At 27.9% G+C, this 115,343-nt stretch carries 109 protein-coding genes (2 of these 109 cut by a window edge); 96 read left to right on the top strand and 13 right to left on the bottom strand.

The features are described from left to right. The 31 genes from upp to E0E45_RS10690 all read left to right on the top strand — a co-directional run. On the top strand, positions 1-382 hold the 3' portion of the coding sequence (gene upp / locus E0E45_RS10840; protein ID WP_130891177.1) for a uracil phosphoribosyltransferase. The gene continues 242 nt to the left of window position 1, outside the view; only the last 382 of its 624 coding nucleotides appear in the window; its start codon lies off the left edge, out of view; the stop codon is at positions 380-382. A gap of 109 nt (positions 383-491) precedes the next feature. After that, positions 492-1,127, top strand: coding sequence for an NUDIX hydrolase (locus E0E45_RS10835; protein ID WP_130891176.1), 636 nt, complete (start codon positions 492-494; stop codon positions 1,125-1,127). Beyond that, positions 1,124-1,606 (top strand): D-glycero-beta-D-manno-heptose 1-phosphate adenylyltransferase, encoded by a 483-nt coding sequence (rfaE2, locus tag E0E45_RS10830; RefSeq protein ID WP_130891175.1) that lies wholly within the window; start codon positions 1,124-1,126, stop codon positions 1,604-1,606. The genes E0E45_RS10835 and rfaE2 overlap by 4 nt, the downstream gene beginning before the upstream one ends. Then, a complete protein-coding gene (gene tsaE / locus E0E45_RS10825) occupies positions 1,599-2,063 on the top strand; it encodes a tRNA (adenosine(37)-N6)-threonylcarbamoyltransferase complex ATPase subunit type 1 TsaE (protein ID WP_130891174.1) in 465 nt (154 codons plus the stop codon). The genes rfaE2 and tsaE overlap by 8 nt, the downstream gene beginning before the upstream one ends. Then, on the top strand, positions 2,044-2,739 hold the full coding sequence (gene tsaB, locus E0E45_RS10820) for a tRNA (adenosine(37)-N6)-threonylcarbamoyltransferase complex dimerization subunit type 1 TsaB (protein ID WP_130891173.1): 696 nt from the start codon (positions 2,044-2,046) through the stop codon (positions 2,737-2,739). The genes tsaE and tsaB overlap by 20 nt, the downstream gene beginning before the upstream one ends. Before the next feature lie 144 nt (positions 2,740-2,883). Next, on the top strand, positions 2,884-4,491 hold the full coding sequence (locus E0E45_RS10815) for an FAD-dependent oxidoreductase (RefSeq protein ID WP_232044106.1): 1,608 nt from the start codon (positions 2,884-2,886) through the stop codon (positions 4,489-4,491). Between the two features lie 106 nt (positions 4,492-4,597). Further along, positions 4,598-4,912 carry a thioredoxin gene (gene trxA, locus E0E45_RS10810; RefSeq protein WP_130891171.1) on the top strand — a complete coding sequence of 105 codons (315 nt, stop codon included), beginning with the start codon at positions 4,598-4,600 and terminating at the stop codon, positions 4,910-4,912. A 142-nt stretch (positions 4,913-5,054) separates the two neighbouring features. Then, a complete protein-coding gene (locus tag E0E45_RS10805) occupies positions 5,055-8,780 on the top strand; it encodes a hypothetical protein (protein ID WP_130891170.1) in 3,726 nt (1,241 codons plus the stop codon). A 31-nt stretch (positions 8,781-8,811) separates the two neighbouring features. Continuing rightward, positions 8,812-10,725 carry a threonine--tRNA ligase gene (gene thrS / locus E0E45_RS10800; RefSeq protein ID WP_130891169.1) on the top strand — a complete coding sequence of 638 codons (1,914 nt, stop codon included), beginning with the start codon at positions 8,812-8,814 and terminating at the stop codon, positions 10,723-10,725. A gap of 158 nt (positions 10,726-10,883) precedes the next feature. Further along, a complete protein-coding gene (dusB, locus tag E0E45_RS10795; protein ID WP_130891168.1) occupies positions 10,884-11,846 on the top strand; it encodes a tRNA dihydrouridine synthase DusB in 963 nt (320 codons plus the stop codon). Positions 11,847-11,858: 12 nt separating this feature from the next. After that, a complete protein-coding gene (mutS, locus tag E0E45_RS10790; RefSeq protein ID WP_130891167.1) occupies positions 11,859-14,483 on the top strand; it encodes a DNA mismatch repair protein MutS in 2,625 nt (874 codons plus the stop codon). Positions 14,484-14,485: 2 nt separating this feature from the next. Beyond that, positions 14,486-17,173, top strand: a complete 2,688-nt coding sequence (gene lptC / locus E0E45_RS10785; protein WP_130891166.1) for an LPS export ABC transporter periplasmic protein LptC — start codon at positions 14,486-14,488, stop codon at positions 17,171-17,173. Between the two features lie 10 nt (positions 17,174-17,183). After that, positions 17,184-17,909, top strand: coding sequence for an LPS export ABC transporter ATP-binding protein (lptB, locus tag E0E45_RS10780; RefSeq protein WP_096401893.1), 726 nt, complete (start codon positions 17,184-17,186; stop codon positions 17,907-17,909). Between the two features lie 23 nt (positions 17,910-17,932). Then, the gene (alaS, locus tag E0E45_RS10775; RefSeq protein ID WP_130891165.1) at positions 17,933-20,533 is read left to right on the top strand and encodes an alanine--tRNA ligase; all 2,601 of its coding nucleotides are present in this window, start codon (positions 17,933-17,935) and stop codon (positions 20,531-20,533) included. Positions 20,534-20,543: 10 nt separating this feature from the next. Beyond that, the gene (gene ruvX / locus E0E45_RS10770) at positions 20,544-20,963 is read left to right on the top strand and encodes a Holliday junction resolvase RuvX (protein WP_130891164.1); all 420 of its coding nucleotides are present in this window, start codon (positions 20,544-20,546) and stop codon (positions 20,961-20,963) included. Between the two features lie 20 nt (positions 20,964-20,983). After that, the gene (secD, locus tag E0E45_RS10765) at positions 20,984-22,216 is read left to right on the top strand and encodes a protein translocase subunit SecD (RefSeq protein WP_130891163.1); all 1,233 of its coding nucleotides are present in this window, start codon (positions 20,984-20,986) and stop codon (positions 22,214-22,216) included. Next, positions 22,207-23,151 (top strand): protein translocase subunit SecF, encoded by a 945-nt coding sequence (gene secF, locus E0E45_RS10760; protein WP_130891162.1) that lies wholly within the window; start codon positions 22,207-22,209, stop codon positions 23,149-23,151. The genes secD and secF overlap by 10 nt, the downstream gene beginning before the upstream one ends. Before the next feature lie 103 nt (positions 23,152-23,254). Further along, complete coding sequence (alr, locus tag E0E45_RS10755; protein ID WP_130891161.1) at positions 23,255-24,349, top strand: alanine racemase; 1,095 nt, start codon at positions 23,255-23,257, stop codon at positions 24,347-24,349. Between the two features lie 12 nt (positions 24,350-24,361). Then, positions 24,362-25,543 (top strand): class I SAM-dependent rRNA methyltransferase, encoded by a 1,182-nt coding sequence (locus E0E45_RS10750; protein WP_130891160.1) that lies wholly within the window; start codon positions 24,362-24,364, stop codon positions 25,541-25,543. A 14-nt stretch (positions 25,544-25,557) separates the two neighbouring features. Further along, entirely contained in the window at positions 25,558-26,091 is a 534-nt protein-coding gene (locus E0E45_RS10745; protein ID WP_130891159.1) for a CvpA family protein, read from the top strand. Positions 26,092-26,100: 9 nt separating this feature from the next. Then, positions 26,101-27,177: an LptF/LptG family permease gene (locus E0E45_RS10740; RefSeq protein WP_130891158.1), complete on the top strand. Its 1,077-nt coding sequence runs from the start codon at positions 26,101-26,103 to the stop codon at positions 27,175-27,177. Then, positions 27,178-28,266 (top strand): LptF/LptG family permease, encoded by a 1,089-nt coding sequence (locus E0E45_RS10735; protein WP_130891157.1) that lies wholly within the window; start codon positions 27,178-27,180, stop codon positions 28,264-28,266. It abuts the gene before it with no gap. A gap of 15 nt (positions 28,267-28,281) precedes the next feature. Next, a complete protein-coding gene (locus E0E45_RS10730) occupies positions 28,282-29,505 on the top strand; it encodes a M16 family metallopeptidase (protein ID WP_130891156.1) in 1,224 nt (407 codons plus the stop codon). A gap of 12 nt (positions 29,506-29,517) precedes the next feature. Continuing rightward, positions 29,518-29,958, top strand: coding sequence for a dUTP diphosphatase (gene dut, locus E0E45_RS10725; RefSeq protein ID WP_130891155.1), 441 nt, complete (start codon positions 29,518-29,520; stop codon positions 29,956-29,958). A gap of 13 nt (positions 29,959-29,971) precedes the next feature. Then, on the top strand, positions 29,972-31,078 hold the full coding sequence (gene rodA, locus E0E45_RS10720) for a rod shape-determining protein RodA (RefSeq protein ID WP_130891154.1): 1,107 nt from the start codon (positions 29,972-29,974) through the stop codon (positions 31,076-31,078). A 7-nt stretch (positions 31,079-31,085) separates the two neighbouring features. Further along, the gene (locus E0E45_RS10715; RefSeq protein ID WP_130891153.1) at positions 31,086-31,958 is read left to right on the top strand and encodes an RluA family pseudouridine synthase; all 873 of its coding nucleotides are present in this window, start codon (positions 31,086-31,088) and stop codon (positions 31,956-31,958) included. 23 nt (positions 31,959-31,981) lie between these two features. Next, the gene (locus E0E45_RS10710) at positions 31,982-33,286 is read left to right on the top strand and encodes an NCS2 family permease (RefSeq protein ID WP_130891152.1); all 1,305 of its coding nucleotides are present in this window, start codon (positions 31,982-31,984) and stop codon (positions 33,284-33,286) included. 331 nt (positions 33,287-33,617) lie between these two features. Beyond that, positions 33,618-34,832: a DUF401 family protein gene (locus tag E0E45_RS10705; RefSeq protein WP_232044105.1), complete on the top strand. Its 1,215-nt coding sequence runs from the start codon at positions 33,618-33,620 to the stop codon at positions 34,830-34,832. 64 nt (positions 34,833-34,896) lie between these two features. Then, a complete protein-coding gene (locus E0E45_RS10700; protein WP_130891151.1) occupies positions 34,897-36,084 on the top strand; it encodes a MalY/PatB family protein in 1,188 nt (395 codons plus the stop codon). Positions 36,085-36,243: 159 nt separating this feature from the next. Continuing rightward, entirely contained in the window at positions 36,244-37,605 is a 1,362-nt protein-coding gene (locus E0E45_RS10695; RefSeq protein ID WP_130891150.1) for an APC family permease, read from the top strand. 41 nt (positions 37,606-37,646) lie between these two features. Beyond that, positions 37,647-38,201 carry a redoxin domain-containing protein gene (locus tag E0E45_RS10690; protein WP_130891149.1) on the top strand — a complete coding sequence of 185 codons (555 nt, stop codon included), beginning with the start codon at positions 37,647-37,649 and terminating at the stop codon, positions 38,199-38,201. Between the two features lie 70 nt (positions 38,202-38,271). Here the strand turns inward: E0E45_RS10690 and E0E45_RS10685 are convergent, their stop codons facing one another. The 4 genes from E0E45_RS10685 to E0E45_RS10670 form a co-directional block, all read right to left on the bottom strand. Continuing rightward, on the bottom strand, positions 38,272-38,829 hold the full coding sequence (locus tag E0E45_RS10685) for a MarR family winged helix-turn-helix transcriptional regulator (protein ID WP_130891148.1): 558 nt from the start codon (positions 38,827-38,829) through the stop codon (positions 38,272-38,274). 164 nt (positions 38,830-38,993) lie between these two features. Further along, positions 38,994-40,346, bottom strand: coding sequence for a citrate lyase holo-[acyl-carrier protein] synthase (gene citX, locus E0E45_RS10680; protein WP_130891147.1), 1,353 nt, complete (start codon positions 40,344-40,346; stop codon positions 38,994-38,996). 5 nt (positions 40,347-40,351) lie between these two features. Then, positions 40,352-41,386, bottom strand: a complete 1,035-nt coding sequence (gene citC, locus E0E45_RS10675; RefSeq protein ID WP_130891146.1) for a [citrate (pro-3S)-lyase] ligase — start codon at positions 41,384-41,386, stop codon at positions 40,352-40,354. A gap of 30 nt (positions 41,387-41,416) precedes the next feature. Further along, on the bottom strand, positions 41,417-41,965 hold the full coding sequence (locus E0E45_RS10670) for a hypothetical protein (protein ID WP_130891145.1): 549 nt from the start codon (positions 41,963-41,965) through the stop codon (positions 41,417-41,419). A gap of 222 nt (positions 41,966-42,187) precedes the next feature. Here E0E45_RS10670 and accD point away from each other — a divergent pair, with 222 nt between their 5' ends. The 21 genes from accD to nhaC all read left to right on the top strand — a co-directional run bounded on the left by accD (position 42,188) and on the right by nhaC (position 59,697). Continuing rightward, positions 42,188-43,087, top strand: coding sequence for an acetyl-CoA carboxylase, carboxyltransferase subunit beta (accD, locus tag E0E45_RS10665; protein WP_130891144.1), 900 nt, complete (start codon positions 42,188-42,190; stop codon positions 43,085-43,087). Between the two features lie 19 nt (positions 43,088-43,106). Further along, a complete protein-coding gene (locus E0E45_RS10660) occupies positions 43,107-44,063 on the top strand; it encodes an acetyl-CoA carboxylase carboxyltransferase subunit alpha (RefSeq protein WP_130891143.1) in 957 nt (318 codons plus the stop codon). Between the two features lie 13 nt (positions 44,064-44,076). Next, positions 44,077-45,045 carry a 6-phosphofructokinase gene (pfkA, locus tag E0E45_RS10655; RefSeq protein ID WP_172604234.1) on the top strand — a complete coding sequence of 323 codons (969 nt, stop codon included), beginning with the start codon at positions 44,077-44,079 and terminating at the stop codon, positions 45,043-45,045. Between the two features lie 80 nt (positions 45,046-45,125). Continuing rightward, complete coding sequence (locus tag E0E45_RS10650; RefSeq protein WP_005947237.1) at positions 45,126-45,440, top strand: DUF496 family protein; 315 nt, start codon at positions 45,126-45,128, stop codon at positions 45,438-45,440. 50 nt (positions 45,441-45,490) lie between these two features. Further along, positions 45,491-46,084, top strand: a complete 594-nt coding sequence (recR, locus tag E0E45_RS10645) for a recombination mediator RecR (RefSeq protein WP_130891141.1) — start codon at positions 45,491-45,493, stop codon at positions 46,082-46,084. Positions 46,085-46,094: 10 nt separating this feature from the next. After that, a complete protein-coding gene (gene hydF, locus E0E45_RS10640) occupies positions 46,095-47,309 on the top strand; it encodes a [FeFe] hydrogenase H-cluster maturation GTPase HydF (RefSeq protein WP_130891140.1) in 1,215 nt (404 codons plus the stop codon). A gap of 3 nt (positions 47,310-47,312) precedes the next feature. Continuing rightward, positions 47,313-47,648: a winged helix-turn-helix transcriptional regulator gene (locus E0E45_RS10635; protein ID WP_130891139.1), complete on the top strand. Its 336-nt coding sequence runs from the start codon at positions 47,313-47,315 to the stop codon at positions 47,646-47,648. Between the two features lie 81 nt (positions 47,649-47,729). Then, positions 47,730-48,281 (top strand): YbhB/YbcL family Raf kinase inhibitor-like protein, encoded by a 552-nt coding sequence (locus tag E0E45_RS10630; RefSeq protein ID WP_130891138.1) that lies wholly within the window; start codon positions 47,730-47,732, stop codon positions 48,279-48,281. Between the two features lie 130 nt (positions 48,282-48,411). Continuing rightward, the gene (locus E0E45_RS10625) at positions 48,412-48,813 is read left to right on the top strand and encodes a GyrI-like domain-containing protein (RefSeq protein WP_130891137.1); all 402 of its coding nucleotides are present in this window, start codon (positions 48,412-48,414) and stop codon (positions 48,811-48,813) included. A 112-nt stretch (positions 48,814-48,925) separates the two neighbouring features. Next, entirely contained in the window at positions 48,926-49,366 is a 441-nt protein-coding gene (locus E0E45_RS10620; protein WP_130891136.1) for a hypothetical protein, read from the top strand. Between the two features lie 318 nt (positions 49,367-49,684). After that, positions 49,685-50,581, top strand: a complete 897-nt coding sequence (locus E0E45_RS10615; protein WP_130891135.1) for an ABC transporter substrate-binding protein — start codon at positions 49,685-49,687, stop codon at positions 50,579-50,581. A 166-nt stretch (positions 50,582-50,747) separates the two neighbouring features. Then, positions 50,748-51,668, top strand: coding sequence for an ABC transporter substrate-binding protein (locus E0E45_RS10610; protein ID WP_130891134.1), 921 nt, complete (start codon positions 50,748-50,750; stop codon positions 51,666-51,668). A gap of 35 nt (positions 51,669-51,703) precedes the next feature. Further along, entirely contained in the window at positions 51,704-52,552 is an 849-nt protein-coding gene (locus E0E45_RS10605; protein WP_130891133.1) for an ABC transporter permease, read from the top strand. Continuing rightward, entirely contained in the window at positions 52,545-53,336 is a 792-nt protein-coding gene (locus tag E0E45_RS10600; protein ID WP_130891132.1) for an ABC transporter ATP-binding protein, read from the top strand. The genes E0E45_RS10605 and E0E45_RS10600 overlap by 8 nt, the downstream gene beginning before the upstream one ends. A gap of 208 nt (positions 53,337-53,544) precedes the next feature. Then, positions 53,545-54,387: a WYL domain-containing protein gene (locus E0E45_RS10595; protein WP_005981140.1), complete on the top strand. Its 843-nt coding sequence runs from the start codon at positions 53,545-53,547 to the stop codon at positions 54,385-54,387. Positions 54,388-54,617: 230 nt separating this feature from the next. Beyond that, on the top strand, positions 54,618-54,839 hold the full coding sequence (locus E0E45_RS10590; protein WP_130891131.1) for a FeoA family protein: 222 nt from the start codon (positions 54,618-54,620) through the stop codon (positions 54,837-54,839). A 100-nt stretch (positions 54,840-54,939) separates the two neighbouring features. Next, positions 54,940-55,170, top strand: a complete 231-nt coding sequence (locus tag E0E45_RS10585; RefSeq protein WP_005981144.1) for a FeoA family protein — start codon at positions 54,940-54,942, stop codon at positions 55,168-55,170. Between the two features lie 7 nt (positions 55,171-55,177). Beyond that, positions 55,178-57,373: a ferrous iron transport protein B gene (gene feoB / locus E0E45_RS10580; RefSeq protein WP_130891130.1), complete on the top strand. Its 2,196-nt coding sequence runs from the start codon at positions 55,178-55,180 to the stop codon at positions 57,371-57,373. A 51-nt stretch (positions 57,374-57,424) separates the two neighbouring features. Further along, the gene (locus E0E45_RS10575) at positions 57,425-57,586 is read left to right on the top strand and encodes a FeoB-associated Cys-rich membrane protein (protein WP_130891129.1); all 162 of its coding nucleotides are present in this window, start codon (positions 57,425-57,427) and stop codon (positions 57,584-57,586) included. Between the two features lie 174 nt (positions 57,587-57,760). Next, on the top strand, positions 57,761-58,222 hold the full coding sequence (locus E0E45_RS10570) for a hypothetical protein (protein ID WP_130891128.1): 462 nt from the start codon (positions 57,761-57,763) through the stop codon (positions 58,220-58,222). Between the two features lie 83 nt (positions 58,223-58,305). Further along, the gene (gene nhaC / locus E0E45_RS10565; RefSeq protein WP_130891127.1) at positions 58,306-59,697 is read left to right on the top strand and encodes a Na+/H+ antiporter NhaC; all 1,392 of its coding nucleotides are present in this window, start codon (positions 58,306-58,308) and stop codon (positions 59,695-59,697) included. Positions 59,698-59,723: 26 nt separating this feature from the next. On the opposite strand, the gene E0E45_RS10560 is transcribed toward nhaC, so the two are convergent. The 4 genes from E0E45_RS10560 to E0E45_RS10545 all read right to left on the bottom strand — a co-directional run bounded on the left by E0E45_RS10560 (position 59,724) and on the right by E0E45_RS10545 (position 64,550). After that, positions 59,724-60,761: a glycosyltransferase family 9 protein gene (locus tag E0E45_RS10560; RefSeq protein WP_130891126.1), complete on the bottom strand. Its 1,038-nt coding sequence runs from the start codon at positions 60,759-60,761 to the stop codon at positions 59,724-59,726. A 201-nt stretch (positions 60,762-60,962) separates the two neighbouring features. After that, complete coding sequence (gene murI, locus E0E45_RS10555; protein ID WP_130891125.1) at positions 60,963-61,754, bottom strand: glutamate racemase; 792 nt, start codon at positions 61,752-61,754, stop codon at positions 60,963-60,965. 43 nt (positions 61,755-61,797) lie between these two features. After that, a complete protein-coding gene (gene gltS, locus E0E45_RS10550; RefSeq protein ID WP_130891124.1) occupies positions 61,798-63,018 on the bottom strand; it encodes a sodium/glutamate symporter in 1,221 nt (406 codons plus the stop codon). 653 nt (positions 63,019-63,671) lie between these two features. Then, positions 63,672-64,550, bottom strand: a complete 879-nt coding sequence (locus tag E0E45_RS10545; RefSeq protein WP_130891123.1) for a YegS/Rv2252/BmrU family lipid kinase — start codon at positions 64,548-64,550, stop codon at positions 63,672-63,674. Positions 64,551-64,676: 126 nt separating this feature from the next. On the opposite strand from E0E45_RS10545, the gene E0E45_RS10540 reads away from it, so the two are divergent. The 44 genes from E0E45_RS10540 to E0E45_RS10345 all read left to right on the top strand — a co-directional run bounded on the left by E0E45_RS10540 (position 64,677) and on the right by E0E45_RS10345 (position 108,057). After that, entirely contained in the window at positions 64,677-65,255 is a 579-nt protein-coding gene (locus tag E0E45_RS10540; protein ID WP_130891122.1) for a hypothetical protein, read from the top strand. A 57-nt stretch (positions 65,256-65,312) separates the two neighbouring features. Then, complete coding sequence (locus E0E45_RS10535; protein WP_130891121.1) at positions 65,313-66,050, top strand: LicD family protein; 738 nt, start codon at positions 65,313-65,315, stop codon at positions 66,048-66,050. Positions 66,051-66,359: 309 nt separating this feature from the next. Continuing rightward, entirely contained in the window at positions 66,360-66,917 is a 558-nt protein-coding gene (locus tag E0E45_RS10530; protein ID WP_130891120.1) for a hypothetical protein, read from the top strand. A 195-nt stretch (positions 66,918-67,112) separates the two neighbouring features. Further along, entirely contained in the window at positions 67,113-68,249 is a 1,137-nt protein-coding gene (locus tag E0E45_RS10525) for a glycosyltransferase family 9 protein (RefSeq protein WP_130891119.1), read from the top strand. Then, positions 68,246-69,334 carry a glycosyltransferase family 9 protein gene (locus E0E45_RS10520; RefSeq protein ID WP_130891118.1) on the top strand — a complete coding sequence of 363 codons (1,089 nt, stop codon included), beginning with the start codon at positions 68,246-68,248 and terminating at the stop codon, positions 69,332-69,334. Before E0E45_RS10525 ends, E0E45_RS10520 begins: the two co-directional genes overlap by 4 nt. Continuing rightward, positions 69,335-70,522 carry a glycosyltransferase gene (locus E0E45_RS10515; protein WP_130891117.1) on the top strand — a complete coding sequence of 396 codons (1,188 nt, stop codon included), beginning with the start codon at positions 69,335-69,337 and terminating at the stop codon, positions 70,520-70,522. A 17-nt stretch (positions 70,523-70,539) separates the two neighbouring features. After that, the gene (locus E0E45_RS10510) at positions 70,540-71,289 is read left to right on the top strand and encodes a lipopolysaccharide core heptose(II) kinase RfaY (RefSeq protein WP_130891116.1); all 750 of its coding nucleotides are present in this window, start codon (positions 70,540-70,542) and stop codon (positions 71,287-71,289) included. A 169-nt stretch (positions 71,290-71,458) separates the two neighbouring features. Continuing rightward, complete coding sequence (locus E0E45_RS10505; protein WP_172604184.1) at positions 71,459-72,421, top strand: glycosyltransferase family 9 protein; 963 nt, start codon at positions 71,459-71,461, stop codon at positions 72,419-72,421. 77 nt (positions 72,422-72,498) lie between these two features. Beyond that, on the top strand, positions 72,499-73,674 hold the full coding sequence (locus E0E45_RS10500) for a glycosyltransferase family 4 protein (protein ID WP_130891114.1): 1,176 nt from the start codon (positions 72,499-72,501) through the stop codon (positions 73,672-73,674). Next, the gene (locus E0E45_RS10495) at positions 73,661-74,590 is read left to right on the top strand and encodes a glycosyltransferase (RefSeq protein WP_130891113.1); all 930 of its coding nucleotides are present in this window, start codon (positions 73,661-73,663) and stop codon (positions 74,588-74,590) included. Before E0E45_RS10500 ends, E0E45_RS10495 begins: the two co-directional genes overlap by 14 nt. A gap of 547 nt (positions 74,591-75,137) precedes the next feature. Then, entirely contained in the window at positions 75,138-75,968 is an 831-nt protein-coding gene (locus E0E45_RS17700) for an O-antigen ligase family protein (RefSeq protein WP_172604183.1), read from the top strand. Between the two features lie 56 nt (positions 75,969-76,024). Continuing rightward, the gene (gene rfbD, locus E0E45_RS10485) at positions 76,025-77,452 is read left to right on the top strand and encodes a dTDP-4-dehydrorhamnose reductase (protein ID WP_130891111.1); all 1,428 of its coding nucleotides are present in this window, start codon (positions 76,025-76,027) and stop codon (positions 77,450-77,452) included. Further along, positions 77,453-78,613, top strand: a complete 1,161-nt coding sequence (locus E0E45_RS10480; protein WP_130891110.1) for a dTDP-glucose 4,6-dehydratase — start codon at positions 77,453-77,455, stop codon at positions 78,611-78,613. It abuts the gene before it with no gap. A gap of 429 nt (positions 78,614-79,042) precedes the next feature. After that, positions 79,043-79,789, top strand: a complete 747-nt coding sequence (locus tag E0E45_RS10475; protein WP_130891109.1) for a LicD family protein — start codon at positions 79,043-79,045, stop codon at positions 79,787-79,789. Between the two features lie 1,033 nt (positions 79,790-80,822). Next, positions 80,823-81,938 (top strand): glycosyltransferase family 9 protein, encoded by a 1,116-nt coding sequence (locus tag E0E45_RS10470; protein ID WP_130891108.1) that lies wholly within the window; start codon positions 80,823-80,825, stop codon positions 81,936-81,938. A 38-nt stretch (positions 81,939-81,976) separates the two neighbouring features. After that, positions 81,977-82,720 (top strand): LicD family protein, encoded by a 744-nt coding sequence (locus E0E45_RS10465; protein ID WP_130891107.1) that lies wholly within the window; start codon positions 81,977-81,979, stop codon positions 82,718-82,720. Between the two features lie 86 nt (positions 82,721-82,806). Further along, on the top strand, positions 82,807-83,250 hold the full coding sequence (locus E0E45_RS10460; RefSeq protein WP_130891106.1) for a glycosyltransferase family 9 protein: 444 nt from the start codon (positions 82,807-82,809) through the stop codon (positions 83,248-83,250). Between the two features lie 59 nt (positions 83,251-83,309). Continuing rightward, positions 83,310-83,432, top strand: coding sequence for a hypothetical protein (locus tag E0E45_RS18050; protein ID WP_269472038.1), 123 nt, complete (start codon positions 83,310-83,312; stop codon positions 83,430-83,432). Between the two features lie 222 nt (positions 83,433-83,654). Beyond that, a complete protein-coding gene (locus E0E45_RS10455; protein WP_130891105.1) occupies positions 83,655-83,900 on the top strand; it encodes a glycosyltransferase family 9 protein in 246 nt (81 codons plus the stop codon). Beyond that, a complete protein-coding gene (locus E0E45_RS17895; RefSeq protein ID WP_232044104.1) occupies positions 83,901-84,086 on the top strand; it encodes a hypothetical protein in 186 nt (61 codons plus the stop codon). 320 nt (positions 84,087-84,406) lie between these two features. Next, on the top strand, positions 84,407-84,610 hold the full coding sequence (locus E0E45_RS17890) for a hypothetical protein (protein WP_232044103.1): 204 nt from the start codon (positions 84,407-84,409) through the stop codon (positions 84,608-84,610). A 175-nt stretch (positions 84,611-84,785) separates the two neighbouring features. After that, a complete protein-coding gene (locus tag E0E45_RS17885; protein ID WP_232044163.1) occupies positions 84,786-84,968 on the top strand; it encodes a glycosyltransferase in 183 nt (60 codons plus the stop codon). Positions 84,969-85,343: 375 nt separating this feature from the next. Beyond that, positions 85,344-85,562: a hypothetical protein gene (locus tag E0E45_RS17880; protein ID WP_232044102.1), complete on the top strand. Its 219-nt coding sequence runs from the start codon at positions 85,344-85,346 to the stop codon at positions 85,560-85,562. A 274-nt stretch (positions 85,563-85,836) separates the two neighbouring features. Then, positions 85,837-86,940: a glycosyltransferase family 9 protein gene (locus E0E45_RS10440; protein ID WP_130891104.1), complete on the top strand. Its 1,104-nt coding sequence runs from the start codon at positions 85,837-85,839 to the stop codon at positions 86,938-86,940. A gap of 20 nt (positions 86,941-86,960) precedes the next feature. Further along, a complete protein-coding gene (locus E0E45_RS10435; protein WP_130891103.1) occupies positions 86,961-87,170 on the top strand; it encodes a hypothetical protein in 210 nt (69 codons plus the stop codon). 334 nt (positions 87,171-87,504) lie between these two features. Next, on the top strand, positions 87,505-88,128 hold the full coding sequence (locus E0E45_RS10430) for an O-antigen ligase family protein (RefSeq protein ID WP_130891102.1): 624 nt from the start codon (positions 87,505-87,507) through the stop codon (positions 88,126-88,128). After that, positions 88,121-88,930, top strand: a complete 810-nt coding sequence (locus E0E45_RS10425) for a glycosyltransferase family 2 protein (RefSeq protein WP_232044101.1) — start codon at positions 88,121-88,123, stop codon at positions 88,928-88,930. The genes E0E45_RS10430 and E0E45_RS10425 overlap by 8 nt, the downstream gene beginning before the upstream one ends. A gap of 17 nt (positions 88,931-88,947) precedes the next feature. Then, positions 88,948-89,163, top strand: coding sequence for a hypothetical protein (locus E0E45_RS17875; protein WP_232044100.1), 216 nt, complete (start codon positions 88,948-88,950; stop codon positions 89,161-89,163). A gap of 486 nt (positions 89,164-89,649) precedes the next feature. Continuing rightward, positions 89,650-91,803, top strand: a complete 2,154-nt coding sequence (locus E0E45_RS10420) for a polysaccharide biosynthesis protein (protein WP_130891101.1) — start codon at positions 89,650-89,652, stop codon at positions 91,801-91,803. Positions 91,804-91,852: 49 nt separating this feature from the next. After that, positions 91,853-92,533 (top strand): sugar transferase, encoded by a 681-nt coding sequence (locus E0E45_RS10415; protein WP_130891100.1) that lies wholly within the window; start codon positions 91,853-91,855, stop codon positions 92,531-92,533. Continuing rightward, a complete protein-coding gene (locus E0E45_RS10410; protein ID WP_130891099.1) occupies positions 92,533-93,420 on the top strand; it encodes an NAD-dependent epimerase/dehydratase family protein in 888 nt (295 codons plus the stop codon). The genes E0E45_RS10415 and E0E45_RS10410 overlap by 1 nt, the downstream gene beginning before the upstream one ends. Beyond that, a complete protein-coding gene (locus E0E45_RS10405; RefSeq protein WP_130891098.1) occupies positions 93,420-94,634 on the top strand; it encodes a glycosyltransferase family 4 protein in 1,215 nt (404 codons plus the stop codon). The genes E0E45_RS10410 and E0E45_RS10405 overlap by 1 nt, the downstream gene beginning before the upstream one ends. Before the next feature lie 12 nt (positions 94,635-94,646). Further along, positions 94,647-95,672, top strand: coding sequence for a polysaccharide biosynthesis protein (locus E0E45_RS10400; RefSeq protein ID WP_130891097.1), 1,026 nt, complete (start codon positions 94,647-94,649; stop codon positions 95,670-95,672). Between the two features lie 2 nt (positions 95,673-95,674). Beyond that, entirely contained in the window at positions 95,675-96,781 is a 1,107-nt protein-coding gene (locus tag E0E45_RS10395; protein ID WP_130891096.1) for an NAD-dependent epimerase/dehydratase family protein, read from the top strand. 3 nt (positions 96,782-96,784) lie between these two features. Beyond that, a complete protein-coding gene (gene wecB, locus E0E45_RS10390; RefSeq protein ID WP_130891095.1) occupies positions 96,785-97,909 on the top strand; it encodes a non-hydrolyzing UDP-N-acetylglucosamine 2-epimerase in 1,125 nt (374 codons plus the stop codon). Position 97,910: 1 nt separating this feature from the next. Beyond that, positions 97,911-99,125, top strand: coding sequence for a glycosyltransferase (locus tag E0E45_RS10385; protein ID WP_130891094.1), 1,215 nt, complete (start codon positions 97,911-97,913; stop codon positions 99,123-99,125). 58 nt (positions 99,126-99,183) lie between these two features. After that, complete coding sequence (locus E0E45_RS10380) at positions 99,184-100,407, top strand: glycosyltransferase (protein WP_130891093.1); 1,224 nt, start codon at positions 99,184-99,186, stop codon at positions 100,405-100,407. 2 nt (positions 100,408-100,409) lie between these two features. Further along, positions 100,410-101,657, top strand: a complete 1,248-nt coding sequence (locus E0E45_RS10375; protein WP_130891092.1) for an O-antigen polymerase — start codon at positions 100,410-100,412, stop codon at positions 101,655-101,657. Then, positions 101,626-102,597, top strand: coding sequence for a glycosyltransferase family 2 protein (locus E0E45_RS10370; protein WP_130891091.1), 972 nt, complete (start codon positions 101,626-101,628; stop codon positions 102,595-102,597). Before E0E45_RS10375 ends, E0E45_RS10370 begins: the two co-directional genes overlap by 32 nt. 147 nt (positions 102,598-102,744) lie before the next feature. After that, positions 102,745-104,181 carry an oligosaccharide flippase family protein gene (locus tag E0E45_RS10365; RefSeq protein ID WP_130891090.1) on the top strand — a complete coding sequence of 479 codons (1,437 nt, stop codon included), beginning with the start codon at positions 102,745-102,747 and terminating at the stop codon, positions 104,179-104,181. 1 nt (position 104,182) lies between these two features. After that, positions 104,183-105,304, top strand: a complete 1,122-nt coding sequence (locus tag E0E45_RS10360) for a DegT/DnrJ/EryC1/StrS family aminotransferase (RefSeq protein WP_130891089.1) — start codon at positions 104,183-104,185, stop codon at positions 105,302-105,304. Then, positions 105,301-106,029, top strand: a complete 729-nt coding sequence (locus tag E0E45_RS10355; protein ID WP_130891088.1) for a dTDP-4-amino-4,6-dideoxyglucose formyltransferase — start codon at positions 105,301-105,303, stop codon at positions 106,027-106,029. Before E0E45_RS10360 ends, E0E45_RS10355 begins: the two co-directional genes overlap by 4 nt. Beyond that, entirely contained in the window at positions 106,026-106,895 is an 870-nt protein-coding gene (gene rfbA / locus E0E45_RS10350) for a glucose-1-phosphate thymidylyltransferase RfbA (RefSeq protein ID WP_130891087.1), read from the top strand. Before E0E45_RS10355 ends, rfbA begins: the two co-directional genes overlap by 4 nt. Before the next feature lies 1 nt (position 106,896). Further along, positions 106,897-108,057, top strand: a complete 1,161-nt coding sequence (locus E0E45_RS10345; protein WP_130891086.1) for a dTDP-glucose 4,6-dehydratase — start codon at positions 106,897-106,899, stop codon at positions 108,055-108,057. A 39-nt stretch (positions 108,058-108,096) separates the two neighbouring features. On the opposite strand, the gene E0E45_RS10340 is transcribed toward E0E45_RS10345, so the two are convergent. The 5 genes in view from E0E45_RS10340 to E0E45_RS10320 are tightly spaced (at most 46 nt apart) and all read right to left on the bottom strand, a layout consistent with a single transcriptional unit that may run on beyond the window. After that, entirely contained in the window at positions 108,097-109,476 is a 1,380-nt protein-coding gene (locus E0E45_RS10340; RefSeq protein WP_130891085.1) for a glycogen synthase, read from the bottom strand. Positions 109,477-109,499: 23 nt separating this feature from the next. Beyond that, positions 109,500-110,669: a glucose-1-phosphate adenylyltransferase subunit GlgD gene (gene glgD / locus E0E45_RS10335; protein WP_130891084.1), complete on the bottom strand. Its 1,170-nt coding sequence runs from the start codon at positions 110,667-110,669 to the stop codon at positions 109,500-109,502. 19 nt (positions 110,670-110,688) lie between these two features. Continuing rightward, positions 110,689-111,834: a glucose-1-phosphate adenylyltransferase gene (locus E0E45_RS10330; protein WP_130891083.1), complete on the bottom strand. Its 1,146-nt coding sequence runs from the start codon at positions 111,832-111,834 to the stop codon at positions 110,689-110,691. Positions 111,835-111,861: 27 nt separating this feature from the next. Then, complete coding sequence (gene glgB, locus E0E45_RS10325) at positions 111,862-113,832, bottom strand: 1,4-alpha-glucan branching protein GlgB (protein WP_130891082.1); 1,971 nt, start codon at positions 113,830-113,832, stop codon at positions 111,862-111,864. A gap of 46 nt (positions 113,833-113,878) precedes the next feature. Beyond that, positions 113,879-115,343 carry the 3' portion of a glycogen/starch/alpha-glucan phosphorylase gene (locus E0E45_RS10320; protein WP_130891081.1) on the bottom strand. The gene runs 917 nt beyond the window's last position, so 1,465 of the gene's 2,382 nt are visible here — the last part of the coding sequence; its start codon lies beyond the right edge, outside the window — the gene reads right to left on this strand; its stop codon occupies positions 113,879-113,881.

Genomic DNA, 115,343 nt, shown 5'->3' with positions numbered 1-115,343 from the left:
AATGGTAGATGGAATACAGGATCTTATTCCAACTGCAAAAGTTGGGCATATTGGAGTATATAGAAATGAGGAAACATTAGAACCTGTTTATTATTATTGTAAACTTCCTGTAGATATAACTTCTAGAAAAGTAATTGTTGTAGATCCAATGCTGGCAACAGGTGGATCAGCAGTTTATGCAATAGATTATTTAAAATCTGAAGGAGTTAAAGATATCATATTTATGTGTCTGGTAGCTGCTCCAGAAGGAATAGCAAAACTTCTTAATAAACATCCAGATGTAGCTATATATACAGCTAAAATAGATCAAGGATTAACAAAAGAAGGATATATTTACCCTGGACTTGGAGATTGTGGAGATAGAATATTTGGAACTAAATAAGCTATGAAAAATTAAATTTTATTAAGAGCAGCTGAAAGCAAAAAAAATTGCTAATTCAGTTGCTCTTTTTTTAGAAAATGGTATAATTTTTATTGAGGTGTAAAAGGATATGAGAGAAAGAATCGTAGAATTATTGAAAAATACCAAAGAAAGAATAATTGGACAAGATAGATATGTAAATTCTGCAGTCCTCATTGCCATAGCTGAATTTGAAGGAAAAGAATATATAGTTTTGGAGAAAAGAGCTGTTGAAATAAGACAGGGAGGGGAGATATCTCTTCCAGGTGGAAAGTGTGATAAAAAAGATAAAAATTCTGAAGAAACGGCAATTAGAGAAACAATAGAGGAATTAGGAATACCTAGAGAAAAAATAGAGGTAACTGGAAAATTAGGGATATTGGTAAATCCTTCTGGAATGATATTAGAGGTATATGTAGGATTTGTCAGACTGGAAAATAGAGAAGATATCAAGTATAATAGAGATGAAGTGGAAAGAGTAATCTTTGCACCAATAGAATTTTTTTTGAAAAATGAACCTAGAATAGAAAAAATTGGAATAAAAAATGTTCCTCAATTTTCAACTGAGGAGCTTGGACTGCCAAAGAGGTATCATGGAGATTGGCAGGGAAATCCAAGAGAGGTATATTTTTATAATTTTCATGGAGACATAGTCTGGGGAATGACAGCAGAAATCATACTGGATTTTATAAAAATGTTGAAAAAAGATATGGAGGTAGTAAAATGATTTTAAGCAAGGAAACTGCAGCAAAACTTATAGAGGAATTAAAATTACAAGGGAAGAAAGTCGTATTTACAAATGGATGTTTTGATATTCTTCATGTAGGGCACTTAAGATACTTGAATGAAGCAAAAAGGCAGGGAGATATATTAATAGTAGGAGTTAATTCAGATGCTTCTGTAAAACAGTTAAAAGGACCTACAAGACCTATCAATAATGAAATAGATAGAGCCGAAATGCTTTCTGGATTAAAAGCTGTAGATTTTACAGTTATATTTGATGAGCTGACACCAATAGAAACACTAGATAAATTAAAGCCATCTATTCATGTAAAAGGTGGAGATTATGATAAAAATACTCTTCCAGAAACTTCAACAGTAGAAAAAAATGGTGGAGAAGTTAGAATTCTTTCTTTTATAGAAGGAAAATCAACTACAAATATTGTAAATAAGATACAATTTAAAGATGGAGGAGAAAATGAATAAAATAATGAGCTTTAAGGAGCTTGATACTTTAGCAGAAAAGCTTTCTGATTATGCTGAAGAAAACACTACCATAGCTCTCATAGGAGATTTAGGTACAGGAAAAACAACATTTACTAAAACTTTTGCTAAAAAATTAGGAGTAGAAGAAAGTATAAAAAGTCCTACTTTTAACTATGTGCTTGAATATTTCAGTGGAAGGCTTCCTTTATATCATTTTGATGTATATCGTTTATCTGAAGCAGAAGAGATATATGAAGTTGGCTATGAAGATTATCTTAACAGTGGGGGGATAGTTTTAATAGAATGGGCTGATATAATAAAAAGTGAACTTCCAAAAGAATATATTGAGATAAAATTATTCTATCATGGAGATGAAACTCGTGAAGTAGAACTGAGTTATGTAGGAAATCCTGCAAAAGAGAAGGAGATGTTAAAGTATGTTGATTTTAGCGATTGATACTGCTACAAAAATAGGAAGTGTAGCTTTATATGATGATGAGGTTGGGATAGTAGGAGAAATAAATTTATATGTAAAAATAAATCATTCAAATGTCATAATGAAATCTATAGATTCTCTATTTGATTTATCTGGATATACTATAAAAGATGTAGATAAGATAGCTGTAACAACAGGGCCTGGATCTTTTACAGGAATCAGAATAGGAGTAGCAATAGCTAAGGGACTTGCTTATTCTCTAAAGAAACCTATCATTGGAATAAATGAATTAGATGTTTTAGCTGAAACAGGGGAAGAGAGAGAAGGTTTAATTGTTCCTCTTATTGATGCAAGGAAAGAAAGAGTATATTATTCCCAATATAAATATGAAAATAGAAAATTAGTTAGAAAAGCAGAATATAAAGATGGAGAGTTAAGAGATATACTTACAAATTTAAAAGGTGAAAAAGTTGTTTTTATAGGAGATGGAGCATTAGTTAATCAAGAACTTATAAAGGAAATTATGGGAGAAGAAAATATTATATTTTCTAAAGTAAATTCAATACCAAGAGCAGCTATGGCAGCTCAAATGGCTTTACAACATGAAGATGATAATATATACACACTGGAACCTTTCTATTTAAATAAATCACAAGCAGAAAGAGAAAAAGAAGAGAGAGAAAAAAAGAATAATTAGATAATAATATTAAGGATAGTCAAGAAGCTATCCTTTTTTTATGCTGTAAAAATATTACTTTTGTAATAATTACAATTGAAAAAAAGGATTTAATGTGTTAAAATTGAAAAAAGGATATATAAGGAAAGGGAGGAGAATATAGGGATGAAAAAATGGAGATGCACTATATGTGGAGAAGTATTTGAAGGAGATAATCCTCCAGATGTATGTCCAGTATGTAATGTTGGAAGTGAATTTTTTGAAGAAGTAAAAGATGAAGAAAAAATAGTCAGTTCAACGGATAAATCAAATGAAAGGAAAAAAGTAATTTCAGGAAAAGCTTGGAAATGTACAGTATGTGATGAAATATTTCCTGATGGTGAGGTACCTGATACCTGTCCTGTGTGTGGTGTAGGGAAAGAACTTTTTGAAGAGATAGAGATAAAACCTGCTTCAGAAACAAGCTGGAAATGTACAGTATGCAATGAAGTAATAGATGGAGAGGAATGTCCAATAATATGTCCTGTATGCGGAGCTGGGAAGGAAGCTTTTATAAAAATAGAAAATAAAAAAGAAGATAATTTAAATAAAGAGGAAAAAGTAGTTATAATTGGTGGAGGAGTAGCTGCAGTATCAGCAGCAGATGCTGTGAGAAGCAAAAATAAACTGGCAGATATAGAGATCATAGGGAAAGAAAGTATAATGCCATATTACAGAACGATGTTAACAGAACATCTTTATGCAGATATGCCAGAAGAAAAATTGAAAATAAAAAAAGATAAATGGTATGAAGAAAAAAATATAAAAATAACCATTGGAGATGCTGTAAAGGCTGTATCATCTAAAGAAAAAAAAGTAACTTTAGAAAGTGGAAAAGAATATAACTATGATAAATTGATATTGGCTACTGGATCAGAGTGTTTTATTCCTCCTATAAAAAATGCTGCTTTAGATGGAGTTTTTACTATTAGAAGTATGAAAGATACAGAAAATGTGAAAGAGTATGTAAAGAAATGTAAAAGAGCAGTTGTTATTGGTGGAGGTGTTCTAGGTCTGGAAGCAGCATGGGGGCTGAAAGAATTAGGAATGGATGTATCAGTAATAGAAATGATGCAAAGAATATTACCTAGACAGTTAGATGAAAAAGGATCAAAAATATTAGAGCAGGCAATAGTGCGTTCTGGTGTAAGGGTGTATAAAGGTGTGGTTGTTGATCACTTAGAGGGAGAAGGAAAGGTATCATCTGTTGTTCTTGAAAAAGGAGAGCATATTATGGCTGATTTAGTAGTTATAAGTGCAGGAATACTTCCTAATAAAAAACTTGCTGTGGATATGGGACTTCAAACTGGAAGAGGAATAATTGTAAATGAAAAAATGGAAACTTCAGAAAAAGATATTTATGCTTGTGGAGATGCAGCAGAATATGAAGGGAAAGTAATAGGACTTTGGCAGATAGCTATGGAACAAGGAAAAACGGCAGGGATAAATGCAAGTGGAGATAGTGCCGTCTATAAGGAACAAATTCAACCACTTAATTTTGATGGAATGAATATCAAACTTATTTCTATCGGTTTGATTGGAAATGGAAAAGAGTGTGAAGAATTTGTTGAAGATATAGACACTAAAAAAAATATTTATAAAAAATTATATTTTGAGGAAAATAAGCTAAAAGGTGCTATATTGATAGGAGATGTTTCAAAAGGTATCACAATAATAAAGAGTGTCAGAGAAAATGCTGAAAAGAACGTCGTTTTAGAAAAAATATACTCTTAAAAAAACTTGATTTTTTCCCAATAAATTTGTACAATATGTTAAGTATGTATGATATAATAGTATGAATTTGCAGATAAGAATTTTCTTAAAGCAGGGAGGATAAGTAGTGAGCAGTTTAATCAATCTGAATGAGATTACTTTTGAAGAAGAAGTTATAAATAATAAAGGTATTGTAATTGTAGATTTTTGGGCTGAATGGTGTGGACCTTGCAAAGTACTTGCTCCAATTTTAGAAGAAATTTCTGAAGAGGGGAAAGTAAAGATATACAAAGTTAATGTTGATGAAAATCCAAGCTTAGCAGGACAGTTTGGAATAAAAAGTATTCCAACTATGGTAGTTTTTGAAAATGGAATAAGAGTGGATCAAGTAGTTGGATTAAGACCTAAAGAAGAGATAAAAGAAAAATTAGCTGCATACTAATTAGATATTTTAAAGAGACTGTTGTTTTCTAAAAGAGAAACAGTCTCTTTTTCTTTAAATAAAATATTGCTCTGTTATTCTAATTTATTCATATTTGTGTTATAATTATTTCAAACATTAATTAAGGAGAAGGATTGAGATTATGAGGAGAAAAATTTATCTTGCAGCAGCATATATTATAATTTCTTTAAATATTCTGGGAATGAGTAGTGTTCCCACGGGAAACATAGAGAACACCAGTGACAGAATATTAGGTGGAGCTGATGAGATAGAAGTTGACCTTCTTAGTGATACAGTGACTTCTCAAAGTGGTGTCAATGTAAAATATGGAGATTTAAAATTAAAAGTTTTCAATATGCAAAGAGATAAGGAAAAAAATAGAGCTTATCTTAAAGAAAATATAATAACTCAGGTAGATCAACCTACTGGGATGCTTAAATTAGAATCAACTAATGGAGATGTATCTTTAGATGGAAACCAGGGAGTTTTTTATAATAACTTTGGATATCTTGAAATAGGAAAGGTAACTGGAGGAGAAGCACCAAATGATAAAATATATTTTGGTGGAAAAGTATTTGAATATGCAAATGGAAATCTTTATATAAATAATGGATGGCTTACAACTGACTACAATATAGTTGAAACAGCTGATCCAAATCAAGCAGGATATCATCTTCTTTCTAAGGAAATAATAGTTGAGCCAGATAAACAGCTTACTTTAAAAGGGAGCGACCTATACTTAGGGGATAATGATATTTTTCCTTTCAGTATACCATGGTATAGAGTAAATATAAGACAAGACTCAGAAGTTCCTTTATTCCCAGAATGGGGAACAAAAGATTACTATGGATGGCAGACTTCATGGGGAGTTCTTTATGGTGATAGGGACAGTAAATTCAAAGGAGGATTTGCTCCTAAGTTTGCTGACCAAATGGGACTATTAATAGGTAGATGGGAAAACTGGTATAAAACAGATAAATTTGGAACAGCGAAATTAAATATAGATGATGCTCTGGTTTGGTCAAAAGCTGACAAAAAAGAGAAATACAGTGATCCTGTTGATTATGAAGAAAAAAATAAAAGATACAGATTAAATTATACTCATGAATACAATGGAGAAAAAGGTATTTTACAGTTTAATGCTATCAATGGAACATATAATATGATTCCTAAGCTGGAAGATATAATAACAGATTATGAAGGAAATGGAAGATTTTTAAATAATACCAGACCAAAACTTGATTCTACAATAAGTTTCTTCTCAATGAATTCAGATTTGAAGGAATTAGGACCAGATAAAGATATAACCTTAAAAACCAGATTAAAATTAACTGATGATAAAGAAGCTTATGCTCTTATGGTATATGATGATATAGATGATATTGACTATGGAAGCAACATAGATAATGATCTTTATTCACAGATTGAATTATACAAAGATAATAGCAGATACAGAATTGGTGGTTATTATAATTATTTATATGATATGGATCCAGGTTCAACATTAAACGATACCCAATCAAGAGCTGAAGACTTTGGTTTTGAATTTTTTGAAAAGAAAAATAATATAGGATTCAGTTATGATGAAAAAAATGGAGATAAATTTAGAAGATTAGGATTATGGGAAAGAGATCCAAATCTTGATTCTATGATTCAATATAATAGCCTTTTAGGAGGGAATTTTTATTATAAATATAATCCAAGTACAATAAGAGAATATTCTCAATATGACAGCAGAGATTTGAGAGTATCTTTTGGTGATTATGATTTCTGGGGAGATTACAGAGTAAAAGCTGGATACAATATTAACGAACATGAAAGAAAGCTTGATTTAATGGACGATCCTCTAAGAAAAAATGTTGTAAGTCAAATTACAGGTGTAGGAAATTTAGCTAATGTAAGAGACAGAGAATATAATAGATTTGAAAATATAATATACAGCGATTTTAGAGAAGAGAGAGCATATGTAGATTTCTATAATGATACCGCTAAGTTTACTTTTGCAACTGGACAGACAAAGGAAAAATTCTGGGATAGAGAAGGAATATACTATGAACCAGCTTTTTCACTTAATTCATACAGACAATATGTAAATGAATCTAAATTCTACGAATTTGGAGCTGAAAAAAATGAAATACCTCTTGGAGCTTTTGGACAATTAGCTCTATTTGGTGGAATAAGATATGATAAGTATGATAAAGGATATAATCCATATGCAAAACATTATGCAAGCGGTGAAGATTCAACTCTTAGAACGCAGTTAAAACTTAATCATACAATACAGCTTTTTGATAATACAGATAATAAAGATAGAAGAGTGGATTTTGCTTTAAGCAATGATTTGAGCCTTTTCTATCAAAGATATGATTATGATTCTGGTGATATTAAATTTGGTACTGCCTACAACGATATCAGAAAGAAAACTATGAGTTCTGAGGATATCAGATTAAAAAACAAAGATAATATCTATGAAATTAAAGATACTATTAATGCAATGATAGGAAATACAGAAACCGCATATAATATTGAGTATAAGAGAAGAGAAAATCCTGCTGATACAAGTGAACTTAATGGACAGACATTTAAAAATGATGTAAACTTTAAAATTGATGACAGACAGTCTTTGTCACTAAATTATGGACAGGATAGACAGTATACAAGCGAAAATGAAAGAGACAGAAACTATAATGATTTAACCTTCAGAAACTATGGAGTAGTATATAACTATGAAGGACATAGATTATCTTATCAAAATCAAGGAATAGATTCTAAAATATGGGATATAAAAAATGTAGATAATGCTAAAGAAAAAATCAGAGCAAATACATATGCATATCAATATTCTTTTGGAGATAATAGATTAGGATTTGATTTTAGTCAAGGTACAGATGTAAGAAAGAATTATTCTATTTTAAATAGTAATCCTAAATATTTTAAAGAAATAGATGTAGATAATAAAATCTATGGAATTTCATTTTTAGATGGTGGAGATGTGGAAAATTATTATAGAGTTACTTATGAAGATTATAAGCATAAAGAATATGGAGCAAAAAAACCTTTAGCAGATGGAAGAGTTAAGAATATTAATAACTCTGATGTATTATCATTTACTTATGAATACAGAGATAAAAGATTTACAGATGAGGAATTAAAGAAATATGCTGAACTTGAATTCAACAAAGATTCTAATCAGCTGACACAGGCAGAACTTTATAGAGTAAGAGATATCTTAAGAGACAGAGAAAGAAATAGTGTAAATTTCAATCTTAACAGTATAATGTATGATAGATTTAATAGTCTTGGAGATTATAAACGTAATTTCAAAATACATTTTATGATGCAGAGAAATGATGCAAGATATGATAAAACAGGAGATTTATGGGATTCATTAGAAGAAGTAAAAGCAAGAATATTCTATTCTCAAAATAGAGTTGGATTTGGATATGAAATAGAAGAAAATTCAGGATGGAACAACAGTGGAAGCTGGGATAGACTAAACAGAGAGCATAAAGTAAGCTTGATGGCAAAAATTGGGAAACCAAGTGAAGGATGGAATGTAAAAACTTATGCTAAATTTTATGAAAACTTTAAGGATACTTCTAGTAAGAATAGAAGAAAAAGTTCACTTGATGGTTTAGGAGTAGAAATAGGTAAAGAGTTTGGATATTATGAATGGGCAGTAGCTTATGAGAGAGAATATGATCTAGGAACAAGAGACTATGAATGGAGAGTAGCTCTTCAATTTACATTGCTTGCATTCCCAGACAAACCTATATTTGGTCTTGGAGCAGATACAGATGCTAAGCAAAAAACAAGCCCTCAAACTTACTTATTTGATGGATTGAAACCACAAGATATAGTAGATTAAAAATTTGAATGTATATAAATAGGAGGAAATTATGAAAGTAGAATTACCAAGCGGAGATATAAAAGAATTTGAAGGACAAGCGAATATGTTTGAAATAGCAAAGAGTATCAGTAACTCTTTAGCAAAAAAAGCAGTAGCTGTTAAAATAGATGGAACACCAATGGATATGGCAACAATTTTAGACAAAGATGCAAAAGTAGAATTTATATCTGCTGACAGTGAAGAAGGAGAAGAGATAATAAGACATTCAACAGCTCATCTAATGGCTCAAGCTGTTATCAGATTATTCCCAGGAACAAAAGTAGCGATAGGACCAGCTATAGAAAATGGATTCTATTATGACTTTGATCCAAAGGAGCAGTTTACAGAAGAAGATTTAGTAAAAATTGAAGATGAAATGAAAAAAATAGTAAAAGAAAATGAAAAAATTGAAAGAGTTATGATGACTAGAGAGGAAGCTATAGAACACTTTGAAAAATTAGGTGAAATCTATAAAGTAGAAATCATAAAAGAAATAGCTCAAGGAGAAATACTTTCTTTCTACAAACAGGGAGAATTTATGGATCTGTGCAGAGGACCTCATGTACCTTCTACATCATACTTGAAAGCTTTCAAATTAAAATCAGTTGCTGGAGCTTATTGGAGAGGAGATTCTAACAATAAAATGCTTCAAAGAATATATGGATTTGCTTTTTCTGATGAAGCTAAATTAAAAGCTTATCTAACTCTTTTAGAAGAAGCTGAAAGAAGAGATCATAGAAAACTGGGAAAAGAATTGGATTTATTCTTTGTAAGCGAATATGGACCAGGATTTCCAATATTTCTTCCAAAAGGAATGGTTATAAGAAATACTCTTATAGATCTTTGGAGAAGAGAGCATACTCTTGCAGGATATCAAGAAATTACTACTCCAATAATGTTGAATAAAGAACTGTGGGAAATTTCTGGACACTGGTTTAACTATAGAGAAAATATGTATACTTCAACAATAGATGAAACTGAATTCGCTATAAAACCAATGAACTGTCCAGGTGGTATCTTGGCATATAAATATCAACTGCATTCATACAAAGATTTTCCAATTAGATGTGGAGAATTAGGAACAGTTCATAGACATGAGTTTTCAGGAGCTTTACATGGGCTTATGAGAGTAAGATCATTCACTCAAGATGATGCTCATATATTTATGACTCCAGACCAAATAGAAGAAGAAATTATTGGAGTAGTTGAATTGATAGATAAATTCTATAGCAAACTATTCGGATTTGAATATCACATTGAATTATCAACTAAACCAGAAAAAGCAATTGGATCAGATGAAATATGGGAAAAAGCAGAAGCAGCACTTGCTGGAGCTCTTGATAAAATTGGAAAACCATATAAATTAAATCCAGGAGATGGAGCTTTTTATGGACCTAAATTAGACTTCAAAATCAAAGACGCTATTGGAAGAACTTGGCAATGTGGAACTATTCAATTAGACTTCAATCTTCCTGAAAGATTTGATATCAGTTATATAGGAGAAGATGGGGAAAAACATAGACCTGTAATGATTCACAGAGTTGTTTATGGTTCAATAGAAAGATTTATAGGAATTCTTATTGAACACTTTGCAGGAGCTTTCCCATTATGGTTAGCACCTACTCAAGTAAAAATATTAACTATCAACGATGAAGTAGTTCCTTATGCTAAAGAGATATTTAAAGCTCTTCAAGAGAGAGGAATCAGAGCAGAGATTGATGATAGAGCAGAATCTATTGGATATAAAATCAGAGAAGCTAATGGAAAATATAAAGTTCCTGTACAGCTGATTTTAGGTAAAAATGAAGTTGAAAATAAAGAAGTAAATATAAGAAAATTTGGTTCTCAACAACAAGAATCTATGAAGCTGGACGAATTCTTAGATATTATTGTAGATGAAGCTAAAATAAGATTTGATAAATAGTTAATTATAAAAGCCTTGACTTGTTCAGGGCTTTTATTTTTTAAATAAATTTTTTTTTATTCTAATATGTCTAGTTATATTGAAAAAATATCATAAATATGGTAAAATTTTTAGATTGAGATACATTTTTTTATTTGATGTTGGAGGAAGAAAAATTTATGATAAAAATATATACTGCTCCTATTGCAGGGGTTACAGATTATACATATAGAGGAATTTTAAAAGAATTTAAACCAGATCTTTTATTTACAGAAATGGTAAGTATAAACGCTTTAGAAGTTGCTTGTGAAAAAACTCTTAAAGTTATTTTAAGATTGAGAGAAGGAGATTCTGTACAGCTTTTTGGTAAAGATATAAAAAAAATGGTAGAGAGTGCAAAATTTGTGGAGAGTCTTGGAGTGAAACATATAGATATAAACTCAGGTTGTCCAATGAAAAAAATAGTTAATAATGGATATGGAGCAGCTCTCATGGAGCAGCCTGAACTTGTGAGAGCTATGCTTTCTGAAATGAGAAGTGCCTTAGATGATAAGACAGATCTTTCTATAAAAATAAGAGTCGGTTATAAGGAGAGTAAAAATCCTGTTGAAATAGCTAAAATAGCTCAGGAAACTGGATGCAAACATATAACAGTTCATGGAAGAACAAGAGAGCAGATGTATACTGGAAAAGCTGACTGGAGTCTTATAAAACAAGTAAAGGAAAGCGTAGATATTCCAGTAATAGGAAATGGAGATATATTTACTGCTGAAGATGCTAAAGAGAGAGTAGATTATTCAGGAGTAGATGGAATCATGCTTGCTAGAGGTATATTTGGAAATCCATGGCTTATAAGAGATATTAGAGAATACTTTGAACATGGAAAAATTCTTCATCCAGTAACTGACATTGAAAAAATAGATATGGCGATTGAACATACAAGAAGAACTGAGATAGAGCATCCAGAAAGACCATTTATTTTTGAACTTAGAAAACATTTGTGTTGGTATTTGAAAGGAATAAGAAATACTGCTGAAATAAAAGATAAAATAAATCATACAGATAATTATAATGAAATAGTAGAACTTTTAAATAGAGTGAAAGATAACCTTCTTTCAGAACCAGAAAGAGTAACTATGTAAGGAGTTGAGAAAGTGGCTGGAGATACACCTTTAATGAGTCAATACAAAGAAATAAAAGAACAGAATAAGGATAATCTTCTATTTTTCAGACTAGGAGATTTTTATGAAATGTTTTTTGATGATGCAGTAATAGCTTCTAAAGAGCTGGGGCTCACATTGACAAGCAGAAATAGAGAAAAAGATCAAGATGTTCCCCTTGCTGGAGTTCCATATCATTCAGTATCTTCATATATAGCTAAACTAGTCAACAAAGGATATAAGGTAGCTATCTGTGAGCAGGTAGAAGATCCAAAGAGTGCTAAAGGAATAGTAAAAAGAGAAGTTGTAAGAGTTATAACACCTGGAACTGTTATTGATACAGATTATCTTGATGAAAAGAGTAATAACTATCTTATGGGAATAAAAATAGATGGAAATAAAGGAGCAATAGCTTATGTGGATATTACAACTGGGGAATTTAAAGCTAGTGAACTGGAAGGAGAAGATATAATATTTAAACTTTTAGGAGAAATAAATAAAACTGCTCCTAAAGAAATATTGTTGGAAGAAAGAACTTATGATAAATATTATGAGGAATTAAAAAAACATAATACTTTATCAGATGTTAACATAAGTAAAATAACTGAAAAGAGAAAATGCGAAGACTATCTGAAAGATTATTTCAAAGTAATATCATTAGAAAGTTTTGGATTAAAAGATAAAAAAATGGCTGTTACAATATCAGCAACTGTTTTAAACTATGTAGCAGAACTGCAAAAGGGAAAAGAACTTCCTGTAAATAGCATATTATATACCAGCAGTGAAAATATAATGGAGCTTAATATAACTACTCAAAAAAATCTGGATATAGTGGATAATTATAGAGAAAAAAATGGAGCGGGAACACTTTTATGGGTGATGGATGAATGTATGACTTCTATGGGAAGCAGACTTTTGAAAAAATTTATAAAAAATCCTCTTCTTGACATAGAAAAAATAAATGAGAGACAAAAGGATATATCTTTTTTTATTGAAAATGTACTCCTTAGAGAAGAAATTAGAGAAAAATTGAAAAGTATATATGATATAGAACGAATAATAGGAAAGCTTATTCTTGAAACTGAAAATGGAAGAGATCTGATTTCATTAAAAATTTCTATAAAAAATTCATTGGAAATATTAAAACTTTTACAGGGGAATTCTATATTTTCCATTGAAGTAAAAACTCTTATTGATATTTACAATTTGATAGAAACAACTATTGTAGATGAGCCTCCTTTCTCAGTGAGAGAAGGAGGAATTATAAGGCAGGGATATAATGAGATGCTTGATGAGCTTCATGGTTTATCAAAAGATGGAAAGGACTATATCCTTGAAATAGAAAACAGAGAAAGAGAAAGAACAGGGATAAAAGGGCTTAAAATAAAATACAACAAAGTATTTGGATATTTTATTGAAGTAACAAGAGCAAATTCTCATTTAGTACCAGCAGACTATATCAGAAAGCAGACTCTTGCTAATGCTGAAAGATATATAGTACCTGATTTGAAAGAGTATGAAGAAAAGGTATTAAATGCTAAAGATAAGATAGAAAATCTTGAATATCAGTTATTTAAAGAAGTTGCTTATGAAGTAAAAAGCCATAAAGGAATACTTCAAGATTTGGCATATAAGATAGCCTACCTTGATGTGGCAAGCAATCTGGCTCATATAGCAATAAAAAATTCATATATCCAGCCTGAAATACATGCAGGAAAAGATATAGAAATAATTGCTGGGAGACATCCCATAGTAGAAAAGCTTATTCCAGCAGGAGAATATGTAAAGAATAATATAGTATTTGATGATAATAAAGAAATGATAATACTTACAGGGCCAAATATGTCAGGGAAATCTACTTATATGAAGCAGGTAGCTTTAATTATAATTATGGCTCATATGGGATCATATGTACCAGCTAACTATGCTAAAATAGGGTTGGTAGATAAAATTTTTACAAGAATAGGTGCAAGTGATGATCTCCTTACAGGGCAGTCTACATTTATGCTTGAAATGAGTGAAGTTGCTAATATTGTAAACAGTGCAACAAACAGGTCATTTATAATACTTGATGAAATAGGAAGAGGAACTTCAACTTTTGATGGTATTTCCATAGCAACAGCCATCACTGAATATATTCATGAAAGAATAGGAGCAAAAACAATATTTGCTACACATTATCATGAGCTTACTCAATTAGAAGATAAACTGGACAGAGCTGAAAATTATAGAATAGAAGTAAAAGAAAATGATAAAGAAATAGTTTTTTTAAGAGAAATAGTAAAAGGCGGAGCAGATAAATCTTATGGAATAGAAGTAGCAAGACTTGCAGGATTACCCAAAGAGATATTGGATAGATCAAAATCTGTATTAAGAAATTTAGAAGATAGAAAACAAATAATTGAAAAAAAATTAAAAGGAGAACAGCTTATACTTTTTGGAACTCCTCAGAAAGAAGAACCAGTTGAAGAAGAGAAAAATAATTTAAAAGGGAAAGAACTGACAAAAGAACAAAAAATAGTTATGAGAGTATTGGAAGAGTTAGATCCTAATGGAATGACGCCTTTGGAAGCCTTATTAAAGCTTAATGAGCTGAAAAAAATATTAAATAGGAGTTAAATATGAATAAAAAGAAAATCTATATAATTATTTTTGTAGTTATAATAATATTAGGTTACTTAAACTATTTTAAAGATGAAAATGATCTTTCTGATATAAAAAAAGCTATCGAAACAACAAATGTTACTTATGATAGTGAAGATTATCATGTTGAAGCAGATAAACAAGTAGATTATGTAGATGATAATGAAACAAATTTTGAAAAGGCAAAAGCACTAGTAAAGGATATGGTAATAAGTGGAGATAATGTATTTATAGACAAAGTGAGAAATTTAGCATTGAAAAATAATATTCTTGGAATAAGTCCAAATGGATGGAAGTTTAATACAGAAGCAGCTCACTATGATAAACTAAAAGATGAAATAACATCAGATGTAGGGGTATCAGCAGAAAATGTTGAGAAGAAAATAAAAATTTCTGGGAAAAATTTCATAACTGACAGTAAAATGAGCTATATAGAATTGAAAGATAATGTAATTCTAGAAAATGATAAAATAAAACTGAAAGGGAATATTGGAAAATATAGTGATATTAATAAGATTGTTACACTTTCAGGAAATATAGCTATTGATGGAACAGATCAACAGAATGGAAAAATATCTGGAAATTTTCTTAATTTGAAATATTCTATAGATGATAAAATTCTTGAAGCATGGGAACCTTATGATGTAACTTATAATGGAGCTAAATTATCAGCAGGAAATCTATGGTATCAAGATAATACAGAAGCATTCTTAATTACTAAAAATGTAATGATAGAAACTAATGGATATAAGATATATGTTGATAAAATACAAAGAGAAGCAAACAGTAATATAGTTAAGTTTTTTGGAAAAATAACTGGAAGCAATGGAGTATATTCTTTTTCTGGAAAAGAAGCAGTATACGATATAACTACAGAAGAACTGACTTTTTATGGAGATGTGAAGATGACATCAACAAAAGGAGAGGAACTGACAGCAGATAAAATAGTATACAATAATAATACTAAATTTATAACTGCATATGGAGAAAAAAGAGATGCAGTATATATTTCAGATAATGGAGAATTGAAAAGTAAAGAATTTAGATATAATAATGAAACAAAAGAAATGTTTGCAGATAAAAAGTATGATTATAAAAGTCAGAAGTATGATAGTGTTGGAGATAAATTCTACTTCAATGATATAACAAAAGATGGATATATAGTAAATGGAACTATGTATGACAAAATTAAGAAGCAAACAGCTAAAGGTAAAAGAATGGATTTTAATACAGAAACAAAAATATATAAAGTAAAAGAAAATTCGGTATTTGAAAATCAAGACTACAGATTAGAAAGCAATGATATAACGTATAATGGAGCTACAGGAAAAGTAGAAACTCCAGATAAATATAAAGTAACGATGTTAAAAGACGGCACATCTTTTACAGGAGTTGGAGCTATATATGATGAAAATACTGGAGAACTTGTAAGTAATGGAACAATAAACGCTGCTGGAAGAAATTTTGTTGCTAGTGGAGAAAATCTTACTTATAATAATAAAAATGGAACTGGAGAACTTCAAAGTAAGATTTCATTTAAAAATACAGAAAATGGAACTACTGTAACTGGGGATAAACTCTTATTCCAAAAAGATAATTATATGGAGCTAATTGGAAATCTTGTAATAAATAGTGAAAAAATAGTAGCAAAATCAACAAGAGGAAAGTATAATTTAAAAGATGAAAAAGTATATATACCTGAAACTATAAATTTTGAAAGTCATGATAAAACTACATCAGGCACTATGTCAAATGGAGTATTTGATGTAAAATCTTCGGTATTTACTGGAGATAATTTTAAAGGTAAAAATGTAGAAAACGATATAAAAAGTGACAAAATGAAATATTTTACAAATGAAGATAAGGTAGAATTTGGAAAAAATACTGTTATAGTAACTCCAGAAAGCAGGTTGAAAGGAAATAGACTTGACTATAACCTTAAAACTGAAATAGTCGTTTCTCCTGAAAAATATACAATAGAGTATGGAGATTTTACTATAGTTGGAAGTGAAGGAACTTTTGATAATAAGCAAGGATTATTAAAAAGTACAAATGCAGATATAACTTCTAAAGCTGGAGATAGATTTAAGTCAGATATAGCAGATGGAAATCTGAGAGAGATGAGAATAGATTTCATAGGGAATGCAAAAGGAAATATGATGCATCAAGGAAAACGTACAGACTTTACAGGAGATTTTGCAAGAGTTTACTTTAAAAATGATGATGGTTACAAAGCAATAAGAAGTGAAATTAAAAAGAATGCTGTATTTATTCAAGAAGATAAAAAACTTCAATCTGATTATATTGAAGCAGATATAGAAAGAAGCCTTATTTTCTCAAGAGATAATACAAAACTTACAGTAACTGATGCTAAAAATGGAAATACTATCATAACTTCTGATACTGCTGAAATAGACATTAATAAAGATATAGCTACTTTAGTAGGAAATGTTTACATTGAAAATAAGAATCCTGAACAGGGAGTAACTATTATAACTTCTGAAAAAGGAATAATCAGACAAAAAACTGGTATACTAGATCTTGTGGGAAATGTAAAAATAGAAAATAAAGAATCTATAATAGAAGCAGATGAAGGAACTTATAATATGAACACAAAGAAAATAAAAGCAAGAGGGCATGTATTTATAAACCATAAAAATAATTAAGGAGGAGCTAATGAGAAGTTTGGTAGCTCAGAATCTTTGTAAAAGCTATAAAAAGAGAACAGTAGTGGATAATGTCAGCCTTGAGGTAAATAAAGGAGAAATAGTAGGTCTTTTAGGTCCTAATGGAGCAGGAAAAACTACTACTTTCTATATGATAACAGGAATAATAAAACCTGAAAGTGGTAAAGTTTATTGTGATAATGCTGATGTGACAACTTATCCTATGTTTAAAAGAGCTAATTTAGGAATAGGGTATCTAGCTCAGGAGCCATCTGTTTTCAGAAATCTTACAGTAGAAGAAAATATTGCAGCAGTTCTTGAAATGAAAGGAGTAGTTTCTAAAGAGCAACAAGAGATAATAGAAAAGCTCATGGAAGAATTTAAACTTACTCATGTAAGAAAATCTTTAGGATATTCATTATCTGGTGGTGAAAGAAGAAGAATAGAAATAGCCAGAACAATAGCAAATAACCCAAGTTTTATACTATTGGATGAACCTTTTGCTGGAGTTGACCCAATAGCAGTTGAAGATATACAGCAGATAATAAGATATTTGAGAAACAGAGGATTGGGAATACTGATAACGGACCACAGTGTAAGAGAAACATTGCGTATTACAGAAAAAGCATATATAATGGCAAATGGAAAAGTTTTAATCAGTGGAACACCAGAAGAGATATCTAATGATGAAACAGCAAGAAAAATTTATTTAGGTGAAAAATTTAAATTAGATTAAATTTTAAATAGTTGGAGGAGAACATGTTAACAGGAAATCAAATTAGAAAAGAGTTTATTGAGTTTTTTGAAGCAAAACATCATAAACACTTCGAGAGTGCATCTCTTATCCCTGATGATGCAACTTTATTATTAACAGTAGCAGGAATGGTTCCATTTAAACCATATTTTTTAGGTCAGAAAGAAGCTCCATATCCAAGAGTGACAACATATCAAAAATGTATCAGAACGAATGACCTTGAAAATGTTGGAAGAACAGCAAGACATCATACATTCTTTGAAATGCTTGGAAATTTCTCTTTTGGAGACTACTTCAAAAAAGAAGCGATAGAATGGTCTTGGGAATTTGTTACTGAGGTATTAAAAATAGATAAAGAGAAACTTTGGGTATCAGTATTTACAACAGATGATGAGGCAGAACAAATCTGGATAGAGAAATGTAATTTTCCAAAAGAAAGACTTGTAAGATTAGGAGAGGATGAGAACTGGTGGGCAGCAGGGCCTACTGGATCATGCGGACCATGTTCAGAAATTCATGTGGATTTAGGACCAGCTTATGGTGGAGATGAAAACTCTAAACTTGGCGATGAAGGAACAGACAATCGTTTTATTGAAATCTGGAATCTTGTATTTACTGAATGGAACAGAATGGAAGATGGAAGTCTTGAACCTCTTCCTAAGAAAAACATAGATACTGGAGCTGGACTTGAAAGAATAGCTGCTATGGTACAAGGAAAATCAAATAACTTTGAAACAGATCTTTTATTCCCATTGTTAGAGGAAGCAGTAAAACTTACTAACTCACAATATGGAAGAGATGAGGAAGAAAACTTCTCATTAAAAGTAATAACAGACCATTCAAGAGCAGTTACTTTCTTGATCAATGATGGAGTTATACCATCAAACGAAGGAAGAGGATATGTTCTGAGAAGAATATTGAGAAGAGCAGTAAGACATGGAAGACTTTTAGGACAATCAGAATTATTCTTATATAAGATGGTTGATAAAGTAGTAAGCATGATGGAAAATGCTTATCCAGATCTTAGAAGTAATATTGATCACATTAAAAAAGTTGTAAAAATAGAAGAGGAAAAATTCTCTCGTACTCTTGATCAAGGTATGCAGCTTGTAAATCAGGAAATTGAAAAGTTAAAATCAGCAGGAATTACTAAACTTGATGGAGAAGTTACATTTAAACTTTATGACACATATGGTTTTCCATATGAATTAACTGAAGAAATATGTCAGGAAAAAGAGATAGAAATATCTAAAGAAGAATTTGAAGCAAAAATGACTGAACAAAAAGAAAAAGCAAGAGCTGCAAGAGAAGTTGTAATGGAAAAAGGACAGGACAGTTTTATTGAGGAGTTTTATGATAAATATGGAGCTACTGAATTTACTGGATACACAACTCTTAAAGATACAGGAAAACTTTTAAGTGCAAGAGATGGAAAAGATGGCAAGAAACTTATGATATTTGATACAACTCCATTTTATGGAGAGTCTGGAGGACAGGCAGCAGATATTGGTATCATTACTGGAAATGGATTTGAAGGTAAAGTTATAGATGTTCAAAAACAAAAAGGAATATTTACACATACTGTAGAAATATTAAAAGGAGCTCCAATAGAAGGAGAGGAATATTTCCTAGAAGTTGATGAGGCGAATAGACTAGCAACAGCTAAAAATCATACAGCTACTCATTTGCTTCATGAAGCATTAAGAGAAGTACTAGGTTCTCATGTACAACAAGCAGGATCATTTGTAAATGGAGAAAGATTAAGATTTGACTTTAACCATTACGAAGCTATGACTAATGAAGAAATAGAAAAAGTAGAAGAATTGGTAAATGAAAAAATAGCTGAAGCTATAGATGTTTCAATTGCTAATATGAGTATGGATGAAGCTAAAAAAGCTGGAGCTACAGCATTATTTGGAGATAAATATGGAGATGTAGTAAGAGTAGTGACTGTAGAAGGTTTTTCTGTGGAACTTTGTGGAGGAACTCATATAGACAATATAGGAAAAATAGGACTATTCAAAATAGAAAGTGAAGCAGGAATAGCTGCTGGAATCAGAAGAATTGAAGCTGTAACTGGAAAAGGAGCATATAAAGCAGTTAAAAACATTGAAATGCTTCTAAAAAATGTAGAAAAAGCTATAAAGTCTGATGAAGCTAATCTTCTGGACAGAGTTGAAAAAATGGTAGAAACAATCAAAGAAACGAGCAAAGAACTTGAAGAATTAAAAAGTAGATTTACTCAAATAGAAGCTCAGGCTTTAGCAGAAAATTCTGAGGTTATCAATGGAGTAACAGTTATCATGAAAACTTTTAAAACTACGACAGCTGATGATCTTAGAAAAATGATAGACTATGTAAAAGATAAAATGACTAATACAGTTGTAGTTTTAGCATCAGGAGCAGATAAAGCTATATTTGCTGCTGGAGTAACTAAAGAACTTACTTCTAAAATAAAAGCTGGAAATCTTGTAAAAGAAGCTGCTGTAATCACTGGGGGAAATGGTGGAGGAAGACCTGATTTTGCTCAAGCTGGTGGAAAAGATGTAACTAAAATACAAGAAGCTATGAATGCTGTAAAAGAAACTTTAAAAAATTCTTTATAAGAGGTAATTAATGTATAAAAAATATATTTCCTTAGATGTAGGAGATGTGAGGATAGGAGTAGCAAGATCTGATATAATGGGGATAGTAGCTACTCCCCTTGAAGTAATAGACAGAAAAAAAACAAAAGCAGTAAAAAGAATCAAAGAACTTTGTATTCAAGAAAATACAAAAGCATTAGTAGTAGGTATCCCTAAAAGTCTGGATGGGACTGAAAAAAGACAGGCAGAGAAAGTCAGAGAGTTCATAGCAAAATTGAACAAAGAGATTGAAGGTTTGGAAATAATAGAAGTTGATGAAAGACTTACTACTGTATCAGCAGATAGAATGTTGAATGAATCAAACAAAAAGGGCGCTTTGGAAAAGAGAAAGGTAGTTGATAAAATAGCTGCTGCTATAATACTTCAAACTTTCTTAGATACAAAAAGATAAACTAATATTTTGGAGGAGAAATGGGATCAAAATTATTAATGAGATTGTCTCTTGTTATAGTTGTGGTAATAGGAGCTATATGGCTTAGCTTTTTTAAACCAACTAAACTTGGGCTGGACTTAAAAGGTGGAGTGTATGTAGTACTGGAAGCTGTACCAGATGAAGGGGTAACTCTTGATGATGCAGCAATGAACAGACTTATTGAAGTTCTGGACAGAAGAATAAATGGATTGGGAGTAGCAGAATCACTTGTTCAAAAAGCTGGAAGCAACAGAGTAATAATCGAACTTCCAGGAATAAGCAATACAGAAGATGCAATAAACATGATAGGAAAAACAGCTTTGTTGGAGTTTAAACTTGAAAATCCAGATGGGACTCTTGGAGAAACTCTTTTAACTGGAGGAGCATTAAAGAAGGCAGATGTATCTTATGACAACTTAGGAAGACCTCAAATTCAATTTGAAATGAATCAAGAGGGAGCAGTAAGATTTGCTGAGATCACAAGAAATAACATAGGAAGAAAACTTGCTATCACACTAGATGGAAAAGTACAGACAGCTCCTATGATCAATTCAGAAATACCAAGTGGAAATGGGGTAATTACAGGAAATTATACTGTAGAAGAAGCAAAAGCAACAGCTACACTTTTAAACGCAGGAGCTCTTCCAGTAAAAGCTGAAATAGTTGAAACAAGAACTGTTGGAGCATCTCTTGGAGATGAGTCAATAGCTCAAAGTAAACAAGCAGCAGTATTTGCAATGATACTTATAGGAGTTTTTATGATAGTGTTCTATAGACTTCCAGGAATAGTTGCAAATATAGCTCTTATAATATTTGGACTTATAACTTTTGGATGTCTTAACTTTATAGATGCAACATTAACTCTTCCTGGTATAGCAGGACTTATTCTGTCAGCAGGTATGGCAGTTGATGCAAATGTTATCATATTTGAAAGAATAAAAGAAGAACTTAGATTGGGAAATACTATACGTAATGCAATAGATGCAGGATTTAGCAAGGGATTTGTAGCTATCTTTGACTCAAACCTTACAACATTGATAATAACTGTTATTCTTTTCACTTTTGGAACTGGTCCTGTAAAAGGATTTGCTGTAACATTAACAATAGGTACATTGGCATCTATGTTTACAGCTATCACAATTACTAAGATACTTTTACTTACTTTCATCACAGTATTTAAATTAAGCAGACCAGAATTATTTGGAGTTAGGGGGAAAACAGCATGCAAATAGAAATTATAAAAAATAGTAAAAAATTTGTAGGACTATCATTAGTTATTGTTGTTCTTTCTCTTGGAGCTTTTTTCATAAAAGGGCTTAACTATGGTATTGATTTTTCTGGAGGAAACTTATTCCAACTGAGATTTGAGAAACCAGTAACATTGAATGATATTAACAATAATTTAGATGAAATTTCTAAAGAGATAAATCAGGTAAATCCTAACAGTAGAAAAGTGCAAATTTCTGAAGATAATACTGTTATTATAAGAACACCTGAGCTTACTGAAACAGAAAAGGCAGAAGTTCTTGACAGCTTAAAAAAAATTGGAACTTTTGATGTAAATAAAGAGGAGAAAGTAGGAGCAAGTGTTGGGGAAGAATTGAAAACTTCAGCAATATATGCTCTAGGGATAGGAGCTTTTCTTATAATTCTTTATATAACTTTCAGATTTGAATTTACATTTGCAGTGGCAGCAGTAGCAGCATTGTTCCATGATCTTATTATAGCTGTTGGAGTAATTTCACTTTTAGGTTATGAAGTGGATACACCATTTATAGCAGCAATACTTACTATACTTGGATATTCTATCAATGATACAATAGTTGTATTTGATAGAATAAGAGAAAATCTAAAACGTAAAAATAAAACTTCATTTGAGGATTGTTTAAATAAAAGTGTAAATCAAGTAATGATAAGATCTATTAATACATCTGTAACTACATTATTTGCTATTATTGCTATACTTGTTTTTGGTGGAGACAGTTTAAAAACATTTATTGTTACTCTTTTGATTGGTATTCTTGCAGGAACTTATAGTTCAGTATTTATTGCAACACCATTGGTATATTTCCTTGATAAAAATAAAAAAGGGCCAAATAAAGGACTTAAAAGTTTGGGAGAGGAAAAAAAGAAAGAATCAAAGAATGAAGAAAAAATATTAGTTTAATAATAAAATATAATATATAATATAAGAGGGCAGCTGAAAATGAGAAATTTTAAAGTCGCCCTCTATAAATTTAAATCATAATAGAAAAGGGAGCATAGGAAAAATGAGAGCTTGGTTAGAAATCGATATGGACAATTTAAAATATAATCTAGATAAAATTAAAGAATTAGTCCATGGCACGAATGTATTAGGAGTTATAAAAGCTAATAGTTATGGATTCGGAGCTATCGAAACTGCTAAAGAGCTTTCAAAACATGGAGTTGAAATCTTTGGAGTAGCCTCTTTAGAAGAAGCAATGGAACTAAGAGAAGGCGGAATAGAAGAAGAGATACTTATATTAGGTTCACTTTTTAATGATGAGATAGAAATAGCTGCAGAGAAACATTTTCAAATAACTATAAGCAGTATGAGACAGGTAGAATTTTTAGAATCCAATAAAATAGATGCAGAAATACATATCAAAATAGATACTGGTATGGGAAGATTAGGATTTACTCCTGAAAAAGGAAAAGAAGCAGTAGATTACTGTGCAGAAAAAGGTATAAAAGTAATTGGTATTTATTCACATCTTTCTGATGCAGATGGAATGAGTGATGAAGCATATAATTATACTAAAGAACAGATAAATAAATTTAAAATATTTGAAGAGTATAAAAATATAAAATATATACATATTTTAAATAGTGGTGGAATACTTAGATTCAATGATGGATTTAAAGGAAATCTAGTAAGAGCTGGTATATGTATGTATGGTATGTTGGGAAATGAAAGAATACCAGGGTTCAAAAGGGTTTTTACAATGAAAACCAGAATACTCTTTATAAGAACTCTTGAAGAGGATTCATATATATCTTATGGAAGAACTGTAAAATTGAAAGAGGGAGAAACTTTTGCCACTCTTGCTATAGGATATGCTGATGGTATGAAAAAGGAATTTTCCAATAAAACATATGCTTTAATCGAAGGAGAAAAATGTCCAATAGTTGGAGAGATATGTATGGATATGTGTATGGTAAAAATACCAGAATCAATTTTGAAAAAAATAAATATAGGTACTGAAGCAATTGTTATAAGAGATGATATAATAGAAGAAATAAATTCTATCCATAAATCAACTTGGGATATATTGACAGGGATAGGAAGAAGAGTATATAGAGTCTACAAAAAGAATGGTACTCCATATTTAATAACAAGATAAAAAGGAGAGCTAATGACAAAAATTATATTAATAAGTGGTAAAGAGAAGAAGATAATAAATTTCTATCCCAATGTTTTCAAGGATGAGATAAAAACTATAATAGGAAATGTAAAAACTGGAGATATAGTAGATGTATGTTCATCTGATATGGCTTTTGTAGGAAGAGGATATGTAACAGATTCTACATCAGCTTTTGTGAGAATACTTACTACAAAAGATGAGAAAATAGATAAAAATTTTATTCTTGAAAAAATTAGAAAAGCTTATAAAAAAAGAGAACATCTTTTTAATGAAACTAATTGTATAAGAGCTTTTTTTTCAGAAGGAGATGGAATACCTGGGTTAATTATAGATAAATTTGACAAGTATGTATCTGTGCAGTTTAGAAATTCTGGAGTGGAAACTTTTAGACAGGATATAATAAATAGCATTAAAAAAGTAATGAAACCAAAAGGTATATATGAGAGAAGTGATGTTGAAAATAGAACTCTTGAAGGGGTGGAACAGAAAACAGGAATAGTTTTTGGAGAAATACCTGAAAGAGTTATAATGGAAGACAATGGTCTTAAATATAGTATAGATATAATAGATGGACAAAAAACTGGATTTTTCTTAGATCAGAGAGATTCAAGAAAGTTTATAAGAAAATATCTTACAAAGGATACAAAATTCTTAGATGTATTTTCAAGCAGTGGAGGATTTTCAATGGCTGCTTTGAAAGAAAACTGTAAAAAAGTAACAGCTATAGATAAAGAACCTCATGCATTGGAATTATGCAGAGAAAATTATACTTTAAATGAATTTACAGGAGATTTTGTAACTATGGAAGGAGATGCTTTTCTTCTTCTTAAAACTCTAATAGGAAGAGGAGAAAAATTTGATGTGATTACATTAGATCCTCCATCTTTAATAAAAAGGAAAGCTGATATACATAGAGGGAGAGATTTTTTCTTTGATCTTTGTGATGACAGTTTTAAACTTTTAAATGAAGGGGGAATACTTGGAGTAATAACATGTGCCTATCATATAACTCTTCAGGATTTGATAGAAGTGACAAGAATGGCAGCATCTAAAAATGGAAAACTTCTTCAAGTGATAGGAATAAATTATCAGCCAGAGGATCATCCATGGATACTTCATGTGCCAGAAACTTTGTATTTAAAAGCTTTATGGGTAAAAATAGTAGATAACTAAGAAAGGTGGTAGGGATGTATTTAGATATATTAGTAGGAGTCATAATAGTTTTATCTCTCCTTTATGGATTGAGAAATGGATTGTTTGTTGAATTTTTAGCTATCTTTGGACTGGTAGTAAATTTTATTATTGCTAAAAAATATACTCCAGCTGTAATAGAATTCTTAGGATTATCAAAAGATAAAGATCGTTATTTTATAACATATATAATAACTTTTTGGGCAGTATATATTTTACTTGGAATTGTAATACATTTAGTAAGAAATATACTTAAAAATCAAAGCAAGGGAATAGTGACAAGAATTTTAGGAGGAGTAATTGGAATAGCTAAGGGAATACTTCTTTCTGTTCTGATTCTTTTAATCTACAACTATTCAACAGATATGTATAAAAGTCTAAAGAAATATTCTAAGGGAAGTTACACAAATGAAGTTTTTTTGGAAGTGGTTCCAAATATAGAAAAATATGTACCTGAAGTTTTCCAAGATAAAATAAAAGAATTAAAAAATCTGGAATTAATTAATAGATATGTTAATAAACTTTTTTAGGAGAAATTTATGAAAATAATAGAAAAATATATTTTAGAAGAGGTGAAAATGCCAATATTATTTGGGATCTCTTTATTTACATTTATTTTCCTGATAGATATCATAGTGGCTATGATGGAAAATATAATAGTAAAAGGGATATCAATAATTGACATAATGAGGATATTATCATTTTATCTTCCACCTATTCTGTCTCAAACTATTCCTATGGGAATATTTTTAGGGGTAATGCTGACATTTTCAAAATTTACAAGAACTAGTGAGGCAACAGCTATGAGTTCTATAGGGATGGATCTTAGAGAGATTATAAAACCTATATTTATTCTAGCTTCTATTACTACGCTTTTTATATTTTTCCTTCAAGAAAGTATAATTCCAAGATCATTCAGCAAGCTTCAATATATAACAACTAAGATAGCTTATGAAAATCCTGTATTTCAGTTAAAAGAGAAAACTTTTATAGATGAAGTTGATGAATATAATCTCTATATAGACAGAATAGAAGGAAAGGACAGAATAGCTCAAGGAGTACTTATATTTCAGAAAGATGAAGATGTAGCTTTTCCTACTGTATTAGTTGGAAAAGAGGCATATTGGAAAGATTCTTCAATGATAATAACAGATTCTAAATTTTATGATTTTGATAAAGATGGAAAAGAAAAACTAAGAGGAGAATTTGATGATAAAAGAGTACCTCTTACTGCTTATTTTGATGGAATAGATATTAAAGTAAAGGATATAGAAGCTATGAGTATAAGTATGCTCATTAAAGAAATGAAAGAGCTTCCTAAAAATGAAAAAGTACCATATAAGGTAGAGATAAATAGAAAGCTGGCTCTGCCACTATCTACAATAATGCTTTCTTTGCTTGGGGTATTTATTTCCATAGGGCATCATAGAAGTGGAAAAGGAGCTAATTTTGCTTTAAGCCTTGCAGTAATATTTTCATATATAACATTTCTGAATATAGGAATGGTTATGGCTAATAGAGGTAAAATTCCTCCATTCATAGGAGTATGGACACCAAATATAATTTTATTTTTAGTGACTTTCTATTTCTATAAGAAAAAATCTAGGGGGATATAAATGAAAATAAAAATAATAGATGGATACATAAGTAAAAATTTTATAAAATCATTTTTCCTCAGTCTGATAGCTTTTGTAGGGATATTTTTAGTAAGTCAATTGTTTAAAGTTATAAGATATGTAAGTGATGGAAGATTTTCAGCTAATGAATCAATATTTTATATTCTTACAATGATACCAAAAATATTAATAGATGTAGCACCTTTAGCAGTATTATTAGGTTCATTGATGACAATAAGTTCCATGGCTTCCAATCTTGAAATCATATCTTTAAAAACAGCTGGAATAAGTTTTAAAAGAATAGTACTTTTTCCTATCCTTATTTCAGCAGTAATAGCTGTAATTGTATTTTTTATAAATGATAGTCTCTATCCTTATTCTGTAAGAAAAAACAGAGAGATAAAAGATGGGGACAGATCCAGAAGAGAAATGCCAGCAGAAAAGAGAAATGCTTTTCTAAGAGGGGAAAATTCAAACTATGTTTATCTTATGGGGAAAATAAATAGAGAAACTGGTTTTAGTGAGAATATTGAAATAGTTGATTTGAATGAAAGTTTTGATAAAGTTGAAAGAATAGTTACTGCAAAAGAAGGAAGATATAATTTTAGTAAAAAAGTATGGGTATTGAAAGATGCTAATATTTATAATGGAGAAAAACTGGAAAAAGCAAAAGAAGTAAAGATTTTTACAGAGGATAAATATGATGATGAACCAGATAAGTTCATAACAAAAAGTGTAGAACCCAAAACTCTTACAATAAAAGAATTGAAAAAATCTATAAGAGAGATAAAAAGTATAGGTGGAGATACAAGAGAATTACTTGTTGAAATAGGAAATAGATATTCTTTTCCTTTCTCAAGTTTCATAATCTCCTTCTTAGGTCTTTCACTTGGAAGCAGATATGTAAGAGGAGCTTCAGCAATAAGTATGGCATTATCTGTAGCTTTAGGTTATGGATATTATATAGTACAGGCTTCTTTTGAAGCTTTGAGTATAAATGGATTTTTAAATCCATTTGTCAGTGGATGGATTCCTAATATAATTTTTTTAGGAATTGGAATATATTTTATGTATAGAGCAGAATATTAAGAGTGGAGTGAGTGAATGAACATAGAAATAAGAAGATTAGACAATGGCATACCTGTTTTAATGGAAAATATAGACAGTGTAAGTACTGTAAGTCTAGGGATATTTGTTAATACAGGATCAAGAAATGAATATCCAGATGAGAGTGGAGTTTCTCATTTTATAGAACATATGATGTTTAAAGGAACAAAAACTAGAAGTGCAAAAGAAATATCTGAATTAATAGACAATGAAGGTGGATTAATAAATGCTTATACAAGCAGAGATATGACCGCTTACTATATACAGATGCTTTCAAGTAAAATTGATACAGGTATAGATGTATTATCAGACATGTTTTTAAATTCTACTTTTACACAGGAAAATTTAGATAAAGAGAGAAATGTAATAATAGAAGAGATAAGAATGTATGATGATATTCCAGAAGAGATAGTGCATGATGAAAATGTAAAATATGCAATAACTGGAGTTCAATCAAATATAGTATTGGGAACTATAGAAAGTCTTAATAATATAACTAGAGAGAAATTTTTAAAATATTTTGATGAACAGTATGTAGCATCAAATCTTGTAGTATCTGTTGCTGGAAAAATAGATTATGACCATGTAGTAGAAGAATTAAATAAAGGGTTGGGAAAATTTAGAGATAGTAATTTTAAAAGAGATATGGATGCCTCTTTTACAATAAATAATGGAGAAAACAGAATAAAGAGGGAAACTAATCAAGTACATCTTTGTTTTAATACAAGAGGAAACAGTCAGATAGAAGATATGAAGTATCCAGGAGCTATAATTTCAAGTGTACTTGCAGGAAATATGAGTTCAAGATTATTTCAAAAGATAAGAGAAGAAAGAGGATTAGCCTATTCAGTTTACAGTTATGGTACAGCATTTATAGAGGGAGGACTTTTTACTATATATGCAGGTACTACTAAAGAAAGCTATCAGGAAGTTATAGATATAATCAAAGATGAATTTGAAGATATAAAGAAAAATGGAATAACTCCATATGAACTTCAAAAATCTAAAAATCAGTTTTTAAGTATGCTTACTTTCAGTCTTGAAAATAGTAAAGGGAAAATGACAAGAATGGCAAGTACTTATATGCTCTATGGAAGAGTGACTGAGATTGATGAGATAATATCAAAAATAGAAAATATAACATTAGAAGATATAAAAAAGACAGCAGAATATTTATTCCAAGAGGAATTCTATTCTTGCACAATACTTGGAGATATATAAAGGAGATCATAAATGGAAAAAGTTGTAGTAAAAGTAGTAAAAGAAGAAAATGTTTCACTTCCTAAATATGAAACATCTGGTTCAGCAGGAATGGATGTGAGAGCAAACATAGAAGAACCAATAGTACTAAGATCACTGGAGAGAGCATTAGTTTCAACAGGACTTAAAATAGCTATACCTGATGGATATGAAGTTCAGGTAAGACCTAGAAGTGGACTGGCAATCAAACATGGAATAACTCTTTTGAATACACCTGGAACTATAGATAGTGATTATAGAGGAGAATTAAAAGTTATAATGGTAAATCTTAGTAAAGATGAGTATGTAATAAATCCTCAAGAGAGAATAGGGCAGCTTGTTTTAAATAAAGTTGCACAGATGGAATTTGTAGAAGTGGATTCTTTAGATGAAACTGAAAGAGGAGCAGGGGGATTTGGTCATACAGGGAAATAAGGAGTAGCAGTATATGGGAAAAAGCAGAGATACAGCTTTGATTTTAAAAAAAATAAAAAAAATGAACAACCTTCTTCTGCTTAATGCAGTAATTATCGTTGTGATAAGTGTACTGACAATTTACAGTGCTACTATACATAAGACTGCTCTTTTTTATAAAAGAGAAGCTTTTTGGGGAGTAATAGGTATCTTTGTATATCTATTTTTCTCTTTTGTAGATTATAGAAAATATGCTAAATATTATAAATTAATCTATATTTTTAATATTTTAGTTCTCCTTTCAGTATATGTAGTGGGAGTAAAAAGACTTGGAGCTCAAAGGTGGATAGATCTTGGGCCTATAAGTGTACAGCCTTCTGAAATAGGAAAGATACTGGTTATTTTAACTTTTTCAGAATTTCTTGTTTCAAAATACAGAGATAGATTTATAGGATTAAAAAGTGTTATGATATCTTTTCTTCATATTCTTCCAGTATTTTTATTGATATTAAGACAGCCTGATTTGGGAACAGCTCTTATACTTATGATGACATATTTTGTTCTCATATTTATACATGGAATAGACTGGAAATCAATAATAATAATGGTTATTACAGGAATAATCTCTGTTCCTACAGCCTTTTTCTTCTTTTTAAAAGACTATCAAAAACAGAGAGTACTTACATTTTTAAATCCTGAAGCAGACCTTTTAGGAAGTGGATGGAATGTAACACAGTCTATGATAGCTATAGGTTCAGGAGGTCTTTATGGAAAGGGATTTCTGAACAGTACTCAAAGTAAACTGAGATTTCTTCCAGAAGCACATACAGACTTTATAGGATCAGTATTTTTGGAAGAGAGAGGATTTGTTGGAGGAGTTGTTTTATTAGGACTATATCTTATTCTGATTTTACAGATAGTCTATATAGCAGATACTACAGAGGACAAATATGGAAGACTGGTTTGTTATGGAATAGCATCTGTATTTTTATTTCATTTGATAATAAATGTAGGAATGATAATGGGAATAATGCCAGTAACAGGGAAACCTCTTCTTTTGATGAGCTATGGAGGAACATCTCTTTTAATAAGTTTTATGATGCTTGGAATAGTTCAAAGTGTGAAAATGTATAGAGATTAGGAGTAATATGGAATACATAGTGGATAAAGAGTATGAAGATGTAAGACTGGACAAATTTCTTAGAAAAAAATATGAGGATATACCTTTGACTGAAATATTTAAAGGAATAAGAACTGGAAAGATAAAAGTTAATGGTAAGAAAAGCAAAGAAAATTATAGACTTCAACTTAATGATGAGATAAAGGTTTTCTTCAAAGGTGGAGAAACAAAAGAAGAAAAGCTATTAGATGTTGAAGATAAAGGGATTGAAAAAATAAAAAAATCTATTGTTTATGAAGATGAGAACATCCTTATTTTTAATAAAAAAAATAATATGGTTATGCATAAAGGAAGTGGGTATGATTTTGGAATATCAGAATTATTGAAAGGATATTTAAAAAATCCTAATTTTAATTTTGTAAATAGAATCGATAAAGCAACTTCTGGATTAATTATAGGAGCTAAATCTTTGGTAACAGCTAGAGAATTAGCAGAAGAGATAAGAAATAGAAATATAGACAAGAAATACTATATACTTGTAGAGGGAAAAGTAAAAGAGAAAGAATTTACTATAAAAAGTTATCTGAAAAAAATAGAAGATAAAGTAATAGAAGTAGAAGAATTTGAAGAAGGAGCAAAGGAAAGTCTAAGTTCTTTTAAAGTAAAGAAATATGGAAAAGACTGTACTCTTCTTGAAGGAACTCTTGGAAGTGGAAGAACACACCAATTGAGAGTTCAATTAGCTAATATGGGAAATGCAATAATAGGTGACACTAAATATGGAAGAGGAAAAGAGAAAATGATGTATTTATTTTCTCACTACTTAAAAATAAATAAGTATGGAATAGAGATAAATCTACCTATTCCAGATGAATATATTAAAAGACTTGGTAGTAATTAAATTTTAACATAGGAGGAAAGAAAATGTCACAAAACAATGGTATTTTAGAAGGAATGTTTAAAATATCTGAAAGAGGAAGCACAATAAGACAAGAAGTTATTGGAGGAGTAACTACATTTCTGGCAATGTCTTATATTATCTTTGTAAATCCATCAATACTTGGAGATGCAGGGATGGATGTTGGAGCTTTAATAACAGTAACTTGTCTGGCTTCAGCAATAGCAACTTTATTATCTGGAGTTTGGGCAAATGCACCATTTGCATTGGCTCCTGGAATGGGATTAAATGCATTTTTTACTTATACTCTTGTATTAGGTAAAGGAGTGCCTTGGGAAACAGCACTTGGTATTGTATTTATTTCTGGATTCTTTTTCCTTATACTTTCAATAGGTGGAATAAGAGAGAGAATTGCAAATGCTATACCTCTTCCACTGAAAATAGCAGTAGGTGGAGGAATAGGAATGTTCATTACTTTGATAGGACTTAAAAATCTTGGATTAGTAGTGGCAAGTCCAGCAACTTTAGTAGCATTAGGGCCTATAACAATTCCTGTAATAATAGGAATAGTAGGGCTTGTTGTAGCTATGGTATTGGAAATAGAACAGGTAAAAGGTGGAATTCTTATTGGAATAATGGTTTCAACTATTTTGGCTTTTATAACTGGAAATGTAGATATACCTAGGCAAATAGTATCTTTACCTCCAAGTATTGCTCCAATAGCTATGAAATTAGATATCTTATCAGCTTTAAAACTTTCTTTGATAGGACCAATATTTTCATTTATGTTTGTTGACTTGTTTGATACACTAGGAACTCTTATTTCTTGTTCTAAGCAAATAGGAATGGTAGATGAAAAGGGACATATTAAAGGTCTTGGAAGAATGCTTTATACAGATGTAAGTGCTACAATATTTGGATCTATGCTTGGAACAAGTACAGTAACTACTTTCGTTGAATCAGCAGCAGGAATAGCTGTTGGTGCAAGAACTGGACTAGCTTCTGTAGTTACAGCTCTAATGTTTATAGGAGCATTATTCTTTTCACCAATAGTAGGAGTAGTACCTGCATATGCAACTGCACCAGCTCTTATCATAGTTGGAGGATATATGTTTAAAAATGTTAAAGATTTAGATTTTACAGATATGAAATCTTTATTTTCAGCATTTATCATTATTGTAATGATGCCTTTAACATATAGTATCAGTATAGGTTTAAGTTTAGGATTTCTTACTTACATAATTCTTCATTTAGTAACTGGTGATTTTAAAAAAATAAATGTTACATTAATGTTCATAGGGGCACTTTGTTTAGTCAATCTTATGATCTAAAATAAGTTATACTCAAAATATCAAATGAGGCTAACCTAAAAGTAGAGTAATCTTTAAAAGTTTTCAATTAGGAAAATTATTAAGAATTAATCTTACTTAATAAGTTAGGCTCATTTTTTATTTATATGATATTATCTATTTACGTATAAATTATACAAGTGTTTAAAACAGGTGAAATTACTTTTTATATTTTTATATTTATATTATAAATACTTAAAATATAAAAATAGAACAAAAAGAATTAAAAAATAACTTGAATTTATTTTTGATAAGTTGTATTATTGATTTAATAGTTAAGATATTTAATTATTAATCAAAAAATATATTTGGGGTGATAAAATTGGATATTGTAAAATTGATAGTCATATTTACAGGAATAGTATTTTTTATCAAATTAAAAAAACCTTTGTATATATCCATATTAGTTGGAGCTGTAATAAGTATTATTCTTTACAGAATTCCTGTAATAACTTCCTTTCAACTTGCTTTTAAATCTTGTGCTAGTAGAGATACAATATCTTTGGTACTTGCTTTTTATACAATAACGTATGTACAGAGAATGATGGAGAAAAGGGGACATCTTTTATTAGCAGAAAAGTCTTTAGACAATATATTTAACAGCAGGAGAATAAATGCAATGATAGCACCATTTGTTATAGGATTGCTTCCATCTGCTGGAGCAGTACTTATAGCAGCACCAATAGTTCAAAATGCAAGTGGAGATTATCTGACAAGAGAAGAACAGACTTTTGTAACAAGTTACTATCGACATATATCAGAAGCTTTTCTTCCAACATATTCTTCAATACTTTTGGCTCTTGATTTATCAGGAGTGGATATGACAAAATTTGTTGTTGGGATGCTCCCTATGGTAGCAATTTTATTTATTCTAGGATATGTGTTTTATGTAAGAAAAATACCTAAATCTACTGGCATCAGCCAATCAAGAGATAAAAAAGACGACATAATAAATCTTATAATAAGTTTATGGCCAATAGCAGTAACTATAACTATAATACTGACACTAAAAATACCAGTATATATGGCAGTTATACCAGTGATAATAGTATCAGCAATTTTAAATAAATTTTCAATTGATGAACTTATTCCTATGATAAAAACAGCATTTGAAACAAAATTGATAGTAAGTACAGTAATGATAATGATATTTAAAGAACTTCTTACTTTCACAGGAGTGATAGGAAGATTACCTGAATATTTTGAAAAGCTTCCAATACATCCAACAATAATATTTTCTTTGATATTTGTAATAGGAACTTTAGTAGCAGGATCACAGGCAATAATAGCTCTGGCTTTGCCACTTGCTTTTGCAACTATACCTAATGGAGGACTTGCATTGATGATACTTCTTATGTGTATGACTTATATAGCAATGCAGGTATCTCCAACTCATATATGCCTTGCAATAGTAACAGAAGCATTTGATGTATCTTTTATAGAATTAGTTAAGAAAACCTTTCCTATATTTATTATATTTACAGCAATAACAGCAGTGTACAGCTATCTGTTATTCATGTTTACATAAATATTTTATAAAAAGTTTTGGTGGAAAACAAATATGTTATATTTAGAAAAAAGGAGGAATAAAAATGAGTTATGACTTTACAACACTTGTATCTAGAAAAAATACTGGGGCATCAAAGTGGGAACAAATGTACAGTTGGAATCCAAATGTAGCAGATGATGTGGTACCTTTATCAGTGGCAGACATGGAATTTAAACCAGCTCCTGAGATTGTTGAAGGATTAAAAAAACATTTAGATACTGCTATATTAGGATATACAAAAGCTTATCCAGATTTTCTTGATTCTGTTATATCATGGATGGACAGAAGGCATAATTATAAGGTGGAAAAAGAATGGATATTAAATACTCCTGGAGTAGTTAATGCTTTCTATGCAGCAGTTAATGCCTTCACAGAACCAGGAGAAGGGGTAATAATATTTAGACCTGTATACTATCCATTTTCTATGGCAATAGAAAAAAATGAAAGAAATATTGCAAATTGTCCACTAATAGAAAAAGATGGATACTATACAATAGACTTTGAAAAATTTGATGAAATTTCAAAAGATCCTAAAAATAAGCTTCTCATCTTTTGTAGTCCACATAATCCAGTAGGAAGAGTATGGACAAAAGAAGAACTAAAGAAAGTAGCTGAGATATCAGTAAAAAATGATTTAGTAGTTGTATCAGATGAAATATGGGCAGATCTTATTATGCCAGGATATGAACATTATATGCTGGGAAGACTGGGAGGAGAGATAGAAGAAAGGCTTATTACATGTACAGCTCCGTCTAAAACATTTAATCTTGCAGGTTTAGCAACATCTAGTATTATTATAAAAAATAAGGAAATAAGAGAAAAATATTCAGAAACACTTCAGAGAATGAGAAGCTCATCTGTAAATATATTGGGATTTAAAGCATGTGAAATTGCATATAACCAAGGAGAAAAATGGCTTGAAGAATTAATTACAGTATTGGATACTAACCAGAAGCTAGTAAAAGAATTCTTTGAGAAAAAGTTCCCTAAAATCAAGGCCAGATTAATAGAGGGAACATATCTTCAATGGTTGGATTTCAAAGCATTAGAAATAAGTGATGAAGAATTAGAAAGATTTATGCATATGGATGCTCAATTCTTTACTGATGAAGGATATATTTTTGGAGAAGAGGGAAGCGGATATGAGAGAATAAATCTAGCAGCTCCTACTTGGGTAATAGAAGCTGAACTTGAAAGACTTGGAAAAGCATTAGAAAAAATCTATAAATAAATATGTGGGAAATTATTTCATAGATATTATATGCTGAAATATAAAAATATTTAGGGATAAAAAAGTTCATATTTTTTAAGGGTTAGAAAGATATGAAATAATAGAAGGAAAAAGGCAGCTTATTAATAATTTTTCAATAAATTATTTGGAGGTATAAAAATGAGCAATTTGACTTCAACAAAAGAACTAAAAAGAACGCTTGGTTTTTGGGATTTGATGGGAGCATCTGTGGGACAGATAATAGGAGCTGGAATAATGTCTTTGACTGGAGTAGCAATAGGGATGACTGGAAGATCAGCACCTTTAGCATTTGTATTATCAGCAGTTATGGTACTTATTTCATGGTATCCTTTAACTCTTATCAATACTACTGCAAGATTTAGAGGGGGACAATATTCGATAATTGGTTCACTTCTTGGGGAAAAATATACTGGAGCTTATACAATAATATTTATTTTAACAAATATATCATTATCAATGTATTGTCTTTCATTTGCAGATTATGCATTGCCATTTCTGCCATTTGTACCAAGAAAGCTTTTAGCTATTGGGATTTTGATAATATTATATGGATTAAATTTTTTAGGAATAGATAAGTTTGCAAAGTTTCAAAATCTAATAGTTGTTTCTTTAGTAGTAGCACTCACAGCATTTACAGTTTATGGATTTGGAAAAATAGATCCTAATTATATGGATCCTGCAAGTTTTATGACAGGAGGATGGCTAGGGCTGCTTAGAGCTACTGCACAATTGACTTTTGCAACAGGTGGTGCACAGGTTATAGCTAATCTGTCAGGAGAGGCTAAAAATCCAACTAGGGACATTCCTAAGGTTATGATAACATCTACTTTGGCAGTTGCAGTACTCTATGGATTTATGGCAACAGTTGCAGCAGGAGTATTTCCAGTAGCACGTGTAGCTAATGAACCTCTTACTCATGTGGCAAAAGAGATACTTCCAAAACAATTATATGTATTCTTTATTGTAGGTGGGGCATGGGCAGCTCTTATTTCAACGCTGAATTCACAGCTTGCTTCTGCAACAAAACCATTGATGCAGGCAGCAAATGATGGATGGCTTCCAGCAAAACTTGCAACACTACATAGAAATTATAAAACACCAATGTATCTGTTGACAATATTCTTTTTTGTAGGATTATTACCAGTAGTTTTCAATTTAAATATAAGCATAATATCAAAAATAGTAACAACTGTACAAAGTGTTACAAATTCTATGATAGCTCTATGTCTATTAAGTGTAGCAAAAAAACTTCCTAGACAATGGGAGAATTCACCACTGCATATAAAAGAAGGAGCAGTAAAAGCTTTAGTAACAGCTGCTGTAATGATTTTTATACTGCAGGCTATACTCCTTGGAACAAGCTTATCACTGCCATTACTAATAGGAAATTTATGCGTTATAGTTTTTGCTTTTACTTATGCTCATATAAGATATAATAGTGGAAAAATAAAATGTCATGTAAGTTATGAAACTGAAGATACAGAAAAAGAGAAAGAATAAACAGAATAAAAATATAAGACAATTTAATAGGGAGTGATGCCATGATAGTAAGAGAAAACGAATTTCTGGAAAATTTTGTATATGATACAGCCTATGAAATGAGAAAAGATTATTTTAAAAACAAGGGAAATAAAATAGGAATATTAGCTTTTTTAAGATATTATGGCTGTACAATATGTCAGCTGGATATCATGGAATTTAACAAATTATATGAGAAATTTGAAGAGATGGGTGCAGATGTTAAGATAGTACTGCAGTCTGTACCAGAAGTGATAAAAGCAGCAGATAAAGAGGCAAAGCTGAAATTTGAGATAATATGTGATCCTGAACAGGAATTATACAAGAAATTTGAAATAAAAGCAGCAGAATCTTTAGATAAACTTAAAGCAGGAAATATAGTTGAAAAGGTAACTGAAGCTAAAAGTATGGGGCTTTCTCATGGAGAGTATGAAGGAAATGAACTTCAGCTTCCTGCAATGTTTATTGTAGATGGAAATAACAAGGTGATATATTCACATTATGCAAAAGATGGAGCTGATATCCCTAGAGCAAAAGAAGTATTGGATATAGTATATAAATATATAACTACAAATTAAAGAATAATTTCTTATGTCACAATACCTCAAAAAAACAGACCTGAAATTTTCAGGTCTGTTTTATATAAAACTATTTTTTCTTTTCTCTTTTTTCTTCTTCTCTTAATAAAATAGAAGTATATTCTTCAAGAATATTATCAAAAGTAACAAGATCATCAACAGAAAATTTTTCTAAAAGTGACTTATTAGTTTTAACTATATCTATATTATCATATCTCTTATGAGCAAGAACAAAAGATTTTGCTTTATCATAGGGATAAAGATAGAAGAATTTAGCATCATCTTTAGAATTTACTCTATAAATATATTCTTTTTTTAATAAACTTTTTATAGTCTGTGATATAGCACTTCTTGTTTTTCTCCATTTTTTTGAAAGTTCAGTAACAGTGATACCTTCATAATCAACTATATCTGTAAGTATATGAGCTTCTGTCATAGACAGTTCTTCACCAGTTCCATAATCTCTTTTTTCATTCATATAATTTGTATAAGCAATAACAAAATTATATAATATCTCTGATTTTTTATTTAGAGATTTAAATCTTTTATTTACTATTTCTTCACTTTCATCCATGCTGATCCATTTGTCAATGATTTCATCATAGTACAAGTTTTTATGATTTTCCAAACCTGAACCTCCAAATACTAATAATTTCTTACATATATTATATCATAGCATTATATATATTCAATTTCTATTTAAAAGATAAACAATTCTTTAAACAATCATATTTTTTAATAATAGATTATAAAATTTATACTTATATTTAAATATTTATAAATAAAAAACATTTAAAAGAAAAGATTTTTTATTTTATATAAAAATATTGTAACTGCTAAAAGATCAGCACTTCCACCTGGACTTATTCTTTCTTTAATATATATTTTTTCCATATTTTCAGCAGTTTGTCTTCCTAATTCACTATAAACTCCCCCAGCAGCAAAAAATTCCTCTGCTTCTCTTTTTACTCTGCGAAGCATATGAATATCATGTCTGTGGACAATAGTACTATCCATTACTTTTCCCATAAGAAAAATAAGAGTTTGAAGAGATGCAAGATTCATATCATTATTTTTTTTAATAGAATCTTCCAGAATATTAAGAGAGCCATTAAAAATTATATCAAGGCCCTCTCTTACTTCACCTCTTACTCCTGTAAAACCATAATTTTTATATAATTTTTCTCCATGAGTAAGTTCAGTTTTATTTTTTAGATTTTCAAAATCTTTTAAAATATCTTTACACATATATTTTATCATAGGCTGAATATCATTAAAAGAAGCTCCTTCATATAATACTCTTGAAGCTGTAACTACAGCTATTCCAAGAAGAAATATCATTCCTTTGTGAGTATTAATATTTTCAGTAACTTCAAACATGGATTTTTCAGTTTCAATTCCTATTTTTCTTGTTCTTAAAAAAGCTTTTTCAAGTGTGAGATAAGAATATGCAACTCTTGCCATTTTTTCAAAGCCTTCTTTAATAGCAAAAGAACTTTTTAAGAAAGTAAAGAAATCCATATCATCATGAGAACCTTGTGTAAGAGGAGAAACAAGTCCAAAAGATGGAGAGGTAGCAGCTTCAAATATCATAGCTTCAACAGCAATATCTCCAAGCTTTTTCACTATTTCTTCTCTTTTTATAACATAGTTATTGTATTGAATATATTTCTCCATAAGAATATTTTTTATCTCTTGATGAGAATGTTTCATAACTCTCCCGCATATGAAAGCCATGTCATTACAGATAAGACATTTTCTCTTTTCATATCCAAACTGGCTTCTGGAAAGTCCGTTTCCTTCTGTATCATAGACATCTATATCCACACATCTTCCTAAAATATGATTTTCTTCAAAATAGATAGTAGTTTCTTTTATATTTTCAGCTCTTTCATCTATGACAAAAAGGTATATTTTTCCTTCAAGATTTTCTAAAACTTCACTATATATTATTTTTTCTGCAAAACATTCTTCCACTTCTTTTGCAGCTATATCAGCTATTCTTACAGCTAAAGCTTCAAGTTTATTTTCACCTGGATAATTAGTCCTTACAGCAATGAGAGGAAGGGAATATTTACTAATAAGGGAATTTTGAAGTTCTACTCTCTGTTCCCTGAATTCTAAAAACTTATTTAAATCAAACATCAATATTAGTGAGGAGAGTTACTGTTTTTCAGTTTCTCTTCTATCTCCTTTCCTTCTGGACTGATTAAAAATTCGAAAGTTGTAGGAGGAACGAATTCTTTTAATTCCTCTATTTTGCCTTCTTTCAGCTTTTCTCTGACAATAGAAGCACTGATGGCTGTATGGTGAAGTTCCTTTCTAGGAACTAGAATAACTTTCATTCCATATTCAGGAAGTATTTCCATTAAAGCATCATTATATTTTTTAGTTACAGGACAATAAGGTTCCTCGCCTATATACCTTTTATTTATATTCAATTTTTCTCCAAACTGCTTTCCAGCTATAGTAGCATCTAATTTTGTATATTCCATAAGAGAATCATCTTCTTTACGAAGAAAATAATTAGGGAAAGTAGCAGAAGAAATTATATATTCAGTTCCAGGAATTACCTTTACATTTGAAAGATGAGCAGTTCCTTTTTTTACGAGGTCATATCTTGTTTTAAAAGGAAAAACAGATTTATCTTCCTGAACTACAAATATAAGGACTTCTTCATTTTCTGAAGCAGCCTTTTCTATAAGGAATTGATGGCCATAAGTAAATGGATTGCAATTCATCACAAGCATAGCTTTTTGAGTTTCAGCTTTTATATTGAAGTCTTTCTTTATTTTATTTATAGTTTTGTCAATACTGTTGATACCCATTTCCATAAGAATAACTTTATCAGTATGAGCTACTTCTTTGTAACCTATTCCAAAGAATATATCCAGATTGCTTGTTTTTGTAAATACCATACTATGAAGATAACCTTGGTCAAACATTTTATTAGTTACATTTGTAAGAATAGAACCAGAAATTCCTTCACCTTGATGATTTTTATCAATAGCAAAACATTTTATAATATTTTTTCCTTTTGAAGCAGTGGCTATAATCTTGTCGTTCTCTCTGATAACAACCGTATAATCAATATTTTCATCATATTTAAGATCAAAACCAGCTAAAAAATCCATAACTTCTTTTTTTTCAAAAGAATTGCTTAAATTGACTTTTTCTATATTCATAACTATTTATCTCCTGACATAATTTTTAAATTATTCTCCTTCAGATAATTTATCCTTTGTATTCAGAAGTCTTCCTGAGATATCTTCTAAGAATGTTGAGAATACATTTTTTGATTGAACAGCAACATCATCTCTTTCTACAACAAAAAGAGAATAAACCTTTTTATTGTTTTCCCATGCCCCTTTTTGAGAAGCATTTTTAAGTATAAGTTCAGAAGCATATTCAGTAAGATCAGGCAACACTGGAGAAGCTAACCCTTTTGAATATGAATCCATATTAAGCATGAAAGAATTAAAATGAACAGCTACTTCTTTTTTTATTTTTCCTTTCAGCAGATCTTTAGCATTTTTATTAGCTTTTGCTTGAGCAATAATAGCGCCACTTGTTTCTACTTCTGCTGATCCAAGGGCAAATAATTCCTGTTCAGGAGTTACTCTAGTTGCCATTTGCTCCTGTAATTCTAAAGGAACAGCATTTGATTTGTTAGGAAGAACATTAGATAATGCATTATCCAGACCACTACATCCAGTTGCTAAAATAATAAGAAATAAAAACAGTGTAAAATTGATTTTTTTCATGAAAAACCTCCTAGAGAAAAAATAATTTTAATTTTTTCAAAAAATTATTTTTGTAATTTTTAATTCTAAAATTTCCCTCTATCATTCATTTTTAAGTCGTTAGAAGATTATATATTACTATATATTTTATAATATATAGAAAGTAAAATCAAATATTTATTGAAATAATTCAAAAAATCTTATAAAATTAGTTATTAGAGAAAAGTAAACGAGGAGGAAGAAATGGGTTTTTTTTCTTTGAATAAAAAGAATTTTTCATTAAATAAAAGCAGAAAAAAATATGTGACTTTAACAGTAGAAAGCACAGAAGATCAAGTAGAACAGAAGGACACAAAGCATATAGATAATAAGTCAACAGGACTATGGGTAAAATGCCCTCAATGCCAAGAAATATTATATAAAGTTGACATAGAAGGAAATTTAAAAAAATGCAGTCACTGTGATTATTATTTTGAGATGACAGCAAGAGAAAGAATAGCTCTATTAATAGATGAAGGAACTTTTAAAGAGGAAGATTCAGAACTTGAATCAGTTAATCCTCTTAATTTTCCAGGCTATGAAGAAAAAAATAGAAAAGCTAGAAATGAATGTGATATGAGAGAAGGAGTTATCTCTGGAACAGGAGATATCAATGGAATAAAAGTGAGCATTGCAGCCATGGATTTTAAATTCATGGGTGGAAGTATGGGTTCTGTAGTTGGAGAAAAAATTACAAGAGCTATGGAAAGAGGACTTCAAGAGAGAATTCCTGTAATTGTTGTTGCTACATCTGGTGGAGCAAGAATGCATGAAGGAATATTATCTTTAATGCAGATGGCAAAAACATCTGCAGCAGCAGAAAAATTAAGAATGGCAGGAGTACCCTTTATAGCTGTTCCTGTAAACCCTACTACTGGGGGAGTAACAGCTTCTTTTGCTATGCTTGGAGATATAATAGTGAGTGAGCCTAAGGCTATGATTGGGTTTGCAGGAAAGAGAGTTATAGAACAGACTATTAAGCAAAAACTTCCTGATGAATTTCAAACAAGTGAATTTTTACAAAAAAGCGGAATGGTTGATGTAATAACTAAAAGGGAAGATATGAAAAATACATTACATACTATTCTAAGTAATTTAATATAAACTTAGGTAGGGGGGAAAAATGGAATTTGAATTTGAAAAAGAGATAATTGAAATTGAAAAAAAAATAGAGGAATTACAAAAATTCTCCGAAGAAAAAGGTATAGATTTATCTGGTGAGATAGAAAAATTTAAAGCAACTAGAAATGAAAAATTAAAAACAGTATATAAAAATCTAAGTTCATGGGACAAAGTCTTTGTAGCAAGACATCCAGGAAGACCTTATACATTAGACTATATTGAAAATATGACTACTGATTTTATAGAGCTTCATGGAGACAGACTATTTAAAGATGATTCTGCTATAGTTGGAGGATTTTGTAAAATTGATGGTAAAAAAGTTCTGATAGTTGGACATCAAAAAGGAAGAACAACTGATGAAAAGATTTATAGAAACTTTGGAATGGCTAATCCAGAAGGATATAGAAAGGCTTTAAGACTTTTTAAAATGGCTGAAAGATTTTCTATTCCTATTCTTACATTTATAGACACTCCTGGAGCATATCCTGGATTAGAAGCTGAGGAACATGGACAGGGAGAGGCTATTGCCAGAAATCTTATGGAAATGAGCGGGCTTAAAGTTCCAGTTATTTCTGTAGTTATTGGAGAAGGTGGAAGTGGAGGAGCTCTTGGACTTGGAGTTTCTGACAAAATATTCATGCTGGAAAATTCGGTATATTCAGTTATTTCACCTGAAGGATGTGCAGCAATATTATATAAAGATGCTTCAAGAGCTGAAGAAGCAGCAGAAAGTTTAAAAATATCTGCTCAAAGTTTATTCAGACTTGGAGTTATTGATGGTATTATAGAAGAACCTTTAGGAGGAGCTCACAGAGATCATAAATGTATAGCTCTTAACCTAAAAAATATCATTTTATCATCATTTTCTGAATTAGAAAAAATATCAGTGGAAGAACTAGTAGAAAATAGATATAATAAGTTTAGGAAGATGGGTTCTTTTATTGGGACTGAGATTTAAAGGAGATTGATATATAATGAAAAAAATAGCAATATTGACAAGTGGTGGAGATTCTCCAGGGATGAACGCTGCTATCAGATCTGCAGCTAAAATAGCAATGAGCAAGGGAATAAAAGTATATGGTATTCAAAGAGGGTATCTTGGAATGCTAAATGATGAAATTTTTCCTATGGATGATCGTTTTGTATCTGGAATAATAGACAGAGGAGGAACTCGTCTGTTAACAGCAAGATGTCTTGAATTTAAAGATCCTAAATTCAGAGCCATTGCAGCACACAATCTTAAAAAGAGAGAAATAGAAGGAATTGTAGTCATTGGAGGAGATGGGTCATACCGTGGAGCTGATGCACTTTCTAAAGAACATGGAATAAAAGTAGTAGGGATACCTGGTACAATAGATAATGACATCAAAGGAACAGATTTTACTCTTGGGTTTGATACATGTCTTAATACAATTCTTGATGCAATATCAAAAATCAGAGATACAGCTACATCTCATGAAAGAACTATCCTTGTAGAAGTAATGGGAAGACATGCAGGAGATTTGGCTCTTCAAGCTTGTATAGCTGGAGGGGGAGATGGAGTGCTTATTCCTGAAATGGATAATCCTATTGAGCTTCTGGCATTGCAGATAAAAGAAAGAAGAAAACATGGAAAACTTCATGATATAGTTTTAGTTGCTGAAGGTGTAGGAAAAGTACAAGAGATAGAAGAAGCTCTAAAAGAGAGAATAACTACAGAAGTAAGAAGTGTAGTACTTGGACATGTTCAAAGAGGTGGAACACCTTCTGGATTTGACAGAATGCTTGCTACAAGAATGGGAGCAAAGGCTATTGAAATTCTTGAAAATGATGAAGGTGGAGTAATGGTAGGACTTGAAAACAACAGACTTGTTACTCATCCAATTTCTTACGCATGGGATGGAGAAAGAAATTATTCTATAAGTGATGACTATGAATTGGCTTTAACTTTAGCAAAATAATCACATGGTATTGAAATTTTTTTCATATTATTATACAATATAGAGATAGGAGAAAAACTCTAATTACTAGGGAGGGAACTATGGACAGTGTATTAGAACTTGTAAGAAAAACTAGAAGAAAAAATAAAATTAAAAGAGAAATTGAAGATAACGACAGAAAAATAAGAGATAACAGAAAAAGAGTAGAGCTTCTTTTAAATCTTAAAGAATATCTTAAACCTGATATGAGTTATGAGGAGATAATGGATATTGTAGAAAATATGCAGTCTGACTATGAAGATAGAGTAGATGATTATATCATAAAAAATGCAGAACTAGGAAAAGAAAGAAGAGATATCAATAAAACTATAAAAGATTTAAAAAAATCTTTTAAAGAGGCTGTAACAAATAATTAATTTAAGGGAAAGCTGGATTACTCCAGCTTTTTTTGTAAGGAGAGGGATTTATGGCAACTAAAAGTTTGGAGAGATTAATTGATGAATTTAATAAACTTCCTGGAATAGGAAGAAAAAGTGCAACAAGATTAGCTTTCCATATTCTAGAAATGAGTGATGAACAAGTAGAAAAATTTTCAGAAGCTATGAAAGAGGTTAAAAAAACTATTAAAAAATGTCCTGTCTGTGGAGATTTTTGTGAAAATGATCTATGTAATATATGTGCAGATGAAACAAGAGATAAAGATATAGTATGTGTAGTAGAAGACAGCAGAGATATAATATCTTTTGAAAAAACTGGAAAGTTTAATGGAACTTATCATGTTCTGAATGGAAAAATAGCTCCATTGAATGGAATGACACCGGATAGACTTAATATAAAATCTCTTTTAGAGAGAGTGGCAGCAACAGATATAAGTGAGGTTATACTTGCACTTAATCCTGATTTAGAAGGAGAAACTACTTCACTTTATCTGACAAAACTTTTAAAACCTTTTGGTGTAAAAATAACTAAAATAGCAAGTGGTATTCCAATAGGAGGGAATATTGAATTTGCAGATACTGCTACTATTTCTAAAGCTTTAGATGGAAGGCATGAAGTATAGAGGAGGAAAAATGATAGAAACACCTAGAGGAAATAGAGTCCATATAGCAATATTTGGAAGAACTAATGCAGGAAAATCAAGTCTGATAAATTGTATAACAAATCAGAAGACATCACTTGTATCTGATGTAAAAGGAACTACTACAGATCCTGTATATAAAGCTATGGAGCTTTTACCAATAGGACCTGTAGTCTTTATAGATACAGCAGGAATAGATGATATAAGTGCTATTGGAAGCCTTAGGATTGAAAAGACTATGGAAGTATTGGATAAGATGGACACAGCTATTTTTGTAGTTTCAGCAGAAACTATATTAGAAGATGAAACTCTTTATTTTGAAAAAGAATGGATAAAAAAAATAAAAGATAAAAGAAAGCCTTTTATAGTTGTATTGAATAAAGTAGATATTGTTGAAGACAGAGAAGATTTTAAAAAAAAGACAGCAGAAGCAGAAAAAAAATTAGGAATAAAATTTATTCAAATTAGTACTGAGAGTGGTTTGAATGTTGATATATTGAAAAAGGAGATTGTGAAAAAAACTCCTAAATTTATTGAAGGTGAAATTCTTATAGGAGATAAGATAAAAGCAGGGGATAAAATTCTTCTGGTAGCTCCACAGGATATACAAGCTCCTAAGGGAAGGCTTATACTTCCACAGGTACAGATATTGAGAGATATATTAGATTTTGGTGGAATTCCTGTAATGACTACTCTTGATCAATTAGATGAAGCATTAAAAATATTTAATGGAAAGCCAGATCTGGTGATAACAGATTCACAGATATTTAAAATAGTTAATGAAAAATTAGATAGAAGTGTTCCTTTGACATCTTTCTCCATAATAATGGCAAGATCAAAAGGAGATTTGAAAACTCTTTATGCAGGAGCTAAAAAGATAAATAATTTAAAGTCAGGAGATAGAGTACTCATTGCTGAAGCTTGTACACATCACCAACTGAAAGGTGATATAGCAAGAGAGAAAATACCTATGCTTCTCAAGAAAAAAATACCAGGAATAATTATAGAAAACTGTTTAGGAAAGGATTTTCCAAAAGATTTAGAAAAGTATTCTCTAGTTATACACTGTGGTTCATGTATGCTTAATAGAGCTGAAACTATGAGCAGAATAGAAAGATGTTCTGAGATAACCAACTTTGGACTTATTATAGCAGAACTTACTGGTATATTAGATAGAGTAGTTGAAATATTTGAACTTAAGAGGTAAAAGGTGGCTAAAAAAATAATAACATGTCCACTTGAACTTACACAGGAGATACTAAAGAAAAAATGGACTTCAATGATATTGTGGAGATTGAGATTAGGTTCAATGAGGATAAGAGATTTTAAAAAAGATATAAAGGGATGTAATGAAAAAATGCTCATAGATCATCTAAATGAACTTTTGAAAACAGGACTGATAACAAAGATTGAACATGAGGATGTATATCCTAAGCATAGTGAATATCTATTGACTGAGATGGGGTGGGAACTTCTTCCAATATTGGAAAAAATGCAGAGCTTTGGAGCTAAATATTTGTTAGATGAAAATTCAGATAAAAAATAATACTTACAAAAAAGTGAGTTATTTACATTAAATAGATATACATTTATAATCTAATCAGGAAGATTAATGAGGAGGTTATAAATGAAGAAATTTATATTAATTTTAATGATTTTATTGGGGGTGAATTCCATGGGAATGACATTGGAAAGTAAAGGGATAAAAGATGGTAGTATTTCTGTAGAATATGGTAAGTATGGAGAAAAGTTTATAGATGGAATGCCAGCTCTTTCAATTCCTTTAAAATGGAAAGATGTGCCAAAAGGAACAAAATCTTTTGTGCTTGTAATGGAAGATTATGATGCAGTACCTGTTTCAGGATTTTCATGGATACACTGGGTAGCTTTAATTCCAGGAGATTATACAGAATTAAAAGAAAATGCCAGCAGAGATGATAAGAAAATATTGCAAGGAATAAACAGCTGGGTATCATCAATGGGGGGATTAGATAGAGAAAAAGCTTCATTCTATGGAGGGCCTGCACCACCAGATAAAGAGCACACATACATTTTCAGATTATATGCTTTAGATAAAGAGATAAAAATTGATGGAACTTTCTATCTAAATAAAGTGTACAGAGAAATGAAAGGTCATGTTCTTGAAAGTGCTGAATTAGAAGGAAATTATAATAATTAAAATCTTAAAAAATTAAGAAAGCAGTTATTCAGCTGCTTTCTTTTTTTGCCTTTTTTTAAAAAATATATTAGAATGTATAAGAGGAAAAGTACTTCATCTATTGAAATTACATAAAAAGGAGAGTTATTTTATGGAAAAAGTGTGTGTATTATCAGAAAAAAGGTTGAATAATTTTAAAGATCCAGACATTACTAATAAAATACAAAAACTATGGTATGAAACAAGTATGAAGTTCCCTGAAAAAGATGAAATTAATAAATATGCTGTCTATTCTGAATATGAAAGTGATTATAAAGGAGATTACACACTTTTTATAGGAGCTGATAATATAGATTCTCATAAAGAAATAATAATTGAGGAAGAGAATTATCAGGTTTTTTCTGTAGATATTTTGTCTACTGATGGAATTGTGAAGACATGGGAGAAAATATGGGAATTGGAGGAAAAAGGTCTTTTAAACAGAGCTTATACAGTAGACTATGAAAAATATTATCCAGATGGGAGAGTAGAAATTTTTATTGCTCTAAAATAATGTCTTTTCATTCTTAAAAAAATATGGTAAAATAAATTGACTGATAGGTCAATTGTGTGTTTGCATATAATTTTTTATTTTATACATATTTGGAAATACTGGAGGGATATATATGAAAAAATTAATAATAATAGGATTAATGGCAGTATCAGCTATAGCTAATGCAAGCTGGTGGGGAAGTATGAGTGGTGGAACAAGAGCAGCTATCATTGGAGGTTCAGCACTTATATTAAATAATAGTTATCAAAATAGCGAGATAAAACACCAGAGGGATTTGGATCAGCTAGATACAAATATAAGAAGAGATTATGAAAGACAAGCAGTGGCTCAGAATGCTCGTTATAAATATGGAAATTCTGGAGTTCCTGCTAGATTAAATACAGTTACAGCTAACAATTATAGTGGTGGATATAACAATAATTATAATGGAAATTATAACAATGGATACAATAATCAGCAAACTTCGCAAAGAAGTGGAAAAGTAGTTTATTCAGATGGAAGAACTCAAATAATAGAATTATCTGATGGTACAAGAATAACTATTAATCAATAAAAATAAATTTGACATTCTAAAAGAAATAGTGTATTCTCTTTTATAAGAAAATAAAAAATGGAGGTGAACAAAAATGATGAATAGATTTACTTGGTGGTGGCAAAACAGACTTCACAAATTTAATACTAGACAGGTGGATCAGGTTTTGTCATAGATGTTCATTTTAAATTATAGATACTTTTATTTATTTTTAGTATGTATTTAAGCCTGTTCCAAGTGAACAGGTTTTTTATTTTATATATAAAAATATTTGTTTAGTAAGCCTTGTCTGATTTTGACAGGGCTTTTTATTTTTAATATATTTCAGGGAGGAAAAAAATGAAAAAATTATTTATTTTACTTTTAGTTATTTTATGCACAGCATGTGGAACAGAAAAGCAGAAAAAAATAGAAATAGGAATTACTCAAATAGTTGAACATCCTTCATTAGATGATGTAAGAAAAGGGGTGATAGATGCTCTTAAAGAAAAAGGATATGATGAGAATAAAATAAATATTAATTATAAAAATGCACAGGGAGATTTTGGAACAGCACAAGTGATAGCTCAGGAATTTAATAATATCAGTGATGTGATAATTGCTGTATCTACACCAAGTGCTCAGGCAGCTGTAAACAATGTAAAAAATAAACCTGTATTTTTCTCTGCTGTAGTTAATCCAGAAAATGCTGGAATACTTAGAAAAAATGTAACAGGAGTAAGTGATAAGTCACCAGTTAAAAAACAGGTTGAACTTATAGAAAAACTTTTACCAGAGGCTAAAAATATAGGAATTGTATATAATACAAGTGAGCAGAACTCTTTTTATCTGACAGAGGAATTTACTAAAGTTGCAGAAGAAAAAGGTTATACAGTAAAGGTAAAAGGAATAAGTAATATCAGTGAAATGGCATCTGCATTAGATACACTTCTTCCAACAATAGATGTTCTTTATACTTCAATAGATAATACAGTTGCTTCTACTTATCCTCTTATTGTAGAGAAAAGCAATAAAGCAAATAAGCCAATAATAGGAGCAACAAAAAGTTTTGCAGATCAAGGAGCACTTGCAATAGATGGGATATCTGATTATCAGGTAGGGTATCAAACAGGAGAAATGGTAGCTAAATATTTAAATGGAGAAAAGATAGAAAACATTCCATATGAAGTTGTAGAGAAGTCAGAAATACACATAAATAAAGATGTTGCAGAAAAATTTGGCATAAAGGGAGAATAGTACGAACACATTTTGAAAAATAATATTTTTAAACCCTAGTAAAACAGGGGTTTTAGAAATATAATGTGGAACAAATAAGTATTTTAATTGTTATCTATAAGAATAATGGTTTTAGTGGTATTATAACCCTATGAAATAAAAGTTAGTTCACAGGGGGAATGTAAAGATGAAAAAAATAATTATGTTGTTAATGGGACTTTCAATGGTAGCTTTTGGAAAGGAACCAGCGAAAATAAAAGTAGGAATAACTCAAATAATAGAACATCAGGCTTTGGACTCAGCTAGAGAAGGATTTATCAAAGCACTTAAAGATGGTGGTTATGGTGATGCAAAAATAGATTATCAAAATGCACAGGGAGATTTTGGAACAGCTCAAATGATAGCAAATTCATTTGTTCAGGATAAAAAAGATATCATTCTGGCAATATCTACACCAAGTGCTCAGGCTGCATATAATGCAACTAAAAAAATTCCTATTCTTATAACAGCAGTAACAGATACTGAAAGTGCAGGATTAGTTGGAGAGAATATCACAGGAACAAGTGATGCAGCTCCAATATATAAACAGCTTGAAATAATAACAAAACTTTTACCAAAGGCTAAAAAAGTAGGAATTATCTATAATACAAGTGAACAAAATTCACAAGTGCAAGTAGCACAGGCAAAAGTAGAAGCAGCAAAATTAGGTTTAGAAATTGTAGAAACAGGAATTACAACAATAAATGATATGGCTATTGGATTAGATTCTCTTCTTCCAAAAGTAGATGTACTTTATACACCAACAGATAACTTAGTAGTTGCATCAACTCCGCTTCTGTTAGAAAAAGCTAATAAAGCAGGTAAACCAGTTATAGGAAGTATTGAAGATCAAGTTATACAGGGAGCTTTAGTTACTGAAACAATAGATTATGAAAAATTGGGATACCAAACAGGAGAAGTTGCTGTAAGAGTTTTAAAAGGAACTGCACCAAATACTATTCCTATAGAAACTTTAAAAGATACTCAATTAATAATAAATAAAAAAGCAGCAGAAAAATATAATGTAGATCTTTCATCAAAAGCTTTAGAAGGAGCTAAGCAATATTAATACTTCAATGATGAAGGATAGAAAAGGAGATAGAGATGTTATTAGGAACATTAGAACAAAGTTTTATTTTTGCAGTAATGGTATTAGGAGTTTATATATCATATAAGATACTGGACTTTCCAGATATGACAGTGGATGGGAGTTTTCCCTTAGGAGCAGCAGTGGCAGCAGCTTCTATAGTAAAAGGAGTTAATCCTGTACTGGCACTTATTCTGGCTATGGCAGCAGGAGCAGCAGCAGGATTTATTACAGGAATGATCCATGTAAAGCTAAAAGTTACAAATCTTCTGGCTGGTATTATTGTTATGACAGGTCTTTACAGCATAAATTTAAGAATAATGGGAAAATCTAATATACCTCTATTTTCAGTAAAACATCTGTTTAATGGAAATGTTTCAGCTATCATTGTAGTAGCTGTTATCCTTCTTATAGTAAAATTAGGAATAGATTTTCTTCTTAAAACAAAATTTGGTTTTGCACTTAAAGCTCTTGGGGATAATGAAAGCCTTATAATTTCATTGGGATTAAATGAAAAAACATTGAAAATATATGGACTTATGCTTGCAAATAGTCTTGTAGCTCTTTCAGGAGCAATACTTGCACAGTATCAAGGATTTGCTGATGTAGGAATGGGAACAGGAACAATCATCACAGGTCTGGCATCTATAATAATTGGGGATGCACTCTTTGGAAAAAAGAAAGTAATAAAAATATCAATGATGGTAATACTTGGAACTATAATATATAGAACTATAATAGCGCTGTCTTTAAAAGTAGGAATGAATGCAAGTGATTTGAAACTTATAACTTCAGCACTTGTAGTGATAATAATTTTCTTGAAAGAAAAAAAACATTTGTTAAAAGGAGGGGTTGTAAATGCTTAATATAAATAATGTGAAAAAAAGTTTCCAGACTGAACTAGGAAGTATAAAAAGAGTATTTAAAGGTCTGGACCTCCATGTAGAAAAAGGAGATTTTATCTCTATAATAGGGAGTAATGGAGCAGGAAAATCTACTCTTTTAGATACTATAACTGGAAATATTGTTCCTGATAGCGGAACTATTGATATAGATGGAAGAGATATAACAAGTCTTCCAAGATACAAAAGAGGAAGCTTTATATCAAAAGTATATCAAAATCCAGCAATGGGAACAGCTCCTTCAATGACAGTATTTGAAAATCTTTCAATGGCAGATAACAAGGGAAAAAGATTTGGGTTTACATTGGGGTTAAATAAAAAGAGAAAAGAGTACTATAGATCACTGTTAAAAGAACTTGATTTAGGGATAGAAGATCAAATGGATACAGAGGTTGGATCTTTATCTGGAGGGCAAAGACAATGTCTTGCACTGATAATGGCTACTTTAAATAAACCTCAGGTTCTTTTATTGGATGAACATACAGCAGCTCTTGATCCAAAAACTTCTAAAATAATAATGGAAAAGACAAGAGAGATAGTAGAAAAAAATAATATATCTACACTTATGATAACTCATAATCTTCAGGATGCAATAAATTATGGAAATAGGCTTATTATGCTTCATGAAGGAGAGATATTGATAGATGTAAGAGGAGATGAGAAGAAAAATCTTACTTCTGAAAAACTATTGAGAATATTTAATAAAAAAGAAGCTGGATTAAAAGATAGTGAGCTTTTTTCAGCATAAATTAAAGAATTCCATATAAAAGGAGAATGACCAAAAGGTTTAGAATAAGTTTTAGAAATTTGAAAATGAGTAAAATTCTAAGATTGTATTTCTGTCTATAGGTCTTTCTCCTATTTTGAGTTGTGGAAAATTAATTTTATCTGGTTTTCATATTTCTGCCTTTGTGGTATAATATTTAAAGATATTCTAAAAAGGGGAGCAAAGGAAGATGAAGAAAATCAGGGTGACAGTACCAGAAGATATCTGGCGTCTTATGAAAAATGATATTGAAGAATTTGGAATAAATAATAATAAACTTTGCAACTATATCCTTGAAAGATTTAAATATAATAGAAAAATGGATGTTGAAAAACTTTTGGAAACACAAGGAAGGCCATTAAAGAAAATAATTCAATTTGACTTGAATGTTTCTAATAGAGAAATATATTATGATGTATTAAAAGCTAATGAAGTAGATATAGAAGCTGAGTATTTTAGAGATCTTTTTGAATTATATACTTCTAAATTCAAATATCAAAGAGAAATATTTATATTTGAAGACAGAGTTAAAATGATATTGGAAGGTATAAAAGAAAAAAAGAAAATAAAGATAAAATATCTAAAAAGAGTATTTAATGTAGAACCTTATTTTATAAAAAGAGAGGAAAGAGGAGATGAGAATTTCCTTTTCTGTTATGATGAGGAGAAAAAGAATTATGCTAACTTCAAATTAAAAGAGTTAGAAATAATTTCCATATTAGATGAAAAAATAAAAGGTAAGGACAAAAAATATATAGAGAATGTCCGTAAAAATTTTGATCCATTTTTAGGTAATGGAAATATAGTAAAAGTGAGATTGACAGAAGAGGGAGATAGCCTATTAAAAAGTTTTACAAACTATCGTCCTAAACTTATAAAAAAAGAGGGGGATATATATTTCTTTGAAGTGGCAAATGAAAATGCCAAACTATATTTCAGACAATTCTCAAAAGAGGCTGAAATACTGGAGCCAAAAAGCTTGAGAGAAGAAATAAAAAATGAATATTTGGAAGTTTTAGAATTATACAAATAAAAAAAGTTTTTTATATAATTACAAAATATTGAAAAAATATTAATTTGTCTGTATGGATCAGCTTGAGAACTATAAGATTCGTTCTTAATCTGATCTTTTTTATTTAGAATAGTTTAAAAAATACATATTTTAACAATCAAACCTTTTCTATTGACAAATTTTTCTTTTTTGGTATAATATATTATATAAAATGTGGATAAAAGGATTTTGTTTCATTGGGAGGGGTAGTTATGTTACCATTAGCTTTTGCTGAACCTAATAAAGAATTAATCATAAAAGATATAAAAGGAGCAGGATGCTGTAAAGGAAGACTGCTTGAAAAAGGTTTCTGTATAGGAAATAAGATCTGTGTTTTAAGAGATGGCAGTGATTCTATTATTGTAAAAATTAATAATTGTAAATATGCTCTTAACTTTGGACTAGCTAATAAAATATTGGTAGAAACTAAATAGAAATATAAGCATGCAGCCTATATAGGCTGCTATTCTTTAGAAAAAATACTTTGATATACAAAAGATTTCTATTTTTAATTATTATATATGGAGGCAGATTATGAAATTATGTGATTTAAAAAATGGGGAGAAAGCAAAGATTGTAAAAATTGGAAAGATTGGAGAATTAAAAAAGAGATTAGTTGATATGGGGATAACAGCAGGTGAAATAATAAAATTAGAAAGAAATGCTCCATTAGGTGATCCACAAGAATATATAATAAAGTCTACAGGTATTGCCATAAGAAAAGAAGATGCTAAAAATATAGAAGTTGAAAAGATAGAGGGGTAGATAGAAGATGATAAAGCTAGCTTTTACAGGAAATCCGAATGTAGGAAAATCAGCACTTATCAATGCAATAGCAGGGTCAAAACTTAAAGTAGGAAACTGGCCTGGAGTAACAGTAGAAAAGAAAGAAGCAATATTTAACTATAAGGGAGAAGAGATAAAACTTGTTGACCTTCCAGGAGTTTATAGTTTAAGTCCATATACTTTGGAAGAAAAAATAACAAGAGATTTTATTCTTGATGAAGATCCTGATGTAGTTATTAATGTAATTGATTCTACTAACCTTGAAAGAAATCTTTATTTAACTTATCTTTTAAAAGAATTAGAAAAACCAACTATTATGGCTCTAAACTTTTTTGATGAGTTTACTAAGCTAAACTATAAATTGAATATGAAAGAGTTTCAGCAATTGATAGAATTGAAAGCTATTTCAGTTTCAGCTCTGAAAGGAACTGGTATTGAAGAGTTATTGGATTCAATAATAGAATTGGCAGCTAAAAAAGAAAAAATTAAAAAATATTCGCTTCCATTTGATGATACAATAACAAGAATAATAAGAGATATAGAAAAGAAAATTAATTCAGATGAAAAATTTAAAAATATCCTTAAAGAATATCCAAGTGAATATCTTACTATAAAACTTATGGAAAGAGACAGCCACTTGATAGAAAAGCTTAAAAATAAATATGGTGTTGATTTAAAAGGTGCTTTTGAAGAAGAAATAACTAAAATGGAAGAAAAATATGATAATGACAGTGAAACTATTTTAGCAGAAGGAAGATATGGAGCAGTAAATGGTATTTTGGCTCGTACTTTCACTACTTCTATAAAATCAAGACTTGATTTTACTGATAAGGTAGATAAAATATTGTTAAATAAAGTTTTTGGACTTCCATTATTTTTATTAATAATGGCAGGAGTAATGGGATTTGTATTTAATGGTAGTGCTCCATTTATAGACTGGGTAGATGGATTTATTAATGGATATATAGGAAAATATGTAAGAATCCTTGTAGAAGGAACACCAGACTGGTTAAATTCACTGATAGTAGATGGAATAATAGGAGGAGTAGGAGGAGTTTTAGTATTTGTTCCTGTTATGGTTTTTCTTTATTTCTTCCTTGCAATATTGGAAGAGAGTGGATATATGTCAAGGGTAGCTTTCCTAATGGATAAAATAATGAGAAAACTTGGATTGAATGGAAAAGCATTTGTTCCAATGGTAGTAGGATTTGGATGTTCTGTACCAGCTATATACGCAACAAGAACATTGGAGGATGAAAGTTCAAGAAAAATGACAGCAGCAATGGCTCCGTTTATGTCATGTGGAGCAAGACTTCCAGTATATGGATTGTTTACAGCAGCTTTCTTTGGAGCTAAAGCAGGAATAATAGTGATGTCTTTATATGTTTTAGGGATAGTTATAGCTATTCTAGTAGGACTTGCTCTTAAGAACGTAAAAGGATTTAAAACTGATAATAAAGCTTTATTAATAGAACTTCCTCCATACAGAGTTCCAAGTTTAAAAGTTATTTTAAGCTCAACTTGGATGAGAGTATCTGAATATTTAAAAAGAGCAACAACTATAATTATGGGTATTTTAATAATTTTATGGACACTTACTTATTTTCCAGGGAAAGGAGATGCAAGTGTATCATATATAGCTAAATTTGGACATGCATTTGCTCCAATAATGAGACCTACAGGATTTGGAGATAGATGGGAAACTGTAGCAGCTATCCCACCTAGTATTGCAGCTAAAGAAATAGTAGTAGGATTTATGGCACAAGTACTTCCATTAGAGGATGCTGGTGAAGGTGATGAGGAAGAAGAAACAACAACATTTGCAGAAGACACTATTGAACAAGTAAAAGGTTTAGGGATAGCAGTGAAAGATTCAGTAGTAGGTATGCTTAGTTTTGATTTAGAAGGACTTTTTGTAACTCCTGATGAAGAAGAAATAGAAGAAGAAGGAAGAGGAATTGTGCAGGCTACAGCAAACTTATGGCCAAATGATAATTTAGCTCCATTGAGAGCATATTCATTTATGGCATTTATACTTCTTGTGGTGCCATGTGTAGCAACTCTGGCAGCAATTAAACAAGAGTTTGGATGGAAATATTTAGGTTTTGTAGTGTCAATAATGCTTGTAGTACCATATGTTGTTTCAGTATTAATATTCCAAATAGGAAGTTTGTTCTTCTAATTTAATTCTTTTGGGAAAGATTTATTTTCTGAAAAAAGGAGATGAAAATAAATGAAAACAGTGATATTAATAATAATAGTAGCAGTAATAGCTTTTTATTCATTAAGAAGTGTATATAGAATGCTCAAAGGTGAAGAGAGTAGCTGTGGATGTGGTGGTGGATGCAAGGGCTGTGGAGGAAAATGCAGTGACCATGCTCATGAACATAAATAAATTGTGAATACAGATAGACTTGAATGAAATTTTTTGTTCAGGTCTATTTTTTATTCAAAATTTTTAAGACGAAATAAAGATAATTAATAAAAGGAAAATAATATTTTTACTTGAAAAATCATGTGAGAATGCTATAATAACTCATTGTATAAATAACAACAAAGGAGAATTAATATGGATAACTTAACATTTGGAGCGATAGGGGCTGTTATTGTTATAGGGCTGCTGACAGTTTTTAAATTTTCTGGAAAAAGAGAAAGAGAAGACAATAAAGATGAGATAAGAATTTATTACAGGTATGCTGGAGATATAGAATGGATCAAGTGTGAAATAGAAAGGTATAGATTTGGGTCATTAAAATATCTATTCAGTTGTAAAAATAAAGAAGAGTCAGATTTTCAAATTGTAATAACCAATACAGAAACTGATATCAGTGCAGATTTTTATGCAACAGAATTTAATTATTCTAAAAAGCAGTCTTTAGAATATATTGTTAAAGATTTAAAGCTGACAGATGAAAAATATGATGAACTTATGGAAAATTTGAAGGATACTTATATAGAAGATAACCATGATGGAAAAGCAATTGAAAAAATCAAGAAAAATACAGCAGAAGAGGCAAAAGAAATAATTTGATAATTATATTGACTTTTAGCTCAACATAAAGTATATTAAACTTGCAAATAAATCAATATTAAGAGGGAGATGATAGGAGAGAAATGAAAAAGAAACAGGTATCACTTTATTATGCACTGCTGCCAGTTATATTTCTGGTAGTAACACTTTATTACGCTGTTCAAGTGGCTAAACTTGATGTGCATATTCCAATTTTTATTTCAGCAATTTTTGCAGCATTGATAGCAAAAATATCTGGATGTGCAACTTGGAATGAATTGGAAGATGGTGTAGTAGACACCATAAAGATGTCTATGAGAGCTATACTGATTTTAATAATAATAGGAATGGTAATAGGAAGCTGGATACTATCAGGAGTAGTTCCAACGATGATATATTATGGATTGAAAATAATAGAACCTTCAGTATTTTTACCAGTGACTGTAATAATATGTTCTGTAGTATCTATATCTACAGGAAGTTCTTGGAGTACAGCTTCAACAGTAGGAATAGCATTAGTAGGTATAGGTGAGGGATTAGGACTTCCTAGACCTATAATAGCAGGGGCTATTATTTCAGGAGCATATTTCGGAGATAAACTTTCACCTATGTCTGATACAACAACATTAGCACCAGCAATGGCAGGATCTAATTTATTTGAACATATAAAGCATATGCTCTATACAACAGTACCATCATATGTCTTAACTCTGATTGGGTTTGTAGTAATTGGATTAAGGAAGACATCTGGTGGAGAAGTAGATACAGCTCAGATAAATGAAATTTTAAATGCCCTTACAGGATCGTTTAAAATAAATCCCTTTCTTTTGTTAATACCAGTTTTCGTTATAGGAATGGTTATAATGAAAGTTCCAGCTATTCCTGGACTCTTTGTAGGGTCTTTAATAGGAGCTGCTACAGCAATATTTGTACAGGGTTCTAGCTTGAAAGAAGCACTTTATTCACTCCATTATGGATATGTAGGTCATACTGGAATGCCAATGGTAGATGAACTTCTCACAAGGGGAGGACTAGATTCAATGATGTGGACAGTATCTCTTATACTTTGTGCCATGACATTTGGTGGGATAATGGAAAAATCTGGAATGCTTGGAAGAATTGCACAGGAGATACTTAAGTTTGCCAATACAAATGGAAAATTAGTTCTTTCAACTATACTGACACCTATATTTGTTAATCTAGTAGCAGGAGATCAATATCTTTCAATAGTTATACCTGGAAGAATGTTCAAAGAAAGCTATGAGGAGAGAGGATTGGCTGCAAAAAACCTTTCCAGAGCTTTAGAGGACTCTGGAACGATGACATCTCCCCTTGTCCCTTGGAACACATGTGGGGCCTTCATGATGGGAGCATTAGGAGTGGGGCCATGGGTATATGTACCATACTGTTTCTTTAATCTTATCTCTCCTGTTTTATCTGTAATATATGGATTTACAGGATTTACAATTGAGAAAATAAAAAAAGAAGATAAATAATAAATGAAAAACCTGAGTGTAAAATGTTACTCAGGTTTTTTTACAAATTTATTGTATAATTCTTTTATTTTAGCAGTAACATATTCTGGAGTTATGAGAGCATATTTTTCATCTCTGGAAAGAGAAGAAATATATAAAGGCATATCTTCAGATTCTACTCCTTGGTGTCTTTCACAAGCATTAGAAAGCCATTCTTTTTTTGAAGCATTTGGACTGAAGATAGCAAAACTTGGAATATCTAAGCTTTGAGCTATATGTCTAGGACCTCCTTCATTTCCAAAAAATAAGTCACAATTAGATAAAAGCATTGCAAGATCCCTAATAGATTTTGTCTTTATATTTGAAAAGACATTGGCATAATCTCCTAAGTTTTTATGAAAAGTTTTTACAAATTTTTCTTCACTAGGAGAGTAATAGAATATAATTTGTACATTTAAATCTTTTATTAGATTTTCAATAATAATTTTCATTTTTTCAGTATCATAAACTTTTTCAGGTCTTCTAGAATTTACAGCACATGCAAATACAGGTTGTGTAAAATCTATTCCAGCTTCTATCATTCTTTTTCTCATCATTTCTTTTTCTTTGGCTGTTATAGAAATAGTATATTGATTGTCATATATCAAGCTGTATTTCTTTTTTAATGGATCTAATAATTTTAGAAATTTTTCCACTTTATCTTTTGCATCCTTGGGTTCTTTTACTTTATGTGTATAGAAAAAACCTCTGTATTTTTTTACTCTTCCTATTCTATATTTACTATTCATGGAAAAAAGAGAAAAAATTTCACTTTTAGGAGTAGACATAATATCAATAATAATATCATATTTTTTTCTTGTGACCTTCCAAACTTTTGAAATATATTTTAATGGATTTTTCTGCTCTTCTCCAGTGATAGGAATAATGTTATCTATATATTTATGGCTTTGAAAAAGTGGACAAATATGTTCATATAGAACATAATCTATCTCAGAGTCAGGAAAAGTTTTTTTTAATGTATTACAGATAACAGAAGACAAAACAGCATCTCCTATTTGTTTAAATCGAATTATTAATATTTTCATAGAAACACCTCATAAAATTGTAAATATCATTTATAATAATAACAAGTTAAGATTAAAATTAGGTAAATATTCAGATAAAATAAATTTAAAATAGCTCTAATATTAGTATTAGTAAAAGATATTTTAAATCCTTTTGAAAAGTTATATGAATAAAAAAGAGTGGTCAACAGACCACTCTAGCTCGTAATTTTTATTCAATTTTTATTTTTCAATTCTATAAAGTGTTTTTATTTCAAATCCTAAAAATTGTTCTGCCACTTTTTTAAACTTTTCTTTATCTCCACTAACAAAGAAATCAATTTTTCCTTTAGTAGTAGAATCAGATAAAAGGTTAGAATTTTTTAGAATCTCATATAGAGCAGCTGATGTTTCTCTTGCTGGGTCAACTATATTTCCACAGAAGTTTCTAGCAATATCTTCTCTTGCTATAGGATAGTGTGTACATCCTAAAACAACTGTATCTACATTTCTAGGGAATTTAGAAATATGATTCTTGATAATAGTTTCTCTGTCTTCAAAAGTTTCCCAACCTGTTTCTATCATAGGACATAATTCTGGACATCCTTCTTGATATACTTTAGCTGATTTTGAATATTTAGCTATTTCATCAGCATAAGCATTTGATGCAGCTGTAAATGGAGTAGATAAAACTCCTATGCACTTATTTGTACTTGTTTCTACAGCTGATTTAGCTCCAGGTGAGATAACACCAATAACAGGAACTGAATATTTTCCCTTTATTAACTCCAGCGAAGCAGCAGTTGCAGTATTGCAGGCAATAACAACAGCTTTGCAGTTATTCATCATGAAAAAATCCATAATATTCAGACAATATCCTTGAATCTCCTTGATTGTCTTTTCACCATAAGGTGCATTACCATTATCACCATAATAGATAATATTTTCATTAGGTAATAATTCAATAATTCTTTTTAATACAGTTGTTCCACCAACTCCAGAGTCAAAGACTCCAATGTTATAGTTTTTTTTCATGATTCAAGCCCCCCTGAAATAAAAATCAAATATTAATATTTATTTATTGAAACATGTTTATAAAGAAAGTTATTACAGCAGCATTTGTAAAGTCTATAAATAGTGCTCCTACAAGAGGTACAATAAAGAAAGCTTTTGTAGAGAAACCATTTACAGATGTAAAAGATTCCATGTTGGCAATAGCTGTTGGTGTAGCTCCCATACCAAATCCACAGTGTCCTGTAACCATTACGGCAGCATCATATTTAGTAGCTATAAATGGAAGTCTCATAACATTGTAAGTTACAAAGTAAGTATATAAGATTACAAATACTGTTTGTACAGCTAATATAATAATCATAGGTACAGCTAGTTCTACTAGCTCCCATAATTTCATTGTCATTAATGCCATTGACAAGAATACAGATAGAGATATACTTCCAACAATATCAATCTCTTTCATAGGAAGAGGTTTTTTAATTGAGTCAGCTATATTTCTTATCAGTGCAGCAACTAGCATAGGTCCGATATATGCTGGAAGAGCTAGTCCACCTTTAATTAACCAACCAGTATGTGCTTTAACAAATGGAGGAATAGAAGCTCCAATTCCCATTGCAACAGCTATAATAATAACAGCATTCAATATTTTTTCTTCTGTTACTTCAACTTTTTCAGCTTTTAAATCAGGATCTTGAGCTTTATTATCTTCACCTTTTAAGTTATGTTTAATCATAAGTCTTCTAGCAACTGGTCCACCAATTAAACATCCCATAACCAATCCATAAGTAGCAGCTGCGAACCCTGCTGTTCTAGCTCCAACTACTCCTAATTCTTCTATTGTAGTTCCAAAAGCTCCAGCAGTACCATGTCCTCCTGTAAGAGGTACAGATCCTACTATAAGACCAAATAACGGATTCATTCCTAGAACTTTAGATAAAGCAACTCCAATTGCGTCTTGACAGATTACCAATCCTGTAGCAACAACTAGGAAGATAGCAACTCCAACTCCCCCTTGAGCTAATAGTTTGAAACTAGCCATAAATCCAACTGTAGTAAAGAACGCTATCATTAAGAAATTTTGAAGTGTTAAATCAAAATCAAAATGGAAAGCATTAGTTTGACGTCCTATAAAAACGAAAATAGAAAAAATCAATCCACTAACAACTGGTGCAGGTATAAAGAATTTTTGTAAAAATTCACTTTTATTCTTTATCCATCTTCCCAAGAAAAGTAAGACTGCAGCTATGGCTAACGTTTCAGCCATGTTAAATTTGTACTCAAACATTTTTGAACCTCCTAAAAATATTTTTGTCATGATACCCTATATTATTAATAGTACCTTATATTTTAAAATAGTCAATAGCTATTACAATATACTAAAATAATGATGAAAATATATAAAAAAAATAATATGTAGCTGATTATTTTTTTTAGAATAGTTAAAAAATAAAAAATATAGTTTTTTTTAAATATATACTTTTCTAAAAAAAAACATTTTACATATAAAATAAAACACTTATACTGAAATAGAAATAATTTTATTAGAAAAGAGAATGAAAAGAATAATTATGATTCATAAAATATATGATAAATATTCAGAAAAAGTAAAAAAATTCATAAATTAAAAAAACAGAAAAATTTTTTCATTTTTCTCTGTTTCCTTAAAATATTCAATATTTTTGTCCAATATATAATACAAATTTTCTTTAAAAGGAATTAAAAATATTTTTTATGAAAATATTACAAATAAAAAATGGAATTGACATTTTTTAAAAATGAATATACAATAAAAGTTGTTTGCTTTATTTTGTGTTTAAATAAATTTTTTTATACACTGTTTTAATTTATGTAATTATTTAAAAAAAGAAAACTATTTAAGTGATTGAAATGTGATGAAAAAATGTTTGAAAACTTTAGAGATTTTAAGTAATTTCAAATCTAGTAAATTATTTTTATACCACTTTTTATACAAGAAATATTTAATGGAAAACTTGGTCCAGGCTCACCATCAATATCTGTAACAATAGACTTATCTTTACAAGATACTTTAAGATATGAAGTTCTAAAATGAATAAAACTTCCAGGTATCTCAAGATGTTCACTCTTAAAAAATTGAAATAGGGAAGTAAGAGTTTTTGTAAGAGTATCCCCTTTTACAATTATTATATCTAAAAGTCCATCATCTATTTCACTTTTGTAAGCAATATTGATATTTCCTGCTGTTCTTCCATTAAAAGCAAAAAATATAAGGGCACTTCCATCATAGTTGAATTCAGATGATTCTACAGAAATATTCATTTTTTTAAATGTAGGAAGTTCCATAATACCATTAAAATAATATGCTAATTTTCCAATAGTATTTTTTAAATGGGTAGGAGTTTTTTGAGAAATATCAGTAAAAAGTCCATAACTGAATACATTAATAAAATATTTACCATTGGCAAAACCTAAATCTACATTTTTTGGAGTTCCTTTTAATATTTTTTTACATGAATCTTCAATATTAGAAGACATTCCGATATGTTTAGCAAAGTCATTTGCTGTTCCAACAGGAAGGATAGCAAGTGGCAGATCAATATTTTTGTTCTTTATAATATTTACAACTTGATTGATAGTACCATCTCCACCAGCAGCTAAAATATGATCATAACTTTCATCTAAGGTTGTGAAGGCATTTTCCAATGGAGTGTTCATACTTATTCTAAATGGGACTATTTCTAGAGATTGTTGTTGGTAAAGGTGAATAATAGTATCAAGATGTTTTAAAATTTCATTTTCACCTGAAAAGGGGTTGTAAATAAATTTAACTTTTTTCATAGTAGAACTCCTTTTTTAACTTTTAATGTTTATTATATAATTTTAGTTTAACAGATATAGCAGAAAAATTCTAGCTATAAAAGTTTGAAAATATAAAGATTTTAATAAAAAATACATGGGGGAAAGATGCAGAAAATTATAATTGATGGAGTTTTAAGAAAGGTTGTATATGATACTGAAGCAAAAACATATACTAAGACAATAAAATTAAAATGGAAAAAGAAAATAAAATGTATTTTAGGTTTAAGAAAATATCCTGGAGAAAATATAAAATATATTGCTGAACTATTTCAAAAAAATGGGATTAGAACCTTTAATGTGCTTGAATATTCAAAATATTCAGTAATAACTAGCGAAATAGAAGGCAGAAGTTTAATGGATGAAATATTGACAATTAAAAATAAAGAAAAAGTTCAAATCTTAATAAATAAATTTATTGACATAGTTTCTAAGATTATAAATTTGGATGTGTATTATGGGGATTTTAATTTTAATAATTTCATAGTTTCCAATGGAGAGATATATGCAATAGACTTAGAAGATTACAGAAAAGATTTTCTTACTAAGTTTAGAAAAAAATCTACTATGAAGAGATTGAAAAGACAACTTTTAGAAAGTGGAGAAATTCTTGAGAAAATGAATGAATATTTAAACGGAAAAGAAACTTATGAAAAGATAAGAGAAAGAGTAGAAAAAAATAAGTAAATATATTTTAAATATGATATAATTTTCTTGATAGTTATAATAAACTTGGAGGAAATTATGGATAAATTAAGAAAATTACAGTTAGTAGAAAAAGATTGTTTAGATTTTTTTGTGAAAATATGTGAAGAAAATAATCTTGAATATATATTAGACTTTGGAACTTTATTAGGTGCGGCAAGACATAAAGGATTTATTCCATGGGATGATGATGTTGACTTGGGAATGCCTAGAGAGGATTATAAAAAATTTTTAAAGATATATGATAAATATACAAATAATGGAAGATTTTCTTTAGAAACATATAAAAGAGGAGCTTTCTATAAATTGAAAGATAATAATCACTATATATTAAATGAAGATGGAAGTAAATCAGAAATTGATATTGATATCTTTCCTTTAGATTATTATGATGATGTAGAAAAAGTAAATTTTCTGAATGGATATTTAGAATTAAGTAAAGATAGAAGCTCTCTATGGAGAAAATGGAAAACTCATTTTAAAAGAGAGATACATTTAAAAATATTATCAAATGGCTTTTTTAAAAAAAGATTTATTTCAAAAACTAAAGGACCATATATAGGAAGAGGAGTGGAAACTGGATTTAAAATTAAATTGAATCCTGTAGAAAAGTTCTTTCCTTTAACAGAAATTGAATTTGAAGACAGAAAATATAAAGCACCAAAAGATTATGATAATTTTCTTACATTATTATATGGTGACTATATGACTCCACCTGAAAATCCTAAACCTTTACATCATAAACATATTAAAGATATAATAAAAATTGAAAAATAAATAGGAACTACAGAAATAACTATACTTCAAAGTTGAGGAATAGTTATTTTTTTTATTTCTAAAGTAAACCTGTAAAAAAATAAAAATTTTCAGGTTTTTAGACTAAAAAAGGTAATTGACTTTTTTAGATTTAAATTATAAAATTATCTGGTTATATATTTGGGTTTAAGAAAGTAATTAAATATAAATATAGTAATTTTAATTAATAAATATTTAATTTCAATATTTGTAATATAATCTTAATTTAAATATAGAAAGAAATATTAAATTTTAAATAAAATCTATAAAAAATAATGAGGGAAAGAAAAAATGAGAGAAAAGGATGTAGTTATTTATAGTGCAAAAAAGAAGACATATACTAAAATAATAAAACCTAGATTAAAAAAACAATTAAAGTATTTTTTTAAATTAAGGAGATATCCAGGAGAAAATATTAAATATATTACTGATATATTTAATAAAAATGGAATAAAAACTTTTGAAGTATTAAAATATTCAAAATATATAGTAGTAACCAAAGAAATAGAAGGTAAAAGTTTAATGGATGAGATTATAAATAATAATGATAAGAGATATGTAAAGACATTAATAGAGAAATATATAGAAACGGTAACTAAAATTATAGAATTAGGAGTATATTTTGGAGACTTTAACTTTGGTAATTTTATAGTTTCTAATGGAGAAATATATGCAATAGATTTAGAAGACTATAGAAAAGATTTTCTTACTAGATTTAGAAGAAAACCAATGATGAAGAGATTAAAAAGAGAATTAAAAGGAAGAGAAGAAATTTTAAATAGAATGAATGAATATTTTAATGGTGAGAAAATATATCAGCAAATAAAAGAAAAAATTAAAAATAAATAGGAACTACAAAAATAACTATACTTCAAAATTGAGGGATAGTTATTTTTTTATGTCAAAGCTAAATATAATAAAAAATGAAAATTTTTCTGGTTTTTAGATAAAAATATATTATTAAAGTGATCAATATATGATATAATTGTGTGTAAGAATGTTGAAAAATATTTTTGGGTTAAATGAAAATTGGGAGAGAAATTTATGTTGAAGAAAATAAATAGAGTATTTCAAGATTGCATGAGAGAGAAAAGATTGAAGATAGGAAGATATTTATATGATAAAAAAAAGGATAAAGAAGAGATAAAATCAGGAAATTTTATTGAAAATAATAATATAAAAAAAATATTATTTATGAGATATGATGGAAAAATAGGAGATATGGTAATAAATACCTTGATGTTTAGAGAAATAAAGAAAAAGTATCCACATATAAAAATAGGAGTAGTAACGAAAGGTGGAGCAAGAGCAATAATAGAAAATAATCCAAATGTAGATAAAATATATGAATATCAAAAAGATAGAAAAAGTATAAAAAAATTAGCTTCTAAAATAACAGAAGAAAAATATGATTTAGTAATAGATTTTTCAGAAGTATTGAGAGTAAATCAAATGATGTTAATAAATTTGTGTAGAGCAAGATTTAATATGGGATTAAATAAAGAAGAGTGGAGTCTATTTGATATATCATATTCAAAACCAGAAGGATATGTTCATATAACTGAAATATATAGAGGTATATTAGAAAAAATAGGAATAACAGATATCAATATTAATTATGAGTTATTTTTTACTGAGGAGCAAAAGGGTAAAGTTAATGATTTATTAAAAAGTATAAATCATAAAAAAATAATTGTATTTAATCCATTTGCAGCAAGTAAACATAGAGACCTAAATTTAGAAAACATATTAAAAATAGGAAAAATAGTTCTTGAAGATGAAAATAATATTTTGATTTTTATAGGAGAAAAAATAAGAAAGAAAGAACTTGAAAATGTAATAAAAGAATTAGGAAAAGAAGCAGTTTTTCCAGAATTAGAAAATATAATGGAGACATCATATTTAATAAGCAAAGCTGATTTAGTAATAACACCAGATACATCAATAGTACATATAGCAGCAGCTTTTAAAAGAAAATTGATAGCAATTTATAGATTGGATAATAAAAAAGAAAATGAAATAAATAGATATTTATGGGCACCTAATTATGAAGGATCTGTACAAATATTTTCTAAAGATTTGGAAGTAAAAAATGGAGAAGAAGCAGATATAAATAAATTTGATATGCAAGAACTTGAAAATGAGGTAAGAAAATATCTTAGGAAGCAGGAGAAAATATGAGTAAAAGCAGAGGTTTTTTTATAAGATTAGCAGGAATGAAGAAAAAAGAAAAAGATATAGAGTTAAAAAGTATAAGAAGAATATTAATTCCTGGTGGAAGAATAGGAGATATGGTATGTGAAACACCATTGATCAGAGAATTGCATGATTTTTTTCCAGAGGCAGAAATAGATGTTTATCTAGATAAGATAGTAACACCATTGTTTAAAAATTGTCCCTACTTAAATGTTATAGAAACAAAAAGGGGAAGCAGATTTGTACATAGAGTGAAAATATTAAGAATTTTATCTTCTTGGTATGATGCACTGTTAAAAAGGAAAAAGTATGATCTATATTTTGATTTTACTAGTGGATTAAGATTTTATAGCATATTTGCTTTGAAAATAATGAAACCAAGATATAGTGTGGGAGTATTTAGAGAAGAAAAACATGGAATAAAAAAAGATGAATTAACTATTTTTGATAGATATATAGAAACAAAAAAAAGTAATCATATGAGAGATATTAGTTTAGCAGGAATAGAAGCATTAGGGAAGAAAGTAGAGAATAGAAAATATGAATTATTTTTAGGAGAAACAGAAGAAAAGTATAAGGATTATTTTCCTAAAGAAAATATAAATATAATTTTTAATTATACAGGTGGAAATATAAAGAAAAATTTATCAATAGAAGAAGTGAAAGAAAGTTGTAAAAAACTTATAGAAATAAATGAAAAAATAATTGTATATGTGATGGCGCTGCCAGATAAATATGAAGAATTAGAAAAAGAGATAAAAAAGTGGAATGAAGAGAGAATAAAAATTTGTGAAAAAACAGAAGATATATTAGAAGCAGCAGCAATGATAAAATACACAAATATATTGGTAAGTGTAGATACTGGAGTGGTACATATAGCTTCAGCATATAATATACCAGTAATTTCAATATTTCCAGATAATGAAAACAGTATAGAATATTTTTCACCAAAATCAGAATTGAGTTATGTAATAAAGTGTAAAGACAGAAGATGGATAAAAGATTTTGATAAAGAAGAAATGAAAAGAGATATTAAAGAAATAATAGATAAATTAAAATGGAAGGTATAAATGAAAAAGAAAGTCATATTCAGAAGTGGAAGTTTAAGAATGGGAGGACTTGAAAGAGTCTTAATAGAAGTTCTTCAAACTATTGATAAAGAAAAATTTGATATTTATCTTGTGATAGATGATGATTGTGGAAAAGAAAATATATTTGAAAGAGATATACCAAAAGATATACAATATTTTTTCCTAAAACCAGAAAAACTCATAAGAGAAACAGAAAAATATAAAGTAAGAAAGAAAAATATTGCGTATAAGTTGATGTATAATTTGATGATGGAAAAAGAAAATAGAATTATGTATAAGAATATGCAGCAGATATTAAAAAAACTTGGAGAAATAGATATCGTAATAGATTTTGATGGAGGAGCTTCAAAGTATATAGAAAAATTAGACATCAAAAAGAAAATAGTGTGGATTCATAATTCTATACCTAATTTAAAGAAAAAAGAAGGCAAGATAAAAAGATTTGGGAAAAGATTAGAAAAATATGACAGAGTAGTAGCTATATGCGATGAAATGAAAGAAGAAATAGAAAATATATATCCAACTTTGAAAGGAAAAGTCAACAGAATATATAATCCGTTTAATTTTGAAAGAATAGAGAAGCTGATGGAAGATAAAAGTGAACTGACAAAAGAACAGATAAAAATGTTAGAAGAAGATTATTGTATTGCCATATCAAGGTTAGATGTTATTCAAAAAGATTATGATACTCTTCTAAAGAGTTTTAAAATACTAAAAGATAAAGGTATAGAACAAAAGCTGTATATTATAGGGGATGGACCTTCTAAAAAAATAATAGAAGAATGGATAAAAGAATATCAGTTAGAAAATTTAGTATTTTTATTAGGAAGAATGAAAAACCCATATGTATGGCTGAAAAATTCTAATTTTTTTATACATAGTTCAAAATTTGAGGGATTTGGATTAGTATTAGTTGAAGCAGGGTATTCAGGAAAAGTAGTAATTTCTTCAAGATGCCCAGTAGGTCCAAGAGATATTTTAAAAGAAGGAAAATGTGGAATTTTATTTGAGGTTGGAAATGAAGAAGAACTTGCTGATAGTATAGAGAAAATTTTAAAAAATCAAGAATTAAAAAAAGAATATGAAAATTTAATAAAAGAGAGAGTAAAAGAATTTGACAGTAAAAATGTGATGAAAGAATATGAAAAATTAATAGAAGAAATTTAGAACAGAGGATAATTAAGATGATAAAAAATGAAAAGTATAAAGAATATAATATATATTATCCAGAAAAAGAAATATTTTATAAAGAGTTAGGAAAGAAAATAGTTGATAAGCAGTATGAAAAATTAGAAGTTTACAAAAATACAGAAAGAAATTATGTAGTAAAAATAGAAGTAGAAGGAAAGAAGTATATATTAAAATCACCTAAATCAGAAACTATAATACCTCAAAGAAAAATACAAACTTTAATAAAAAATGGAGAGGCATTGAATACTTTGATAAATGTGAGAGAAAGAATAAAAGAAGGAATTACAGAATATGCAGTTCCATTTTTAGTTATTGTAAAGAAAAAGATTTTTATAAAAGAAAGTTACATATTAATGGAATGTGTAGATGGAGAGCCAATAAAAACTATTGCAGATATAGATAAGATAATGAAAATAATTAATAAATTACATAAAGAAAAAATATATCATGGAGATTTAAATACTTCAAATTTTATAAAAACTAAAAATGGAATAAAAATAATAGATACTCAAGGGAAAAAGGAAAAGTATTTTTATTTTAAGAGATGGAATGATCTTTTTATAATGAAGAATGATTTATTGGTAATAGAAAAAGAATATAAAGTAGAAGAAAGATATTATAAAAAAAACAAGGATTTTTCATACTATGTAATTTTACTTATAAGAAAAATAAAAAAACTAAAATTTATAGAATGGATAAAATCTAAAAAGAAAGAATTGAGAAAAAAAGGATGGAGGATATAAAATGACTAATTTCTCTGAAAGAAGCAATAAAAGATTAAAGGAATGGAAGATATAGGTGAAGAAAAAATACTATTTGAAGAAGTCATATATAAAAAATCTGTTGAATATGTATATAACAAGATTTTTTTTAATTTTATTTTTTATAAAGAAAAAGAATCCAGAAAAAATTTTGATAAAAATTTCCGATGGAATAGGAGACATAGTAATAAGAAGTAGATTATCAGAAAAATTAATAGAAAAATTTGGAAAAGATAAAGTCTATTTTTTAATGCAAGAAAACTATAAACAATTAGGAGAAATATTAGATTATAAGGTAATAGGAATTTCAAAAGTGGAAAAATATAATTTATTAAAAAGAATAAGAAAGTTTTTAGAAATAAATAGATTAGGAATAAAAATATTTGTTAATCTTGAATATGCAAATGATAGTGTAGTAGGGAATATAATATCTAAGGAAAGAATAGGAATTTTAGATACAGACCCAGCAGTGAGAATTTATAATAAATTTTATACAAAAGTAATTGAGTTAAATAGAACTGAAAAAATATTAAGTCAAATAAGGACTATAGGAGAAGGTATACTTGAAAAAAAATTGAGGGAAGACGAATTAATTCCAGATTTAAAAATAAATACAAATTTAAAAAATGAAGGAATAGTTATAGCAGTAGGATCAACTTCAAGAGAAAAAGTATGTAGTCCATATAGGATGTTAGAATATATAAAAGAAATAAAAAAGGAATTTCCAGAAGAAGAAATATATTTAGTAGGAAACGGTAAATTACAGTTAGAATATGCAGAATATTTAATGGAAAGTTTAAAAGGAATTAAAATAATAAATTTGGTGAATAAAACAAATTTAAAAGAAGTATTTGAAATAATTGCAGATTCTAGATTATTTATAGGATTTGATTCAGGTTTGTATAACTATAGTTATTCATCAAGAAAAAAAACAATAGCATTATTTAAAGATTTAAATAATCCATTTAAACATGAAGCAGATTGGGTAAAAATTTTAGGACCAGAAAAAGAAAGAATGGATGATTTTGAAGATAAAAATTATCCAAATAAAGAAATAAATAATATATCTATAAAAAGTTTTAAAAAAGCTTTGGAAGAAATTAAAGAATATTAATGAAATCATTTAAATGATAAAGAATGATAAGGAAAATAGAAAAATATAATAATAAAAAATATAAATAGAGGGAAAAAATGAAAAAAATAAAAGTTGGACTTTTAGTTGAAGAATTTTATGATAAAGATTTAGGTGGGTTTGGAGGATATGGGATTCTAGCTAAGGAATATATTACTAAATATTTACCTTCAGAAGATATAGAAATAGAAGTTATAATAGGCAGCAATTCAAAAAAAGAATCAAAAACAATAATAAGAGATGGAATAAAAATACACTATTTACCTAAAAATTGGTCTAGTAAATTTGATATTGATTTCATATATTTATCAAAAGTAAAAAAATTTTTTAAAGAACAAAAATTTGATATATATATGAGCATAGAAATGAGCAAAATAGCTTATGAAGTTTTGAAAAGAGAAGAAAGCAAAAAATTAATACTTTGGATTCAGGATCCTAGACCTAGGTATGATTGGGAAGAGATAAAAAGTGTTACATTATCAAATGAATATAATAGTTATTTAAATTATTATTCTAAATGGGAAGAAAAAATACAAAAATTATTAAATAAACTAAATATGGAAAATAGACTTATATTAATATCTCAAGGAAAATATTTAAAGAAAAAAGCAATAGATCTCTACAAGTTGCCTAAAAATGTTAAAATAAAATATTTTTCAAATCCAGTAGAAATACAAAATAACATTGATTTTAATTTAAAAAAAGATTCAGTTGTATTTTTAGGAAGATTAACTTCAGTAAAGAGACCATGGATATATTTTGAATTAGCAAAATTTTTTCCAGAAAAAACATTCTATGTTTGTGGACAAGGTAATGAAATAAATGAAATATTAGAAAAATATAAAGGAATAGAAAATTTGAAATTTATGGGGCATGTTTCAGGAGAACAAAAAGAAAAATTACTAAAAGAAGCTAAAGTACTTGTAAATACATCAATACATGAAGCAATACCAGTTTCTTTTTTAGAAGCAATATCATATGGATTAAAAATATTAAGTTGTCAAAATCCAGATGATATAACTAAGAATAATGGATATTTTACAGGAACAGTTTTAGGAGATGGATTTGATAAATTAGAAGAGTTTCAAAATGGGTTAAAATATTGTTTTGATAATTATAATAAACTTGAAATTCTAGAATCTGTGAATAAGATAAAGGAAAATCATAATCTTTTTAAATTTATAGAAGAGGGAAGAAAACTTATAAAAAATGGAGTAAAAAATGAAAGAAATTAATTTAACTATAGCAGTAGCAATATATAATATAGAAAAATATCTTCCTAAATGCTTAGAAAGTTTATTAAATCAGAGTGTAAAAAATGATTATGAAATTTTATTGATTAATGATGGCTCAACAGATGAGTCTTTAAAAATATGTGAAGAATTCTTAAAGAAAGGATTAAAAGCAGAAATAGTAACAAAAAAAAATGAAGGATTGAGTAGTGTCAGAAATTTAGCAGCGAATAAAGCTAAAGGAAAATATATATTTTTTATTGATGGAGATGACTGGATAGAAAAAAATACTATTGAAACAATTTTCAGTAATATAAAAGGGTTTGATATGTTGATTTTTGGATTTAATTGGATTTTTGCAGAAAAATTGACAGTAGATTTAAGATTTCAAAAAGATGAAATATTTGATAAAAATATAGAAAATGAAATATTTAGAAATAATATTAATACGGCTGTATGGAATAAAGTTTTTAAAAGAGAAATAATTATAAAGAATAATTTAAAATTTCCAGAACTAAAAGGGGCAGAAGATTATCTTTTTATTTATGAATATTTATTAAGGTGCCAAAAAGTAAAAAAAATATCTATTTCACTATATAATTATAATCAAAGAGAAAACAGTCTTTCTAATGAAAAAAAAGAATATTATTATTTGAATACTTTAAAAGTTTATGAAGAACTAATAAAAAGAAATAAGAAACAGGATATTTATTTTATAAAATATATTTTAGAAAACTATGTTTACTTAATAAGAGAATATAATAAAAAATTAAAAAATATAGAAATAGAAGAATTAAGGAAAAATATAGAGAATTTTTTAAAAATAAAAAAAATAGTTTTTAACAAAGAAATAAGATTAAAAACTAAAATAAGATATTTGAAATTAAAAAAGGTTGGATTTAATAATGAGATTATTTGAAATCAATTTAAAAAATAAAGATAAATTTTTAAAATATTCAATGATTATATTTTTATTGATTCTAGTATTTGGAACCAAGGGATTATTATTACTGGGAATAATTCCTTTAAGTTATTTTATTTATAGGAAAAAAGATATAACTGGAATAGAAATTATAAATTTGTTTGAACAAGGAGCTTTTTATAAATTTTTTGTAAGCTTAATATATGAATATGGGAATATGAGAAATGAAAGTATAAGGTTTCTATTATTTTTAGCTATTATTAATTTATTTCGTAATTATAAAAAAATTGATTTTAAACTATGTAAATTATCTATAATTCTAGCAACATGGTTTTTTATTGGATTATTATGGAGTTATTTATCTCCAGGAAATATAGAAAGTTTAAAAATTTTTTATAAAGAGAGTATTTATTTATTAATTCCATTTTCTTTAAATATACTTTTTATAAAAGATGAAATTTTATTATTTATATGTAAGAAAATATTTCCTTTAACTATATTTGGACTTTTTTTTAAGGTTATAAATACAATGAGAGTATATGAAATGAAAGGTAACTTAATATCAGTTCTTTCAGTAGTAGTTCCATATACCTTTTTTTCAATATTTTTAGAGAAAAATAAATATTTAAAATTTATAAACTTAATGTCTTTTATTGTAGGAATTTGGATCATATTAAAAGCTGGAGCACGAGGAGCACTTGGAGGAATAATAATAGGAATAGCAATAGGAATAATATTAAATAGGGGTTGGAAAGGAATTATAGTATCTGGAATTTTGTTATTTATTATTATTTCAGGATTACAATTTTCACCAAAAATAGGAGAATGCTTTTTGAAAATAAATGATTTTTCTACAAGAAGTCGTTATTACCTAATAGATGCAGGAATATATACTTTTAAAAATAACTTTATATTTGGTAGTGGTAGAGGAAATACTCAAAAATATTTTATTGAATATTCAAATACAGATTTTAATCCTAATAAATATTTAAAAAACGATAATGAGATCAAAATAACGAAAGAAATTTATCTTAAAACATTTCCAGATACACATAATATTTTTATAGATTTTTTAGCAGAATATGGAATATTGGGAGTATTTATTGTTTTTTTTCTAGGAATAATGATACCAATAGATATATGCAGACAATATTTTATTACTAAAAGTAATGAAATTTTACAAATTTTAGTATCTTCAATTTCTTTTTTAGCTTCTGGAATGTCTTGGAGTTTATGGACAAGACACAATGAAGGAATACCATATTATATAGTATTGCTGTGGTTTTTTAATCTTTTTCAATTTCATGATAATGGTATTGAATTTCTAAGTCAAATTATAAAAAGGAAATTCAAAAATATTTTTAAAATTGAATAAATATTTTTTTAATATGATATAATTGAATAAAAATAAGAAAATATGGAGATATTTTAATGAATAAATTAAAAAAACTAGAAACAAACTTACAAGGAATATATATAATCGAACCTTTAGTATTTGGAGATAATAGAGGCTTTTTTCTTGAGTCATATAATAAAACTGAATTTGAAAAAATAGGAGTAACAACAAATTTTATACAAGATAATCATTCTAAATCTAAAAAAGGTACTCTTAGAGGACTTCATTTTCAAAATAAGCATTCTCAAGCAAAACTTATAAGAGTAATAAAAGGGAGAATATTTGATATTGTAGTTGATATAAGAAAAGGTAGCAGTACATATGGAAAATGGTGTGGAACTGAGTTAAGTGCAGAAAATAAAAAGATGTTGTATATAGCAAAAGGTTTTGCTCATGGTTTTTTAGCATTGGAAGATGATACAGAAATAGAATATAAATGTGATGAATTTTATGCATCTCAATATGATTCAGGAATAATGTGGAATGATAAAGATATAAATATCAATTGGAATTTTGAAAAATATGGATTAAAAGAAAAGGATATAGTTTTATCAGAAAAAGATAAAAAGCATCAATCTTTTAAGGAGTACACAGAAAAATATATTGGAGAAAATGTATTGCTTATAGGAGCAGATGGACAGCTAGGTCAGGATTTTCAAAAGTTTTTTGATAAAATAGGAATAAAATATACAGCTACTGATTATAGAGAATTAGATGTAACTAACAAAGAGAAAGTAAAAGAGTTTGTAGATAACAATGATTTTACAATAATAATAAACTGCGCTGCATATAACAATGTAGACAAAGCAGAAGAAGAACCAGAGAAATGCTATGCTTTAAATTCTCATGTACCTAAGTATCTAGCAGAGATATGTAAAGAAAAAAATATAGTGTTTGTAACATATTCAACAGACTTTGTATTTGATGGAGAGAAGGAAATACCATATATAGAAGAAGATATTCCAAATCCATTATCAACATATTCAAAAGCAAAGCTAGAAGGAGAAAAATATTCTCTTGAGTATAAAAAAAGTTTTGTAATAAGGACATCATGGGTATTTGGAATGGGGAATAATAATTTCTGTAAACAGGTAATAAATTGGAGCAAAGGAAAAGATAAATTAAGAATAGTAGATGATCAAATATCCTCTCCAACATATTCAAAAGATCTAGCAGAATACTCATGGGAGCTTATTCAGACAGATAAGTATGGATTGTATCATCTATCAAATGATGGGGAAGCTTCTAAATTTGAACAAGCCCAATATATATTAAAGAAAATAGGCTGGAAAGGAATAATTGAAAGAGCAAAGACAGAAGAGTTTCCATTACCAGCAAAAAGGGCAGAATACTCAAAGTTAGATAGTAGTAAGATAGAAAAAATAATTAATAAAAAGATACCACATTGGAAAAGTGGGATAGATAGATTTTTAGAAGAAATGAAAGAAAAGGGAGAGATATAGATGAAGACATATCTTGTAACAGGGGCAGCAGGCTTCATAGGAACAAATTTTGTAAAATATATGCTTGAAAAGTACAAAGAGAAAATAAAAATAATAGTTTTAGATAAATTGACTTATGCAGGAAATATTGAAAATATACAAGAGGAAATAGATTCTAAAAAAGTAGAATTTGTAAAAGGAGATATCTGCAATAGAGAATTGGTGGAAGATATATTTTCCAGATATGAAATAGACTATGTAGTAAACTTTGCAGCAGAATCTCATGTAGACAGAAGTATATCAAATCCTCAGATATTTTTGGAAACAAATATATTGGGAACACAAAACCTGTTGGAAGCATCTAAGAAATTCTGGAGTATAGGAAGAGATGAAAATGGATATCCTGTGTATAAAGAAGGAAAAAAATTTTTACATATATCTACAGATGAAGTATACGGTTCACTTTCAAAAGACTATACAGAAGCAAAAGAGCTTGTGCTTGATAATAGAGTAAAGAAAGTAGCAGAAGGAAGAAAGAATCTGAAAACATATGGAGATAAATTCTTTACAGAGGAAACACCATTGGATCCTAGATCACCATATTCAGCCTCAAAAACATCAAGCGATATGATAGTAAGAGCATATGCAGAAACATATAAATTTCCAATGAATATAACAAGATGTTCAAATAACTATGGACCATATCAGTTTCCAGAAAAGCTGATACCACTTATTATAAAAAATATACTGGAAGGCAAGAAACTGCCAGTATATGGAGATGGAAGCAATGTAAGAGACTGGCTGTATGTAAAAGATCATAATAAAGCAGTAGATATGGTAATAAATAATGGAAGATTAGGGGAAGTATATAATATTGGCGGTTTTAATGAAGAAAAAAATATAAATATAGTAAAACTAACAATAGATACTATAGCTAAGATAATGAAAGAGGAACCAGAGTACAGAAAGGTATTAAAAACTGATGTAGAAAATATATCATATGATTTGATAAGCTATGTACAGGATAGACTGGGTCATGATGCAAGATATGCAATAGACCCAGAAAAGATAGTAACAGAATTAGGGTGGTATCCAGAGACATCTTTTGATGAAGGAATAGAAAAGACAATAAGATGGTATCTAGATAATCAAGGATGGGTAGAAAAAGTTTTAAGTAAATAATAAAATTAAATAAAAAACAAGTAAAGAGATTGCTTTAAAAGCCATTCTCTTTTTTGTATTAGGAAACATAATTTCAACATAAATATATTGCTGAAAAAGTTTAGAATTAAATTTAAAGATAATTATTAATATTTAAATTAGTCTTTTATTAATTATTTTTTTAAATAGAGCGAAATAATCATATGATTTGATAAATTCTTGTACAGGATATATTAGGACATGATGCGAGATATGCAATAGATTCAGATAAAATATAGGAGTATTTAGAAACATCATTTGATAAAGGAATATAAAAAACAATAAGGTGGTATTTGAGAAAAGAAAATTATTTAGAATGAAAGGTATTTTTTATTAAGATATCTATAATTTAAAGATAGTAAAAGAAGTAAGTCTACATAATTTAAGAAAAACAATTAGTGAGGGGAAAGAATGAAAGAACTAGAAAAATTACAATCAATCGAGAAAGAAATGTTAGAATATTTTGTAAAAATTTGTACAGAAAATAATATAGAATATTGGTTAGATTTTGGAACATTGCTAGGTGCTGTTAGACATAAAGGTTTTATTCCTTGGGATGATGATATAGATATAGCTCTGGATAGAAAAAATTATAATAAATTGTTGAATATTTATAAAAAATATCAAAACCACCCAGACTTTTCTTTAGTAATTCATAGAAAAAAATTTTTAAAGTTAGAAAATAAATGTAATTTTATAATAAATAAAAAAGGAAAAACAAAAAAAATAGCTATCGATATTTTACCTTTTGATTATTATTCCAATTATTCTTTAGTGAAATTTATTGATGATTATTTTATTGAATTAATTCGTGAAAAAAAAAATAAAAATGGAAATTATAAAAATAATTTTCAAAACTTTTTTAAATTTATTCGATCACAAATTATGAGAAATATTTTTAGAAAAAATTTTTTTATAAACTGGATAACTTCAAAGCAGAAATCTTCATATGTAGGCCGTGGTATTGACTCACATTTTAAGCTTATGCTTTTACCTACAGATGAATTTTATCCATTAGAAGAATTAGAGTTTGAAGGTTCATTTTATAAGGTTCCTAAAAACTATCACATGTATTTAGAAAAAATATATGGAAATTATATGGAGCTTCCACCAAAAGAAGAGAGAATTTCTCCACATGGAGTTGAGAAAATTATATAAAAAATAGATTAACTAAATGGTTTGAAAACGGTATTCTACCAGATTCAAGCCATTTAATTTTTGAGAATTTTTTCATTGCTGTAAAAGTCTATGTAATTTTTATTATTTCAATATTTTATTCAGTTTTAAAAAAATTCATTCTCCATTCTTAAATACTCAATCTTTTCTTCAAGTAAATTAAACTCAATTTTAATTTTCAAATATTTAACTGTAGTTAGATAACCATCACTATTTTAAAGATATTATTTAACTATCGCTAATTTAAATTTTTAGAATATTTATGATTAGTTCTAGAAATAAAAATCTTACAATATTATATATTTTTTTTTTGATATCTATCCAGAAATAATTATATTAGATTGGCTGAAAAGCCAGTTTATTTTTGTTTTTAGAATAAACATAAAAATAAAAAAAAGTTCTCTTTTATTTAATAACGTCCTGTTCAATTTATGTCTAAAATTCTTATTTTTATAGAATTGAATTCTCTATTTAATTTTATTAAAATTGACATTTATAAATAAAAATAGTAAAATATTACATCACTACTTCCTTTATTCCTTAATTTTATTCGTTTTCTAAAAGTTGAATTTTAAAACAAATTGTTCTAAAAAATAAAAGTTCGCCTTTTAAATAAAAGAGAACTAAAAAGAGGGTATATACTCAGTAAAAATAAAAATAATCAAAAATTAAAATGAATAAAGAATGAATAAGTTTAAAAAAGAATATGAATTTCTTTGAAACACAATTTTAACATAATTATATTGCAAAAAAGTTTAAAATTAATCTTAAAGGTTATTATTGAAATATGATTGATTTTTATGGTTTATTATTTTTATAAAAATGAAATATTTTTATAAATGAAATTTTTGTTTTAAAGAATAATAATTAACAAATTTAAAAAGTTTATTAATTTTAAAAGTAGAAAAAAATAACTATATAATGTATAATTTTATTTGAAAAATATTTTATAATCTTTAAAAGTGAATAAAATTAGAAAAATAAAAATAATATATAATTTTTTTTAGGGGAGCTTATGTTAAGAAAAATAAATAGAGTATTTCAAGATTATATGAGAGAGAAAAGATTAAAAATAGGGAAATATATTTGGGATAGAAAACTAAACAAAGAAGAAATAAAATCAGGAAATTTTATTGAAAATAATAATATAAGAAAAGTTCTTTTTTTAAGATATGATGGAAAAATAGGAGATATGGTAATAAATACTCTGATGTTTAGAGAGATAAAGAAAAGATATCCATATGTAGAAATAGGAGTAGTAACAAAAGAAGGAGCAAAAGCAATAATAGAAACTAATCCAAATGTGGATAAAATATATGAATATAAAAAAGATAGAAAAAATATAAAAAAATTAGCTTCTAAAATATCAGAAGAAAAATATGACTTGTTAATAGATTTTTCAGAGATGTTAAGAGTAAATCAAATGATGTTAATAAATTTATCTGAAGCAAGATTCAATATGGGATTAAATAAAGAAAATTGGAATTTGTTTGATATATCATATTCAAAACCAGAAGGATATATTCATATAACTGAAATATATAGAGGTATATTAGAAAAAATAGGAATAACAGATATCAATATTAATTATGAACTATTTTTTACTGAGAAGCAAAAGAATAAAGTTAATGATTTATTAAAAAGTATAAATCATAAAAAAATAATTGTATTTAATCCATTTGCAGCGAGTAAACATAGGGACATAAGTCTAGAAAATATATTAAAAATAGGAAAGATAGTTCTTAAAAATAAAAATAATATTTTGATTTTTATAGGAGAAGGAAAAAGAAAGAAAGAACTTGAAAATATAATAAAAGAATTGGGAAAGGATGTAATTTTTCCAGAATTAGAAAATATAATAGAGACATCATATTTGATAAGTAAAGCAGACTTAGTGATAACACCAGATACATCAATAGTGCATATAGCAGCAGCTTTTAAAAGAAAATTGATAGGAATTTATAGGTTAGATAATAGAGTAGAAAATGAAGTAAATAGATATTTATGGGCACCTAATTATAGAGGAGCAGTACAAATATTTTCTAAAGACTTTGAAGTTAAAAATGGGGAAGAAGCAAATATCAATAGATTTGATATAAGAGAGATTGAAAGAGAGATAGAGAATATTTAAAAAGTATAAAAATATATATAAATATTTTTGGAGGAAAAATGACTGAACTTAGAAAGCTGCAACTGATAGAAAAGAAAATGTTAGATCAATTTGCAGAGATCTGCGATGAAAATGAAATAGAATACTGGTTAGATTTTGGAACTTTATTAGGGGCAGTAAGACATAAAGGCTTTATTCCATGGGATGATGATATTGATATAGGGATGGATAGAAAAAATTATAATAAATTACTCTCTATTTATAAAAATTATGAAGACCACCCTGAGATTTCAATAAAATTTTTTAAAAATAGAAGTTTAAATATATTTAGTAAAAAAAATTATATTATTAATGATAAATTAGAAAAAAAGAAGATAGCTATAGATATTTTTCCTTTTGATTATTATTCTAATATAAAATTAATGAAATTTATAGATAAATACTTTATTAATTTAACAAGCGAAAGAAATGAAAAAGGAAAAAAGAAATTCAATTTAAAAAATATCTCTAAATTTTGGCGTTCACAGATTTTAAGAAAAGTATTTAGAAAAAAATTCTTTTTAAATTTTATTATTTCGAATAAGAACCCTTTATATGTTGGAAGAGGATTAGAGGCACATTTTAATTTAGTACTTTTGCCATTTGATGATTTTTATCCATTAAAAAAATTAGAGTTTGAGGGGAAATTATATAGTGTTCCAAATAATTATGATGCATATTTAAAAGAAGTATATGGAGATTATTTAAAAATACCACCTGAATCTGAGAGAGAATGCCATCATTTGATAAATAAAATTATATAACAAATAGAATAAAAATGAGGGAAAAACTTTGATATATCTAAATTGAAAATAATAAAAAAAATATTCTAAAATTATGGGAGAAGAGAATGAGTAAGAGCAGAGGTTTTTTTATAAGATTAGCAGGAATGAAGAAAAAAGAAAAAGATATAGAGTTAAAAAGTATAAGAAGAATATTAATTCCTGGTGGAAGAATAGGAGATATGGTATGTGAAACACCATTGATCAGAGAATTGCATGATTTTTTTCCAGAGGCAGAAATAGATGTTTATCTAGATAAGATAGTAACACCATTGTTTAAAAATTGTCCCTACTTAAATGTTATAGAAACAAAAAGGGGAAGCAGATTTGTACATAGAGTGAAAATATTAAGAATTTTATCTTCTTGGTATGATGCACTGTTAAAAAGGAAAAAGTATGATCTATATTTTGATTTTACTAGTGGATTAAGATTTTATAGCATATTTGCTTTGAAAATAATGAAACCAAGATATAGTGTGGGAGTATTTAGAGAAGAAAAAAACATGGAATAAAAAAGATGAATTAACTATTTTTTTTGATAGATATATAGAAACAAAAAAAAAGTAATCATATGAGAGATATTAGTTTAGCAGGAATAGAAGCATTAGGGAAGAAAGTAGAGAATAGAAAATATGAATTATTTTTAGGAGAAACAGAAGAAAAATATAAGGATTATTTTCCTAAAAAAATATAAATATAATTTTTAATTATACAGGTGGAAATATAAAGAAAAATTTATCAATAGAAGAAGTGAAAAAGAAAGTTGTAAAAACTTATAGAAATAAATGAAAAAAAATTTGTATATGTGATGGCGCTGCCAGATAAATATGAAGAATTAGAAAAAAAGAGATAAAAAGTGGAATGAAGAGAGAATAAAAATTTGTGAAAAACAGAAGATATATTAGAAGCAGCAGCAATGATAAAATACACAAATATATTGGTAAGTGTAGATACTGGAGTGGTACATATAGCTTCAGCATATAATATACCAGTAATTTCAATATTTCCAGATAATGAAAACAGTATAGAATATTTTTCACCAAAATCAGAATTGAGTTATGTAATAAAGTGTAAAGACAGAAGATGGATAAAAGATTTTGATAAAGAAGAAATGAAAAGAGATATTAAAGAAATAATAGATAAATTAAAATGGAAGGTATAAATGAAAAAGAAAGTCATATTCAGAAGTGGAAGTTTAAGAATGGGAGGACTTGAAAGAGTCTTAATAGAAGTTCTTCAAACTATTGATAAAGAAAAATTTGATATTTATCTTGTGATAGATGATGATTGTGGAAAAAAAAATATATTTGAAAGAGATATACCAAAAGATATACAATATTTTTCCTAAAACCAGAAAAACTCATAAGAGAAACAGAAAAATAAAAGTAAGAAAGAAAAATATTGCGTATAAGTTGATGTATAATTTGATGATGGAAAAAAAAATAGAATTATGTATAAGAATATGCAGCAGATATTAAAAACTTGGAGAAATAGATATCGTAATAGATTTTGATGGAGGAGCTTCAAAGTATATAGAAAAATTAGACATCAAAAAGAAAATAGTGTGGATTCATAATTCTATACCTAATTTAAAGAAAAAAAAGGCAAGATAAAAGATTTGGGAAAAGATTAGAAAAATATGACAGAGTAGTAGCTATATGCGATGAAATGAAAGAAGAAATAGAAAATATATATCCAACTTTGAAAGGAAAAGTCAACAGAATATATAATCCGTTTAATTTTGAAAGAATAGAGAAGCTGATGGAAGATAAAAGTGAACTGACAAAAGAACAGATAAAAATGTTAGAAGAAGATTATTGTATTGCCATATCAAGGTTAGATGTTATTCAAAAGATTATGATACTCTTCTAAAGAGTTTTAAAATACTAAAAGATAAAGGTATAGAACAAAAGCTGTATATTATAGGGGATGGACCTTCTAAAAAATAATAGAAGAATGGATAAAAGAATATCAGTTAGAAAATTTAGTATTTTTATTAGGAAGAATGAAAAACCATATGTATGGCTGAAAAAAATTCTAATTTTTTATACATAGTTCAAAATTTGAGGGATTTGGATTAGTATTAGTTGAAGCAGGGTATTCAGGAAAAGTAGTAATTTCTTCAAGATGCCCAGTAGGTCCAAGAGATATTTTAAAAGAAGGAAAATGTGGAATTTTATTTGAGGTTGGAAACGAAGAAGAACTTGCTGATAGTATAGAAAAATTTTAAAAAATCAAGAATTAAAAAAATATGAAAATTTAATAAAAGAGAGAGTAAAAGAATTTGACAGTAAAAATGTGATGAAAGAATATGAAAAATTAATAGAAGAAATTTAGAACAGAGGATAATTAAGATGATAAAAAAATGAAAAGTATAAAGAATATAATATATATTATCCAGAAAAAGAAATATTTTATAAAGAGTTAGGAAAGAAAATAGTTGATAAGCAGTATGAAAAATTAGAAGTTTACAAAAATACAGAAAGAAATTATGTAGTAAAAAAATAGAAGTAGAAGGAAAGAAGTATATATTAAAATCACCTAAATCAGAAACTATAATACCTCAAAGAAAAATACAAACTTTAATAAAAAAAATGGAGAGGCATTGAATACTTTGATAAATGTGAGAGAAAGAATAAAAGAAGGAATTACAGAATATGCAGTTCCATTTTTAGTTATTGTAAAGAAAAAGATTTTTATAAAAGAAAGTTACATATTAATGGAATGTGTAGATGGAGAGCCAATAAAAACTATTGCAGATATAGATAAGATAATGAAAATAATTAATAAATTACATAAAGAAAAATATATCATGGAGATTTAAATACTTCAAATTTTATAAAACTAAAAATGGAATAAAAATAATAGATACTCAAGGGAAAAAGAAAAAGTATTTTTATTTTAAGAGATGGAATGATCTTTTATAATGAAGAATGATTTATTGGTAATAGAAAAAATATAAAGTAGAGGAAAGATATTATAAAAAAAAAAGGATTTTTCATACTATGTAATTTTACTTATAAGAAAAATAAAAAAGCTAAAATTTATAGAGCAACTAAAATCGAAGAAAAAAAATTGAGAAAAAAAGGATGGAAAATATGAAAAAGAAGTTTTTTTTGAAAAAATCATATATAAGAGATGAAATAAATGTATTTTTTACAAATTTTTTTCTTTGTTTTTTAAAAAGAAATTTTAAAGACCCTCAAAAAATAATAGTTAAAATGACTGATGGATTGGGAGATATTGTAATAAGAAGTAAATTAATAGAAAAAATTATTGAAGAGTATGAATATAATAATGTATTTTTTTTAGTAAGAGAAGAATACGGTTTTCTTGGAGAAGTTTTAGAATTCCCAATTATTACTATTTCAAGAAAAGAAAGATATAATTTAATTAGAAGAATAAAAAAAATGTATCAGATTAATAAAATTGGAATAAAGAACTTTATCAATCTTGAATGGAGCAATGATGATCTTATAAGGAATATTTATTCGAAAGAAAAATTGGGAATAGAAGCTTTAGAAGAAGAAGATAAAAAAAATAATAATTGTTATACAACTAGTTTAAAATTAAGAACAAAAAAAATTTTTAATGAAGAAGAGAAAAATGTGATTGACTTTTTAAAAGAGATAGCAGAATTTTTATTTGATAAACCAATAGAAAAAGAAGAATTAATACCAAATTTAAAGGATAAGTTTTGTACTTCTCTCTATAATGAAGGTATTGTAATTGGAGTTGGAGCAACAGATAAAAATAGAATTTGTAATCCCTATAAAATGAGTGAATATATAAAAAAGATAGTGGATATTTGCCCAGAAGAGAAAATTTATTTAGTGGGTGGAGGAAAATCTCAGGAAGTATATTCAAAAAAAATAATTGAGTTATGTTCAAATGAGAATATAGTAAATTTAGTGAATAAAACTAATTTACAAAGTGTTTTAGAAATAGTAGCAAAGGCAAAAATTTTTATTGGATTTGATTCAGGCTTATATAATTTTAGATATACTTTAAGAAAAAAACAAATAGCTCTATTTAGAAGTAAGAAAGTTCCATATGCTCACAATGAAAAATTTGTCAAAATATTAGAGGGGAAAAAAGAAAATCTAAATGATATAAGAGATGAAAATTATTCAAATTTAGAAATAAATAATATAAGTGTAGATGAATTTGAAAAATCTTTCATAGAACTTTTAAATCTATAAAATGGTAGAGGGGATAAATAGTGAGAAAATTTTTATTAAACAAGAATACTGAAATATTAAGTATACTAACAATGATATTTCTTTTTTTTATAATTAGAAAAGGAAATGATAGATATGTTGTTGATTATGCTTTAATGGGGATAACTATATTTTTTTGTTTATATAAAAAAAAATATAATAAAATATCTATGGGGTTAGTTATTAGTATAGCTGGGTATATATTTTTATAACTCTAAGTTTTTTAAAATGATTTTATAAGTTTAAATATTGAATTATTTTTAAAATAGTAATTCATAATTACATATTATTTTTATGTTTAACCCAATTAGAATTAAGTGAAAAATACTATAATGGTTTTTATTCTTTTTATATTGTGCTCATTAATAGTTACAATAAAAGGACTGGAAGAATGGCATTTGAATAATTTTTCACCATATTATAGAGTAAAAATGAGAACAGAGCCAACAATATTAACAATTGAAATTGGAATATATGTTTTGATGAGTTTTTTTTACTATATTCAAAAAAAATTATTACTAAAGTTATTTCTAGTGTTATTTTTATATTATCTTTTTAGTATTAATCAGTACAAATAGCCGAATAACACTTTTAGTAATTCCTTTAATAATAGCAACAACACTTTTAATAAAATTTAAAATAAAGTTTAAATATTTGATAATTTTTTTCATTTTAGGGATTTGTTTTATTAAAGAACCACATATAAATAAATATCTACATAGAGTAAAGCGATTAACATCAATGGAAAACATAGAAAAAGAAACAAGAATAAAAATTTGGCTAAAGGGAATTAATGATTTTAAAGAAAATAAATCTAAAGCATTGGGGTTTTATTATTATAACAATCATGAATTGGGAGCAATTTCTTGGGAAAAAAATCCACATCTTCATAATAACTTTTTAGAAATAATTGTGACTCAAGGTATAGGAGCAATAATATTTTATATTTTTTTTAATATTTTTTTACTTTTAGAATTTATAAAAAAACTAAAGGCATCGCAAATAGAGAGCCAGAAAATATTGATTTATCTCTCTATTAGTATACTAGCTTTTTTGAATTTAACTGGATTAACAGATTGCAATATTTATTTTAGCAAAGTTAATCAATTAGCATTCTTTATGTTTGCATTAGCTTTGTGTAAAGTAAGAGGAGAAAATACCAATGAATAAAATAAAAGTAAGTGTAATTATCCCTGTATATAATGTAGAAGAATATATTGAAGAATGTTTAGATTCAGTGGTGAATCAAACATTGAAAGAAATAGAAATAATAATAGTAAATGATGGAACACAAGATAATTCTATGAAAAAAATAGAGAGATTTTTATCTGATAAGAGAATGATTGTAATAAATAAAGAAAATGGGGGAGTTTCATCAGCAAGAAATACAGGTATGAAAATAGCAAAAGGAGAGTATATTTCTTTTATTGATCCAGATGATTTTATTGAATTAACAATGATAGAGGATTTATATAAAGATGCAGAAGATGCAGATATAGTATTTTCTGATTTTATTTTATATGACAATCTAAATAAGAATGAAAAAACAGAAAAGATATATGAAAAAAAAACAAGAAATGGAAGTATGATTTGGAGTAATCAATTACTTAAATTTAGAGGGGTTACATCTAAATTATATAAAAAGACCTTTTTGGAAGAAAATCATATATTATTTATAGAAAAAATCATATATGAAGATACTTCATTTAATTTTACAGCATTTATTATATCAAATAATGTAAAATATATAAAAAAATTTCATTATTATTATAGACAAAATAGAGATGGAAGTACTACAACTAGTCCAAATAAAGAAAAAGAAATAGAGGCGTATAAAAAAATTGTAATGTATTTAGAAAGATTTATGAGTAGAATAGAAAATAATGATTTTAAAAAAACTAGAATATATTTATTAATGACTTATTATAAAACGTTGAGTTATAAAATTCAAAATATGGATATTTCTCTTTAGAGACAAAAAATTTTGAAATGAAATTAAAAGCTATTTTTGAAGAAAAATATTCAAAAGAAGAGCTGGAAATAATTAGAATGGATGTAAATGAAGTATTAAAAACTATTATGTATTATAGAATATCTCTGTTTAATAAATTTTATTGGAAGAATAAAGTTCTCACTAGAAAAATATTTAGAAGAATAATTGAAAAGAAAATAAAAAAGTCTTTAAATTTTATAAAAAAATATTAAAATAATATTAAAAAGTGAAAAAAATTTTTTTAAATAAAAGTATGTTGTAAATATGTTATAGAATTAAAGAAGAAAAACAATAAAAATTATATTTAAATAAGAAAGAGATCATATTTTATAAGTGGTCTCTTTTTTGTTTCTTTAAAACACATAATTAACATATTTGTATTATATAAAAAACGTAAAATATGTTGTCAAACAATAAATATTAATTAGAATACAGATATTATTTTTCAATTAACAAAATTTGATTTAAATTTTATAAAAAAATAAGATCATAAAAACAATAAAATTTATAATTTTAAAGAATATTATCTTAATTTTTAAAGTTATCATTTAAAATAATAATGTATAATAATATAGAAAAAAAATAAATAATGATGTATAATTTAATTTGAAAACTATATTTTTGTGCTTAAAGAGTTAAAATAACGAAAATAATAATGAATTAAAAAATGTTGTAAAAAGTCTTGGGAGGATTTTAAAATGGAAAAAAAGAAAATAAGTATTACAGGGATAATATATATAATTTTGTTGTTTGTAGTATATGAAATGATGCTTAGAATAACAGGATTTAGTATAAATACTGCTGTATATGGATTGTTTATTATTTTAGTTTTTTTCTATTTTATGACAGGAAATTTAAATTTTAATGAAGAAAAAGTGAGTTGTAATACAATTTTTATTAATAGCTTAATATTTGGAATTTTCTTTTTATTTTATAAAGTTCTTTCCATTTTTACAGTATTTATAGTATTTTCACTTTTTCAGTTATTTATTTATAGATTGATATTAAAATTTAAAGAAAAAAATAAAAATGAAACACCTAGATTAATAAATGAGCGAAGTTTTATAAAATTTGGAATAGATTCATTAGGAATAATTTTTGGAATGATGGGAGCTTTTATATCAAAGTATGGATTAGATTGGGAGGAAAAGTTAGAGGTAGAATATCTCTTCACTTATTTAGGAATATTCTTGATTGGGTATTTTTATACAAGAATGAATGATAGAAGTTGGAGTTATACAAATATATTGGATGTTTTAAATCTTATTTTTCTAAATGGTATATCGACTATTGTCTTTTTAATAATTATATATACAAGAATAATCAATTATCCAGTATCTACAATTTTGGTTTCATTGATTTTATCTATTTCATTTCAATTATTTTGTAGATATTTATTTAGATTAAAAAGATTCTATAAAAGTAAAAATAGAGGGTTGATCCCAGAAGAAAGAGTTTTAGTATATGGTGCAGGAGAAGCTGGAGCAATATTGGCTCAAGAATCAATGACAAATCCAATATTTCCATATCATATAGTTGGATTTTTAGATGATGATCCAAAGAAAAAAGACACATACATATATAACATAAAAGTTTTAGGAAATAAGGAAAATTTAGAGGAAATAATTAAGAGAGAAAAAGTATCAGAAGTTCTTTTAGCACTGCCTTCTCTTCATAGTTCAGATATGAGAAATATTGTAGATAGAATTAAGTCAGTTGGAAATGTGGAAATTAAAACAGTTCCAACCATAGCAGAGATACTAGAAAATAGAGAATTGGCATCTCAATTAAGAAAAGTAAGAATAGAAGATTTGTTGGGAAGAGATGAAATAGTAATTAATGATGGAAATATTAGAAAATTAATTGAAGGAAAGGTTATCTTTGTAACTGGCGGAGCAGGAAGTATAGGTTCTGAACTTTCAAGACAGATAGCTAGATATTCTCCTAAACAGTTGATAAATATTGATATCAATGAAAATTCAATATATTTTTTAGAGTTAGAAATTAAAAGAAAATATCCAAATCTTGAACTTGTATCAGAAATATGCAATGTAAGAGAAAAGAAAAAACTGGAAATACTTTTTGAAAAATATAGACCAAATATAGTATTCCATGCAGCAGCACATAAGCATGTACCTCTGATGGAACATAATCCAGAGGAAGCGATAAAAAATAATATATTTGGAACTAAAAATGTAGCTGAGTGCGCAGATAAATATGGAGTTGAAAGAATGGTTCTTATTTCAACAGATAAAGCAGTAAATCCAACAAATGTAATGGGAGCCAGTAAAAGAGCTTGTGAGCTTGTAATTCAGCATATGAATAAGGTTGCTAAACATACAAAATATATGGCAGTAAGATTTGGAAATGTATTAGGGAGTAATGGATCAGTTATTCCAATATTCAGAAATCTATTAGAGGAAGGGAAAAACCTTACTCTTACTCATAAAGATATAACAAGATATTTTATGACTATACCTGAAGCAGCACAACTGGTAATAGAAGCAGGTTCATTAGGAAATGGAGGAGAAATATTTATTCTTGATATGGGAAAACCAGTGAAAATTTATGATCTTGCCCAGACAATGATAAAGCTTTCTAACTCAGATGTAGGAATAGATATAGTAGGACTTAGACCAGGAGAAAAGTTATTTGAAGAACTTCTCTATGATATAAATTCAGCAATAAAAACAGAGAATAAAAAAATCTTTATAACAAAAATTGAAGATGGAGAAGTTGATATAACACAATTCTTTGAAAAACTCTGGGAAGTAGGACAACATGCAAATATAGATGAAATCAAAGATATAATGAAAAAGTTAGTTGTTTCATATAAAGAAGCAAGTTATTAATAATTTAAAAATTAATATATTAGGAATAGTTAATTGGGGGAAGTAGAAAATGTTTTTTAAAAGAGTGTTTGATATAACAGCATCAATTTTAGGGATAATATTCTTTTTGCCTTTGATGATATTAACAGGATTAATTATAAAATTTACTTCTTCTGGACCAATATTATTTAAACAGAAAAGACTGACACTAGGAGTAAGAGAATTTACTATATATAAATTTAGGAGCATGAGAACAGATTTTGATAAAGAGGCTAAAGGAATACAGGTGAAGGGAAGCAGCAGCGCAATAACACCAATAGGAAAATTCATTAGAAAAACAAAGATAGATGAACTTCCACAATTATTTAATATCCTTATTGGAGATATGAGCTTTATAGGCCCAAGACCAGAACTTCCAAGAAGATTAAAATATTATTCTGAAAGAGATAAAGGTATTTTTAAAGTAAGAAGTGGAATATCATCTCCAGCTAGCATAGTGTTTTCTGATGAGGAGTATCTGATGAATCAGGTTTCAGATCCAGAGAAATTCTATATAGAGCAGATAATGCCATATAAGATAGAGCTTAATCTGTATTATGTAGAAAATAGAACCTTTTGGAATGATGTTTATTTGATAATAGCTACATTCTTAAAGATAATAGATAAAGCAAAAATTCAATGGATAGTAAAAGATGAAATACTTTTAAATAAAAAGAATGAATTAATAGAAAAAATAGGAGTTGAGTATTAATGGAAAATAAGAAAAAGACTCTTATGATAACAGGAGCCTCAGGATTTATAGGAACAAATTTTATAGAAAGATACAAAGATAAATATAATATAGTTTCAGTGGATTTATTAAAAGTAAAACCTGAAGAGATTGAATTTAAAGATGTAGATACAGTACTTCATTTAGCAGCTCTAGTTCATCAGATGAATGGAGCGCCAAGAGAGAAATATTTTGAAATAAATACAGAGCTGACAAGAAAAATAGCAGAAGCAGCAAAAAAGAACAAAGTAAAACAGTTTGTTTTTTACAGTACAGTGAAAGTTTATGGATATGATGGCGACTTATACAATCATAATTTTGTTCTTAATGAATATTCAAAATGTAGCCCTATAAATGATCCATATGGAGAGAGTAAATGGGAAGCAGAAAAAATATTAAGCGAAATAGAATCAGATAATTTTATAGTTTCAGTAATAAGACCACCAATGGTATATGGAAAAGGAGTAAAAGGAAATATGGAAAGTCTAATAAAATTAGTAAAAAAACTTCCTGTTTTGCCTTTTAATTATACAAAGAATAGAAGAAGCTTTGTAAATATAGATAATCTCCTCTATTTGACATCTTTGGTGATAGATAAAGAAAAAGAAGGAATTTTTCTGCCTATAGATGAAAAGCCACTATCTTTAAAAGAGATGATAGAAGGAATAGAAGAAGGATTAAAAATAAAAAGAATAAAGGTTCCAATGATACAGCCATTTTTCTGGATACTTACTAAAGTAAAGCCAAATATAATGGTTAGGCTGTATGGAAGTCTTCAATTTGATAATAGTGAAACAAGAGAAAAATTAGAATATATTCCTTTGATTAGCTATGAAAAAGGAATAAAGAATATGCTTGGAGAGGTCTGATGAATATACTATTTCTTTATTTAAGACATTCAGAAAGTAAAAATGATTCAACTTTAACTAGGGAGTTGTCAGATGAATTTTCAAGAAATGGAAATGATATTACTGTAGTAACAATTTTAGAAAAAAAGTTTAAAAGAGAGACAGAATATAAAATTGAAAATGGATATAAAGTTTTAAGAATTAAAACTGGAAACTATTTTAATGTAGGCAATAAAATAGAAAAAGGAATAACAACATTAACAATGATACCTAAATTAAAAAGAGGTATTTTAAAATATTTAGGAGATAAAAAATATGATTTAATAATAACTCATACACCATTTTTATCAGATGCATCATTAATTAATCCTTTAAAAAAGTATTTTAAATGTCCAGCGCATTTAATTTTATGGGATATTTTTCCACAAAATGCAAAAGATATTGAAATAATAAAAAATAACATAATATTTAATTTTTTTAAACAAAAAGAAAAGAAAATGTTTTTAGCATATGATCAAATTTGGTGTATGTCAAATGGAAATATCAAATATTTACAAGAAAAATATGAATATTTAGATAAAGATAAGATAAAATTATTAAAAAATTGGGCATGTCTAAAGCCTAAATTAGAGATAAATAAAGAAAAAATAAGAAAGAAATATGGATATTCAGAAGAAGATTTTATAGCTATATTTGGTGGAAATATGGGAAAACCACAAAAGTTAGAAAATATATTATCTTTAGTTGAAAAATGCTTAGAATTACCAGATGTGAAATTCATATTTGTAGGTAATGGGTCAGAAAGAGAAAGATTAAAGAAAATAGCTATAGATAAGAGATTAAAAAATATTAGGTTTATAGAGCAGCTGCCAAGAGAAGACTATGAAAAATTTACAAGTGCTTGTAATATTGGTCTTGTAAGCCTTGATGAAAGATTTACAGTACCAAATTTTCCATCAAAGACAACAGATTATTTTAAATTATCTCTTCCAATTTTAGCAAGTTTAGATAAATGCTCAGCAGAAGACTATGGAAAATTTCTTGAAGAAGAGGCAAGAGGAGGAATTTTTGCTGAGGCTGGAAATGTTGAAGATTTATATGAAAAATTCTTAATTTTATATAATGATGAAAATTTAAGAAAACAACTGGGAAATAATGGAAGAGGATATTATGAAGAATACTTGGGAGTAGATAAGGCATATAAAACAATAATGAATATAATAAAAAAAGATTAAGGAGATAGATTTATGTTTAAAGACAAAGTTTTACTGATAACAGGAGGAACAGGATCATTTGGAAATGCTGTACTTAGAAGATTTTTAAAAACTGACATTGGAGAAATAAGAATTTTTTCAAGAGATGAAAAGAAACAGGATGATATGAGAAAAATATATAATAACCCTAAGTTAAAGTTCTATATAGGTGATGTAAGAGACTACAACTCAGTAATGGATGTAATGAGAGGAGTAGATTTTGTATTTCATGCAGCAGCACTTAAACAGGTACCATCATGTGAATTTTATCCAGTACAAGCTGTTTATACTAATGTATTAGGAACAGAAAATGTTTTAAATGCAGCGATAGCATCAAAAGTTAAGAAAGTTGTTTGTTTGAGTACAGATAAAGCAGCTTATCCAATAAATGCAATGGGAATGTCAAAAGCTCTTATGGAGAAAGTAATAGTGGCGAAAGGAAGAAATTTAAAAGATGATGAAACTACAATATGTCTTACAAGATATGGAAATGTAATGGCATCACGTGGTTCAGTTATTCCTTTATTTATAGATCAAGTAAGAAATGGGAAACCAATAACAATAACAGATCCAAGTATGACAAGATTTATGATGAGTTTAGATCAGGCAGTAGATTTAGTATTGTTTGCATTTAAAAATGGAAAGAATGGAGATCTATTTATTCAAAAATCACCAGCAGCAACAATTGAAGTTCTTGCTCATGCAATGAAAGATATATTAGGAAAACCAGAACATGAAGTAAAAATAATAGGAACAAGACATGGAGAAAAGCTTTATGAGGTTTTGATGACTAAAGAAGAAAAAGTAAGAGCAATAGATATGGGAGAATACTTTAGAGTTCCAGCAGATGGAAGAGATCTTAATTATTCAAAATATTTTGAAGATGGGCAGGAAGTTATCACTCAAGCTGATGAATATAATTCTCATAATACATATAGACTAAATGAAGAAGAATTAAAAAAGATGATTTTAGACCTATATGAAATACAGAATGAATTAAAAGAGTTTGGGGTGAAATAACTATGGAAGTTCTTGTAACAGGAGCAAAAGGCTTTATAGGAAAAAACCTTGTGGAAAGATTATCTAGAATAGAAGGAATTGTTATTCATCAATTTGATAAAGAAAATACTATAGATGAAATTGAAGAATATATAGAAAAAATAGATTTTATCTTTCATCTTGCAGGAATAAACAGACCAGAGAATCCAGAAGAATTCTATAAAGGAAATAGAGATACCATAAAAGAACTGGTAGATGTAATAGAAAAAAAAGAATTAAAAATACCAATTCTTGTTACTTCATCGATTCAGGCAGAGAAAGATAATGATTATGGAAAGAGTAAGCTAGAAGGAGAAATTTTCCTAAGAGAATATAGTAAAAAAAATCATGCGCAAATATATATTTACAGACTTCCAAACGTCTTTGGAAAGTGGTGCAGACCAAATTACAATTCTGTAATTGCTACTTGGTGCCACAATATAGCAAATAATATAGATATAGCTATATCAGATAGAAATATAAAATTAAATTTTGTATATATAGATGATGTTGTAAATACTTTTGTTTCTCATTTACAGAAGCAGAAAGAAATTAAAGAATATTATGAGATGCCAATAGTATATAGTAAAACTCTTGGAGAGATTTCAGATCTTATCCATTCATTTAAAAATAACAGAAAAACTCTTGTAATAGAAAAAGTAGGAGAAGGATTTGAAAGAGCACTATATTCAACTTATTTATCATATCTTCCAGAAGATAACTTTTCATATGAACTTATAGAACATAAAGATAATAGAGGAGCTTTTGTTGAAGTATTAAGAACAATAGATAGTGGACAATTTTCAATTTCAACTTCAAAACCAGGAATAACAAGAGGAAATCACTATCATAATACTAAAAATGAAAAATTTTTAGTAATAAAGGGAGAAGCTGTTATCAGATTTAGAAATATATACAGTGATAAAGTGATTGAATATCCTGTATCGGATAAAAAATTAGAAGTGGTGGATATACCAGTTGGATATACACATAATATAACAAATACAGGTACTGGAGAAATGATACTTGTGATATGGGCAAATGAATTATTTGATAAAGAAAATCCAGATACATACTACTTAGAGGTGTAATGAATGAAAAAAATAAAAGTAATGACAATAGTAGGAACAAGACCAGAGATAATAAGACTTTCGGAAGTTATAAAAGCATGTGATAAATATTTTGAACATATATTGGTTCATACAGGACAGAACTGGGATTATACATTGAATCAAGTGTTCTTTGAAGAATTAGGTTTAAGAGAACCAGATTATTATTTGAATTCTGTAGGAAAACATTTAGGAGAAACAATAGGAAATATAATAGCAAAATCTTATGAAGTTTTAGAAAAAGAGATGCCAAATGCACTTCTTATACTTGGTGATACAAACTCATGTCTTGCAGCAGTGGCAGCAAAGAGATTAAAAATACCAGTATTTCACATGGAAGCAGGAAATAGATGTTTTGACCAAAATGTTCCTGAAGAAATAAATAGAAAAATAGTAGATCACATAAGTGATATAAATCTACCTTATACAGAGCACAGCAGAAGATATCTTTTATCAGAAGGATTTAGAAAAGAACATATATATGTAACGGGATCTCCTATGCATGAGGTTTTAATAAAAAATATGGAGAAAATAGATCAAAGCAGACCTTTAGAGAAATTAGGATTAGAAAAAGGAAAATATATTCTTGTAAGTGCTCACAGAGAAGAGAATATAGATATAGAGAAAAATTTCTTTAAACTTATGAATGGAATAAATATGATAGCAGAACATTACAATATCCCAGTAATTTATTCAACACATCCAAGAAGTATGAAAAAAATAGAGGAAAGAAATTTTAAATTCAATCCTCTAGTAAAAAATTTAAAACCATTTGGATTTTTCGAATATAACAAACTGCAAAAGAATGCATATGCAGTGATATCAGATTCAGGAACATTATCAGAAGAATCATCAATGTTAAATTTTCCTGGAATACTAATAAGAACAAGTACAGAAAGACCAGAAGTATTAGATAAAGGGAATATGATAATAGGTGGAATAGAAGGGGAAGAAATAATACAGGCAATAGACATGGTAAGAACATATTTTGAAGAAAATAACAGGTATGAATTACCAGTAGATTACAAAGATATAAATGTAGCAGATAAGGTAGTGAGAATAATACTAAGCTACTACAAAATAATTGATAAAGTTATATGGGGAAAATAGTATGGAAAAAGAATCATATTTGTTCTTTACTTTTGCAATTCCCAAAGTAGAAATGGTTAAAATTTTTCAGAATGATAAATTTCCAGCAATTCAAACTGATAAGTTTATTTGGAATTTAATTAAAGGAATTGAGAATGAAAAAAATGAAATAGTATACATAAGTTCTAGACCAGTATCTGATTATCCTTATTATAAAGAAAAGTGTATTAGTAAAAAAGAATATTACATAAACTTAAATAGAAAAAAAATAAAAATTTTAGAAATTCCATTTATTAATATTTCAGTTTTTAAAATAATAACTAGGTTACTTTTTGGGTTTTATTATGGAATTAAAGAATTTAAGAAAAAGAAAAATAAGAAAGCAGTAATAGTTTATTCAGTAACAATACCCTATTTAATATTAGGATATATTTTTTCTAAATTTTACAAGATAGAACTTATAGCAATATGGACAGACCCTCCTTCTGTTATAAATCAAAGAGATAGTTCTATAAAAACAAAATTAAGGAAAATTGAATTAAAATTATCAAAATTTTTTATGAGAAAATTTGATAAAGTAATAAGCTTAACAAAGGAACTAGCAGAAGACTTTTGCCCTCAAAAACCATATTTGGTAATTGAAGGAATTATTAATTTAAATTCTTATGAAAATAAAGACTTGGAAGATAAAAAAGTAATTTCTGACATAAAGAATATAGTTTATACTGGAACTTTGGAAGAAAAATATGGAATAAAAAATATAATAGATAGTTTTAAATATATAACTGTTGAAAATATAGAACTTCATATTTATGGAAGAGGAAATTATGAAAAAGAAATAGAAAATATTTGTGAGAGAGATAAAAGAATAAAATACTTTGGATTTGTAGAAAATGAAAAAATATTAAAAATTCAAAAAGAAGCAACATTTTTAATTAATGCTCGGTCAAAAGAAGATGAGTATGTAAAATATTCTTTTCCTTCAAAAATGATGGAGTATATGGCTTCAGGAACTCCAGTAATAACAACAATATTAAGTGGATTTCCTGATGAATATATAGAGCATTTAATTTGTTTAGAAAATAATTTACCAGAAACAATAGCTAAAAAAATATTAGAAGTTTTAAGTTGGAAAACCTCAAAAAGAAGAAAAATTGGAGAAAATGCTAGAAAATTTATTTTGAGTAAATCTTATAAGGAACAAGGAAAAAAAATTAAAGAATTTATTGAAAGTTAAAAAATGAGATAATATTTAGAAATAATAACTTGCAATTTTATTGAAATGAGGAAATAAAATGAAAATAGTTCATATACAAATGGTAGTAACCTCAAGTGGAAATGCTCCATATAGGCTTCATAAAATGTTACTGAAACATAATATAGATTCAAAAATGATTGTTCAGAAAAAATTAGTAAATGATGAAACTGTATATCAAATAAAACCTGGAAAAATTGAAAAATACATATATTCAAATATGCGATTATATTTAGAGAAAATATATTTAAAAATTTTTGCCAAAAAGGATTTAAAACTTCCATTTTCTTCTTGGAAAATAGGAATTGATATTTCAAAACATAAAATAATTCAAGAAGCAGATATTATACATTTACATTGGGTAAATGGAGGATTTTTAAATATTAATTCTATAAAAAAATTATATAAATTAAAGAAAAAAATCATATGGACCTGCCATGATAATGGTCCTTTTACAGGTGGATGTCATGTAAAATTAGAATGTGAAAATTATATTTCAGGTTGTGGAAAATGTAGGATATTAAACTCTAGAAAAACCAAGGACTTGAGTTATAAAATATTAAGATCAAAAATAAAAATATTAAAGGACTTGAATAAGTTAAATATAATTTGTCCTAGTAAGTGGATGGAAAAAAATGCTAAAAAAAGTTTAGTTTTTAAAAATAAAAAAATTGAATTATTAGAAAATGTATTAGATGAAACAATATTTAAAAAAATAGATAAAAAATTAGCTAGAGAAATATTAAATCTAGAAAATAATAAAAAATATATTTTATTTGGAGCAGTTGATCCTAAAACAGAATATAAGGGATATTATTATTTAAAAGAAGCCTTAAAGACTTTTTATAAAAAAGGATATAGAAAGGATATAGAATTAATAATTTTTGGATCAAAATTTATTTTAGATAAAGAAATACCATATAAAATTATAAATTATGGAAATATAAATAATGACTTAGAATTATCCTTACTATATAACTCTTCAGATGTTTTTATTGGACCATCTTTAGAAGAAAGTTTTGGGCAAACATTTAATGAAAGTATATTTTGTGGTACCCCAGCTATAGGATTTAAAAATACAGGTGTTGAAAGTATTATCAATCATTTAGTTAATGGATATTTAGCCGATTATAAAAGTAGTGAAGATTTAGTAAAAGGATTAGAATATTTCTTATTTAAGTCTTCTAGAGTAGAACCAAGTGAAAAATTAACTAGCAAATATTTGATAAAAAAATATATAGAAATATGTAATGAAAAGGATTAAGAATGGATGAACTTATTTTTATGTTACTAATGCTAATATTAGTGATTTTTACAATAAATAGTTTTTTTTTACAGAAACTAGAAAAAAATTATATTTTTATTTTTAATATATGGTGGCTATTTTGGTTAGGAATTTCATATTTAAATATAGGTCAATTTTATAAAATAGAATTAAAAACATATATATATATTTATACTGGCATAATAATGTTCAATCTGCCATTATATTTTTTTATTAATAATCCCCGAAAATTAAAACCAAATTTAAATATCAAAAAGATAAAAATATTGATGCTAATAGAATGTTGTTTTATTATTATTAATTTATTTTATTTAATAAAAATGATATTGATAATTAAAAGCTCAGACAATTATTGGATGGTTAGATTTATATTTTATGGAATAAGTTTCGATGGAATAAATTTAAAGTTATTTTCTAACTCAGCAAATGCCCATTTATATAATCTATTTAGAACTATAAGTTTAACAAATTTTTTAATTGGAATAAGTTTATTAGAAAAAAATAAAAAAATATTAGTCTTATCTTTTTTTAATGTAATATTATATTGTTTAATAAGTGGAGGAAGAGAATTCATATCTTATCTAATAATTATTGGAATATTTTCATTTAAAGCTAAAATTATAAAAAAAAATATAAAGCTTATATTATTGTTGATCTTATGTACTTTAGTAATGACTTTTTTTAGACAAGCTAGTTTAAAAAAAGTTTTTATGACCATAATAACATATTATAGTGGAGCAATTGCATATTTTGATTATTTGTTAAAACATAATAATGATAAATTTTATAATGGAGAATTACTTTTCTCAGGAATTATAGGTCCAATAAAGTTCCTGCTTAGATATATAGGATTTAAAATTTCAAATAGTAGTTTATCAGAAGTTGGGACTGAATTAATGAAATTTGTTCAGTTGTCAGATACTAACAGTTTTTTTAAATTTTATAATGCTTTAGCTACAGCATTTTATTGGCAATATAAAGATTTTGGATATTTTGGAATAGTAGTAATTAATTTACTACTTGGTATTTTTTATAGAATATTTTATAAAAAATTAGAAATTAGAAATTTGAATCATATTGCCATAAGCTCTTATTTAGAGTATTTAATGATTCAAAGTATATTCGGGTTTAAACATATAGATTTTTTTTCAATTTTACCATTAATAATATACATAATGATTTTGGAAAGGAGAAAAAGTGTTAGCGCCAATTTTAATAACAGTTTATGATAGAAAGGCACATTTAGAAAAATCCATAGAAGCTTTAAAGAAAAATCCATTAGCAAAAGAATCTGTTTTATACATAGCTTCTGATGCTGCATATAGTAAAAAAGATGAAAAAAAAGTGAAAGAAATCAGAGAATTTATAGATAATATAAATGGATTTAAAGAAATAATATTGTTTAAATCTAATGAAAATAAAGGGTCCTATGAATCTACAAAATTAGCAATAGAAAAAATATTGGAAAAACATGATAAAATTATTTTTTTAGAAGATGATATTATTGTATCAAAATATTTTTTAGAATTTATGAATAATAGTTTAAATTTATATGAAGAAAATAATAAAATATTTGCAATTTGTTCATATGTTCCACCTGATTTTTCCCTTCCTAAATTAAAGACAGAAGTATATCTTTGGAATTATTATTGCCCATGGGGAATGGCAACTTGGAAAAAAAAATGGAAAGAATTAGATTTAAATTTAGAAAAATATATGGAATTTTTTAAAAATAAAAGGCAAGTTATAAAATTTTTTCAAGGAGCAAATCATGCATTACCTATATTAATAGATGATAGAAATGGTTTAATAAAAGCTATGGATTCTAGGATAGATTGGAATATTTTTCAAAAAGGATTATATTGTGTCTTTCCAATTAAAACTCTAAGCAAAAATATAGGTGTAGATGGTAGTGGAGAACATTCTGGAAAAAATAAAATTTATGAAGAACAAATATTAGAAGACTTTAATCCTAACTTAATAAAAAATATTTCTTTTGATGATTATGTCTATAAAGAAAGAAAGAAATATCATAAATTTAAATTTTTAGAGAGAGGATATGTATATTTTAAAATATTTAATTTACATCATATTTTAGATAAATTATATATAACTAATTTAATGAAAAAGCTAAGGTTTATTTTAAAATTTTTGAAAAAAAAGTTATAAAAAACTTAAAATTAACTATTGTTATATATATAGAAAAGATTTTAGTTATGTAAAGAATAGGAAAGAGATCTTTTTAAAAATCAAAATAGTTAATATCATTACAATATAAAAAGAAACTAATTTTTAATTAAATTAAAAGGAAGATAAATGAAATCAATATCAAAAAATATTTTTTACAACTTTTTATTAGTAGGATTTAATATAGCTTATCCTTTAATAACTGCTAGTTATATTTCAAAAATATTAGGAGTCAAAAATATAGGAATGATTAACTACTCTCAATCAATAATTAATTTTTTATTAATATTTGCTATGATAGGAGTTCCAACATATGGGATAAGAGAAATAGCTCAACACAGAGAAAATGAAAAAGAAATTAATAACATTTTTTCTGAATTATTAATAATAAAAGCTTTTTTTTCTTTAATCGTTTTCATATTATATTTTTTGGTTCTTTTAGGGATACAGGAATTAAAATATAATAAAAGTATATTTTTTATTATGGGAATTATTTTGTTAATAAATTCTTTTAACATAGATTGGTTTTTTAGTGGGATAGAAGATTATAAAGTTCTTTCACTGAGAAACATTATAATTAAAATGATAACTCTTATATTAATAATTTTTTTAATAAAGAAATCAGAAGACTATTATTTATATGCACTTCTTATAGCTTTGGGACAAAGTTTAGGAAATGTCTGGAGTTTTTTTTATTCAAGAAAATTTGTTAAATTAAAATTTAAAAATTTAAGTTTCAAAAGACATTATAATGGTTTGAAAGTATTTTTTTTATCCTCTCTTGTTATTAGTGTATATACATTGTTGGGTGGAATAATATTAGGGATTTTTAGTACACCAGAAAAAGTAGCTTTTTTTAGTAGAGCGAGACAACTGCAACTAGTTGGAGTTACAATAACTGGATCTGTTTCAACAGTTTTAATTCCAAGAATTTCTTATTATTATACTAATGATAAAAATGAATATTTTATTTTATTAAAAAAATCATTAAATTTTGGTTATATTTTATCTATTCCATTAATGATAGGATTTATATTTTTATCTAAAGAATTAAATCTTTTTTTAGGTGGAACAGAGTTTTTACCAGCTCAAAAGCCTTTAATTATATTAAGTCCATTAATTTTAATAGTGACTTTAAACACTTGGGGTTATTTACAGGGAATTGTTCCAGCTGGTATGGAAAAAATAGGAACTATAATTCAAATGGGAATGGCAATAATTAATGTATTGTTAAGTATAGTTTTAATTCCAAAATTTTTTGATATAGGAGTTTCTGTTGCTACTGTGGCTGCTGAAACAGTAGGAACTATTATTCTAATAATTGTATTGAAAAGAAAAATAAAGATAAATTTATTAACTAATTCGTTGTATAAATATATAATTTCAGGTATTATTATGGCTTTTTTTATAGAAATAATAAAGCAATATTTTAATAATAATCAAACATTAGTATTGAGTATTTTAGGTGGAGGAATTATATATTTTCTTATTTTAATTTTTTTAAAAGAAGAAATAATCTTGTATATACTAAATAAAGTTTTTAATAAATTAAGGAGGAAAGATTGAAATGGATAAGCTAGATAAAAAAATAATGGTAACGAAATCTTTTTTACCCCCATATGAAGAATATTGTGAAGAAATAAAAGAAATATGGAATACTTATTGGCTTACAAATATGGGAATAAAACATGAAACATTAAAAGAAAATATGAAACAATATTTAAATGTTGAAAATATAACTTTATGTAGTAATGGACATTTAGCATTAGAGATGGCTATAAGAGCTCTGAAACTTACTGGAGAAGTAATCACAACTCCATATACTTTTGCTTCAACTACTCATGCTATAACTAGATGTGGGTTAACTCCAGTTTTTTGCGACATAGAAATGAAAAACTTTACAATAGATACATCTAAAATAGAAGAGCTTATTACAGAAAAAACAAGTGCAATAATTCCAGTACATGTCTATGGAAATCCATGTAATGTTGAAGAAATAGAGAAAATAGCTAAAAAATATAATTTAAAAGTGATATATGATGCTGCTCATACATTTGGAGTAGAAATAAATGGAAAAGGAATAGGGAATTATGGAGATGTTTCAATGTTCAGTCTTCATGCAACAAAGGTATATAGTACAATTGAAGGAGGAGCATTAACATATAATAATGATAACTATTCAAGTCTTTTTAGATTAGAGAAGAATTTTGGAATAACAGGTCCTGAAGAGGTTATACAAAATGGAGGGAATGCTAAACTTAATGAATTTCAGGCGGCTATGGGACTTGTAAATTTAAAGTATGTTGATAGTGAAATTTTAAAAAGAAAAAAATTAGTAGAAAAATATAGAGAACTTCTAAAGAATATAGAAGGAATAAGATATTTAGAGGACATAAAAGGGATAAGACATAATTATGCTTATTTTCCAATAATAATTGATGAGAAAGTTTATGGAAAAACGAGAGATGAAGTATTTGAAAGGTTAAAAGATTATAATATTTTTACTAGAAAGTATTTTTATCCTTTAATAAACAACTTTGAATGTTACAGGGAAAAATATAAAGATATAAACTTACCAAATGCTGAATATATCTCTGATAGAGTAATGACCCTTCCAATGTATGGAGATTTAACTTTAGAAGAGGTTAAATATATTTGTAAAACATTGAAGGAGATAAAAAAAGGATGAAGATATTAGTTATAACAGATAATGAGTATATTTTTCAAAATTTTTTACTAATAATAAAAAATGAAAAATACAAAAATTTTAAATTTTCATTTAGATACTCTTCAAAAAATACTAGTATGAAGGAAAAATATTTAGATTCAGAAATATTCAAAGCTATAAATGTGAAAGAAGAAGTTGAAGATATAATAAAAAATTATGATATGGTATTTTCTTTACATTGCAAGCAGATATTTCCAGCTAAACTTGTAAATGCTTTAAAATGTATAAATATTCATCCAGGACTTAACCCTTATAATAGGGGATGGTTTCCTCAAGTATTTTCAATATTAAATAAGCTAGATTGTGGAGTAACTATACATTATATGGATGAATATTTAGATCATGGAAAAATATTATTTCAAGAAAAAGTAAATATGTATGATTGGGATACCTCTCTATCATTATATAACAGAATTCAAAATAAGGAAATAGAACTTCTTGAAAAAAATCTTTATGATATTTTGACAAAAAATATTGAAGGATTTAAAGTAGAAGAAGGAAATATAAACACTTTAAATGATTTTAAAAAATTGTGTGAGATTGATTTAGATGAGAAAATTACTATGAGAGAAGCAATAGATAAATTAAGGGCTTTATCTCATGGAGAGTATAAAAATGCATATTTTATAACAGATAATGAAAAAGTCTATGTACAATTATTTTTAGAAAAAGAGGAGAAAAAATGAAAGGAATAATATTAGCAGGAGGAAGTGGAACAAGACTTCATCCATTAACTAGAAGTGTTTCAAAACAAATACTTCCAGTATATGATAAACCTATGATCTATTATCCACTATCAGTTTTGATGCTGGCAGGAATAAAAGAAATACTTTTAATTTCAACTCCAAGAGATATAGAGTGTTTTAGAGAACTATTAGGGGATGGAAAGAAAATTGGAATAAATATAGAATATGCTGTTCAATATAAGCCAAATGGATTAGCAGAAGCTTTTATAATAGGAGAAAAATTTATAGGAAATGATAATGTAGCTTTAATATTAGGAGATAACCTATTTTTTGGACAAGCTTTTTCACCAGTAATTAGAGAATCAGCAAAATTAAAAATTGGGGCAGAGATTTTTGGATATCTAGTAAAAAATCCAAAAGAATATGGAGTAGTAGAATTTGATGATAATAGAAATGTTCTATCTTTAGAAGAAAAGCCAGAAAAACCAAAATCAAAATATGCAATACCAGGGCTTTATTTTTATGATAATACAGTAATAGAAAAAGCTAAAGGATTAAAACCAGGTAAAAGAGGAGAATTAGAAATAACAGATTTAAATAAATTGTATTTAATGGAAGGAAATTTAAAAGTTAATCTTTTAGGAAGAGGTTTTGCTTGGCTTGATACAGGAACTCACAAAAATTTACTTCATGCTTCTAATTTTATAGAAACTATTCAGGATAGACAAGGGAATTATGTAGCTTGTATAGAAGAGATAGCATACAAAAATGGATGGATAACTAAGAAAGAATTAGTAGAGCTTGCAGAACCATTATTAAAAACAGAATATGGAAAATATCTAATGGAAATAAGTGAGGAGATATAAGATGAAGACATATCTTGTAACAGGGGCAGCAGGCTTCATAGGAACAAACTTTGTAAAATATATACTTGAAAAATATGAAGAAGAAATAAGAATAGTAGTTCTGGATAAACTTACTTATGCAGGAAATATAGAAAATATACAAGAGGAAATAGACTCTAAAAAGATAGACTTTGTAAAAGGAGATATTTGTAACAGAGAATTGGTGGAAGATATATTTTCCAGATATGAAATAGACTATGTAGTAAATTTTGCAGCAGAATCTCATGTAGACAGAAGTATATCAAATCCACAGATATTCTTGGAAACAAATATATTGGGAACACAAAATCTGTTGGAAGTATCTAAGAAATTCTGGATTATAGGAAAAGATGGAAATGGATACCCTGTATATAAAGAAGGAAAGAAATTTCTGCATATATCTACAGATGAAGTATATGGTTCATTATCAAAGGACTATACAGAAGCAAAAGAGCTTGTGCTTGATAATAGAGTAAAGAAAGTAGCAGAAGGAAGAAAGAATCTGAAAACATATGGAGATAAATTCTTTACAGAGGAAACACCATTGGATCCTAGATCACCATATTCAGCCTCAAAAACATCAAGCGATATGATAGTAAGAGCATATGCAGAAACATATAAATTTCCAATGAATATAACAAGATGTTCAAATAACTATGGACCATATCAGTTTCCAGAAAAGCTGATACCACTTATTATAAAAAATATACTGGAAGGCAAGAAACTGCCAGTATATGGAGATGGAAGCAATGTAAGAGACTGGCTTTATGTAAAAGACCATAATAAAGCAGTGGATATGGTAATAAATAGTGGAAGATTAGGGGAAGTGTATAATATTGGCGGTTTTAATGAAGAAAAGAATATAAATATAGTAAAACTAACAATAGATACTATAGCTAAGATAATGAAAGAGGAACCAGAGTACAGAAAGGTATTAAAAACTGATGTAGAAAATATATCATATGATTTGATAAGCTATGTACAGGATAGACTGGGTCATGATGCAAGATATGCAATAGATCCAGAGAAGATAGTAACAGAATTAGGGTGGTATCCAGAAACATCTTTTGATGAAGGAATAGAAAAGACAATAAGATGGTATTTGGATAATCAGGAATGGATAGAGAAAATTTTGAGTAAATAATAAAAAGGGAGTTTACTTGTAAGTATTCTCCCTTTTCTCCTATTTTGTAATTTCGTTATAAAGTGAAATATATTTTTTAGCAGATGTATTCCAATTATTATCTCTAGCTTTAGCACTTTTTACAATTTTTTCCCACTTATCTTTGTCTTTATAAATAGAAATTGCGTATTCCAGAGTTTTGTATAATTCATCACTGCTTATATTTTTAAAACCAAATCCATCTCCTTCTCCAGTATATTCATTGTAAGGAGTGACTGTATCTTTTAATCCACCTGTTTCTCTAACAATAGGAACACAGCTGTATCTCATAGCAATCATTTGAGAAAGGCCGCAAGGTTCAAAGATAGAAGGCATCAGAAACATATCTGATCCACTGTATATCTCCATAGATAAAGGCTGATTAAATCCAATATATGAGCAGACTCTTCCAGGGTACTGTCTTTCTTTCCATTTAAAGAAATCTTCATATTTAGGCTCTCCATTTCCAAGAAGGACAAACTGGATACCTAATTTCATTAATCTGTCAAAGCTGTCTATAATCAGATCTATTCCCTTTTGTCTGTCTAATCTAGTGATAATAGAAACTAAAGGAGCATCAGGATCCTGATTAAGGCCTAAGCTTTCTTGAAGTTCAGACTTCAATCTTTTCTTTCCTTTTCTAGGAAGCTTATATACAGTTCCATCTATTCCATTAACAATACCTTTCAGTTTATAATCAAATTTTCTGAATAGGCCATCTAATCCTTCACCAAGTTCAGGAGTTTTTATCTCTTCAGCATATGAATTGCTCACAGTAGTGATGTAGTCAGAATATACAACTCCACCTTTTAAGAAAGAAATCATATCATAATATTTGATTCCATCTTCAACAAAATATCTTCCTCTATCTATTTCTAAAGTTTTTTCTATTACATCATTATAGAAGAAACCTTGAAATCTTAAATTGTGAATAGTGAAAATAGTTTTTATATTATACATTCCTCTTTCTTTTAAGTAGATAGGAACCAATCCAGTGTGCCAGTCGTTACAGTGGATTATATCTGGTTCAAATCCTGTGATATAGAATGTTTCTATGATGGCTTTAGAAAAGAATGCAAATCTTTCACAGTCATCACCTTCACCATAGATTCTGCTTCTATTAAAGTATCTTTCATTATCAACAAAATAGTAAGTTATACCATCAAGTTCACAATAATCTATTCCTACATATTCATTATGATGAGCCACCCATATCTGTTTATCTCCTAAATGCTGCATCATTTCCTTATATTTATCAGGAATAGCACTATATTTAGGCAATATTACCCTCACATCTATTTTTTCTTTTTTTAATGCTTTTGGCAGTGAGTAAGCTACATCACCAAGACCTCCTGTTTTAACAAAAGGCCATGCTTCTCCTGCTGCAAAAAGTACTTTCATCTTCATCACTCCTTTATGAAGAACTAATCTCTACCCTTACCTTTTAGATATTCTAAAAGATCTCTGTAGTGTTCTTTATCCCATTTGATGCTCTTTTCAATAACTAAAGGGTAATTTCTAGAAGCACTTAGTCTTTCATTACATTTGATTACATTATTTTTATCTACAATTATATTTTTCAATACAGCTCCAGATTTAACAACACTATCTTGTAAAAGAATACTATCTTCAACTATAGCTCCCTCTTCAACTGTAGCTCCTCTAGCTAAAATAGAGTTTTTAACTTTTCCACCTAAAATACATCCATTAGCTATAACCGAATTTACTATTTCAGCTTTTTCTTTAAACATTGATGGGGGAGTATCTTTTGTTTTAGTATATATTTTTCTTCCATCTTTATTAAATATATCATCTCTAGTTTCTTTGTTCAGAAGATCCATATTGAAATCGAAATATTCTTTAGTTGAATTTATACAAGCCAAATATCCTTTAAATTCATAGCCATTTATGCTTAATCTAGCTACATTTCTAGAGATAAGATCTTTTACTGTGTAATAAGCTCCATCTTGAATTCCATCACATATTAATTTTATCAGAAGTTCTTTTTTTATAATGAAAGTTTCCATAGAAATATTTTCATCTTTTTTAAAGAAAAGATTTTGTCCAATTCCTAATATTTCCCCATTTTCTCCAACTTTTACACTGTCACAATTATCAAATCTTTCATTTGCATTGTCTACTTTTTTATATACAAGAGTAACATCTTTTCCACTTTCTTCATGTTTTTTTACAACATCAGCAATATCAATATTACATACCATATGAGAACTTAATATAACTACATTTTGTTGTTTGCTACGGAAGAAATATTCCATATTCTTTTTAACTCTTTTTACATTAGTTGAATAAGTAGAGTCAGCCATTTGTTTGAAAATGAATATACCATCTTTTTTTCTATCTAAATCCCATTCTGTACCTCTACCAATATGGTCAGTAAGTGAATTCATATCTTCATTTCCACCAAAAATACCAACATTTCTTATTCCAGCATTAACCAAGTTTGATAAAGCAAAATCTATTATTCTATAAGTTCCACCTACTGGAACAGATGCCAGAGGTCTCATTTTAGTAAGAGATCTGATATTATCTAGAGATTCGGCTAAAAATATTATAGCCATATAATTATTTAGCATAAAGTCCTCCCTTGTAAGCTTATTTTATAACTTCGCTTTTTATTATTCTTCCATGACCAATAACAGCAATTTCAGTATCATCTCCAATAACTGTATTTTTCTTGATAACTACTTCATCAGCTATAATTGCTTTGTTTATAATAACATTTTCTTCAATAACTGTATCCTGCATTATTACAGAATTGATGACTTTACTATTTTTTCCAATTTTTACACCAGGGAAAATGACAGAATTTTTAACTACACCTTCTATCTCGCAACCTTTGTCAACCAGTGAAGTTGTAATTACAGCATCATCACTTACATACAGAGGAGGATAAATTCCTTGACGAGTATTGATTTTCCAGTCTTTATCAAAAATATTTAATTCATTATCTGGTTTTAAAAGATCCATATGAGCATCCCAGAAACTTTCAATAGTTCCAACATCTTTCCAGTATCCTTCAAACGGATATGCAAACAATCTTTTATGATCATTTAGTAGATTAGGTATTATATTTTTACCAAAGTCATTGCTTGAAGCAGGATCTCTTTCATCTTCAAGGAGATAATCTTTTAATACACTCCATTTAAAAATATAAATTCCCATTGATGCAAGAGTACTCTTTGGCTGTTTTGGTTTTTCTTCAAACTCATATATTGAATAATCTTCATTAGCATTCATAATACCGAAGCTTGGAGCATCTTTCATTGGAACGTTAAATACCCCAATAGTTACATCAGCATCTTTTTCTTTGTGGAATTTAAGCATTTTTTCGTAATCCATTTTATATATATGATCTCCTGAAAGAATTAAAACATTTTCAGGATCATATTTATCTATAAATGGAATATTTTGATAGATAGCATTGGCAGTTCCCTTATACCATCCACCTTCATCATTTTTTTTAGTATGAGGCTGCAGTACAGTTACCCCTCCATCCATTCTATCTAAGTCCCAAGGTGATCCTCTTCCAATGTGATCATTAAGGATATGAGGTTCATATTGAGTAAGTATTCCTACTGTATCTATTCCAGAGTTAGAACAATTACTTAAAGTAAAGTCTATGATTCTATATTTTCCACCAAATGGAACTCCAGGTTTAGCTATTTTTTCAGTTAAATCTAATAAACGGCTTCCTTGTCCTCCAGCCAGTATCATAGCTATTATTTGTTTTTTCTTCATAACTTCCTCCTAATATTTGATGTAATACTATTTGGCTAACTTTTTATTTTCTTTTTTAGTTGATGATTTTGTTACAGTTGTTTCTATTACTGCTTCTTTCCCATTCCCTTTTCCCTTTACTCCTCCTTTTTTCTTTTCAACCTTTTCAGTTTTTAAAAAAATTACTGTGTTTCTAGGGATATCCAATTCTATATGCTGTTCTCTATAGTTCCAGCTCTTGTCAATAGGTTTGTATGTTTTCTTTTTAGCAGTTCCCTTTCCACCAAATTTTTTGTCATCACTGTTTAGGATAACATTATATATTTTATTTTCTGGTACTCCAATTTTGTATTTTTTTCTGTCTTCACCAGAAAAGTTAAAGACTACTATTAAATGTTCTTTGAAATCTTTTGTTTTTCTTAGAAAGGCAAGCATATTTTCAGTATAATTTTCATGTTCTATCCATTCAAATGTATCCCAGCTGTCTTCCCATAGAGATTTATCTTCAAGATAAAGTGTATTTAAAGCTTTTACATAAGCCTGTACTTCTTTATTTCCAGTATTTTGCTCTAATAGATGCCATTCAAGAGATTCATAAAATCTCCATTCAAGCCCATGAGCAAATTCATTTCCCATAAAATTTAATTTTTTTCCAGGATGAGCTATTTGATAAGAATAAAGAGATCTAGTATGAGCTAGTTTATCTTCATAATATCCAGGCATTTTTTCAATTATTGATTTTTTACCATGTACTACTTCATCATGTGATAGAGGGAGTACATAATTTTCAGAGAAAGCATACATAAATGAGAAAGTCAGCTTTCCATGATGTTGATATCTGAATATAGGATCTATACTAAAATATTTAAGTGTATCATTCATCCATCCCATATTCCATTTGCTGTCAAATCCAAGTCCACCATCAATAGGGTGTTTAGTAACATTAGGCCATGCAGTAGAGTCTTCTGCTATTACAAGAACATCTGGGAAATCATCATGCACAACAGAATTTAATTCTTTAAAGAAATCCACAGCACCTAGATTTTCTTTTCCACCATATTTATTTCTTAAATCATCTTCTCCATCTTTTCCATATGATAGGTAGAGCATATTAGCTACTGCATCCATTCTTACACCATCTATATGGAATTCTTTGAACCAGTAAGTAAGGTTAGATATTAAAAAACTTTTAACTTCATTTCTTGTAACATCAAAGTTGCAAGTACCCCATTCTTTATTTTCTCCAATTCTTGAATCTAAATACTCATAAGTTGGAGTTCCATCAAATCTATAGAGTCCATGAGCATCTTTACAGAAATGTCCAGGCACCCAGTCTAAAATGACTCCAATATTATTTTTATGCATAAGGTTTACAAGAAACATAAAGTCTTCTGGCGTTCCATATCTGCTTGTAACTGAGTAATATCCAGTAGCCTGATATCCCCAAGAAGCATCAAGAGGATATTCATTTATAGGCATTATCTCAATGTGAGTATAGTTCATTTCTTTTAGATATTCAGCAAGCATAATAGCAGAATCTTTATAGTTCAGCCATTCTCCATGGATTCCTCTCTTCCAAGAACCTAAATGCACTTCATATATATTAATTGGTTTATCTAATCCAGTAGTTCTTTTATTCAGCCATCTTTTATCTGCCCACTTGAATTTAGGAATATCATAGATAATAGAAGCTGTATTAGGTCTCATTTCAGAATAAAAGGCATAAGGATCAGCTTTCATTTCCACTCTTCCATCAGCACCTTCTACTCTATATTTATATTTTTCCAGTTTTTTAAGATTTGGTATTTCAAGTTCCCATATGCCTTCATTATTTATTCTTTTCATCATATGGTTATAACCAGTCCATTCATTGAAATCTCCAACAACAGCAACTGATTTAGCATGAGGGGCCCATACTCTGAATATAACTGAATTTTTATTTAAATGTGCTCCCATATAGTTATATACTTCTCTGTGTTCTCCTCTATGAAAAAGATACACATCTAGTTCTCTCTCCATTTTAAAACGCCACCTCCTTGATAACAAAGATGTTACATGAACCAGTTTATAATTTAGCTGGTTCTATATGCCATATTTCATCTGCATATTCCTTTATAGTTCTGTCAGATGAGAATTTTCCTGCATTAGCAATATTCATAAGCTGTTTTTTAGCCCATCCCATTCTATCTCTGTATTCTTTATTAATAGTCTTTTGAGCTTTTCTGTAAGATTCAAAATCCTCTAATACAAAGTATTGGTCAGCTTGTTGCCAAGGAGCATTTTCCATAAGAGATCTATGAATATTTCCATAGATTCCAGTTCCAAGATCGTTGAAAGTACCATCAATCAGTGAATCAACTATTCTTTTTAATCCTTGAATATTGTTATATGGAACATGAGGATCATATCCCTTTGTTCTCATTTCTTCTATTTCATTAACTTTTAATCCAAAAATATAGTTATTTTCTATTCCTGCTTCTTCTACTATTTCCACATTAGCTCCATCTAGAGTTCCAATAGTTAAAGCACCATTCAGCATAAATTTCATATTTCCAGTTCCAGAAGCTTCTTTTCCTGCTGTAGATATCTGTTCAGAAATATCTGCTGCTGGGAATAATTTTTCTGCTACTGATACTCTATAGTTTTCAACAAATACTATTTTTAATTTTCCATTTATATCAGGATCTCTGTTTACGACCTGAGCAACTTCATTGATGAGTCTGATTATACCTTTAGCCATAAGATACCCTGGAGCAGCCTTTGCTCCATAGATATAAGTAACTGGATTAAATTCCATAGATGGATTTAATTTTAATTTATGATATAGACCTATAACATGGAATATATTTAAAAGCTGTCTTTTATATTCATGAAGTCTTTTTATCTGCATATCAAATATAGAATTTGGATTAATTTCTATCCCTTGAGTTTCTCTCAAATAATTAACTAATTCTATTTTTTTCTCGTGTTTGATTTCTAAAATTCTTCTTAAAATTCCTTCATCTTCAACATATTCTTCTAATCTTTTTAACTGGCTTAAATCAGTAATCCATTTATCTCCAAGGAGTTCAGTTATAAGCTTTGCCAGTTGTGGATTTGATTGAAGAAGCCATCTTCTTTGTGTTATACCATTAGTTTTATTTTGGAATCTTTCAGGGTATATTTCATACCAATCTTTTAATTCTTTCTTTTTAAGAATTTCTGTATGAAGAGCAGCAACTCCATTTATTGTATGACTTCCATATATAGCAAGCCATGCCATATGAATCATATTTCCTTGTATAATAGCCATTCTTCCTTGTCTAGCTGGATCATTAGGAAACTTTTCAGCAAGGAATCCTTTTAGTTGATCATTTATTCCCTGAGTTATTTGATATACTCTTGGAACAACTTGCTCATAAAGTCCTACCCACCATTTTTCAAGTGCCTCAGCCAATATAGTATGGTTAGTATATGAGAAAGTTTTTTCAACTATTCCCCATGCCTTTTCCCAAGACACTCCCTCAACATCTAAAAGTAATCTCATTAAT

Source organism: Fusobacterium ulcerans ATCC 49185 (assembly GCF_900683735.1).
Taxonomy (GTDB): Bacteria; Fusobacteriota; Fusobacteriia; order Fusobacteriales; family Fusobacteriaceae; genus Fusobacterium_A; species Fusobacterium_A ulcerans_A.
This window is presented reverse-complemented; position numbering and strand designations above follow the sequence as displayed.

Excerpts from the sequence above, each read along its gene's own strand:
- E0E45_RS10540 (WP_130891122.1), top strand. The coding sequence starts at position 64,677 with ATGCAGAAAATTATAATTGATGGAGTTTTAAGAAAGGTTGTATATGAT.
- E0E45_RS10740 (WP_130891158.1), top strand. The coding sequence starts at position 26,101 with ATGAAAATAATAGAAAAATATATTTTAGAAGAGGTGAAAATGCCAATA.
- hydF (WP_130891140.1), top strand. The coding sequence starts at position 46,095 with ATGATAGAAACACCTAGAGGAAATAGAGTCCATATAGCAATATTTGGA.
- E0E45_RS10615 (WP_130891135.1), top strand. The coding sequence starts at position 49,685 with ATGAAAAAATTATTTATTTTACTTTTAGTTATTTTATGCACAGCATGT.
- E0E45_RS10510 (WP_130891116.1), top strand. The coding sequence starts at position 70,540 with ATGATAAAAAATGAAAAGTATAAAGAATATAATATATATTATCCAGAA.
- murI (WP_130891125.1), bottom strand. The coding sequence starts at position 61,754 with ATGAAAAAAAACTATAACATTGGAGTCTTTGACTCTGGAGTTGGTGGA.
- E0E45_RS10630 (WP_130891138.1), top strand. The coding sequence starts at position 47,730 with ATGAAGAAATTTATATTAATTTTAATGATTTTATTGGGGGTGAATTCC.
- E0E45_RS10545 (WP_130891123.1), bottom strand. The coding sequence starts at position 64,550 with ATGAAAAAAGTTAAATTTATTTACAACCCCTTTTCAGGTGAAAATGAA.
- E0E45_RS10595 (WP_005981140.1), top strand. The coding sequence starts at position 53,545 with ATGAAGAAAATCAGGGTGACAGTACCAGAAGATATCTGGCGTCTTATG.
- E0E45_RS10465 (WP_130891107.1), top strand. The coding sequence starts at position 81,977 with ATGACTGAACTTAGAAAGCTGCAACTGATAGAAAAGAAAATGTTAGAT.
- ruvX (WP_130891164.1), top strand. The coding sequence starts at position 20,544 with ATGTATAAAAAATATATTTCCTTAGATGTAGGAGATGTGAGGATAGGA.
- gltS (WP_130891124.1), bottom strand. The coding sequence starts at position 63,018 with ATGTTTGAGTACAAATTTAACATGGCTGAAACGTTAGCCATAGCTGCA.
- E0E45_RS10330 (WP_130891083.1), bottom strand. The coding sequence starts at position 111,834 with ATGAAGAAAAAACAAATAATAGCTATGATACTGGCTGGAGGACAAGGA.
- E0E45_RS10605 (WP_130891133.1), top strand. The coding sequence starts at position 51,704 with ATGTTATTAGGAACATTAGAACAAAGTTTTATTTTTGCAGTAATGGTA.
- E0E45_RS10690 (WP_130891149.1), top strand. The coding sequence starts at position 37,647 with ATGATAGTAAGAGAAAACGAATTTCTGGAAAATTTTGTATATGATACA.
- E0E45_RS10380 (WP_130891093.1), top strand. The coding sequence starts at position 99,184 with ATGAAAATAGTTCATATACAAATGGTAGTAACCTCAAGTGGAAATGCT.
- E0E45_RS10375 (WP_130891092.1), top strand. The coding sequence starts at position 100,410 with ATGGATGAACTTATTTTTATGTTACTAATGCTAATATTAGTGATTTTT.
- E0E45_RS10620 (WP_130891136.1), top strand. The coding sequence starts at position 48,926 with ATGAAAAAATTAATAATAATAGGATTAATGGCAGTATCAGCTATAGCT.
- E0E45_RS17890 (WP_232044103.1), top strand. The coding sequence starts at position 84,407 with ATGAAAGAAGAAATAGAAAATATATATCCAACTTTGAAAGGAAAAGTC.
- tsaB (WP_130891173.1), top strand. The coding sequence starts at position 2,044 with ATGTTGATTTTAGCGATTGATACTGCTACAAAAATAGGAAGTGTAGCT.
- rfbA (WP_130891087.1), top strand. The coding sequence starts at position 106,026 with ATGAAAGGAATAATATTAGCAGGAGGAAGTGGAACAAGACTTCATCCA.
- E0E45_RS10420 (WP_130891101.1), top strand. The coding sequence starts at position 89,650 with ATGGAAAAAAAGAAAATAAGTATTACAGGGATAATATATATAATTTTG.
- E0E45_RS10400 (WP_130891097.1), top strand. The coding sequence starts at position 94,647 with ATGTTTAAAGACAAAGTTTTACTGATAACAGGAGGAACAGGATCATTT.
- glgD (WP_130891084.1), bottom strand. The coding sequence starts at position 110,669 with ATGCTAAATAATTATATGGCTATAATATTTTTAGCCGAATCTCTAGAT.
- E0E45_RS10535 (WP_130891121.1), top strand. The coding sequence starts at position 65,313 with ATGGATAAATTAAGAAAATTACAGTTAGTAGAAAAAGATTGTTTAGAT.
- E0E45_RS10395 (WP_130891096.1), top strand. The coding sequence starts at position 95,675 with ATGGAAGTTCTTGTAACAGGAGCAAAAGGCTTTATAGGAAAAAACCTT.
- E0E45_RS10480 (WP_130891110.1), top strand. The coding sequence starts at position 77,453 with ATGAAGACATATCTTGTAACAGGGGCAGCAGGCTTCATAGGAACAAAT.
- E0E45_RS10340 (WP_130891085.1), bottom strand. The coding sequence starts at position 109,476 with ATGAAAGTACTTTTTGCAGCAGGAGAAGCATGGCCTTTTGTTAAAACA.
- E0E45_RS10710 (WP_130891152.1), top strand. The coding sequence starts at position 31,982 with ATGTCACAAAACAATGGTATTTTAGAAGGAATGTTTAAAATATCTGAA.
- E0E45_RS10530 (WP_130891120.1), top strand. The coding sequence starts at position 66,360 with ATGAGAGAAAAGGATGTAGTTATTTATAGTGCAAAAAAGAAGACATAT.
- E0E45_RS10730 (WP_130891156.1), top strand. The coding sequence starts at position 28,282 with ATGAACATAGAAATAAGAAGATTAGACAATGGCATACCTGTTTTAATG.
- rodA (WP_130891154.1), top strand. The coding sequence starts at position 29,972 with ATGGGAAAAAGCAGAGATACAGCTTTGATTTTAAAAAAAATAAAAAAA.
- E0E45_RS10495 (WP_130891113.1), top strand. The coding sequence starts at position 73,661 with ATGAAAGAAATTAATTTAACTATAGCAGTAGCAATATATAATATAGAA.
- E0E45_RS18050 (WP_269472038.1), top strand. The coding sequence starts at position 83,310 with ATGAGAGATATTAGTTTAGCAGGAATAGAAGCATTAGGGAAGAAAGTA.
- E0E45_RS10560 (WP_130891126.1), bottom strand. The coding sequence starts at position 60,761 with ATGAAAATATTAATAATTCGATTTAAACAAATAGGAGATGCTGTTTTG.
- E0E45_RS10650 (WP_005947237.1), top strand. The coding sequence starts at position 45,126 with ATGGACAGTGTATTAGAACTTGTAAGAAAAACTAGAAGAAAAAATAAA.
- recR (WP_130891141.1), top strand. The coding sequence starts at position 45,491 with ATGGCAACTAAAAGTTTGGAGAGATTAATTGATGAATTTAATAAACTT.
- dusB (WP_130891168.1), top strand. The coding sequence starts at position 10,884 with ATGATAAAAATATATACTGCTCCTATTGCAGGGGTTACAGATTATACA.
- tsaE (WP_130891174.1), top strand. The coding sequence starts at position 1,599 with ATGAATAAAATAATGAGCTTTAAGGAGCTTGATACTTTAGCAGAAAAG.
- E0E45_RS10585 (WP_005981144.1), top strand. The coding sequence starts at position 54,940 with ATGAAATTATGTGATTTAAAAAATGGGGAGAAAGCAAAGATTGTAAAA.
- E0E45_RS17895 (WP_232044104.1), top strand. The coding sequence starts at position 83,901 with ATGAAAAAGAAAGTCATATTCAGAAGTGGAAGTTTAAGAATGGGAGGA.
- E0E45_RS10520 (WP_130891118.1), top strand. The coding sequence starts at position 68,246 with ATGAGTAAAAGCAGAGGTTTTTTTATAAGATTAGCAGGAATGAAGAAA.
- E0E45_RS10440 (WP_130891104.1), top strand. The coding sequence starts at position 85,837 with ATGAAAAAGAAGTTTTTTTTGAAAAAATCATATATAAGAGATGAAATA.
- E0E45_RS10750 (WP_130891160.1), top strand. The coding sequence starts at position 24,362 with ATGACAAAAATTATATTAATAAGTGGTAAAGAGAAGAAGATAATAAAT.
- E0E45_RS10470 (WP_130891108.1), top strand. The coding sequence starts at position 80,823 with ATGTTAAGAAAAATAAATAGAGTATTTCAAGATTATATGAGAGAGAAA.
- secD (WP_130891163.1), top strand. The coding sequence starts at position 20,984 with ATGGGATCAAAATTATTAATGAGATTGTCTCTTGTTATAGTTGTGGTA.
- E0E45_RS17875 (WP_232044100.1), top strand. The coding sequence starts at position 88,948 with ATGAAATTAAAAGCTATTTTTGAAGAAAAATATTCAAAAGAAGAGCTG.
- E0E45_RS10805 (WP_130891170.1), top strand. The coding sequence starts at position 5,055 with ATGAGGAGAAAAATTTATCTTGCAGCAGCATATATTATAATTTCTTTA.
- E0E45_RS10460 (WP_130891106.1), top strand. The coding sequence starts at position 82,807 with ATGAGTAAGAGCAGAGGTTTTTTTATAAGATTAGCAGGAATGAAGAAA.
- E0E45_RS10735 (WP_130891157.1), top strand. The coding sequence starts at position 27,178 with ATGAAAATAAAAATAATAGATGGATACATAAGTAAAAATTTTATAAAA.
- E0E45_RS10475 (WP_130891109.1), top strand. The coding sequence starts at position 79,043 with ATGAAAGAACTAGAAAAATTACAATCAATCGAGAAAGAAATGTTAGAA.
- alr (WP_130891161.1), top strand. The coding sequence starts at position 23,255 with ATGAGAGCTTGGTTAGAAATCGATATGGACAATTTAAAATATAATCTA.
- E0E45_RS10700 (WP_130891151.1), top strand. The coding sequence starts at position 34,897 with ATGAGTTATGACTTTACAACACTTGTATCTAGAAAAAATACTGGGGCA.
- E0E45_RS10405 (WP_130891098.1), top strand. The coding sequence starts at position 93,420 with ATGAATATACTATTTCTTTATTTAAGACATTCAGAAAGTAAAAATGAT.
- E0E45_RS10835 (WP_130891176.1), top strand. The coding sequence starts at position 492 with ATGAGAGAAAGAATCGTAGAATTATTGAAAAATACCAAAGAAAGAATA.
- E0E45_RS10745 (WP_130891159.1), top strand. The coding sequence starts at position 25,558 with ATGTATTTAGATATATTAGTAGGAGTCATAATAGTTTTATCTCTCCTT.
- wecB (WP_130891095.1), top strand. The coding sequence starts at position 96,785 with ATGAAAAAAATAAAAGTAATGACAATAGTAGGAACAAGACCAGAGATA.
- E0E45_RS10500 (WP_130891114.1), top strand. The coding sequence starts at position 72,499 with ATGAAAAAAATAAAAGTTGGACTTTTAGTTGAAGAATTTTATGATAAA.
- E0E45_RS10570 (WP_130891128.1), top strand. The coding sequence starts at position 57,761 with ATGGATAACTTAACATTTGGAGCGATAGGGGCTGTTATTGTTATAGGG.
- lptB (WP_096401893.1), top strand. The coding sequence starts at position 17,184 with ATGAGAAGTTTGGTAGCTCAGAATCTTTGTAAAAGCTATAAAAAGAGA.
- alaS (WP_130891165.1), top strand. The coding sequence starts at position 17,933 with ATGTTAACAGGAAATCAAATTAGAAAAGAGTTTATTGAGTTTTTTGAA.
- E0E45_RS10365 (WP_130891090.1), top strand. The coding sequence starts at position 102,745 with ATGAAATCAATATCAAAAAATATTTTTTACAACTTTTTATTAGTAGGA.
- E0E45_RS10415 (WP_130891100.1), top strand. The coding sequence starts at position 91,853 with ATGTTTTTTAAAAGAGTGTTTGATATAACAGCATCAATTTTAGGGATA.
- E0E45_RS10715 (WP_130891153.1), top strand. The coding sequence starts at position 31,086 with ATGGAATACATAGTGGATAAAGAGTATGAAGATGTAAGACTGGACAAA.
- lptC (WP_130891166.1), top strand. The coding sequence starts at position 14,486 with ATGAATAAAAAGAAAATCTATATAATTATTTTTGTAGTTATAATAATA.
- E0E45_RS10670 (WP_130891145.1), bottom strand. The coding sequence starts at position 41,965 with ATGAAAAAAATCAATTTTACACTGTTTTTATTTCTTATTATTTTAGCA.
- E0E45_RS17700 (WP_172604183.1), top strand. The coding sequence starts at position 75,138 with ATGAAAGGTAACTTAATATCAGTTCTTTCAGTAGTAGTTCCATATACC.
- E0E45_RS10525 (WP_130891119.1), top strand. The coding sequence starts at position 67,113 with ATGTTGAAGAAAATAAATAGAGTATTTCAAGATTGCATGAGAGAGAAA.
- E0E45_RS10625 (WP_130891137.1), top strand. The coding sequence starts at position 48,412 with ATGGAAAAAGTGTGTGTATTATCAGAAAAAAGGTTGAATAATTTTAAA.
- nhaC (WP_130891127.1), top strand. The coding sequence starts at position 58,306 with ATGAAAAAGAAACAGGTATCACTTTATTATGCACTGCTGCCAGTTATA.
- E0E45_RS10610 (WP_130891134.1), top strand. The coding sequence starts at position 50,748 with ATGAAAAAAATAATTATGTTGTTAATGGGACTTTCAATGGTAGCTTTT.
- rfbD (WP_130891111.1), top strand. The coding sequence starts at position 76,025 with ATGAATAAATTAAAAAAACTAGAAACAAACTTACAAGGAATATATATA.
- E0E45_RS10590 (WP_130891131.1), top strand. The coding sequence starts at position 54,618 with ATGTTACCATTAGCTTTTGCTGAACCTAATAAAGAATTAATCATAAAA.
- dut (WP_130891155.1), top strand. The coding sequence starts at position 29,518 with ATGGAAAAAGTTGTAGTAAAAGTAGTAAAAGAAGAAAATGTTTCACTT.
- E0E45_RS10455 (WP_130891105.1), top strand. The coding sequence starts at position 83,655 with ATGATAAAATACACAAATATATTGGTAAGTGTAGATACTGGAGTGGTA.
- feoB (WP_130891130.1), top strand. The coding sequence starts at position 55,178 with ATGATAAAGCTAGCTTTTACAGGAAATCCGAATGTAGGAAAATCAGCA.
- E0E45_RS10660 (WP_130891143.1), top strand. The coding sequence starts at position 43,107 with ATGGAATTTGAATTTGAAAAAGAGATAATTGAAATTGAAAAAAAAATA.
- citC (WP_130891146.1), bottom strand. The coding sequence starts at position 41,386 with ATGAATATAGAAAAAGTCAATTTAAGCAATTCTTTTGAAAAAAAAGAA.
- E0E45_RS10695 (WP_130891150.1), top strand. The coding sequence starts at position 36,244 with ATGAGCAATTTGACTTCAACAAAAGAACTAAAAAGAACGCTTGGTTTT.
- accD (WP_130891144.1), top strand. The coding sequence starts at position 42,188 with ATGGGTTTTTTTTCTTTGAATAAAAAGAATTTTTCATTAAATAAAAGC.
- glgB (WP_130891082.1), bottom strand. The coding sequence starts at position 113,832 with ATGGAGAGAGAACTAGATGTGTATCTTTTTCATAGAGGAGAACACAGA.
- E0E45_RS10575 (WP_130891129.1), top strand. The coding sequence starts at position 57,425 with ATGAAAACAGTGATATTAATAATAATAGTAGCAGTAATAGCTTTTTAT.
- E0E45_RS10355 (WP_130891088.1), top strand. The coding sequence starts at position 105,301 with ATGAAGATATTAGTTATAACAGATAATGAGTATATTTTTCAAAATTTT.
- E0E45_RS10600 (WP_130891132.1), top strand. The coding sequence starts at position 52,545 with ATGCTTAATATAAATAATGTGAAAAAAAGTTTCCAGACTGAACTAGGA.
- secF (WP_130891162.1), top strand. The coding sequence starts at position 22,207 with ATGCAAATAGAAATTATAAAAAATAGTAAAAAATTTGTAGGACTATCA.
- E0E45_RS10515 (WP_130891117.1), top strand. The coding sequence starts at position 69,335 with ATGAAAAAGAAAGTCATATTCAGAAGTGGAAGTTTAAGAATGGGAGGA.
- E0E45_RS10815 (WP_232044106.1), top strand. The coding sequence starts at position 2,884 with ATGAAAAAATGGAGATGCACTATATGTGGAGAAGTATTTGAAGGAGAT.
- thrS (WP_130891169.1), top strand. The coding sequence starts at position 8,812 with ATGAAAGTAGAATTACCAAGCGGAGATATAAAAGAATTTGAAGGACAA.
- E0E45_RS10410 (WP_130891099.1), top strand. The coding sequence starts at position 92,533 with ATGGAAAATAAGAAAAAGACTCTTATGATAACAGGAGCCTCAGGATTT.
- E0E45_RS10425 (WP_232044101.1), top strand. The coding sequence starts at position 88,121 with ATGAATAAAATAAAAGTAAGTGTAATTATCCCTGTATATAATGTAGAA.
- rfaE2 (WP_130891175.1), top strand. The coding sequence starts at position 1,124 with ATGATTTTAAGCAAGGAAACTGCAGCAAAACTTATAGAGGAATTAAAA.
- citX (WP_130891147.1), bottom strand. The coding sequence starts at position 40,346 with ATGTTTGATTTAAATAAGTTTTTAGAATTCAGGGAACAGAGAGTAGAA.
- E0E45_RS10385 (WP_130891094.1), top strand. The coding sequence starts at position 97,911 with ATGGAAAAAGAATCATATTTGTTCTTTACTTTTGCAATTCCCAAAGTA.
- E0E45_RS10360 (WP_130891089.1), top strand. The coding sequence starts at position 104,183 with ATGGATAAGCTAGATAAAAAAATAATGGTAACGAAATCTTTTTTACCC.
- E0E45_RS10345 (WP_130891086.1), top strand. The coding sequence starts at position 106,897 with ATGAAGACATATCTTGTAACAGGGGCAGCAGGCTTCATAGGAACAAAC.